Annotated in this window: 96 protein-coding genes and 1 tRNA gene (2 of these 97 only partly in view); 45 read left to right on the top strand and 52 right to left on the bottom strand. The window is 37.3% G+C overall.

All coding sequences use genetic code 11. The annotated features are described in order from the left end of the window. From CWS31_RS02265 to CWS31_RS02255, 3 genes are all read right to left on the bottom strand, one after another. Positions 1 to 533: the 5' portion of a tetratricopeptide repeat protein gene (locus tag CWS31_RS02265; RefSeq protein WP_101343476.1), read on the bottom strand. 409 nt of this gene lie to the left of the window's left edge; only the first 533 of its 942 coding nucleotides appear in the window; the start codon lies at positions 531 to 533; its stop codon lies beyond the left edge, outside the window. Between the two features lie 95 nt (positions 534 to 628). Then, on the bottom strand, positions 629 to 1,303 hold the full coding sequence (locus CWS31_RS02260; RefSeq protein WP_101343475.1) for an alpha/beta hydrolase: 675 nt from the start codon (positions 1,301 to 1,303) through the stop codon (positions 629 to 631). Positions 1,304 to 1,445: 142 nt separating this feature from the next. Then, positions 1,446 to 2,354 (bottom strand): LysR family transcriptional regulator, encoded by a 909-nt coding sequence (locus CWS31_RS02255; protein WP_101343474.1) that lies wholly within the window; start codon positions 2,352 to 2,354, stop codon positions 1,446 to 1,448. 256 nt (positions 2,355 to 2,610) lie between these two features. On the opposite strand from CWS31_RS02255, the gene trxA reads away from it, so the two are divergent. The 3 genes from trxA to CWS31_RS02240 all read left to right on the top strand — a co-directional run bounded on the left by trxA (position 2,611) and on the right by CWS31_RS02240 (position 5,449). Beyond that, complete coding sequence (gene trxA, locus CWS31_RS02250) at positions 2,611 to 2,940, top strand: thioredoxin (protein WP_101343473.1); 330 nt, start codon at positions 2,611 to 2,613, stop codon at positions 2,938 to 2,940. 200 nt (positions 2,941 to 3,140) lie between these two features. Next, positions 3,141 to 4,343, top strand: coding sequence for an NnrS family protein (locus tag CWS31_RS02245; RefSeq protein WP_101343472.1), 1,203 nt, complete (start codon positions 3,141 to 3,143; stop codon positions 4,341 to 4,343). 152 nt (positions 4,344 to 4,495) lie between these two features. After that, a complete protein-coding gene (locus tag CWS31_RS02240; protein ID WP_101343471.1) occupies positions 4,496 to 5,449 on the top strand; it encodes a D-2-hydroxyacid dehydrogenase in 954 nt (317 codons plus the stop codon). Between the two features lie 140 nt (positions 5,450 to 5,589). Here the strand turns inward: CWS31_RS02240 and CWS31_RS02235 are convergent, their stop codons facing one another. Together CWS31_RS02235 and ung are read right to left on the bottom strand one after the other, a co-directional pair. Further along, complete coding sequence (locus CWS31_RS02235; protein ID WP_101343470.1) at positions 5,590 to 5,883, bottom strand: hypothetical protein; 294 nt, start codon at positions 5,881 to 5,883, stop codon at positions 5,590 to 5,592. 112 nt (positions 5,884 to 5,995) lie between these two features. Continuing rightward, entirely contained in the window at positions 5,996 to 6,694 is a 699-nt protein-coding gene (gene ung, locus CWS31_RS02230) for a uracil-DNA glycosylase (protein ID WP_101343469.1), read from the bottom strand. Positions 6,695 to 7,353: 659 nt separating this feature from the next. Between ung and CWS31_RS02225 the strand changes: the two genes are divergently transcribed. Further along, positions 7,354 to 9,345, top strand: coding sequence for a purple acid phosphatase family protein (locus tag CWS31_RS02225; protein ID WP_101343468.1), 1,992 nt, complete (start codon positions 7,354 to 7,356; stop codon positions 9,343 to 9,345). A 126-nt stretch (positions 9,346 to 9,471) separates the two neighbouring features. On the opposite strand, the gene CWS31_RS02220 is transcribed toward CWS31_RS02225, so the two are convergent. The 11 genes from CWS31_RS02220 to hrpB all read right to left on the bottom strand — a co-directional run bounded on the left by CWS31_RS02220 (position 9,472) and on the right by hrpB (position 25,054). Then, positions 9,472 to 10,515: a hypothetical protein gene (locus tag CWS31_RS02220; protein WP_101343467.1), complete on the bottom strand. Its 1,044-nt coding sequence runs from the start codon at positions 10,513 to 10,515 to the stop codon at positions 9,472 to 9,474. 298 nt (positions 10,516 to 10,813) lie between these two features. Continuing rightward, positions 10,814 to 12,118: a threonine synthase gene (gene thrC / locus CWS31_RS02215; protein WP_101343466.1), complete on the bottom strand. Its 1,305-nt coding sequence runs from the start codon at positions 12,116 to 12,118 to the stop codon at positions 10,814 to 10,816. Between the two features lie 75 nt (positions 12,119 to 12,193). Beyond that, positions 12,194 to 13,165 carry a homoserine kinase gene (gene thrB / locus CWS31_RS02210; RefSeq protein ID WP_101343465.1) on the bottom strand — a complete coding sequence of 324 codons (972 nt, stop codon included), beginning with the start codon at positions 13,163 to 13,165 and terminating at the stop codon, positions 12,194 to 12,196. After that, complete coding sequence (gene thrA, locus CWS31_RS02205) at positions 13,165 to 15,636, bottom strand: bifunctional aspartate kinase/homoserine dehydrogenase I (protein WP_101343464.1); 2,472 nt, start codon at positions 15,634 to 15,636, stop codon at positions 13,165 to 13,167. The genes thrB and thrA overlap by 1 nt, the downstream gene beginning before the upstream one ends. A 469-nt stretch (positions 15,637 to 16,105) precedes the next feature. Continuing rightward, positions 16,106 to 17,101, bottom strand: coding sequence for a sensor domain-containing diguanylate cyclase (locus tag CWS31_RS02200; protein WP_101343463.1), 996 nt, complete (start codon positions 17,099 to 17,101; stop codon positions 16,106 to 16,108). 126 nt (positions 17,102 to 17,227) lie between these two features. Beyond that, the gene (locus tag CWS31_RS02195; RefSeq protein WP_101343462.1) at positions 17,228 to 17,839 is read right to left on the bottom strand and encodes a chemotaxis protein; all 612 of its coding nucleotides are present in this window, start codon (positions 17,837 to 17,839) and stop codon (positions 17,228 to 17,230) included. Further along, positions 17,836 to 18,201: a response regulator gene (locus CWS31_RS02190; protein WP_101343461.1), complete on the bottom strand. Its 366-nt coding sequence runs from the start codon at positions 18,199 to 18,201 to the stop codon at positions 17,836 to 17,838. The genes CWS31_RS02195 and CWS31_RS02190 overlap by 4 nt, the downstream gene beginning before the upstream one ends. 221 nt (positions 18,202 to 18,422) lie before the next feature. Further along, on the bottom strand, positions 18,423 to 19,199 hold the full coding sequence (locus CWS31_RS02185) for a M48 family metallopeptidase (RefSeq protein WP_101343460.1): 777 nt from the start codon (positions 19,197 to 19,199) through the stop codon (positions 18,423 to 18,425). Positions 19,200 to 19,335: 136 nt separating this feature from the next. Next, a complete protein-coding gene (locus CWS31_RS02180; RefSeq protein ID WP_101343459.1) occupies positions 19,336 to 19,737 on the bottom strand; it encodes a YebG family protein in 402 nt (133 codons plus the stop codon). A 200-nt stretch (positions 19,738 to 19,937) separates the two neighbouring features. After that, positions 19,938 to 22,211, bottom strand: coding sequence for a penicillin-binding protein 1B (gene mrcB, locus CWS31_RS02175; RefSeq protein ID WP_101343458.1), 2,274 nt, complete (start codon positions 22,209 to 22,211; stop codon positions 19,938 to 19,940). Between the two features lie 185 nt (positions 22,212 to 22,396). After that, a complete protein-coding gene (hrpB, locus tag CWS31_RS02170) occupies positions 22,397 to 25,054 on the bottom strand; it encodes an ATP-dependent helicase HrpB (protein WP_101343457.1) in 2,658 nt (885 codons plus the stop codon). A 321-nt stretch (positions 25,055 to 25,375) separates the two neighbouring features. Between hrpB and CWS31_RS02165 the strand changes: the two genes are divergently transcribed. The 9 genes from CWS31_RS02165 to panC all read left to right on the top strand — a co-directional run bounded on the left by CWS31_RS02165 (position 25,376) and on the right by panC (position 33,273). Beyond that, on the top strand, positions 25,376 to 25,795 hold the full coding sequence (locus CWS31_RS02165) for a hypothetical protein (protein WP_101343456.1): 420 nt from the start codon (positions 25,376 to 25,378) through the stop codon (positions 25,793 to 25,795). 67 nt (positions 25,796 to 25,862) lie between these two features. Further along, entirely contained in the window at positions 25,863 to 26,624 is a 762-nt protein-coding gene (gene sfsA / locus CWS31_RS02160; RefSeq protein WP_101343455.1) for a DNA/RNA nuclease SfsA, read from the top strand. A 292-nt stretch (positions 26,625 to 26,916) separates the two neighbouring features. Further along, positions 26,917 to 27,363 (top strand): RNA polymerase-binding protein DksA, encoded by a 447-nt coding sequence (dksA, locus tag CWS31_RS02155; RefSeq protein WP_101343454.1) that lies wholly within the window; start codon positions 26,917 to 26,919, stop codon positions 27,361 to 27,363. A 21-nt stretch (positions 27,364 to 27,384) separates the two neighbouring features. Then, on the top strand, positions 27,385 to 28,428 hold the full coding sequence (gene gluQRS, locus CWS31_RS02150; protein WP_101343453.1) for a tRNA glutamyl-Q(34) synthetase GluQRS: 1,044 nt from the start codon (positions 27,385 to 27,387) through the stop codon (positions 28,426 to 28,428). A gap of 137 nt (positions 28,429 to 28,565) precedes the next feature. Further along, entirely contained in the window at positions 28,566 to 29,258 is a 693-nt protein-coding gene (locus tag CWS31_RS02145; protein ID WP_101343452.1) for an SDR family oxidoreductase, read from the top strand. A 166-nt stretch (positions 29,259 to 29,424) separates the two neighbouring features. Next, the gene (pcnB, locus tag CWS31_RS02140) at positions 29,425 to 30,912 is read left to right on the top strand and encodes a polynucleotide adenylyltransferase PcnB (RefSeq protein WP_246143279.1); all 1,488 of its coding nucleotides are present in this window, start codon (positions 29,425 to 29,427) and stop codon (positions 30,910 to 30,912) included. Between the two features lie 10 nt (positions 30,913 to 30,922). Beyond that, positions 30,923 to 31,432, top strand: a complete 510-nt coding sequence (folK, locus tag CWS31_RS02135; RefSeq protein ID WP_101343451.1) for a 2-amino-4-hydroxy-6-hydroxymethyldihydropteridine diphosphokinase — start codon at positions 30,923 to 30,925, stop codon at positions 31,430 to 31,432. Positions 31,433 to 31,513: 81 nt separating this feature from the next. After that, on the top strand, positions 31,514 to 32,308 hold the full coding sequence (gene panB / locus CWS31_RS02130) for a 3-methyl-2-oxobutanoate hydroxymethyltransferase (protein WP_101343450.1): 795 nt from the start codon (positions 31,514 to 31,516) through the stop codon (positions 32,306 to 32,308). A 98-nt stretch (positions 32,309 to 32,406) separates the two neighbouring features. Then, positions 32,407 to 33,273, top strand: coding sequence for a pantoate--beta-alanine ligase (gene panC, locus CWS31_RS02125; RefSeq protein WP_101343449.1), 867 nt, complete (start codon positions 32,407 to 32,409; stop codon positions 33,271 to 33,273). A 197-nt stretch (positions 33,274 to 33,470) separates the two neighbouring features. Here panC and CWS31_RS02120 read toward each other — a convergent pair whose 3' ends face one another. From CWS31_RS02120 to CWS31_RS02105, 4 genes are all read right to left on the bottom strand, one after another. Then, positions 33,471 to 34,088, bottom strand: a complete 618-nt coding sequence (locus CWS31_RS02120; RefSeq protein ID WP_101343448.1) for an HdeD family acid-resistance protein — start codon at positions 34,086 to 34,088, stop codon at positions 33,471 to 33,473. Positions 34,089 to 34,211: 123 nt separating this feature from the next. After that, complete coding sequence (locus CWS31_RS02115; RefSeq protein WP_101343447.1) at positions 34,212 to 35,147, bottom strand: tRNA-dihydrouridine synthase; 936 nt, start codon at positions 35,145 to 35,147, stop codon at positions 34,212 to 34,214. Further along, the gene (locus CWS31_RS02110) at positions 35,147 to 35,485 is read right to left on the bottom strand and encodes a hypothetical protein (protein ID WP_211355775.1); all 339 of its coding nucleotides are present in this window, start codon (positions 35,483 to 35,485) and stop codon (positions 35,147 to 35,149) included. Before CWS31_RS02110 ends, CWS31_RS02115 begins: the two co-directional genes overlap by 1 nt. Before the next feature lie 289 nt (positions 35,486 to 35,774). Continuing rightward, complete coding sequence (locus tag CWS31_RS02105) at positions 35,775 to 36,686, bottom strand: NAD-binding protein (RefSeq protein WP_101343446.1); 912 nt, start codon at positions 36,684 to 36,686, stop codon at positions 35,775 to 35,777. 193 nt (positions 36,687 to 36,879) lie between these two features. Between CWS31_RS02105 and CWS31_RS02100 the strand changes: the two genes are divergently transcribed. Continuing rightward, positions 36,880 to 37,650, top strand: coding sequence for a spermidine synthase (locus CWS31_RS02100; protein WP_101343445.1), 771 nt, complete (start codon positions 36,880 to 36,882; stop codon positions 37,648 to 37,650). A gap of 79 nt (positions 37,651 to 37,729) precedes the next feature. Here CWS31_RS02100 and fusA read toward each other — a convergent pair whose 3' ends face one another. Continuing rightward, positions 37,730 to 39,832, bottom strand: a complete 2,103-nt coding sequence (gene fusA / locus CWS31_RS02095) for an elongation factor G (protein WP_101343444.1) — start codon at positions 39,830 to 39,832, stop codon at positions 37,730 to 37,732. A 636-nt stretch (positions 39,833 to 40,468) separates the two neighbouring features. On the opposite strand from fusA, the gene CWS31_RS02090 reads away from it, so the two are divergent. From CWS31_RS02090 to CWS31_RS02025, 14 genes are all read left to right on the top strand, one after another. Continuing rightward, complete coding sequence (locus tag CWS31_RS02090; RefSeq protein ID WP_101343443.1) at positions 40,469 to 41,938, top strand: carbon starvation CstA family protein; 1,470 nt, start codon at positions 40,469 to 40,471, stop codon at positions 41,936 to 41,938. A gap of 443 nt (positions 41,939 to 42,381) precedes the next feature. Further along, complete coding sequence (rpsJ, locus tag CWS31_RS02085; RefSeq protein ID WP_070375080.1) at positions 42,382 to 42,693, top strand: 30S ribosomal protein S10; 312 nt, start codon at positions 42,382 to 42,384, stop codon at positions 42,691 to 42,693. Between the two features lie 13 nt (positions 42,694 to 42,706). Further along, positions 42,707 to 43,345, top strand: coding sequence for a 50S ribosomal protein L3 (gene rplC, locus CWS31_RS02080; protein ID WP_101343442.1), 639 nt, complete (start codon positions 42,707 to 42,709; stop codon positions 43,343 to 43,345). A gap of 17 nt (positions 43,346 to 43,362) precedes the next feature. After that, positions 43,363 to 43,968, top strand: a complete 606-nt coding sequence (rplD, locus tag CWS31_RS02075; protein WP_101343441.1) for a 50S ribosomal protein L4 — start codon at positions 43,363 to 43,365, stop codon at positions 43,966 to 43,968. Beyond that, positions 43,965 to 44,267: a 50S ribosomal protein L23 gene (gene rplW, locus CWS31_RS02070; protein WP_101343440.1), complete on the top strand. Its 303-nt coding sequence runs from the start codon at positions 43,965 to 43,967 to the stop codon at positions 44,265 to 44,267. Before rplD ends, rplW begins: the two co-directional genes overlap by 4 nt. A 12-nt stretch (positions 44,268 to 44,279) precedes the next feature. Then, positions 44,280 to 45,104, top strand: a complete 825-nt coding sequence (rplB, locus tag CWS31_RS02065; protein ID WP_101343439.1) for a 50S ribosomal protein L2 — start codon at positions 44,280 to 44,282, stop codon at positions 45,102 to 45,104. Between the two features lie 94 nt (positions 45,105 to 45,198). Next, positions 45,199 to 45,474 (top strand): 30S ribosomal protein S19, encoded by a 276-nt coding sequence (gene rpsS, locus CWS31_RS02060; protein ID WP_101343438.1) that lies wholly within the window; start codon positions 45,199 to 45,201, stop codon positions 45,472 to 45,474. 11 nt (positions 45,475 to 45,485) lie between these two features. After that, positions 45,486 to 45,818 (top strand): 50S ribosomal protein L22, encoded by a 333-nt coding sequence (gene rplV / locus CWS31_RS02055; RefSeq protein ID WP_011041717.1) that lies wholly within the window; start codon positions 45,486 to 45,488, stop codon positions 45,816 to 45,818. A 12-nt stretch (positions 45,819 to 45,830) separates the two neighbouring features. Beyond that, positions 45,831 to 46,526, top strand: a complete 696-nt coding sequence (rpsC, locus tag CWS31_RS02050; RefSeq protein ID WP_101343437.1) for a 30S ribosomal protein S3 — start codon at positions 45,831 to 45,833, stop codon at positions 46,524 to 46,526. An 11-nt stretch (positions 46,527 to 46,537) separates the two neighbouring features. Then, positions 46,538 to 46,951, top strand: a complete 414-nt coding sequence (gene rplP / locus CWS31_RS02045) for a 50S ribosomal protein L16 (protein WP_101343436.1) — start codon at positions 46,538 to 46,540, stop codon at positions 46,949 to 46,951. After that, positions 46,951 to 47,142, top strand: coding sequence for a 50S ribosomal protein L29 (gene rpmC, locus CWS31_RS02040; RefSeq protein ID WP_011041714.1), 192 nt, complete (start codon positions 46,951 to 46,953; stop codon positions 47,140 to 47,142). Before rplP ends, rpmC begins: the two co-directional genes overlap by 1 nt. After that, complete coding sequence (gene rpsQ, locus CWS31_RS02035; protein ID WP_101343435.1) at positions 47,142 to 47,393, top strand: 30S ribosomal protein S17; 252 nt, start codon at positions 47,142 to 47,144, stop codon at positions 47,391 to 47,393. Before rpmC ends, rpsQ begins: the two co-directional genes overlap by 1 nt. A gap of 813 nt (positions 47,394 to 48,206) precedes the next feature. Further along, the gene (locus CWS31_RS02030; RefSeq protein ID WP_246143278.1) at positions 48,207 to 49,328 is read left to right on the top strand and encodes a GNAT family N-acetyltransferase; all 1,122 of its coding nucleotides are present in this window, start codon (positions 48,207 to 48,209) and stop codon (positions 49,326 to 49,328) included. Between the two features lie 52 nt (positions 49,329 to 49,380). Then, positions 49,381 to 50,001 carry a DUF938 domain-containing protein gene (locus CWS31_RS02025; protein ID WP_101343433.1) on the top strand — a complete coding sequence of 207 codons (621 nt, stop codon included), beginning with the start codon at positions 49,381 to 49,383 and terminating at the stop codon, positions 49,999 to 50,001. Between the two features lie 92 nt (positions 50,002 to 50,093). Here CWS31_RS02025 and CWS31_RS02020 read toward each other — a convergent pair whose 3' ends face one another. From CWS31_RS02020 to CWS31_RS02010, 3 genes are all read right to left on the bottom strand, one after another. Beyond that, a complete protein-coding gene (locus CWS31_RS02020) occupies positions 50,094 to 51,629 on the bottom strand; it encodes a methyl-accepting chemotaxis protein (RefSeq protein ID WP_101343432.1) in 1,536 nt (511 codons plus the stop codon). A gap of 169 nt (positions 51,630 to 51,798) precedes the next feature. Then, entirely contained in the window at positions 51,799 to 52,659 is an 861-nt protein-coding gene (locus CWS31_RS02015) for a spermidine synthase (protein ID WP_101343737.1), read from the bottom strand. A 115-nt stretch (positions 52,660 to 52,774) separates the two neighbouring features. Next, positions 52,775 to 53,437: a fused MFS/spermidine synthase gene (locus CWS31_RS02010; protein ID WP_101343431.1), complete on the bottom strand. Its 663-nt coding sequence runs from the start codon at positions 53,435 to 53,437 to the stop codon at positions 52,775 to 52,777. A 797-nt stretch (positions 53,438 to 54,234) separates the two neighbouring features. Here CWS31_RS02010 and CWS31_RS02005 point away from each other — a divergent pair. Both CWS31_RS02005 and CWS31_RS02000 read left to right on the top strand, forming a co-directional pair. Beyond that, positions 54,235 to 61,335, top strand: coding sequence for a starch-binding protein (locus tag CWS31_RS02005; protein WP_170252738.1), 7,101 nt, complete (start codon positions 54,235 to 54,237; stop codon positions 61,333 to 61,335). Between the two features lie 11 nt (positions 61,336 to 61,346). Further along, entirely contained in the window at positions 61,347 to 62,681 is a 1,335-nt protein-coding gene (locus tag CWS31_RS02000) for a DUF1552 domain-containing protein (protein WP_101343429.1), read from the top strand. A gap of 112 nt (positions 62,682 to 62,793) precedes the next feature. On the opposite strand, the gene CWS31_RS01995 is transcribed toward CWS31_RS02000, so the two are convergent. The 8 genes from CWS31_RS01995 to CWS31_RS01960 all read right to left on the bottom strand — a co-directional run bounded on the left by CWS31_RS01995 (position 62,794) and on the right by CWS31_RS01960 (position 73,622). Further along, positions 62,794 to 63,582 (bottom strand): sterol desaturase family protein, encoded by a 789-nt coding sequence (locus CWS31_RS01995; RefSeq protein WP_101343428.1) that lies wholly within the window; start codon positions 63,580 to 63,582, stop codon positions 62,794 to 62,796. Beyond that, positions 63,575 to 64,288 (bottom strand): CDP-alcohol phosphatidyltransferase family protein, encoded by a 714-nt coding sequence (locus tag CWS31_RS01990; protein WP_101343427.1) that lies wholly within the window; start codon positions 64,286 to 64,288, stop codon positions 63,575 to 63,577. Before CWS31_RS01990 ends, CWS31_RS01995 begins: the two co-directional genes overlap by 8 nt. A gap of 86 nt (positions 64,289 to 64,374) precedes the next feature. Beyond that, positions 64,375 to 65,043 carry an ATP-binding cassette domain-containing protein gene (locus CWS31_RS01985; RefSeq protein WP_101343426.1) on the bottom strand — a complete coding sequence of 223 codons (669 nt, stop codon included), beginning with the start codon at positions 65,041 to 65,043 and terminating at the stop codon, positions 64,375 to 64,377. An 11-nt stretch (positions 65,044 to 65,054) separates the two neighbouring features. Beyond that, positions 65,055 to 66,755 (bottom strand): ABC transporter permease, encoded by a 1,701-nt coding sequence (locus tag CWS31_RS01980; RefSeq protein WP_246143294.1) that lies wholly within the window; start codon positions 66,753 to 66,755, stop codon positions 65,055 to 65,057. Positions 66,756 to 66,865: 110 nt separating this feature from the next. After that, positions 66,866 to 68,233, bottom strand: a complete 1,368-nt coding sequence (locus CWS31_RS01975) for an ABC transporter substrate-binding protein (RefSeq protein ID WP_101343424.1) — start codon at positions 68,231 to 68,233, stop codon at positions 66,866 to 66,868. After that, positions 68,220 to 69,059 carry a DUF547 domain-containing protein gene (locus tag CWS31_RS01970; protein ID WP_101343423.1) on the bottom strand — a complete coding sequence of 280 codons (840 nt, stop codon included), beginning with the start codon at positions 69,057 to 69,059 and terminating at the stop codon, positions 68,220 to 68,222. Before CWS31_RS01970 ends, CWS31_RS01975 begins: the two co-directional genes overlap by 14 nt. A gap of 1 nt (position 69,060) precedes the next feature. Then, positions 69,061 to 71,214 (bottom strand): FAD-dependent oxidoreductase, encoded by a 2,154-nt coding sequence (locus CWS31_RS01965; protein WP_101343422.1) that lies wholly within the window; start codon positions 71,212 to 71,214, stop codon positions 69,061 to 69,063. A gap of 56 nt (positions 71,215 to 71,270) precedes the next feature. Beyond that, complete coding sequence (locus CWS31_RS01960; protein ID WP_211355783.1) at positions 71,271 to 73,622, bottom strand: TonB-dependent receptor; 2,352 nt, start codon at positions 73,620 to 73,622, stop codon at positions 71,271 to 71,273. A 363-nt stretch (positions 73,623 to 73,985) separates the two neighbouring features. On the opposite strand from CWS31_RS01960, the gene CWS31_RS01955 reads away from it, so the two are divergent. After that, positions 73,986 to 74,399, top strand: a complete 414-nt coding sequence (locus tag CWS31_RS01955) for a hypothetical protein (RefSeq protein ID WP_101343420.1) — start codon at positions 73,986 to 73,988, stop codon at positions 74,397 to 74,399. A gap of 337 nt (positions 74,400 to 74,736) precedes the next feature. Further along, entirely contained in the window at positions 74,737 to 75,858 is a 1,122-nt protein-coding gene (locus CWS31_RS01950) for a patatin-like phospholipase family protein (protein WP_170252736.1), read from the top strand. A 101-nt stretch (positions 75,859 to 75,959) separates the two neighbouring features. Here the strand turns inward: CWS31_RS01950 and CWS31_RS01945 are convergent, their stop codons facing one another. From CWS31_RS01945 to CWS31_RS01935, 3 genes are all read right to left on the bottom strand, one after another. Beyond that, a complete protein-coding gene (locus CWS31_RS01945; protein ID WP_101343418.1) occupies positions 75,960 to 78,104 on the bottom strand; it encodes a methyl-accepting chemotaxis protein in 2,145 nt (714 codons plus the stop codon). A gap of 323 nt (positions 78,105 to 78,427) precedes the next feature. Further along, positions 78,428 to 78,994, bottom strand: coding sequence for a flavodoxin family protein (locus CWS31_RS01940; protein ID WP_101343417.1), 567 nt, complete (start codon positions 78,992 to 78,994; stop codon positions 78,428 to 78,430). 87 nt (positions 78,995 to 79,081) lie between these two features. Continuing rightward, complete coding sequence (locus CWS31_RS01935; RefSeq protein ID WP_101343416.1) at positions 79,082 to 79,495, bottom strand: VOC family protein; 414 nt, start codon at positions 79,493 to 79,495, stop codon at positions 79,082 to 79,084. A gap of 182 nt (positions 79,496 to 79,677) precedes the next feature. Here CWS31_RS01935 and soxR point away from each other — a divergent pair, with 182 nt between their 5' ends. Next, a complete protein-coding gene (gene soxR / locus CWS31_RS01930; protein ID WP_101343415.1) occupies positions 79,678 to 80,139 on the top strand; it encodes a redox-sensitive transcriptional activator SoxR in 462 nt (153 codons plus the stop codon). 101 nt (positions 80,140 to 80,240) lie between these two features. On the opposite strand, the gene ppiC is transcribed toward soxR, so the two are convergent. The 3 genes from ppiC to CWS31_RS01915 form a co-directional block, all read right to left on the bottom strand. Then, positions 80,241 to 80,519 (bottom strand): peptidylprolyl isomerase PpiC, encoded by a 279-nt coding sequence (gene ppiC / locus CWS31_RS01925; RefSeq protein ID WP_101343414.1) that lies wholly within the window; start codon positions 80,517 to 80,519, stop codon positions 80,241 to 80,243. Positions 80,520 to 80,619: 100 nt separating this feature from the next. Then, positions 80,620 to 80,704 (bottom strand) — tRNA-Leu (locus CWS31_RS01920). A gap of 243 nt (positions 80,705 to 80,947) precedes the next feature. Next, positions 80,948 to 81,562 carry a TetR/AcrR family transcriptional regulator gene (locus CWS31_RS01915; RefSeq protein ID WP_101343413.1) on the bottom strand — a complete coding sequence of 205 codons (615 nt, stop codon included), beginning with the start codon at positions 81,560 to 81,562 and terminating at the stop codon, positions 80,948 to 80,950. Between the two features lie 238 nt (positions 81,563 to 81,800). Here CWS31_RS01915 and CWS31_RS01910 point away from each other — a divergent pair, with 238 nt between their 5' ends. From CWS31_RS01910 to CWS31_RS01900, 3 genes are all read left to right on the top strand, one after another. Continuing rightward, the gene (locus CWS31_RS01910; RefSeq protein ID WP_101343412.1) at positions 81,801 to 82,901 is read left to right on the top strand and encodes an efflux RND transporter periplasmic adaptor subunit; all 1,101 of its coding nucleotides are present in this window, start codon (positions 81,801 to 81,803) and stop codon (positions 82,899 to 82,901) included. Between the two features lie 17 nt (positions 82,902 to 82,918). Continuing rightward, entirely contained in the window at positions 82,919 to 86,011 is a 3,093-nt protein-coding gene (locus tag CWS31_RS01905) for an efflux RND transporter permease subunit (RefSeq protein ID WP_101343411.1), read from the top strand. A gap of 151 nt (positions 86,012 to 86,162) precedes the next feature. Continuing rightward, positions 86,163 to 86,681: an RDD family protein gene (locus CWS31_RS01900; RefSeq protein ID WP_101343410.1), complete on the top strand. Its 519-nt coding sequence runs from the start codon at positions 86,163 to 86,165 to the stop codon at positions 86,679 to 86,681. Positions 86,682 to 86,881: 200 nt separating this feature from the next. Here CWS31_RS01900 and lptG read toward each other — a convergent pair whose 3' ends face one another. Both lptG and lptF read right to left on the bottom strand, forming a co-directional pair. After that, positions 86,882 to 87,949, bottom strand: a complete 1,068-nt coding sequence (gene lptG / locus CWS31_RS01895; RefSeq protein WP_101343409.1) for an LPS export ABC transporter permease LptG — start codon at positions 87,947 to 87,949, stop codon at positions 86,882 to 86,884. Beyond that, positions 87,949 to 89,136 carry an LPS export ABC transporter permease LptF gene (lptF, locus tag CWS31_RS01890; protein ID WP_101343408.1) on the bottom strand — a complete coding sequence of 396 codons (1,188 nt, stop codon included), beginning with the start codon at positions 89,134 to 89,136 and terminating at the stop codon, positions 87,949 to 87,951. The genes lptG and lptF overlap by 1 nt, the downstream gene beginning before the upstream one ends. 304 nt (positions 89,137 to 89,440) lie before the next feature. On the opposite strand from lptF, the gene pepA reads away from it, so the two are divergent. From pepA to CWS31_RS01865, 5 genes are all read left to right on the top strand, one after another. After that, positions 89,441 to 90,946: a leucyl aminopeptidase gene (gene pepA, locus CWS31_RS01885; protein WP_101343407.1), complete on the top strand. Its 1,506-nt coding sequence runs from the start codon at positions 89,441 to 89,443 to the stop codon at positions 90,944 to 90,946. Between the two features lie 117 nt (positions 90,947 to 91,063). Beyond that, positions 91,064 to 91,534, top strand: coding sequence for a DNA polymerase III subunit chi (locus CWS31_RS01880; protein WP_101343406.1), 471 nt, complete (start codon positions 91,064 to 91,066; stop codon positions 91,532 to 91,534). 187 nt (positions 91,535 to 91,721) lie between these two features. Beyond that, positions 91,722 to 94,577, top strand: a complete 2,856-nt coding sequence (locus tag CWS31_RS01875) for a valine--tRNA ligase (RefSeq protein ID WP_101343405.1) — start codon at positions 91,722 to 91,724, stop codon at positions 94,575 to 94,577. Positions 94,578 to 95,130: 553 nt separating this feature from the next. After that, a complete protein-coding gene (locus CWS31_RS01870) occupies positions 95,131 to 95,340 on the top strand; it encodes a cold-shock protein (protein WP_011041587.1) in 210 nt (69 codons plus the stop codon). Positions 95,341 to 95,535: 195 nt separating this feature from the next. Continuing rightward, positions 95,536 to 95,898, top strand: coding sequence for a DUF1304 domain-containing protein (locus CWS31_RS01865; protein ID WP_101343404.1), 363 nt, complete (start codon positions 95,536 to 95,538; stop codon positions 95,896 to 95,898). A 526-nt stretch (positions 95,899 to 96,424) separates the two neighbouring features. Here CWS31_RS01865 and CWS31_RS01860 read toward each other — a convergent pair. The 9 genes from CWS31_RS01860 to CWS31_RS01820 form a co-directional block, all read right to left on the bottom strand. Next, positions 96,425 to 100,336, bottom strand: coding sequence for a response regulator (locus tag CWS31_RS01860; protein ID WP_101343403.1), 3,912 nt, complete (start codon positions 100,334 to 100,336; stop codon positions 96,425 to 96,427). 398 nt (positions 100,337 to 100,734) lie between these two features. Continuing rightward, a complete protein-coding gene (ribB, locus tag CWS31_RS01855; RefSeq protein WP_101343402.1) occupies positions 100,735 to 101,844 on the bottom strand; it encodes a 3,4-dihydroxy-2-butanone-4-phosphate synthase in 1,110 nt (369 codons plus the stop codon). Between the two features lie 107 nt (positions 101,845 to 101,951). Then, positions 101,952 to 102,632, bottom strand: a complete 681-nt coding sequence (locus CWS31_RS01850) for a riboflavin synthase (protein ID WP_101343401.1) — start codon at positions 102,630 to 102,632, stop codon at positions 101,952 to 101,954. 66 nt (positions 102,633 to 102,698) lie between these two features. Beyond that, positions 102,699 to 103,967 (bottom strand): bifunctional diaminohydroxyphosphoribosylaminopyrimidine deaminase/5-amino-6-(5-phosphoribosylamino)uracil reductase RibD, encoded by a 1,269-nt coding sequence (gene ribD / locus CWS31_RS01845; protein WP_246143277.1) that lies wholly within the window; start codon positions 103,965 to 103,967, stop codon positions 102,699 to 102,701. A 1-nt stretch (position 103,968) separates the two neighbouring features. Next, on the bottom strand, positions 103,969 to 104,466 hold the full coding sequence (nrdR, locus tag CWS31_RS01840) for a transcriptional regulator NrdR (protein ID WP_101343400.1): 498 nt from the start codon (positions 104,464 to 104,466) through the stop codon (positions 103,969 to 103,971). A 430-nt stretch (positions 104,467 to 104,896) separates the two neighbouring features. Next, on the bottom strand, positions 104,897 to 106,156 hold the full coding sequence (gene glyA, locus CWS31_RS01835) for a serine hydroxymethyltransferase (protein ID WP_101343399.1): 1,260 nt from the start codon (positions 106,154 to 106,156) through the stop codon (positions 104,897 to 104,899). 340 nt (positions 106,157 to 106,496) lie between these two features. Further along, positions 106,497 to 107,690 (bottom strand): ABC transporter permease, encoded by a 1,194-nt coding sequence (locus CWS31_RS01830; protein ID WP_101343398.1) that lies wholly within the window; start codon positions 107,688 to 107,690, stop codon positions 106,497 to 106,499. Continuing rightward, positions 107,690 to 108,442, bottom strand: coding sequence for an ABC transporter ATP-binding protein (locus tag CWS31_RS01825; protein WP_101343397.1), 753 nt, complete (start codon positions 108,440 to 108,442; stop codon positions 107,690 to 107,692). Before CWS31_RS01825 ends, CWS31_RS01830 begins: the two co-directional genes overlap by 1 nt. 65 nt (positions 108,443 to 108,507) lie before the next feature. Beyond that, positions 108,508 to 109,971: an alpha/beta hydrolase gene (locus tag CWS31_RS01820; RefSeq protein ID WP_101343396.1), complete on the bottom strand. Its 1,464-nt coding sequence runs from the start codon at positions 109,969 to 109,971 to the stop codon at positions 108,508 to 108,510. Between the two features lie 559 nt (positions 109,972 to 110,530). On the opposite strand from CWS31_RS01820, the gene CWS31_RS01815 reads away from it, so the two are divergent. The 3 genes from CWS31_RS01815 to CWS31_RS01805 all read left to right on the top strand — a co-directional run bounded on the left by CWS31_RS01815 (position 110,531) and on the right by CWS31_RS01805 (position 112,117). After that, positions 110,531 to 110,749 (top strand): EF-hand domain-containing protein, encoded by a 219-nt coding sequence (locus CWS31_RS01815; protein WP_101343395.1) that lies wholly within the window; start codon positions 110,531 to 110,533, stop codon positions 110,747 to 110,749. 199 nt (positions 110,750 to 110,948) lie between these two features. Then, positions 110,949 to 111,662 (top strand): PAQR family membrane homeostasis protein TrhA, encoded by a 714-nt coding sequence (gene trhA, locus CWS31_RS01810; RefSeq protein WP_101343394.1) that lies wholly within the window; start codon positions 110,949 to 110,951, stop codon positions 111,660 to 111,662. 47 nt (positions 111,663 to 111,709) lie between these two features. Beyond that, a complete protein-coding gene (locus CWS31_RS01805; RefSeq protein ID WP_101343393.1) occupies positions 111,710 to 112,117 on the top strand; it encodes an SRPBCC domain-containing protein in 408 nt (135 codons plus the stop codon). Positions 112,118 to 112,146: 29 nt separating this feature from the next. Here the strand turns inward: CWS31_RS01805 and CWS31_RS01800 are convergent, their stop codons facing one another. From CWS31_RS01800 to CWS31_RS01790, 3 genes are all read right to left on the bottom strand, one after another. Next, on the bottom strand, positions 112,147 to 112,815 hold the full coding sequence (locus CWS31_RS01800) for a pseudouridine synthase (RefSeq protein ID WP_101343392.1): 669 nt from the start codon (positions 112,813 to 112,815) through the stop codon (positions 112,147 to 112,149). 155 nt (positions 112,816 to 112,970) lie between these two features. After that, positions 112,971 to 114,161, bottom strand: a complete 1,191-nt coding sequence (gene fabV / locus CWS31_RS01795; RefSeq protein ID WP_101343391.1) for an enoyl-ACP reductase FabV — start codon at positions 114,159 to 114,161, stop codon at positions 112,971 to 112,973. Positions 114,162 to 114,364: 203 nt separating this feature from the next. After that, positions 114,365 to 114,679, bottom strand: a complete 315-nt coding sequence (locus tag CWS31_RS01790) for a BolA family protein (protein ID WP_101343390.1) — start codon at positions 114,677 to 114,679, stop codon at positions 114,365 to 114,367. 151 nt (positions 114,680 to 114,830) lie between these two features. On the opposite strand from CWS31_RS01790, the gene CWS31_RS01785 reads away from it, so the two are divergent. Beyond that, a protein-coding gene (locus tag CWS31_RS01785) for a methyltransferase (protein WP_101343389.1) crosses the window boundary here: on the top strand, positions 114,831 to 115,343 show its beginning. The gene runs 708 nt beyond the window's last position; only the first 513 of its 1,221 coding nucleotides appear in the window; the start codon lies at positions 114,831 to 114,833; the stop codon falls past the right edge of the window.

Genomic DNA, 115,343 nt, shown 5'->3' with positions numbered 1-115,343 from the left:
TTTTTATCTGGCCGCTTTACCATATAAATAGCTGCAGATTGGTGCATTGCTTTTAGCTCACTAAGGCTTAAATCATAACGCTTAGTTTCAAAGTATTCGGTAAACCGTAATTGCCCTAATCGAATACTATCTATAAGTGTTTGCTGACGCAGATAAAACATATTACCGTAAAGTAGCGTGACAATATCACCAGTAATATCAACTACTTTTGCAATTCTATATTTCTGTTTAGGTCTTAACGTATCACTGAGCTGGCGAAAATCTAAAAAATATATATCATCAATTTTAGGATGAGAAATATAGTTTACCGTGTCTTTGTTTTCTTGGCCTGATTGCGTTGATTTGCTGTAAATAAAAACGCATAACAGTACCAACATTATTACTTGAAGCACGTTAGCTACACTGGAATTTTTAGTTATAAATCGAATGATTGTAGAAGTAAATTTTTGTTTGACTAAGCGCTCACCGTGAACTTTTTTAGTTGTAGGTTTTGCCGTTAAGTGTGTTTCTATCCCTTTTTGTAACTCAACCATGGTTGAATTCCTTTTCGATAATTTATATACAATGAACTAACACTAATGAGTTAAAACTAATTAGCTAAAACTAATAAACAAATAATAGCGTTTAATTAAGCAAGTAATCTTGCTTGTAGCCAGGCAGAAATATCGGCTAGTTGCTCAGGTAAAACCGAATGTTCCATTGGGTAGCTTTGCCATGTAACGTTATATTTAGCCGCATTAAGTAAATCATTAGCTATTTTTCCAGCACTGATTGGTACAACACCATCATGAGTACCATGATTCTGTAAAATAGGTGTATTGGCGTTAGCCGCAGAGCATTGCTCAGGTAATGTATCCGCAGTTGGTAAGTAACACGATAATGCTAAAATACCGGCTAAACTTTGCTCAAAACGCAAACCTGTAAATAAACTTAAAACACCACCTTGGCTAAAGCCAGCTAAGACAATATTTTTAGCTGGAATACCTGAGTCAATTTGTTCTTGAATTAATGCTTGCACGCGTTTTTCAGATGTTAATACACCCGTCATATCGGCTCGATTATGTAAGTCCATACTTTTAATATCATACCAAGAGCGCATTACCGCACCCTGATTAATAGTAACTGCCTGCTCTGGTGCATGCGGAAAAATAAAACGAATACTGTGGTTTTCAGGTAAACCTAGCATAGGTACAATGGGCGCAAAGCCTGCGCCAGAATCGCCTAGGCCGTGTAGCCAAATAACGCAGGTTGTAGCGGTAGATTTAGGTTCAAGGGTGATGCGTTCAAGTGGTGTTGCTAACATAAAAGACTCTGATAAGTGAGATAGAATACGGTTCAATATTTAATGAACAATAAAAGTTACTACATCATAACAATGCTTAATGCTTGTAGCAAAGAGCAACATACCAGGATATAGCTATTCATTAACGCTACTACAGATATTTTTACAATAATTGCCCGACATTACTTTGAAAGTAATCTAAAAATGTACGTGTTTTACTGGCTATATTTCGGCTTTGATAAAGCACACTTAAACGTTGCGCAATAGGCGCATGGATTAGCAACAGTTTTTGTAATGTTTCTGATTCATGTCTATTTTTTAATACATAGTTAGGTAGCTTGCATAAACCTAAACCCTGCTCTGCCGCTTGAAAGCGCATTTCAGGGCTCGATAACATCACTTTCCCTGTAACATTGACTTGTTCTATTTTATTGCCATTACGAAAATTCCAATATTGATTTTCTTCTTCCAATATACAATCGTATTGAGTTAATTCTTCAGGGTTAATAGTTAAGTTATTCAATAATTTTAACGTATCTTTTGATGACATTGTCGGCGATAAGTAGATAGATTGCGGAAAACTTAATAACTCTTTAGCTATCCAGTTTGTTGCAGGCAAGGCTTGTTCATGTAATACAAAACACAGATCAAACTTAGGATCAAACTCTGGTACAGAGCCTGAATAATGCTGACAGTGTAAATTTATTTTTGGATATAGCTTTAAAAAATCACCAATGAGTTGACTAATAATTTTATTAAAAAACTCTAACGGCAATAAAATATTTAACGTTCCTTGCGGCTGATTTAATGAAGAAGAAAGTTGTTCTTCAACTTTGGCTAATGCTTCAATATGCTCTTTACTCGCACAAAATAATAAACGCCCACTATCGGTAAGCGCTTGTTTACGGGTAGTACGTAATAACAAATCACAACCAAGTTTTGTTTCTAATAAAGCAAGTCGTCTACTTAATTTTGATTTCGCTATACCTAATATTTTAGCCGCTCGTGTAAATGAACCTGCTTCAACTAAGGTAATAAATAGGTGTAAGTCATCGAGGTTACTGAGTTTCATTATTCTCTCTATTTTTTTGTCGTGATAAAAATAATAGCACAGCTTATTGTTTCATATTTAGAACAATGTATTTCATTAAACGTATCTAATAATGTAATGACTACTTCAGTACACTGTTTCTATTGCTTACTACCCACTCGTTGAACTTCGTTCAAATGAAATCAATAAAGGGAGTATTAAGCAAACAATTTAGTTAATCATTGAGTTAAATCATTTAATTAAAAACACGATCCCCTCAAAATAAGTGGAGTATAAAATGAACACAAATACAGAAAATAAAGTAACAGAAGTGAATAGCGAAAGTTTTGCACAGATTATTGAGCAAACTGAAGGAAAAATACTTATACAATTTCATGCGCCATGGTGTGCACCATGTAAGATGCTTGCCCCTGTTGTTGAGCAAGTTGCTCATCAGTATAACGATATTAAAGTAATAAAAGTAAATGCCGACGATAGCCCAGAGTTAGCAGCTAAATTTGGCGTTAGAGGACTTCCTACTTTATTATTAATGAAAGCGGGAGAGTTAGTCGCTAGTCAAGTAGGCGCGGCATCGGTTGGGCAAGTTCAACAATTTGTTCAACAATAACTTAAGTAAAAGTAGCTGCGCTAAAGCAAAAGTACGTGCTCTTGGCGTAGTTAAAAGTCCTTACAATAATTTTCAGGAAAAACATCTGGAATCGTTAAAAACTAACGATTCCTTGATCTATTTCGGGTATGGATTCTTATATTTTGATAACCTTAGGAAAGTGACAATAAGATCATCGATATCTATAAGGCTCACTTTTAATGCAAATAACTGATTTAGAAACAGAACAAAAAATAACGCCATTATTACGTTTAGGGTTTCGTCCCTTTTTTCTCGGTGGAGCAATATTTAGTGTCGTAGCTATCACTCTTTGGATATTAGCCTTTAGAGGTGCAATAAATTTTTCACCGTTAGGCGGTGCACATTGGTGGCATATTCATGAAATGATATTTGGCTTTGGCGGCGCTATTATTGCGGGATTTTTGCTAACAGCCATTCAAAACTGGACAGGAATTAGCGGCGCTAAAGGCAAAACCCTACTCTTATTATTTTTACTTTGGCTAGCAGGACGCATATTTTTAAGCGTTCCTACCCTATTTGGTACAACAGTTAGTAGTTTAATTGATTTACTGTTTTTACCTGCCGTAGCCTATATTCTAGCTAAACCTATTATTGCCATTAAACAATATCGCAATTTATTTTTTGTTCCTTTGTTAGCACTATTTACTATTGCTAATTTAGAAATGCATTTAGCAATTACTTACCCGCAAACCTTTAGCGGCATGTATTCAGGTTATGCTGGGGTTATATTAGTAACGTTTTTAATGTCGGTTATGGTAGGACGAGTTGCACCTATGTTTACCGCAAATGCTACACAAACTGAAAAAGTAACCCCATTACCTTGGTTAGAAAAATTAGCTAACGGCAGTTTAGCTATCGCAATGTTCAGTTTGTTATTACAACCTATTATCGGATTTTCAGCCATATTTTTTGGCGTGCTATTAATAATAGCTAGTGTCTCTCAAACCATGCGCTGGATAAGATGGAAGCCTTGGATAACCTTAAACGTACCACTATTATGGTCATTACATGGCGCAATAAAGTTTATTTGTTTTGGCTTATTTGTACTAGGTATCAGCTATTTAATACCTGAAGTACCAAGTAATCACGTTTGGCATCTATTAACTATTGGCGGCATGGGCGGTTTAATTTTAGCGATGATTTCCCGTGTTTCATTAGGTCATACCGGTCGTCCATTGGTCGCGCCAAAATCAATGAGTCTCGCATTTGTACTTATAAATTTAGCTGCGTTAGCACGTACTTTTGGTCCTTGGGCTTTACCCGAAAAAACCTTAATGTTTATTGATATGAGTGGTAGTTTTTGGATTATTGCCTTTGTTATATTCATTATTGGCTACGCGCCAATGTTAATGAAAGCCAGATTAGATGGACGACCTGGTTAAATTAAATTAGGCAGGTCGTTTTAAGTTAATCATAGAGTTAACGAGTTCAGCATAAACGCATTAAGTAACATATTAAAGTTATTTAGTGCTTCCTGAGCAGTAAGAAACTTATTAAACTGACATCACACTTTACCTTAAATTAAGTAAATATTATGCGCGCGGTATTTTTAGATAAACAAACGTTCAGCTCAACCATTGATTTTTCTTCTATTGAACAAACAGTAACTGAGCTAGATTGTTATGATATAACTTCCCCTAGGGAAGTAATAACACGCTGTATTAACGCCGATATAATTATTACTAATAAAGTGCTGTTAACCGCTGAAATACTTACCGCACTTCCACAATTAAAACTTATTTGTATAACCGCAACAGGTTATAACAACGTCGATATTGATGCTGCACGTAAACACAACATAGCCGTAACAAATGTAAGTGGTTATTCAAGTCAGTCTGTAGCCCAGTATGTATTTGCTCAATTACTCGAGTATTATCAACAAATAAGCCACCACAATAACAATACTGAGCAAGGCTTATGGTCGAGCAGTAAATCCTTTTGTTATCACGGCAATGGTTTTCACGAGCTTGCAGGTAAAACATTAGGTATTGTTGGTTATGGTAATTTAGGTAAAGCAGTTGAAACAATTGCTTTAGCCTTTGATATGAAAGTACTAATAAGTGAGCGCCCAAATACCACTCAAAAACGCTCAGGTAGAGTGAGTTTTAATGAGGTTATTACGCAAGCAGATATAATTACCTTACATTGCCCGCAAACACCTGACACTGAAAAGTTGATTAATAGCGATGTTTTATCTCGTATGAAAAGCTCAGCAGTATTGATTAACACTGCGCGCGGCCCCTTAGTTGATGAACAGGCCTTGTTTGAAGGCTTAGTTAATAATGAAATTGCGTATGCAATTATCGATGTATTAACGCAAGAGCCGCCACCAGAAAACCATCCTTTATTAATGACTCATTTATCTAACTTAAAGGTGACGGCTCATATCGCTTGGGCGAGTTTTGAATCGCAACAACGATTGATTGAATTAGTTGCTAAAAATATACAAGGATTTACACAAGGTGAGCAATTAAATCGTTTAGATTAAATAACAACTTTCTAAATAATGAGCTTAGCTGCGCCCGAGATTAAATATAGTTTACCTAGCTACTTAGTTAGGTAAACTTTTAATTTTGTTTTACTTTATATAATCACAATTGATTAAGTGTTAAGAAAAAAGATTAAAAGTTATTTATCAAGTAATATTTTTAAGTGCTCAAAGGCATTTTCATTAAATAAAGCTAAACCAGTATTAGTAAGAATAAATGACGATACACTACCTACGTCATGAGCAATAATATCTTCATGACGTAAAAAAGCCAAAGTTCCGATATGTGTAGTTAGTTTATCCTTTTCAGAAACAGCATCCGCATCTGGAAATATATCATGGAAACTAATTTCGGTTGGTCTAGGAAAATTATTCGCTAACAATGTTAAAATTTTTACTGATGATTCATCAAAGCGTTTAAAATTTATACTCATTATATACTCCCTCTTAGTTAAGTAATATTTTCATTGAAATATAGCAGAACAATATTATTTATGACATTACATGCCATTACTAATAACTAATAACTAATAACTAAAACAGTAATTATTTAACGAGTACTTCTGTTGCTAGCTTCCAATTTATAATTTCCATACCTTGCTTTGCTAACCAATCATTCGCTTGTGAAAAATGTTTACAGCCAAAGAAGCCGCGATAAGCAGATAATGGTGACGGGTGTGGTCCTTTTAACACTAGGTGCTTATCTAGGCTGATGTTCTTACCTTTTTTATGCGCATGAGCCCCCCATAAAATAAACACACAACCTTTATTATGAGTATTTAACTCATTAATAACTTGTTCAGTAAAAGTTTCCCAACCAAGTTTAGCATGTGAATGGGCGTTAGCTTGTTGAACCGTTAATACTGTATTAAGCAACAATACCCCCTGCTCTGCCCAAGATGTTAAACAGCCGTGTTTTGGTGTTTCAAAACCATCGATATCAGTTACTAGCTCTTTATACATATTCACTAATGAGGGCGGTACTTTAACACCATCTTGTACTGAAAATGCTAAACCATGGGCTTGCCCTGCACCGTGATAAGGGTCTTGCCCTATAATCACCACTTTTACTTCCGTTAAATCAGCATAAGTAAAAGCGTTGAATACATCGTCATCTTGTGGGAATACAGTGGTCCCCGCAGTACGCTCCGCCGCTATTTTTTCAGATAAGATTTTAAAATAAGGCTTTGATTTTTCATGGTTAATCAATGCTTTCCACTGTGGTTTTATTGCTAGCGTAGTCATGATTTTCTCTTTTAATTAGTAGCTTTACACCATTAAGATATCTGACTATTTTAAGCTAACTCAACTGAAAAATCTTCAAGATAGATAATTAAAGCTAGCTAGCCCGATTTAGCTGGCTTCCACAAACATTAACTTTATCGCTAGGAGCATAAAGTTTATCTCCCGCCCCTATCTGTTTGTTTATTTAATTCCAACTCAGTAAATAATAATAAATATCAATTCTATTAAGATCAATGTAATAAGGCGCCACTGTTGTGTGGCAACATATCTTAAAATTTATACAGGAAATCAAATGAAACTAAACATACCCCCTAACTATCAATAAGTCGATTTACACTACACCATTGCTGATGCATATTTTTTTAACAGGCTCAACCTATTTCAGGACAAGACAATTTTTTAAATTTCTTTTGAGCTTTATTACTTTCCCTCTTTCGTCACAAATGAAATTTTCGTGACAGTTTTATTATTTAATCTATTCATCATAAACCCCCTTTAGTTTAGCTAATGTTGTTCATCTCACCTATGAAGACAACAAATGCACAGTTCTGAATTTTTTATTTTTAAATTTTAGTTTCTATATAAAGTAACCAATTGAATTTATACGCTTTATTTATAGAAGATGACTATCACAACTAAGTTTTAATGGATATATCATAATGAAAACTGTAATACAAAAGCTCAATATAGTTAGCCTAATATGTTTAACAACCTTTTTAATAGGTTGTGGTGATGAAAAAACCGTTGAAAAGCCTGTTGAGGTCGAAGTACCGGTGGAAGTTGAGGTGCCTGTAGAAGTCGAGGTTCCCGTTGAGATTGAAGTTGAAGTACCTGTAAGGGTTAATGCTGAACATACTTTATTAACTGAGCCGTTTCTGCAACTACCAACCAATAACAGCGTAAATGTTGTTTGGTTCACTAACTTTGAAGGTTCAAAACATACGTTAACCTTTGGTGATAAAGCAACCTCTGAAGTAACGACCACAAAATTAAAACGAATGATGGAAGATACCTCTTCACGTCAATTCGATAAAACGTATACTGAGGTTAGTTACCGCTCTGTTTATCGCCATGAAGCTACGGCTTCAGGTTTAACACAAGGTGAGCGAATTGAGTACTCAATATCAAGTACTGATAGTGATGGTTTCAACTTCACCAGTGATACCTATACGTTAGCTCCTGCCCCGGCACAAGGAGCCCCTCTAAAGATTTTATTAACATCTGATTTACAGTCCAAAAAAAATGTGGTGGCAAACTATCAAAAAGTAGTTGAAACAGTTGGCACACCAGATGCGATTTTATTTGCAGGTGATTTCGTAAACATACCTGACCGCGCTTCAGAGTGGTTTGATCAATCAAAAAATAATGCGCCTGGTTTTTTCCCAGCTCTACAAGGAAATTACCAAAAGTACTTGCCGGGTTTTCCTTATAACGGTGGCGAAATACTTCAGCATGCTCCTTTATTTGGCACAATAGGTAACCATGAAGTAATGGGTCGTTATAATCCAAGTAAAGAAGGTTATTCGCTTAACGGCAGCTTTAATGATCCTCAGCCTGCTTGGTATGCTGAAGTAGCCTACGAACAAGTCAAAACAGAAGTTAATCCAAGCAACGATGCTGACATTAAAGCTCAGTGGATTGCCGATCAATCGCATAATCATCAGAGCTTTTTAGATATTTTTTCATTTCCTGACGATGGTGTTGGTGGTGAAGAGTATTATGCAACCGTCTTTGGTGATGTATTTATTATTTCTATGAATGTTTCTAGAATTTGGCGTTCTTGGAGTGTTTCAGGTACAAGTAAATCTAAATTTGTCGAAAGTTTAACAACTCTAGAAGATCCAACTCAATGGGGATTTGGTGAGTTTTTATTTGAACGATTTGACAAAGAATCTCAACAATATGCTTGGTTAGAATCTGTGATGCAAACTGATTCGTTTAAAAATGCTAAATATAAAGTTGTCATGGCGCATCAAGGGGCATTTGGTTTAGGTGATAATACGGTTCCAGTGTTGGCACAGCCTGTTATGCAACTGGTTGAATTAGACACTAACGGAAAAGAAGTGCTTACAGAATATAGTTTTCCTTTAACTACTGAAGCTTGGACAACAAAAGTAGAACCAATGTTAAGCAAAGTTTCTGAAATTCGTTACCAATACCCACTAAATGAAGATATTTGGTTTAACGATATAGAACCACTGCTAATTAAAAACGATGTCAACTTAGTACATATTGGTCATTCACACTTATGGAACAGAGCTCAAGTAGGTAAATTACATTATTTAGAAAGCTCAAATGTTGGTAACTCGTATGGTGCTTACTATATAGATGATACTGGAACGTATACCAAAAATATACGCGCCAGTTATGCAGATTTCTGGGCTGATGTTAATTCTGATACGCCTCGCTGGACTATTGAAAACTACCCTGCCAATGGTGACCCCCAAGGGCGTGAAATAAGTTTCCCTACTATTTTTAGTCCTATGAGTATGGAGGACGAAAATTACCCTAACCTGCCATTTGTAACGAGTAATACCTTATCGGTTTTCTCAATTTTAGACACTGAAACAAGTACAGTGAAAAGCTATGTTTTTGATCCTAATGACTTAACGTCAGAGGTTAAGTTGTTTGACGAATTTTCTATCGAATAATTTATCAATCGTTTAAAAGGCTAAGGAAATTAGCTAGCTATACAAAACAAAAAAGCTATCACCTAGGTGATAGCTTTTTAATTTCTGTTAGTCACTGTAAAGCAGTTATAACAAACCTTTAATGAATTATAAACACACTAACTTTTCAGTGCTTGCTATATTTGGCATAGCACAAATTGCACCAGCTCTTGTGCCTTCAGTAAACCTAATCACTTGCATTTCTTCAGTTTCAACTACAACCACTGATTTATGGTTTTTAGGATAACCTTTCATTGTTACACCTTTCTTAGCATAAGAAAGCGGATCAGTTGAGTCTTTAATATCGCTGGCAATAAGAGTAAATAAGTTTTGTATACCTTTTCGTAAGTTGTTTTGTAACTCTTCTTTGTATTCAGTGCTCCATGCGTTAGCTGATATTACATTTGCTTCATCAAAGTCTAACTCAGGATTATTAGCACGCCTTGCTGCTTTTAACCTTTTTTTATAGTTACTTTTTGCCACCTTATCAGAACGAACGCTGTAAGGCTGAGCTTTCCAATCAGCACGTACCATAGCTTCTAATTCAGGGTTTAACTCTTTAACTGGTACAGGTAATGTTGTACCAAAATACGTGAAAGTATTTTTATATAAAACCTTATCTGAGCTTGTGCTTTTCTTGTTATTTTTTTCAGCTATCTTAACGTTAGTGACAATAAATGGAGTTCTAAAATCCATATCCATCATGTATTGGGTATCTAATTCTAAATAAACTTCGCCGGTCTTAAGTTCGTCTTTAACTGCGTCTTTTGACTTAAGCGTTCGTACTTTATCGACATTTACATTGCCAGATAGTTTTTTATTAATTTCTTCTTCAAAAATCTGATCAAAGTCTAGGTCTTTTAACTCATATCGTATTGCAACTAAGTTTTCTTCGGCAGTTTCTGCTGCAGAATTATTTGCTGATCCATCTATGGCCCCTCCGACTAGAGCACCAACTAAGCCAAATTGTGCTGAAACAGCAGAGCTATCTTGAATTGGATAAAGCGCATTTAACTGCTCTTGTTCAATAACAGAATAAACATTCACTTTATGTGTGGGTGAGTTTTTTTGTAAGGCGACTTTAGCAGGTGTAACACTACAGCCTGTAACAAAAATAGTGGCTAAAGTTAGCCCGGTTAATTTTTTAAACACAATATATCCTTATTAATTTTTATTATTAGGGTAATCCCTGCGCGGATTATAAATTAATTCACAAATAGTTGATATATTGGATTTATTTAAATTGTTTTCATGTACGAATTTTGAGCGAATAAATAATAATCAAGGTAACAATTATTTGTTAGCTCTAGTAAGATAGTTATCCTTAATTCAAGAAAAAACTCAGGTTAAATAATAAAAAAGCTATCACCTAGGTGATAGCTTTTTAATCATTTCTAGTAATGCTAATAACCAACTACTGGTTATTAGCATTACTTAAAACGCGAAGTAATTACGCTAAAAGGTAAGCGCGTAAATCAGTAAAATCTGCCGCCATATCAGTAGACAAAATTGGCTCGCCAGCACAATCAGCTAGCTCTTTTGGTAAACCAATTGGGCAGCCTAAAATGCTTTCAACCACTTCTTTAAATTTAGCTGGGTGTGCAGTTCCTAAAAATACTCCAAACTCGCCTTCAATAGCGCTGTATTGTAGTGCTTTATAAGCAACAGCTGCATGTGGTTCACTAATATAGCCTAGTTTAGATAACTGAATAACGGTTGATTGAGTTTGCTCTTCATCAATTGATACTGAACTTACACAGCCATCTTCAACTATACCGCTTTTTAACATATGCTCAACGCGTGGCCAGTTATTAGGATTACTAACATCCATCGCATTTGAAATAGTTGCTACTGTTGTGTGTGGAGTCCATTCACCTGTTTCTAAGTAACGTGGCACAGTGTCGTTAGCATTAGTTGCCGCAATAAAGCGTTTGATAGGTAAGCCCATAGCTTTAGCAAATAAGCCTGCTGTTAAGTTACCAAAGTTACCGCTTGGAATAGAGAAAATGATTTGGCTTAAATCACTTTTTGCACGAGATAATTGTGCAACGGCTTCAAAGTAATAACACACTTGTGCTAATAAGCGACTAATATTGATTGAGTTAGCAGAGTTTAAGCCGATAGTATTGGCTAATTCTTTATCATCAAAAGATTGTTTTACTAACGCTTGGCAATCATCAAAATCACCTTCAATTGCTAATGTTTCAATGTTACCACCAAGGGTAGTAAACATTTTTTCTTGTAGTAAACTGATTTTTCCTTTCGGGTACATAATAACAACACGAATGTTGTCTATGCCGTGGAAAGCGTGTGCAACCGCAGCGCCCGTATCACCTGAAGTTGCCGTTAAGATTGTTAACGGTTTAGTAATACCTGTTGCTTTAGCATCTTTTGCTACAAAAGCTTGTAAACATTTAGCCATAAAACGGGCGCCAAAATCTTTAAACGCTAGTGTAGGACCATGAAATAATTCCAAAATTGCTCTATCAGGAGAAATAGGCTGTAACAAAGCAGGAAAGTTAAAGGCGTCTGTCACTATTTCGGTTAACTCTTCTTTCGTTAAATCCCCCTCAACAAACGGCTGTAATATTTGCACACTACGCTCTACCATTGGCAATGCTAATAGTTCATCAATGTTATCAAGCTTTGGCATAGTAGATGGAAAGAATAAACCTTGGTTTTTTCCTAAGCCCTGCTTTACGGCTTGTGCAAAGCTAACTTGTTCATCATTTTCTTTTAAATTATAAAATTTCACTATTTTTCCTAATAATCTGGTTGGGTACTACTAACTCGGTATTTGCACTCAAATGTTTAATGCTTTAATTATTTTTTAAAGCGCTGTTGCGCCGATCTCGTCGACTTTACACACATGAACAAACCCAAGTGATGTTTGTAAATAATTTTCTTTCAGCCATAAAGCAAATTGCTCGGCTTGACTTTCGCTATCACAAATACAAAAAAGTGTTGGTCCTGAGCCTGAAATCCCCACCGCTAAAGCACCTTGTGCTGTTAAATAATCACGCGATTCTTGATACTTAGGTAACAAACTCGTTCGGTAAGGTTCAGCAACAACATCTGTTAATACAGAAAAAGCTTGTTGTTTATCATTACGATGACAAGCATCAACAAAGGTTGCTAAGTTTTGGCCATAACTAATCACATCACTGCGACTATAACTTGTTGGTAATACGTCGCGTGCAGCTTTGGTTGATACTTCAATGCCTGGGTACGCCATCACGTAAAAACACTCATCAAAAGTAGGTAGATGGCGTGAGATCACGTTTACATCAGGCACCATTAATTGCAAGCCACCTAAGTAACATGGTGCTACGTTATCATAATGCAAGCTACCACTAATTTGTGCTTCCATTTGCCCTGTCATTTTAAGTACGGTATTTTCATCGAAACTAAATGATTGGAACTTAGCATAAAAAGCATTTAAGCCAGCAAGTGCAGCAACAACAGAACAAGCACTTGATCCTAAGCCACTGCCAACAGGCATCTTTTTATCTAATGTAAGCGCAACATTTACAGGTGTTTGGCCTGCGGCAATTAAAGCATCATTGAAAAGTAATAAACAAGACCACACTATATTATCTTCTTTATTGCTTGGTAATTTTTCAGCAAAACGTCCAATAACCGTTAAGCTATCATTGCCTGTGCTTGCTGCAACAGTTACCACATCGCCCAATAAAGTACCATCTATTGGTTTGACTGCCAGACCTAATACATCAAAACCAACACTTACGTTGCCAATTGAAGCAGGAGCAAAAACCGATACGCTGTTATCACTATTTGCCATTAGTGTTGTTGCTCCCATGCTAATGTTCTTAAAATGTCACCAAATACACCTGCGGCTGTAACCGCAGCACCAGCCCCATAACCACGTAGAACAAATGGTAACGGTTGGTAGTAACGGCTGTGAATAGCTAACGCATTTTCACCGTCTTTAATGCTATAAAGTGGGTGGTTTGCGCCGACAGATTCAATAGATACTTGACATTTTCCATCAATAATATTGCCAATGTAACGTAATACTTTACCTTCAGCTTTTGCTGCGGCTACGCGCTCAGAAAAATCAGCATCAAGTTTAGTTAAATTACTCATGAAAGTATCAACATCACCACTGTCATCAAAATCAGCAGGTAATACCGGCTCAATATTGATATCAGAAATTTCTAATTGCATACCTGACTCACGCGCCATAATTAACAATTTACGCGCAACATCCATACCGCTTAAATCATCACGCGGATCAGGCTCTGTAAAGCCATTTGATTTAGCAATACCTGTAGCTTCAGATAACGACATACCTTCATCTAACTTACCAAACATGTAAGAAAGTGAGCCTGATAATATACCTTCAAAACGTTGCAGTTTATCACCGGCTTTAATCAAACCTTGCAAAGTATCAATTACTGGTAAGCCAGCACCAACCGTTGTTTCGTATAAGAAACGACGGTTAGTTTCTTGTGCTATAGTACGTAGCTCTTGATAGTACTCCCAAGAATCTGTATTAGCTTTTTTGTTTGGTGTAACTACATGAAAGCCTTCAGCTAAGTAACTAACATAGCTCATTGCTAATGCTTCGTTTGAGGTAGAGTCAACCAATACTGGGTTAATTAAGTTATTGTCGCTCACAAACGTTTTAAGGCTTTCTGCACTTACCGGTAATACGTCGCTAGCATTTGCCATAGCGTCTTGCCAGTTATCTAAATCGATACCTTCTTTATTAACAACCATGCCTTTAGAGTTGGCGATACCATAAACGGTTAAGGCAATATTTTGCTCTTTTAAGCTTTCTTGTTGACGAGAAATTTGTGCAATTAACTCACTACCCACAACACCACAACCTACTAAGAATACGTCGATTGTTGGTTGCTTAGAAAAGAAATTTTGATGACTGACTTTCATAGCGTCCATACATTGTTTTTGTTCAATTACCACTGAGATACTGCGCTCTGAAGAGTCTTGTGCAATAGCGACAACATTAACGCGCGCTTGTGCCAACGAGCTAAAGAATTTAGCAGCTACGCCTCGTTGATGATGCATACCATCGCCCACAAGCGACACAATAGATAATTCAGATTTAAGTGATAGTGGTTCTAATAAACCATTTAATAATTCTAATTCAAATTCTTCTTGTAAACTTTCTTTGGCAAGCTGTGCATCACTTGAGTAAAGACAAAAGCTGATGCTGTATTCGCTAGATGATTGACTGATTAATACGATAGAAATATTTTTACGACTCATGGTTGCAAAAACACGACTCGCCATACCAACCATACCTTTCATACCGGGTCCTGAAACATTAACCATAGTTAAGTCATCAAGATTTGAAATTGCTTTTACACGTTTTTGTTGGTCGTTGTCTTTCGATATTAACGTACCTGGTGCATTTGGATTATTGGTATTTTTGATTAAGCATTGAATGTGATATTGCGCAATTGGACCAATTGTTTTTGGATGTAAAACGCTGGCCCCAAAGTAAGATAGTTCCATTGCTTCTTGATAAGATAAAAAATCCAGCAACTTAGCTTCTTTAATAAAGCGAGGATCTGCGTTATAAACACCGTCAACATCAGTCCAAATTTCACAACATTCCGCGTCAGAGCACACAGCTAAAACTGCAGCAGAATAATCAGAGCCATTGCGACCTAAGGTAGTAATTTGTTGTTGGCCGCTTTCATCATTTACACCAAAGAAACCAGGCATAAGTGAAATGTTAGCTAAGTCACTATATTCTGTTTTAAATTTATCTTTAGAAAGTACTAAATCTGCAACCGCATTCAATGATGAATTATTGGTATAAAGAAATTTTTCTGGAGCAAGTACCGATACTGTTTCGCCGTAGCTTTGTAAAACAGCTTCAAGAATAGCAACACTTAAACGCTCACCAGTGCTAATAATACGTGCACGAATATGATCTGGACAAAAAGTAAGTAAAGTTGCGCCATGCATAAAGCGTGATAACTGTTGTTCGTAGTTAGTTAATGCTTGCTCGCAATGCAGATGATTAAAACCTTCAATAGATGCTGACAAATCATCAATAATGGTGGTAATTGCACGTTTAAAGTGACCTAAATCAGTTTCTAATTTTGCTTCATCAGTGATATTTTCAGCCATTGCCACAAGATGATTAGTTACCCCTTGAGGAGCTGAAACAACAACAGCAATCTTTGATGATTCACTTTTGTCTTTAATAATGTCTGCAACTTGGCGAAAACGCTCAGCTGAAGCTAATGAGGAGCCACCAAATTTAAGTACACGCATGTTTTCTTCCTTTGTAGAGATATTTAATAAGTAAACTGCTTAACTGATATATCAAGGGAGCTCCCCTATAATAAATCGATAGCTATTAACTCATCACAGTAAGCATAAAAAAGCCCGTTACCTTTACAGGTCACGGGCTTCGATAAAATTTTCATTTTTTACACGTTAGCCAGCGACCGCCATTCCAATAGGAGTGGTGGTGGTAATAATAATAATGTGGCGGCTGTAAAATTTCATGGCGTTAAAATGCCCTAAATCACGTTAATTGTCAATCTTTAATGCTAATTAACGATAACTAATCACAATTAAAAGGTTATAAATTATGCCAAATTATTTATAATTTTAGGGAATAAAACGAAGTTTATCTTTGTGAAAATAAACAGCTACCAATTTCATAAGTTTATGGGCAAATTTTTTTATATCAATTTACACCAAGAATAACTTGTCAGGTAGTTTGAGGTTGATACAGCTAAGCGGTTAAACTACTAACTTGATTACGTCCATCATGTTTAGCTTGATACAAGGCTTTATCAGCAAGGGTGATTAATTCTTCATAATTTGTTTCATGCTTACTTAACTCAGCAACACCCAAGCTTATCGTCACATTGAGCGTTTGCTCGTTATACGTTAAAGCCGCTGCAGCAACATTTTTACACACTCGTTGGGCTAACTCTAAAGCTCCATTTATATTGGTTTCTGGTAAGATAATGGCGAACTCTTCACCACCATATCGACCAAAAATATCTTCTACTCTTAATAGCGAGCTGATCAAGGCACTAACTTCAATTAACACCATGTCACCACATTGATGGCCAAAATTATCGTTTAGTAATTTAAAATAATCTAAATCAAGCATGATCAATGACAGACTTTTATTATAACGCCTAGCTTTAGCATATTCTTGCTGTAATGACTCTTGCCAATGTTTCCGGTTATAAACTTGAGTTAAACCGTCAATACGACTCATCAAGGCTAAGTCATCTAAGGTTTTTTGTAATTTAGTTTGGTAATGGCAAACATCGGTAACATCTTCAATTAAAATACACACATGAATGCCATTTTCATCTGTATTTATAGGTAGAAAAGTACAATTTTGCGCCATAAATTCGCTATCGGTAGAAATAGGTCTAGTATGGGGTAATTCAAATAGGTGGTGTCTTTGCTCCCAAGAACAAAAACCAGGGGTATTTAATTGCATGCAACCATTTAATTTACGAGTTAGCCATACTTCAGGTAACTCAGGAAAAGCTAGAAAGATATTGTGGCCAATAATTTTGTTGATATCTTTATCGGTATGAACTTTTAAAAAACGGTTGCAGACGACAATGTTAAATTCATTATCAACTACTAATATCCCTGTATTTAATTGATTAGCAACTTGATCATTAATTTGTTTAATTACCTGCTCATTGACTGCCCGTTTTGTGGGGTTATTTGATGCTGACAACGAACTTGACTTACCCATGAAAATATTACTCAATATCGGTTACTTATTTGGTTAACTACTTGCTTATTTACTTGGTTAGTTATTTAACTTCAACCTTTAAAACGTATAGTTAAAGCATCCGTTAATTACCTAGTATTTAAAACCTTATGAAAGATCAGCTAAGATACGATCCAGCACTAACTTTATTTTCGTGATCGCTTTTTCAGGGATTAATAAAATCATATTGCAATTAAAAGAGTAATCCGTTACCTGGTAATTTATATTGACCTTTAAAGCTATATCCCAAGTAAATGGCATATGTTGTACATGCTCAGCTAAATTACTTTGCACATGAGGTAATAATTTAGGCGCATTATAAGACATTTGATTCTCTATTTGACGAGCAAATACATTCAAAAAAGTGGTCGTTAATATAGAGCTAATATCTATTAATTGCTCATCTTGCGATGCTTCGTCTGGCTCATAACCGAGTAAATCTGAAATGCGGCCAGAGTCTTCTTCTTGATATACTAATAGCGCTTCGCCGCGGATACCTTCATGACCAAAAAAGCCTTGGCTAACTACTGCTAAGGTATTTTTTTGCTCACTTAAACCACTCATTAACACCTGCGCGTCAACACTTTCTATACTTGGAACTTCTAAGTAAACAAAAGTGTCAAGGTAACGAGCCAGTTGATCACTAGCTTGGCCCATTGCAATATTAATAAGCTCTTGTAAGCAATCTAGTTGATCTTCAGTTAGATTAAATTCACTCATAATAAGTCATGCTGTTGTAAATAATTAACTAATATCTCAGCTTTTACAGGTTTACGTATAAACTCCTTGGCACCAAGGGCTTTAACTTTACTTTGCATTTCAGGCTGGATATCGGCTGAAATAACAAAAACATTCAGTTTAAGCTTTAACTTTTGAATCCCCTGTAAAACCCCTACACCATCAATACCTGGCATAGTTAAATCAAGAAACAAGATATCAATACTGCCACCGCGTAATATTTTCAGCGCTTCCAGACCATTAGTTGCCGTTTGAACGGAGTCTTGCCAATGCTCAGGAAGGCTTCGAAGTACTTGTTTTCTGGCCATGTTTGAATCATCACAAATAAGCACTGATGGGCTCATAAAAGAAAAAACCTTATATTATTATATTGTAGTTAACTTACCTTAAATAAAAGCAATTGTTAATCAACAATTCGCTTTTTTCTTATAAAGTATTCATATATCAAGTTGTAATAAAAAAACTGACTTTACAAACGTTATTTTGGATTATGAAAATTACAGTTTTACTAGCATCTAAATAATGGGAATAGTTATTGGAAATAATAATAATTTGAAGACAAATATTAACAAATAGGCTTCTGCCAAGTTAACTCGGCGTGATGAGTGTTTAACCAATTTTTAGCGAGTTGGTAATCAGGACAATATTTTTCAACCAATTGCCAAAAATCTTTCGAATGATTTAAATAAGTTAAATGACATAGTTCATGAATAATGACGTAATCAATAACGAATATTGGTGTCATCATCAATAAGTAATTAAAACTTACTTCCCCGCGGTTGTTACAACTCCCCCAGCGGGCTTTGTATTGACGAATAGTTACCTGTGTTGGTGTTAGCAACGTTTGCTTACTCAATAATTCAAGGCGTTCAATAATTAGCTGCTCTGCTTCTTGTTTAAAGTAAGCTTCTAATTGCTTTTTGATTTGTATCACTTTAGCTACAGGCGTAGTTAATCTATTGGCTATTTTTTCACTGAGTACTACGTTTAATTGTCGTAGAGATGAGTTAATGGGCGTGTTGTCCATTGTTTCGGATAAGGTGTCAAAATCAGTTATTAATTTATTACTGATAAAGACGCTGCCATGCTTTGCTAAACCAATATTAAGGGTAAGCGCTTCACCTAAAAAAAATAAAGTGGCGTCTTGAGTAAAATCAAAAAAAATTGGCCTTTTACTGTGCTCTGCAATCTTACTGCGCAACCATGCAGATTTTTGCTGTACAAAAGTATCGATAAAATCAGTGCTAACATAATGTGGTGCGCGAACCGTTATCTGGCCATGCTTAACTTGCAAACCCAGTGTTTTTCTACGCTTACTACGAACCAGTTGGTATTCAAGCATTAAAAGTAAACCATAAGCAAAATGACTGAATCTAAATCTTAAGTTAAACTAAAGCGAAGTTAAAGCCGAGTTAAAGTTGAACTCATGCTGAACTAACACATCACCCAATAATTAACTAAATATTGGTTAACTACGACTAACCGGCTTCACTTAGTTTTTCGTCAGCAATTTTAGCTTTTGTTTTTTTGACTTTAGGTGCAGTCTTTTGCTCTTCAATATCAACGACTTCAGCGCTAGGAGTAGACATTACTTGTTTATCTTCTACCGTTTTAGCCGTCGGCTTTTTTGCCACAGTTTTTTTAGCTGGTGCCTTTTTAGCCAATAAAGCAACTAACACTTCTTCTCTGTGCTCAGCTAAGAAAATACTTAATTCTTCGTTAACGCTATCACTTAATTCAACGGTAGATTGGGAGAACATTAGACTCAAGTTATCAGCCATATCCAACATTTTGTCATATTCATCAGCTGATTTCTTATCCATAAATGTTTTCGCCTCTACCCCGTTTCTAATTACTACAAACCGACTTTCAACTGCCATTAGCTTTCCTCGTTTACCTTTGAATTAGTAAATATGCAAAATTCTGTTAAAAAATAACATTGACTAAAATAGTTTAACTACAATAGCACAGCTAAAAAAAACTGTATATATAAACAGTCCACTTGATAAATATAACCATAATAAATCGATTTTATTCTGCTTATAACGCCATATTTATCGTACAGGTTAACTATTCATAATTAATTACCAAAGAGTTTTTCAAGCCACGAGCGGTTATCTTCTTTGACTTGTAAACAACTACTTGATATCGAAATACCTTTACTCACCGCAGGATAAACAACAGTATTAGCACAGTCTTCAGTTACCGCATTGCCTGTTTTAATTTCAAATAAAGTAGGCTCTACGCCTGCAGGCGTCTGCTCAATTTTGTTAACAACACCTTGCTTTTTCATGAAATCCGCAAATAATGGTAATGCGCCGCTACTTCCCGTAAGGCCTGTTGTTAAGTTATTGTCTTTACCAAGCCAAGTGGTGACAAGGTGTTTAGCATCGTAGCCAATAAACCAGCTATCGCGTAAATCATTACTTGTGCCCGTTTTTCCTGCGATATCTTTGCTGTTTAAGCGCCATGTAAGTGATCTTGCGGTGCCAACTTTTGTCACTTGCCCTAGTGCATAATCAACTAAATAGGCACTCTCGGCAGATATTCGCTGCTTACCTGTTTCACCTACCTGCCAAAGTACTTCATTATCCGCTGATAGTATTTTAGTAATAGCGTGACTTTCTTGGGCATAACCTTTATTAGCAATAGCCAAATATAATTGATTAATCTCTATAGGCGACATGCTCAGTGCGCCAAGTAATACCGAAGGCCGCATTGCTATTTTATTCTGGTAACCTAAGTCTTTAATGGTCGTGGCAATGGGATCTAAACCTACACTCATACCCAGATTAATAGTGGGAACATTTAGCGAGTGGATCAGCGCTTCAATTAATGATACTTGCCCTCGATACTTGCCATCATAATTTTTCGGCTGCCATTTTTTACCTGTGTCACTTTTTAAAGTAATCGCCTTGTCTGACAAAATAGTCGCTAAGTTATATTGTGAGTATTTATTTAATGCTGTGGCATAAATAGCAGGTTTAATTAATGAGCCAATATGACGTTTGGCATTGATGGCACGATTAAACCCCGCATAGCCGCTTTCTCGGCCGCCAACCACAGCACGAATTTCAGCACTAGCAATATCAGTAACTACCATAGCAGCTTCTAAATCAGTTTGTTGAAGTTGGCGCTCAAGAACAACTAACTGCTCGGTGACAGTTTTCTCTAAAAGTTGCTGACTGCGATGTGAAAAACCAGTAAACACTTTAATACCTGACTTTTGTGTGAAACTCGACAGATGCTGATTAAGTTCACTTTTCACTAAATCTAAATAGGCTGGGTATTTATTCTTAGCTAATCGTCTATTCGCCCTTATAGATAATGCAGACTCTGCACCTTGTTCAAATTCAACGAGAGTTAATGAATTTTGTTCGAACATTAATCTGAGGATCAGATCACGTCGCTCAAGAGCACGTTTAGGATGACGCCACGGATCGTAATAACTAGGACCTTTTACTTGTGCAATTAGTAAAGCTATTTGCGCAGGCGTTAGTTGGTCAATTTTTCTATCAAAGTAAAATTGAGCTGCCAAGCCAAAACCATAAACGCCATGAGCACCGTTTTGACCTAAATAAACTTCATTAAGATAAGCTTCAAGTATTTGATCTTTACTGTACCTAAGTTCTAAAATTACAGCCATTAAGGCTTCTTGTACCTTTCGCGTTATGGTTCTATCGCGACTAAGAAACATATTTTTAGCCAGTTGTTGCGTTAACGTGCTGCCCCCCTGTACCGTTCTTCCTGCACTTATATTTTTAAATAGAGCGCGAATAATACCGACAGGTGACACCCCATGATGATGATAAAAATCACGATCTTCAATCAATAATAAGGTATCAATCAAGTCACTTGGTACTTCTTCTAGGGATACTAAAACGCGATCCTCTTTATTATCTGGCACTATACGCGCCAATAATTGTGGTTCCAGTTGTATAGAATTAACAGCTTTTTTATCTCGACTTAGTGCAACTATATTATTGTTTACAACGGTTATACTTAATTGTTGTGCAAGGTGTGAGCTATCCATAAATTCAAACGGACGTTGAAAAATATTTATTTTCTCTGCTGATTGAGCAAACTGTCCTGTGCGTGTAACAAAGTTTACTTTTTGGTATCCGTTAAGGGATAATTTTTCCGCTATTTCAACTAAATTGAGTGGCTCACCTAACTGCAATGTTTGTAGTTGACCATAAACCTGTACAGGTACTTGCCAGCGTTGCCCTTCAAATGTTTTTCTAACTTTTGCGTCGAGATATATAGAAAAAATCACCAAAGTGAAGATACCCGCAATAGTTAACTTGCCTAAGATAATCGCGATTTTACGTAGTAGTGTGTTGTCTATATTCATTAAAGTGCTAGGCTTCTTGTGTATTGAAAATGGGAATTTTTATGTTGAGTTTAATGATTGAACTGATTTATTGAACTTATTCTTTGAACAACCGAGCTTATATTTCACAAAATTATTTTTAGCTTTTCTTACCAATTAAATGATTAATCAAATCCAGCGTTGATATTACCCCGAGTTGAGGTTAGTTAAATTTGTTCTTTAATATGACGCTTAGTTTTATTTGTTGGCTTAGCGTTAATAGGATCATCTGGCCAATAATGCCGAGGATAACGACTTTTCATATCTTTTTGTACTGCTTGATAACTCCCTGACCAAAATTTAACTAAATCTTGCGTTACTTGAATTGGACGTTGTGCTGGAGAAAGTAATTCTAACAGTAAAGCAACACCTTGATTACTCTTTCCTTTGCCGTTAAGTTCATTGTTGCTGATACTTTCATTGATACCATCATTGATACCATCAATAATGCCAACCATAGGAGTTTGAGTTAAACCATACAATTCTTGCATAGGTAATGATACTTTCGGCGATTGTTCTTGCGAATAAGTTATAGGACAATGTCTACCTGTTGGGCCAATGTAAACACTAGGTGCAGCTTTGTTTAATATTTTTTGTTGTTGATAATTTAATAGCGATAATAACATTGCTGATATATCTAACTTCGCCATTTGAGTTTTGCTTTTAATATCACCCACAAAAGGCGCTAACCAAGTGAATAAATTAGCTAACAAAAATTCATCACTCAATATAACTAAACCAAACTCTGGGCAATATTTGTTAAGCCATTGCCAACGAGTTTTCAAAGCTAGATCTTTAGCTTGCCAAGGTAAAAAATCTAAACCTTTTTGCTGCACTAAAGAACACCACATAGCGCTAATGTCTGAGGCACTAACATCTTTAGTTAATGATTGCTCCGCTAAAACAATTGCTCCTAATAAAGTTTGTCTTTTGGCAACTAGTCGACCGACTTTAGCATCAAAACTGGCAGTGTCTTGTTGCTTTATGTTGGTTGAAAAAAACCTAGTGATGTCATCAAAATTAATGTAACAGGCTAACCTCACGGTTAAATTGCTGCTTCCCTTAAAAGCCGCTTGGCTAGTTTGGACGATAACAATATAATCTTCGCTCGCTAAGGCATCTTGTTCATTAATTAATGCTCCTTTACCATTAGCACATATATATTCACCATGATTACCACGTGATTTTGCAATCCGTTCAGGATAAGCATAAGCCAATAATATTCCTGTTTTTTCAAGGTTAAGTGACTGCACACTAAAGCGTAACTTAATAGCTTGAGCAAGACGGACAGCTTGTTGCAAAATTCTTTCATGCACGGCATTTTTATAATGTTTTTGCTGCACAAACATTTGTAATCTATGGTTTAAGTCACAATCATATCGTGACTGTTCTGCTTTAAAAATATCTCTTTCTTCGAGTAAAGCTGCTATTAAACAGGCTAATAAAGCAGTGTTATCACTTAACTGTTGTGCCATTAAAATCATATGCGCAAAACGCGGATGACAAGGTAGTTGTGAAGCTTTTTGACCATGCATAGTTAATGCATATTTATCATTAACTATGGCTAAGCTTTGTAACTCTTGCCACGCTTGCTGTTCTTTAATATTGCTCGGTAATTCTAACAAAGGTAAGTCGGCTAAACGTGATACTCCCCATCGCGCAGCTTCAATTAAAGTGGGTAATAAATCAGCCTGTTGAATATCATTTACGCTATGAAGTGGTCTACGTTCAAAATCATCTTTGCCATATAAACGAAGACAATGTCCTGGCATTAAGCGCCCAGCTCGCCCAGCTCTTTGTACTGCGGATGCTTTAGATATTTGCTTTTGCACTAGTTTATTCATCAAGCTAGCACTATCAAAAACAGCGACTTTTTCAAGGCCACAATCAATGACTAGATCTATTCCGTCAATGGTAAGTGAAGTTTCGGCTATGTTAGTGGCTAATACAATTTTGCGTTGTCCTGGTGCACAAGGTGCTATTGCCTGTTGTTGTTCTTTTAAACTCAACTCTCCGTATAACGGACAAATCTGCACATGGGTTATGTGTAATTCTGTTTGCAGCTCAGCTTGGTACTCATTTGGGTTTTCGTTTTGATACTCGTATTGATAATCCGTTAAACGGCTCAATAAAAAACGAATATCAGCGATACCTGGCGTAAAAACAAGAATAGAACCTTGGTGATTAAGCATTTTTTCTTTGATAACCAGCAATGCATGATCACGCCAGCGTTGGTTAGTTTTTGGCGCTTGATAATTAATTTCGACTGGAAAGCTTCTACCGTCACTTTTTAGAAAGTGCGCATCGGGTAAAGCTTGTGCTAAGTAATCAATATCTAATGTCGCAGACATTAATAATATTTTTAAATCTTCCCGTAATTCAGTTTGTACCTCTCTAGCTAAAGCAAACGCTAAATCACCTTGTAGACTGCGCTCGTGAAATTCATCAAAGACAATTAAAGCTGTATTTTCTAGTTCGGCATCTTTTTGAATTATTTGCGTTAATATACCTTCAGTGATCACTTCAAGACGCGTATTAAGTGACGTTTTGCTATCATTACGTAATCGATAACCAACGGTCTCTCCAACTTTTTCATTTAATTGTTTAGCTAAAAATGTAGCGATATTTTTGACCGCTAAACGTCTCGGTTGAAGCAAATATATTTTCTTATTTGCTAAGCTAGGTAAAGTTAATAACCATAGCGGTAAACACGTAGATTTACCCGCCCCAGGAGGGGCCGACAAGATCAGCATATTTTGCGCATCAAGTGTTTGGCAAAACTGTTGCTTAATGGCTTCTATAGGTAAAACTGTGGCTACGGACATTGATAGATTCTTGAATTCTAATTAAAGGTGAGCTTAAAGAAATTGATTAATTCATTACCTAACCTCGACTTGGGTTAAGCATTATCATAACAAGTATTTTGAAGTGGGTATAACATCAAAGCAAAAGACTAATTGTTACGTTTTATTTTAAAACATCTATTTTATCACTTAATTATTTTGTTATAAGGCTTATCGAATTTTAATAAAAATAATCTAAACAGCACTTGCAAATAAAAAATATTATACATACTTTGCAAATCATTTAAATTCTGTTATTAATGAAGGTTCGCCAAATAAGCCACTTAACAATAAGGACTTCTAATGAAACAATCAGTACAAGGATGCTATGTCATTGAGCAACAAGAAAATATCATGTTGGTTGACGTGCAAGGTGCATTCGATGAGGAAACTGCAGAAAGTTTTCATAAAGATATCCAACAACTTACTGAAAAAATGAGTGGTAGCGCATGGGGCTCATTAGTCACCTTCCGTGGTAATGGGCTTATTACTCCTGAAGCTGAAAGTCAATTACGTGAAACTACTCAACATAGACAACGAAAAGGTATGATAGCGATAGCGGTTGTTATTCTAAATAGTAGTAATGCTGATATTCAACAAATGCAATTTCAACGTATTTATCAAGATTGTGAATTACAATTTCATGTTTTTACTGACAGTGAAAATGCAAGTAATTGGCTTAATGATTTTGTTGAACAAGAAAGCGCTTATCAATCAGCATAAGCTAATCACAAAAAATACCGTAAGATGAGTTATTATAGCTGATAACAATCATTAACTCCTTACTGCCATGAAACTCCAAGTAAAACCTGCCAAATTAATTAAACGCTATAAGCGTTTTCTCGCTGATATAGAATTCCCTTTAACTGAGCAACTAACAGAACAATTAACTGGGCAAAAAAAAACTATCGAAACAACAATACATTGCGCCAACACAGGGGCGATGAAAGGTTGCGCTGAACCTGATGATACAGTTTGGTACTCAACATCTGATAACCTTAAACGCAAATATCCATTTAGTTGGGAAATAACAGAAACCAAATCGCAACATTATATTTGCGTAAATACTATACGTGCGAATCAATTGGTTGAAGAAGCATTGAATCAAGGTTTAATAGCTGAACTTACTGGTTTTACAAGCCTTCAACGCGAAGTTAAATATGGTAATGAGAATAGCCGGATAGATTTTTTAACGACTTATCAGGATAAACCTAACACTTATATCGAAGTGAAATCAGTTACTTTGTTAGAAGGAGAACATGGATATTTTCCTGATGCAGTAACTCTTCGCGGGCAAAAGCATTTACGTGAATTAATGGATATGGTCTCCCAAGGTCATAGAGCTGTTTTACTATTTGCGGTGTTACATAGTGGCATTAATGATATTGCTGCAGCAGCACATGTTGATCCAGCTTATGCAGAATTACTCAAACAAGCAGAATTAGCCGGAGTAGAAATAATCGCATATAAAGCCTCTTTTGATTTTAACGAGCAAGAATTAAATGAAATAAGTATTCATTTACATAATAAAATCGCCTTTATTACACGATAAAGATTGACTCAGACTAGTAAAACTTGCTAAAAAAGCTTGCTCAAAAATTTTAAACGTTTTTAAATAATTGAATAAAAAGATTGTTGCCATTAACTAATTGATAAAATTAGATAAAATATTTATTTCAGTTAAAGCTCAGCTATTTAGTTGATTTTTATCATAAGCGACCCCATATAGTCTGCTTAATCAGGTCATATATAAAATATTGGCACTTACAACAAAGGCATTGTTCACGTAAAACGTGATACATTAAAAAATTGCCTTGGTCTATGTAGCATTAGGAGAATTAAGCATGCCAACAACCCCAAATAAACCATTAGGTATTCTTGCCCTAGCCGGCGTTGGTCCATACCAAGAAAAAGCTGGTGAAGAATACATGGGCGAACCTCAACAAGAGCATTTCAAAAAGATTTTGGATGCTTGGCGTATACAGTTACGCCAAGAAGTTGATCGTACCGTAACGCATATGCAAGACGAAGCAGCTAACTTCCCTGATCCTGTTGACAGAGCAGCACAAGAAGAAGAGTTTAGTCTTGAGTTACGTACCCGAGATCGTGAACGTAAACTTATCAAGAAAATTGAAAAAACTTTACAGTTAATCGAAGATGATGATTTTGGTTTTTGTGACTCTTGTGGCATAGAAATCGGTATTCGCCGTTTAGAAGCTCGTCCTACAGCCGATCTTTGTATTGAATGTAAAACGTTAGCTGAAATTAAAGAACGCCAAATGGCGGGCTAGTTTTTAGCTTATTTTAGCTAAATGAATAATTTGCATAACTTCTCATCCGACAAGTCATGTAACAAGCGACCCGATATGCCTATTCAGGCTTCTCATTATCGTGGTCGCTTTGCTCCGTCCCCCTCTGGTTTACTTCACTTTGGTTCCCTTATCGCTGCTTTAGCGAGCTTTCTTGATGCCAAGTCATTTGTGAATAGCTATGGCGAACACGGAAAATGGTTAGTTCGTATTGAAGATATTGACCCGCCTCGGGAACAACAAGGCGCAAGCGCTGCGATATTAAAAACCTTAGAAGCATTTGGCTTACATTGGGATGAAACCGAGTTATATCAAAGTACCCAGTCAGATTATTATCGCGATATCCTCGCTCATTTAGCTCAACAAAAACTCAGTTATTATTGCCAATGCACTCGCGCTAATATCAAAGCAATTGGTGGAATATATCAAGGTCATTGTCGAATAACTAATCACGCAGCAGATAATAATCCACCTAATGTAAGCGCACCTGAAAACGGGGCGATAAGATTAGTAAACCAATATGGCTTATATCAATTTGATGACATTTTTCAAGGTCAGGTAAATTGCGACAAAGCACTCGCTAATGAAGACTTTATTATTCACCGAAAAGATGGTTTATTTGCCTACCAACTTGCCGTAGTTGCCGATGATATAACGCAAGGTATTACCCATGTAGTTAGAGGTTGTGATTTACTTGAACCAACAGCAAGACAACTGACCTTATATCAAACATTACATCAATCTTTTGCCAAAGTTGATTTTAAAACAAACGCCACAAAAGAAAACTGTCTAAAAGTTATTACTCCGCAGTTTGGTCATATCCCATTAGCAGTAACCAGCGACGGCTATAAACTGAGCAAACAAAATAAAGCACCAGCTATTGATAACAGCAAGCCACAACCCGCACTTATTGCCGCCTTAAGCTTTTTAGGCCAAGCACCTTTGCCTGAATTAGCACAAGCGAATGTTGAAGAAATCATTCAATGGGCGATTACTCATTGGCAACGTGATAATGTACCTAAAACCGTTGCAGTAAACATTAATTAAACATTAATTAAACATTAGAGTCTGTTGAACTTTCGAGATTACTTTTACAGCAACTTGTTTGGTATAATAGATCACTAATTAACGGGCTTGGTATTAAACATAAAACTCTCACTATTCTCAATTAAAAAGGAAAATTTATGTCAACTAGCACAGCACAAACAATTGTAATTACTGGCGCTAACCGAGGTATTGGTTTAGCCATGGCGAGCATTTTCCAACAACGTGGTGACACTGTGTACGCCCTTTGCCGAAAAAGCTCTCCAGCCTTAGATGCACTTAATGTAAACGTGGTAGAACAAGTCGATGTTGCTACCCAAGCAGGTATTGATACAGCGATTGCTGCGCTTAACGGCAACAGCATTGACTTATTAATTAACAACGCCGGCATTTTACGTGACGAGCAACTTAATGATTTAAATACCGAAACCATCATTGAGCAATTTAATGTAAATGCACTTGCGCCATTATGCTTTAGTCACGCCTTATTATCGAACTTTACGTCTGGTAGTAAGTTAGCTTTTATTACTTCTAGAATGGGCTCAGTAACCGATAATACTTCAGGTGGCCGATATGGTTACCGTATGTCAAAAGCAGCGTTAAATATTGCTGCAGTATCACTCGCTCGAGATTTAGAAAAAGACAATATTGCTGTTGGCATTTACCACCCAGGTTATGTGAAAACCGAGATGGTAAATAGCAATGGTGTATTAAGTAATGGTGATATCAGCGCGGATGACGCAGCAACACGTCTGGTTGAATTAATGGACGCTTTAACTCTGGAAGATTCTGGTCTATTTAAGCACTCAAATGGTGAAATACTGCCTTGGTAAAGAGCGTATAAAGAAAGAAACATAGCTGTTCGGCGCTATGTTTTTTTCTTGCTATTAATATCGCTACTTTTTGCTGATTTTTCACGCTATTTAACACCTCTGTTATTCTCTTTTGCCCTGTACTGTTATATCATTGCGGCACTATTTCATCTCGTTCTAAAGGTCTGTGACTATCAAAAGCGTTATTAATTTATGCAAAAGAGTTTTCTCTAAAAAAGAGAAGAAACCTATCGCCGAAATCGCTCCTAAACAAAACGCTAATCACAGTGTTAAAAAAAGCGCCCGTAACAAAAAAACGGTTGCCACAGCATCTTTCACCGATCCGATAGTTTTAACGCGCGACCAACATCCTGTATCACGCCAATTATTAAGTCCAAATGCACTTAAAGTACTCTACCGTTTAAATAAAGGCGGTTTTGAAGCTTACCTTGTTGGTGGCGGCGTACGTGATATTTTATTAGGTCTAGAACCAAAAGACTTTGATATTGCGACCAATGCAACCCCTGATCAAATTAAAGCTTTGTTTAGAAATTGTCGTTTAATTGGCAGACGTTTTAGATTAGCGCATATTGTTTTTGGTCGTGAAATTATTGAAGTGGCGACCTTTCGTGGTCATCACGACGCTGCAGAAAGTAACGACAAAAGTAAAACAACTACATCTAAGCAAAGCGAAGATGGCATGTTATTACGCGACAATATTTACGGCACCATTGATGAAGATGCAGAACGTCGCGATTTCACGATCAATGCGCTGTATTACTCCGCAAAAGACTTTAAAGTTTATGACTTTGCTAATGGTGTACAAGATGTTAACGACAGAGTTATTCGTTTAATTGGCGATCCACAAACACGTTACCGTGAAGATCCTGTACGTATGCTGCGTGCTATACGTTTCGCTACCAAACTTGATATGCAAATAAGTGCGGAGACAAAAGCGCCAATTAAAGAGCTTTCTTCATTAATGGCTAATATCCCTGCCGCCCGCTTATTTGAAGAATTCTTGAAAATGTTTATTTCAGGTAAAGCAATTGCTAACTTTGAACAACTGCGCAGCTATGATTTATTTGGTTATTTCTTCCCTGCAGTTGACCAAGCGCTTAATAACGAAACGAAAGAGCAGAGCTTTTTACTTGAATTTATTACCTTGGCGATGGAAAACACCGACAAGCGTATTAACAACAATCAACGCGTAACCCCTGCCTTTTTATTTGCCGCTATGCTTTGGTATCCATTACAAAAGCATATTCAGCAAATTAAAGTTACAACCCAATTAACACCGCAAGATGTTTTCTTTGCTGCACTAAATGAAATAATGCCCGAGCAACAACGTAGTATTGCTATTCCAAAACGCTTTCAATCGGTGATTAAAGATATTTGGATATTGCAAGAAAAGTTAGTTCGTCGCGAAGGTAAAAAAGCTTTTAAATGTTTAGAACATCCTAAATTTAGAGCAGGTTACGATTTCTTATTATTACGCGCACAAATTGAAAACACACCTGAACTGCATGAATTAGCTCAATGGTGGACCAACTTTCAAGACGTATCAAATGAAGCTCGCTTGCAAATGATCCGCGGTGTAAAACTGCCACAAGGTTCAAAACGTCGTAGTCCGAAAAAACGTCGCAAACCTGCAGCTAAACCAACTCAGTCGTAACGAAAAAACAATGCAAACAACTCAGCTACAAAAATCATCTACAGTTACTGCTTATGTCGGATTAGGCAGTAATTTATCCAATCCAAAAGTACAAGTAAGTAATGCCGCAAAAGCGATTGCGACGATACCTTCAAGTACTGTTGTGGCGTTATCTGCTTTGTATTTAAGTAAGCCAATGGGGCCGCAAGATCAAGATGATTACATTAATGCAGTTATCGCCATTGAAACAACATTATCTGCTCTTGAATTATTAGATGCTTTACAAGCTATTGAAAATACCGCTGGACGAGTTCGCAAAGACAACCGTTGGGGCGCGCGTATCCTAGATTGTGATATATTATTATATGGCGATGAAACAATTGATAATGAACGTTTAACCGTACCGCATTACGGTATGAAACTACGAGAATTTGTTTTGTTACCACTCGCTGAAATTGCCCCTGCCTTACATTTACCAGATAATAGTTCAGTGAGAAAAATTGCTAGTGAAATAAATAGCAATGGCATACTTAAGCTTTAAATTAATACTTAACTTATAGCTTTTATAACATTAATTTGTAAATCAAAAATTTATTAATCTCATAACCTATTCGGAAAAGTCATGGCTAAAATAACTACTGCAAGCTTACTTAACATGAAACAACAAGGTGAGAAAATTTCTACCATCACCGCTTATGACGCCAGTTTTGCCAAACTATTTGATCAAGCAGGCATACATGCTATTTTAATTGGCGACTCATTAGGCATGGTGTTACAAGGTCAAGACAGCACACTACCAGTTACTGTAGAAGAAATGGCTTATCATACTCGTTCTGTAAAACGTGGCGTTGAAAAGTCGCTTATTATCGCTGACATGCCTTTTATGAGTTATGCCAACCAAGAGCAAGCCATAGCCAATGCAGCACTGTTAATGCAAGCCGGCGCTAGCATGGTAAAAATGGAAGGTGGTGCTTGGCTTAACGATACAATTTCAGCCTTAGTAGAGCGCGGCATTCCTGTTTGTGCGCATTTAGGTTTAACGCCGCAATCAGTAAATATTTTTGGCGGTTTTAAAGTACAAGGTCGAGATAACGATAAAGCTCAAAAAATGATTGATGATGCTAAAGCACTAGAAGCGGCTGGCGCGCAATTATTAGTACTTGAATGTATTCCAGCAAGTTTAGGCGAAGCAATTACTAAGGCCTTAACTATCCCTGTCATTGGTATTGGCGCGGGTAAAGATACCGATGGGCAAATCTTAGTAATGCACGATGCTTTAGGGATCGCTTGTAATTATATGCCAAAATTTTCACGTAACTTCTTACAAGATACTGGCGATATCAAAAGTGCTATTGCGCTTTATATCAGTGAAGTAACTGCTGGTAATTTCCCAGCTGATGAACATACATTCAAATAATTAGGCCACACAAAGTAAGTTAACACTTACTTCAAATATTGGTTTTATCAAGTAATTTATATACTCCATATAGATTACACAAATATCAAAGAAGACTTATGAAAACAGTTAATGACATTAGTGAATTACGCGCCCAAGTAAAGGCTTGGCGTCAACAAGGTTTAACCATTGCTTTTGTGCCTACCATGGGTAATTTACATGCAGGTCATATTTCATTAGTGGATGAAGCACATAAACACGCCGATAAAATTGTAGCGAGTATTTTCGTTAACCCGATGCAGTTTGGCGTAAATGAAGATATTGATAACTATCCGCGCACCATGGCAGACGATCAAGCAAAGTTAACTGCCGCGGGTACTGATTTATTGTTTACCCCAACACCTGAAATGATTTATCCAAACGGATTAGACAAACAAAGCTTTGTTGAGGTGCCTAACGTATCAGATGGGTATTGCGGAGAAAGTCGTCCTGGGCATTTTCGTGGCGTATCAACCATCGTTTGTAAGTTGTTTAATTTGGTACAACCTGATGTCGCCTGTTTTGGCCTAAAAGATTATCAACAAGTGCAAGTGATACAAACAATGGTTGAAGACTTGTCGATGCCAATTACGATCATTCCAGTACCGACTAGTCGAGAAGCAAGCGGCTTAGCATTAAGCTCGCGCAATGGCTACTTAACCGCAGAGCAAAAAGCAATTGCTCCAGCCTTGCAACACAATCTACGTTGGTTAGCTGAGCAAATTACTACTAAATATACTCAACAGCACGACATTGATTTCATTACTTTAGCCGCGCAAGCAACTAAAGCAATTGATAAGGCTGGATTAACAACAGATTATTTACATGTATGCCATGCACAAACATTACAACCGGCAACTATGGCAGATACTCGGTTAGTTATTTTAGCCGCAGCGCATTGCGGTAAAGCCCGTTTAATCGATAACTTACAAGTTAAATTGAGCTAAGCCTCCACAAAGTACTTTGAGTTAAAGGTTAATTCATAGCAAATACCAATGTCACAAACTAAGTGATCATTTATACGGGTTAAAAGCATTAACTACTGCGTCATTTATTTAATGATTTTCCCTCCGCTTAATTTAGCCGAAAAAAAACCAGCGTAAATGCTGGTTTTTTAGTTCTGCTTAATAAATTAACACTAGAACTAGTTAACTACTTTCTCTTGTGTACTTTTTACTTGGTTAGCAATACTTAATAATGAAATACCATCAAAAAGGAAAGTAACACCAATAATTAAACCAATCACCCAAGCACTGGCAAATGGCCAACTGTCGAGCACGATAACGCCAAGCACAAAGGAAACAGCACCATTTAATAAGGTTAATAATTTAGCTGAAGATTTTAATTCAAAAGCAAACACCATTGAACTAAAACCACTAATTAAGAAATAAATAGCAATTAATAAACCTAACACTCCCAAGATGATTCCAGGGTGAATAAATATAATAAGTCCTAAGGCAGTTAAAACAAATGGTCTAAACCATAAGGACATATTTTGATTTTTAGTGTGCCAAGCATTAAAAGCTAATGCTAATGCAGCTAACAAGAAAATTCCGCCTACAAAGGTGTTAAAAGCTATACCAATAAAGTTAGGTACTAAAATACCTAAAAGGCCTATGACAATCATTACAATACCAGCCATTTTAGTATTCCTTGCAAACGCCATACTAAGCATCTGGGTTTGCGTTTCGCGAGTTACTGTTATTTCTTCGTTAACAGCTGTCTCGTTTGATTTTTCAGAATTATTCACAATATCTGTCATCAGTGTTCATCCTTAAATTTATACGCTATTTTAATTAATGCTAAGGTAACAGAAGTTATTGATTAACGGTATAAATTATTGGTGAAAATAATGAAGTAGCGATATTAATAAAGTGGGCCAGCTTTAGCTCAGGGCGTTTCTGATCTCTTCAACGGTTTTAAAGCGTCTTATATCAGTAAATAATACTTCAGCTTCAGGGTAAAAATTTTTAATATATTTTAACCATTGTTTAATACGATTAGGAAAGTATGCACTCTTATCACCGCGAGTTTCAAATGCTGTGTAGGCTTTCAATAACGCTTGTACATCTTGCCATGGCATTACTTCACTTTCTTGTTTAATCACTTTACCTAAGTTAGGTATGGTTAAGGCGCCTCGGCCCACCATAATATCGCTACATCCAGATACTTCCCTACACTTGATGGCATCTTCTAAGCACCAAATATCGCCGTTAGCAATCACCGGAATTGAAATAGCCTTATTTATTTTAGCAATCCACTGCCAATGTGCTGGAGGTCTGTATCCTTCAACTTTAGTACGTGCATGCACAGTAAGTTGATTTGCGCCTGCCGCTTCCACCGCTTGAGCGTTTTCTATAGCTAAGGTTTTATCTTCGTAACCTAAACGAATTTTAGCGCTTACTATAGTATCCTTGGGTACAGCTTCTTTAACGGCTTTAACTATTTGATAAAGATTCTCAGGATCTTTTAATAAAATAGCACCGCCGCGGCTTCTATTAACCGCTTTAGCTGGGCAGCCAAAATTAATATCAATACCACTTGAGCCTAACTCCACAACTTTGGCCGCATTGGCAGCCATATATTCAGGATATTGACCCAATAGTTGTACACGAACCGGAGTACCTGATTTTGTGGTACAACCATAGGCGTCAGCTTCCAGTAGCTCCGGACAATATCGGAAAAAAGCACGATCAGATAAAACAGTATCGACTACACGAACAAACTCAGTAACACACAAATCATAGTCACCCACTTGAGTTAACAAGTCTCGCATTAGGTGATCTAAAACCCCCTCCATCGGAGCTAAGACAACGCGCATTATTTCTCAGTTCTCTTTAATGATGAATTACAAGATTGGCTTGATGAATTTTTAGGAGAATAAGCAGAGGCTAATACAGAAGCACGCAATGGTTTAGCATTTTTACTCACATTAAACCGTTGCATTAACTTTCGTAAAACAAAATAAAAACCAATAGCGACTAAGGCGACCATTAAGTGAATAATTTGCGTATATGGCTGTATAGCTTTGTCCCAAAAAAATATAGGACCAGAATAAGTCACGTAAAATAGATTCAATAATGTGACATGACTCCAAAGCACTAAAAATAATAACTTAGCTTGATGGCGAGCAATAAATTTGGTTGGAAATAGTTTCAAAAGTAAACTCTATTTATAATTAATCTCATTAACTATCAGACAAGGCTAAAAGTCTCCGCTATTATATCAAAAGTATCCCTAGACAATATATAAATCATCTTCCGGCTACTGAAAATAATCGATAACGTTATACCAATCCCATTAAATAGGTTGTCATTTATATCCGTTAAAACCCCAACAACTTCGTTATTTATTTAATAATTAGAACAACTAGTTATAAAAATAAAAGCCTTGTATTTGGCCATTTTTCTTACGTATAAAGTAGACCACCTAATTAATGGAACGGGTATTAAAGAGTCAACCAGTGAAGTAAATCATCATGGACGAAGCGATATGCTAAAAGATCTCGTGCTTTTTGGCCCGAAACAACTTTATCTGCAATTTTAACTATTAACTTATTCTTTAACGAAGACACTGACGTTACCAGGCGCTCATCTTCAAAGTTATTACCTTCAAAACGAGGTGCAGATAAACCTAATGCTTTAGCTGCACTTTGGTAGTATTCTTTTTTGCTTACTTGTGTTGCACTAACCCCATTGAAAATACCGCTGTTAAGATCACTATCAAGTAACGCAATAATAAGCCCTAAAGCATCTTTCTGGTGGATTAAATTAACCGTGGCCTGCGGACTTTTAAGCCTTCTGCCATTTAATAAAAAATTACCTGGATGACGATTAGGGCCAACTAAGCCAGACAGTCTAAGTATAAATGCTCTTTTAGTAGTATTTTCTTGGCTGTACGTTAAAACAGCTTGTTCAGCTTGGTTTAATAGTAGTACTTTATCAGCGGTTAAATCTAATATACTTGACTCATCAACTAGCCCAGATAAACCGTTATAAACAGCAGTGCTGCTCAATAAAATAATTTGTTGTACTTTATTGTTAGCTGCTGCGGCTTTTACTAATTGCTGAACTTTATCAGCATAATCTACTCTACCCTGTCTAAATTGAGGTGTAATTGCTATAACCACACATTGCTGATTAAATACCTTGTGTTGATTTAAACTTTGCTGCTCTGCGGGTAATATTAATACTTCGGCAGCAATACCGTCTTCAATTAATTCATTTACATTATCATCGCTGCTTCTAGTTGCAACTACATCAACCCCTTGCTCTTGTAGCTGTTCAGCTAAAGCTGTACCAAGCCAGCCACAACCAACAATACCTACCGATGAAATAGACTGATTCACTTTATTACTCACTTTGTTATTCCTTTGTTGTTCGCTTGGTTGTTAGCTTGGTTGTTAGCAAGGTAATTTTGCATATTACTATCGCAATCATGATTGTTTGTATGCGTGACATTAGTTTTACTTACGATTTTTGGTGACCTAACCCCATGTATTAGTTATTGTTACTCTTATTCAATAAGTAATGCTCAACATTAGGAATTGGCTTATGAAGTTAGCAAAACATTTAACCCAAGGTCGGTTAGTGTATTTAAGCCAACAGCAAGATGCAATATCAGTAACTGATAATGACCATTATCGCTGGATGGCGTTTAGTGACGTTGTACAAAGTGTGATGCTTAAACGAAAGCCATGGCAATTAACATTACCGCACCAAATTGCATTACAATTACCATTACTTTTTTATAAGCCCAAACGAGTTATTGAATTGGGATTAGGTGGTGGTAATGCAACGCGATTTTTACAACATTTATCATCAAATATACACTTAACCACTATTGATTACAGCCAAGATGTTATTAATAGTTTTGAACAATACTTTAACCCAGAGAAAGCTTCGTTTGACATAGTGTGCGCTGATGGTATGACATGGCTCACTAATAATGTTAACGAAAGTAGTGATGATATTGATTGGCTTATATGTGATGTATATCAATCAAAAGAGTTTGGTTTTAAGATTATTGTAAAGCAACTTGAAGTATTAGCAGCTTCATTAAATAACTCAGCGTGTTTATCAATTAATTTACCTGATATTAGTGATCAAAATATTAATTTGTCGCTAACTATATTGCAGCAATTGTGCCCTGAACATCACATCACTTACTTCAGTATTCCAAATTACTTAAATATTGTTATTCATTTAACTCCAAATCATTGGCTATTAGAAAAGCTAATACAACGTAATAAAAACTCTTATTTACCAGCTGTTACCTTAAATCGGTGGCGCAGATTTTGGCGCTATGGTTTACAGGCCAATTAGTACCAAACTAACTTATCTAAACTCTAGAGACAAAAAAGGATGCCGCAGCATCCTTTTTATCAAAACAATTAAAAGTTAATTATTTTCTAGCTGCGTCTTTAGCGGCTTTAGCGGCTTTAACTTCAGCAATAACTTCTTCAGCTACGTTGTTAGGACATGGCATGTAGTGAGAGAATTCCATAGAGAATTGACCACGACCTGATGTCATTGTACGTAATGTTCCGATGTAACCGAACATTTCTGAAAGAGGAACGTCTGCTTTAATACGAACACCAGAAACACCTGCTTCTTGGTCTTTGATCATACCACGACGACGGTTTAAATCACCAATAACATCACCAACGTGATCATCAGGAGTAAATACGTCAACAGCCATGATTGGTTCGATTAACTGAGCACCAGCTTTTGGAATTGATTGACGGAAAGCGCCACGTGCAGCAAGTTCAAAAGCAACAGCTGATGAATCGACAGCATGGAAGCCACCATCGTATAATTCAACTTCAACGTCTAATACTGGGAAGCCAGCAAGAACACCAGTTTCCATCATTCCTTTAAAGCCTTTTTCAATGGCAGGGAAGAATTCTTTAGGTACGTTACCACCAACAACAACTGAGTTGAAAACAAAACCAGAACCAGGTTCGCCAGGCTTGATACGGTAATCAATTTTACCGAACTGACCAGAACCACCAGATTGTTTCTTATGCGTATAAGAATCTTCAATCGGTGCTGTGATTGTTTCACGGTAAGCAACCTGTGGTTTGCCTACTTCTAAATCAACACCGTAGGTACGCTTAAGAATATCTACTTTGATATCTAAGTGAAGCTCACCCATACCACGTAAAATTGTTTCGCCTGAATCAATATCAGTTTCAACCATAAACGTAGGATCTTCTGCAACCATTTTACCGATAGCGATACCCATTTTCTCAGAACCACCTTTGTCTTTAGGCGTTACAGAGATTGAGATTACTGGTGCAGGGAAAACCATTGCTTCTAAAGTACATGGATCTTTAGGATCACATAACGTGTGACCTGTTTGCACGTTCTTCATACCAACGATTGCTAGAATGTCACCAGCTTGCGCTGAAGAAAGCTCAGTACGATCATCGGCTTGCATTTCAACCATACGGCCAACACGCTCAGTTTTACCTGTGAATGAGTTAAGAATGGTATCACCTTTCTTCAACGTACCTGAATAGATACGGATAAAGGTAAGAGCACCAAAACGGTCATCCATAATTTTAAACGCTAACGCTTTGAATGTAGCATTAGTATCAACGATTGCAAATTTGCCCGTTGGGTTACCTTCTTCATCTGTTAACGGCTGAGGCTTAACTTCTGTTGGAGAAGGTAAGTAATCAACAACAGCATCAAGCAATAATTGCATGCCTTTGTTTTTAAATGCTGAACCACAGTATGTTGGGAAGAATAACAAGTCATTTGTACCTTTACGGATACACGCTTTTATTTGCGCTTCAGTCGGCGTTAATTCACCTTCTAAATATTCCATTAACAAATCTTCATCTGCTTCTAACGCAGTTTCGATCAATTGCTCGCGATATAAAGCAGCATCATCAACCATGTCAGCTGGAATATCTTCAATTGTGTAGTTTTCAGGAAGACCTGTGTCATCCCAAATGTAAGCTTTTTGAGTAAGTACATCAACAACACCTACGAAGTCATCTTCTTCACCAATTGGTAAAGTCATGATAAGTGGGTGAGCACCTAATACTTTTTTTACTTGCTCAGTTACACGGTAAAAGTTAGCACCTAAACGGTCTAATTTGTTAACCATGATTAAACGAGCTACTTTAGAGTCGTTAGCATAACGCCAGTTAGTTTCTGATTGCGGTTCAACACCACCAGAACCACAGAATACACCAATACCACCATCAAGTACTTTTAATGAACGGTAAACTTCTACTGTGAAATCAACGTGACCAGGAGTGTCAATTACGTTAAAACGGTGTTCTTTCCATTCACAAGTAACAGCAGCAGACTGGATAGTAATACCGCGCTCGGCTTCTTGTTCCATGAAGTCAGTCGTAGACTCACCGTCATGTACTTCACCAGTTTTATGGATTTTACCGGTTAATTTAAGGATACGCTCAGTTGTTGTGGTTTTACCCGCATCAACGTGAGCAAAGATACCAATGTTTCTGTATTTAGATAAATCTGCCATTCGAATACTCTACTTAGTTTAAAGTCTATTCCGTTTACTCTTCCTTGCTTATGATAAAACAAGCCAAGAAGTAAAACAGAATTGTTGAAAATTTGCGCGCGAGTATATCATTAACAAAAGAGAATCCATAGATAATTGATAAATAAAATTATTGAATGACTACATTTGAAGCGTTCTATTTGTGAGGGAAATATAAATAATAGCGTTTATATGTTATCAATTTGCTTGCTGCGTACTGATTTAAGAGATGACTTATTTATATAGGATAAGCATTTACGACTAAGGTGGGATTTAACAAAGAGCTTACTTTAGTTAACCTCTTTGTACAGGCAATTGATCTGATAGCTAATAATTTAGATACAGACCAATTAAATATCTAGCTACTTTTGATACTTATAACTTAATAGCTCTACTTATATATGTACATGTATAAATGTATAAATACTAAAACGGCTAATAAAATGATTGATACAAATTGCAAACCAATATATTGGCAGAAATAATATCATCACGGTATATTGAGCTAAACGTTTAAAGCAATTGGCATTTTACCTACATTAATACATACTTACTAACGCACTGAGAATATGCTACTGCATTTAAGTCGTACTTAACCAGAATGGAACCCCACTTATTATGATTATCTTTTTTATATGTATAGCACTGCTTATACTAGGTTATAAATTTTATAGCCCTTTTGTCGAGAAACAAGCTGGGATAGATCACACCGTTAAAACGCCTCAGGTGCGCTTTGATGAAGGTGTTGACTATGTCGCCATTCATCCCGTAAAAGCTTTTCTTATTCAATTTTTAAATATTGCCGGCGTGGGTCCTATTTTTGGCCCTATCCTTGGTGCTATTTATGGTCCTGTCGCTTTAGTATGGATTGTATTAGGTAATATTTTAGGTGGCGCTGTTCACGATTACTTCTCTGGTGTGATGAGTATTAAAGAAGATGGTAAGAGTCTGCCTGAAATTGCCGGAAAACATTTTAATGTGGTTTACAAAGGGATCATGCTTATATTTACCGCCATGTTACTATTTTTTGTTGGTGTTGTATTTATTATGAGCCCGGCGGGCTTGCTTGGTAATTTAAGCTATTTTGAAGGTACCTTTCTTGAGGGTAATACCTTTTGGGTATTTGTTATTTTAGGTTATTACTTTTTAGCCACTTTATTACCTATCGATAAAATTATTACCAAGCTTTATCCATTATTTGGACTGTTAATGATAGTAATGACAAGTTCAATAGCCATTGCACTATTATTAAATGCCCCACACTTGCCTGTTATGGGCGATTTTTTAGCTTACTTTAGCCATGACCATTTTAACCATGACTTTTTAGAGCCCAACCCAGATGGCGCACCTGTTTGGCCGTTATTATTTATTACCATAACCTGTGGTGCAATTAGTGGTTTCCACTCAACTCAAGCGCCTATTATGGCCCGCTGTTTAACCAACGAAAAATATGTTCGCCCAGTTTATTATGGCGCGATGATTTCTGAAGGCGTGGTTGGTTGTGTTTGGGCACTTGCCGGTATTGCAGCATTTCCTGAAGGCTATGTTGGTCTTAAAGCTATGTTATCGGAAGGTGGTCCAGGACTGGTTGTTAACCATATCGCTACCAGTTACCTTGGTGTATTTGGTGGTATTATGGCTATCATCGCTGTGGCAATATTCCCTATTACTTCTGGAGATACTGCTTTTAGATCGTTACGCTTAACTATAGTTGACGCATTCAACATTCCACAAAGCATGCGTAATAGAATTTTATTAGCTGTACCTATTTTAGTTATTGCTTACTTTATGACCAAGATTGATTTCTCGTTAATTTGGCGTTATTTCGCTTTCTCAAATATGTTACTTTCAACCAGTGTTCTTTGGTTAGCAACTAAGTACTTATATGACCGTGGCACATTTCATTGGATTGTTAGTATTCCTGCTATTATAGGCACCAGTGTTACCATTTCTTATATTATGACCGCTGGTATAGGTTTTAATTTAGCTGAAACTTATAGTAAACCGATTGGTGTGGTATCTGCTGTAATATTGCTTATAGTATTGATAGTGATCAATAGCAAACGGCCTAAATCCGTTAACAGTTAACCTCACATTAACTGATATTAATTTAGTATCACTTTTAATGCCCATATTAAAACCTAACATATGGGCATTAGCTTCCTCCCCTAATTTAGTTTGCCGCGAGTATATACCCGCCAACCACTTTCGCTCTTAATACCAACAGACTTCGCCCATTAATCAACCAATAACTTTGTAATAAAAGCTAAAAACAACTTGCATGAATAAGTTTACCTTGTATAATACGCGCTCGCATTCAGCCAAATTGAGTGTGACTTACCAAAATATATTCTACGTTTCGACTTTAAATGTTTTAACTGTAAATATAATTTAGTACAAATAAAGATTATTTCTTTATTTCACAGCAACTCTAATTTTGAGTTGAATGTTTATTAGTAATACACCCCCTTCCAACATATAGGAAGCAGAGGGATGTATTTTTTTGTTCTTTAAAAAGGGGATTTGTCTTCATGTCAAATCAAAGAATTCGCATTCGTTTGAAAGCGTTCGATCATCGTTTGATTGATCAATCTACAGCAGAAATCGTTGATACTGCAAAACGTACTGGTGCTCAGGTTCGTGGTCCAATTCCACTTCCTACACGTAAAGAACGTTTCACTATCTTGACTTCTCCACACGTTAACAAAGATGCACGTGATCAGTACGAAATTCGTACTCACAAACGCATGATTGATATCGTTGAGCCAACTGAAAAGACTGTAGACGCATTAATGCGTTTAGATCTTGCAGCTGGTGTTGATGTTCAAATCAGCTTGGGCTAAGGGGAGTTTTAACATGACTATAGGTCTAGTTGGACGTAAAGTGGGTATGACTCGTGTCTTCACAGAAGATGGCGTTTCTACTCCTGTTACTGTTATTGAAGTTGAAGCCAACCGTGTTGCTCAAGTTAAAACAGTAAACAATGATGGATATTCAGCACTACAAGTTACAACTGGTAAGCGTAAAGCTAGCCGTGTAACTAAACCAGCTGCTGGACATTTCGCAAAAGCAGGTATCGAAGCAGGCCGCGGCTTGTGGGAATTCCGTTTAAACGCAAACGAAGGTAGTGACATCGAAGCCGGCAGTGAAATCACTGTTGAGCTATTCAATGAAACTAAATTAGTAGACGTAACAGGTACATCTAAAGGTAAAGGTTTCCAAGGCGGTATTAAACGCTGGAACTTTAGCATGCAAGATGCGACACATGGTAACTCGTTATCACATAGATCTAACGGTTCGTTAGGTCAGTGTCAAACTCCTGGTCGTGTATTCAAAGGCAAAAAGATGTCTGGTCACATGGGTGCTGTGCGCGTTACTACACAAAACCTTGAATTGGTTCGCGTTGACGCAGAACGTAACTTGTTGCTTGTTAAAGGCGCAGTTCCGGGTGCTATCAACGGTAACGTAATCATCAAACCAGCTGTTAAAGCTTAAGTCCAGGAGATTTTCTGATGGAATTATCATTAAAAGACGCAACAGGTGCTCTTGAAGTATCTGAAGCAACTTTTGGACGTGAGTTTAACGAAGCGTTAGTACACCAAGTAGTAGTTGCTTACGCAGCTGGTGCTCGTCAAGGTACTCGTGCTCAAAAAACTCGCTCTGAAGTTAGCGGCGGTGGTGCAAAACCATGGCGCCAAAAAGGTACTGGCCGTGCACGTGCTGGTACTACTCGTGGTCCAATCTGGCGTACTGGTGGCGTAACATTCGCTGCTAAGCCACAAGATCACAGCCAAAAAGTTAACCGTAAAATGTATCGTGGTGCTATTGCTAGCATCCTATCTGAATTAGTTCGTCAAGAACGTTTAGTAGTAGTTAACGATTTTTCGGTAGAAACACCAAAAACTAAAGAATTAGTTGCTAAGTTAAAAGGCTTAGAACTTAAAGACGTATTAATTGTAACGAAAGAAGTTGACGAGAACTTATTCTTATCAGCACGCAACTTATACAAAGTTGACGTTCGTGACGTTGCAGCAATCGACCCTGTAAGTTTAGTTGGTTTCGAAAAAGTTTTAATCACTGCTGACGCAGTAAAAGAAATTGAGGGGATTTTAGCATGATAAACGAAGAACGTTTGTTAAAAGTGCTTTTAGCACCAAATATTTCTGAAAAAGCAACTACAGCCGCAGAAGCAAGCAACACTGTTGTTTTCAAAGTAGCTACAGATGCAACTAAAGCTGAAATTAAAGCTGCAGTTGAAAAACTTTTTGAAGTTACCGTTGAAGGTGTAAACACGCTTAATGTAAAGGGTAAAGTAAAACGTACTGGAGCTCGTACTGGTCGTCGTAACGACTGGAAAAAAGCTTACGTTTCTCTTGCTGAAGGCAGTGACATCGACTTCGTTGGCGCGGAATCATAAGGAGCAGATAAAATGGCTATAGTAAAATGTAAACCTACTTCTCCGGGTCGTCGTCACCTAGTTAAAGTGGTAAACAACGAGCTTCATAAGGGTAAGCCTTATGCACCATTATTAGACACTAAGTCTAAGTCTGGTGGTCGTAACAATAATGGTCGCATTACGGTTCGTCACATTGGTGGTGGTCATAAGCATCATTATCGTATCGTTGATTTCAAACGTCTTAAAGATGGCATTCCAGCCAAAGTTGAGCGTTTAGAATATGATCCAAACCGTAGTGCTAACATTGCGTTAGTATTATACGCAGATGGTGAGCGTCGTTACATCTTAGCCCCTAAAGGCTTAACAGCTGGTGATTCTATCCAGTCTGGTGTTGATGCTCCTATTAAAGCGGGTAACGCTATGCCGTTACGTAACGTACCATTAGGTAGTGTGATTCATGCTATCGAACTTAAACCAGGTAAAGGTGCACAAATTGCACGTGCTGCTGGTACTTACGCACAATTAGTTGCGAAAGATGGTGCTTATGTGACTGTACGTCTTCGCTCTGGCGAAATGCGTAAAATTGAGTCTGATTGTCGTGCTACTTTAGGCGAAATCGGTAACTCAGAACATATGCTTCGCTCTCTTGGTAAAGCTGGTGCTTCGCGCTGGCGCGGTGTTCGCCCAACTGTTCGTGGTGTTGCCATGAACCCAGTTGACCATCCACACGGTGGTGGTGAAGGTAGAACATCTGGTGGTCGTCATCCTGTATCTCCATGGGGCGTACCTACTAAGGGTTACAAGACTCGTTCGAACAAGCGTACTGATAAATTTATCGTACGTCGTCGTACTAAGTAATTTAGTACATTTAACTAATATTCTGATTGCTGAGCTTAGTAAATCTTTTATTAAACTAAGCTCACAAGAAGAATTATATATATAAGGATTCACCATGCCACGTTCCCTCAAGAAAGGTCCATTTATTGACCTACACTTGTTGACGAAGGTAGAGACTGCGGTGGAAAGCGGGAATAAAAAGCCAATTAAAACTTGGTCCCGTCGTTCAATGATCATTCCTACAATGATCGGTTTGACCATCGCTGTCCATAATGGCCGTCAACACGTTCCTGTATTTGTTACCGAAGAAATGATCGGTCACAAATTAGGAGAATTTGCACCAACTCGTACTTATCGCGGTCATGTCGCTGATAAGAAAGCCAAGAAGTAAGGGGAAATTAAATGCAAGCTATAGCTATACATAAATTTGCCCGCGGTTCTGCTCAAAAAGCGCGTTTAGTTGCGGATCAAATCCGTGGCGTTAATGTAGAGAAAGCACTTGAAATTTTAACTTTCAGCAACAAAAAAGCTGCTGAATTAGTTAAAAAAGTACTTAACTCTGCAATCGCGAATGCCGAGCATAACGAAGGTGCAGATATTGATGAATTATTCGTTAAAACAATTTTGATTGACGATGGTCCAACAATGAAACGTATTATGCCACGTGCGAAAGGCCGAGCCGATCGCATCATCAAGCGCACTAGTCACATCACTGTGATTGTGTCTGATTCTTAGGAGTATATTAGTATGGGTCAAAAAGTTAATCCTACCGGTATTCGCTTAGGTATCACGAAACCTTTCGCGTCTACTTGGTTTGCAAGCAGCAAAGATTTTGCTAGCAACTTAGACGGCGACCATAAGGTTCGCGAATTTTTAAAAGAAAAGCTTAAGCGTGCATCACTTTCAAAAGTGGTAATCGAACGTCCAGCTAAATCTATCCGCGTAACAATTCACACGGCTCGTCCAGGTGTTGTTATCGGTAAGAAAGGCGAAGATGTAGAGAAATTACGTTTAGCAGTTTCTAAAATTGCTGGTGTTCCTGCTCAGATCAACATCGCTGAAGTACGTAAGCCAGAAATGGATGCGCAGCTTGTTGCAGACAGCATTGCTAGTCAATTAGAACGTCGTGTTATGTTCCGTCGCGCTATGAAGCGTGCAGTTCAAAACGCTATGCGTTTAGGCGCGAAAGGCATCAAAGTACAAGTTAGTGGTCGTTTAGGCGGCGCTGATATCGCACGTGCAGAATGGTATCGTGAAGGTCGTGTACCTTTACATACATTACGTGCTGATATTGATTACGCAATTGCGCGTGGTGACACAACTTATGGTGTTATTGGTATCAAAGTTTGGATCTTTAAAGGCGAAATCATTGGCAACATGCCATTGCAAGCAGAGCAACCAGCTGCTAAGCCTAAAAGAAAGAACAGCCGTAAAGCGAAGTAGAGGAATAAGTAATGTTACAACCAAAACGTACTAAATTCCGTAAGCAATTTAAATTACGTAACCGTGGCCTAGCCCAGGTTGGTAGTTCAGTTAGCTTCGGTACTTTCGGTTTGAAATCGGTTGAGCGCGGTCGTATGACTGCACGCCAAATTGAAGCCGCTCGTCGTGCCATGACTCGTCATGTGAAACGCCAAGGTAAAATCTGGATACGCGTATTCCCTGATAAGCCAGTTACTAAAAAACCTCTTGAGGTTCGTATGGGTAAAGGTAAGGGTTCAGTAGAATATTGGGTTTGCCAAATTCTTCCTGGTCGCGTTCTTTATGAAATGGAAGGTGTTTCGGAAGAAATCGCACGTGAAGCTTTTGCTTTAGCTGCTGCTAAACTTCCATTCAAAACTACCTTCGTAACTAGGACGGCATTGTAATGAAAGTTAGTGAACTTAAAGCTAAAAGCATCGAAGAGCTAAATGCTGAATTACTAGAACTTCTTCGTGAGCAGTTTAATTACCGCATGCAAGCAAGTACTGGTCAATTAGCACAAACTCATTTGCTAAGAATCGTACGTCGCAATATCGCACGTGTTAAGACTATCATCACTGAAAAGGCAGGTAAGTAATGAGCGAAGCCAAAATCCGCACACTACAAGGCGTTGTTGTCAGTAACAAAATGGATAAGTCTATCGTTGTTTTGATTGAGCGTCGTGTTAAGCACCCTATATACGGTAAATTTATGACGCGTTCAACTAAGTTGAAAGCACATGATGAAACTAACGTATGTAACGAAGGTGACTTAGTAACTATTACTGAAGTTGCGCCAATTTCTAAGTCTAAGAACTGGAAATTAGTTGACGTAATTACTAAAGCTTAATTAGTATTTTTAATACTTTTTAAACTTAAATAGTTAGTAAAAAGCCCTTAACAAGTAATTGTTAAGGGCTTTTTTTTGTCTACGATTTTATCTATCGACACAGAACGAAATTGGCATAATTTCTAAGTCTGCTCATAAAAGATAAGTGGAAATTAGTTGACGTAATTACTAAAGCTTAATTAGTATTTTTAATACATTTTAAACTTAAATAGTTAGTAAAAAGACCTTAGCATTTATTTGTTAAGGTCTTTTTTTGTCTACCATTTTATCTATCGACACAGATCGAAATTGGCATAATTTCTAAGTCTGCTCATAAAAGGTAAGTGGAAATTAGTTGACGTAATTACTAAAGCTTAATTAGTATTTTTAATACTTTTTAAACTTAAATAGTTAGTAAAAAGACCTTAGCATTTATTTGTTAAGGTCTTTTTTTGTCTACCATTTTATCTATCGACACAGATCGAAATTGGCATAATTTCTAAGTCTGCTCATAAAAGGTAAGTGGAAATTAGTTGACGTAATTACTAAAGCTTAATTAGTATTTTTAATACTTTTTAAACTTAAATAGTTAGTAAAAAGACTTTAGCATTTATTTGTTAAGGTCTTTTTTTATGCCTGCGATTTTATCTAATAGCGCAGTTCGAAATTGGCATAATGTCTAAAAGATAAGTGGAAATTATGACCTGGTCAAATCGCTGAGTGGGAAATAACATAATCAACTTGGTATAACCATTAACAAAAGCTTATTGGTATTACATCACTTTTATAGGCAAAATAAGCATAAGTATACTTTCATCACTTGCCGAGCTAAATTTGAACATTAGTTTTATTGATAACATTAACCAAATAAACAAACTTGATTGGCAACAAGTCAATACCTCTCCTTGCCCGTTTCTGCAATATGATTATTTTGAAGCTCTTGAAAACAGTCAATCAGCGAGTGCTAAACAAGGTTGGCAAGCTCACCACTTAGTAGCTACTACAACAAACAAAGTTACCGCTGTTATGCCTATGTATCTAAAAAGTCATTCATGGGGTGAGTATGTATTTGATTGGGACTGGGCGGAAGCTTTTAAGCGTCACAAGGTAGATTACTACCCAAAGTTAGTGGCTACCGTTCCTTTTACGCCAGTTACCAGTAATAAACTATTATCGACAGAATTACAGCTTGATAAAATGTTTTCACCTTTAATAGAGCATTGCCAAGAAGAAAATATTAACAGCTGGCATTTACTGTATTGTCACCAAATAGAAACAAAACTACCTAAAGATGTTTATGAGCGTAATACCGTTCAATTTCATTGGTTTAATCGAAACTATGAAAATTTCGATCATTTTCTTGATAATTTTACATCTCGTAAGCGTAAAAACACCCGCAAAGAGCGCTTGTCTATCGCTCAACAAGGGTTAACAGTTCGTCGATTAATGTCTGATGAAATAACAGAGCAAGATCTAAAATTCTTTTACTTAACCTATCAAATAACGTATTTAAGACGCGGACATCAACCTCATTTAAATTATCAGTTTTTCTCTCAATTAGTTTTTAATAACCACGAAACTAACGGTAATAATATTTTATTAATTATTGCCAATAATTCATACGAAGATGTCGCTTGCTCTCTCTTTTTTTACGATGATAAACAGTTATATGGTCGATATTGGGGTTGCACCGAGCAGTATAACAATCTCCATTTTGAACTTTGTTATTATCAAGGCATCGAGTTTTGCATTAAAAACAAGTTACAAAGATTCAATCCCGGCACTCAAGGTGAACATAAAATTCAACGTGGCTTCGAGCCTGTTTTAACCTATTCTTATCACTGGATTAAACATACCCCCTTTAGAGAAGCGGTTAAAAACTTTTGCCTAGAAGAGCAAAGGAGTATGCTAATGTATCAACAACAATGTCAAAAACTGTTACCTTTCAAACAATGACTTTAGACGTATAATTTATAACTAACCTTTGCAGAGTAGATAAGAGAACATAATGAATAAGCCTTTTTCCCAAGCCTGTGAAAATAACAAGCAGCCAATTTTATCCGTATTAAACAAAACGTTTGCTAACACCAGACACGTATTAGAAATTGGCTCAGGTACTGGTCAACATGCTGCTTATTTTAGCCAGCAGTTACCTCATTTAACTTGGCAAACTAGTGATTTAATAATCAATCATCCTAGTATCAACTTATGGTTAGATGAATTAAAAGAGAGTAATGCGCGTAGACCAATAGAGATAGATTTAGCTGGTTCCAGCGCAAACAATACTTGGCAACAACTCAGCGCAGAGCAAACTATTGATGGCTTATTTACGGCAAATACACTGCATATAATAAGCTGGCCATTGGTAGTTAAGTTTTTTGAAGGTATCAGTAAAAACCTATCAGTTAACAGTCATGTCTGTATTTACGGTCCGTTCAATTATCAAGGTAAATTCACAAGTGAGAGTAACGCTAATTTTGATCTCTGGCTGAAAAGTAGAGATATTAATAGTGGTATTCGCAATATCGAAGATATCTTAAAATTAGCAACATCAGCAGATCTGGAGCTAATAAAAGATCATACTATGCCTGCCAATAATCGTTTATTAGAATTCATAAAGCGTTGTTAAAAAACAGTTAGAAAGTAGTTATAAAACAAAGCCCTTAACATAAAATATAAGGGCTTTGATAGTTAATAGATTGAATATACTCACTTCAGCGGTTAGTTAAACGACAAACCTAATGATTTCAAGTTTGTGGTACGTACTTTAATAGCATTCGCTTCAGACTCAACTGTTGCAGCCTGGTTAAGATTGTCATTTGATGCGTCACTAATATTGACAATGTTTTGACTAATTTCAGATGACACTACGCTTTGCTCTTCTGCTGCTGTAGATATTTGCATGGTTAAGTCCGCTATATCAGAAATAGCATTATAAAGTTCCGTCACCACATCTTGAGTACTTTGTGTATCAGCAACACAGTTCTCCGCTGACTTTTTACCCTCTTCCATTGTTTTAGACCAATGACGAAGTGTACTTTGAATTTCATTAATGGATTTATGAATTTGTTCAGTTGCACCATGTGTACGGCTAGATAAAGCTCTAACCTCATCAGCTACTACAGAAAACCCTCTGCCTTGCTCTCCGGCACGAGCAGCTTCTATTGCAGCATTTAGTGCTAACAAATTAGTTTGGTCAGCAATACCTTGAATCTCTTGCATAATAGTACCAATTTTTTCAGCCTCTTCTGCTAACTCATTGGCTGATCGTGATGACTCAGCCACATCATCAGCTAACGATGAAACCTGCTGCATAGTTTTTGTCATTGCCTGATTGGCTTTTTCACAATCACCATGAGCTTGATGTACTTTATCAGATGTATTAATGGTATTTTGCGATACCTCCGAAATAGTAGCTACCATCTCTTCAACGGCCGTAGATACTTGGTGAAGTTCATTACTCTGCTTTTCAACACCAGCTTTAGCATTACCTGCAGCATTATTTAAATGAGTAACACTTGCTTCCATAATATTAGCGCTATCAACCACTCTTCCTAAAATAGTTCTTACTTTGCCTTGTTGAACTTTAATATGAAAGTCTGCAATACTGTGTGGTTTTGTCCCTGAAAATATCCACCTTGAGGCACTATCATAGTCTGATTTTAACTGCTCAAAGTAAGCTGGAGTAGTGATTAATTCATCGAAATATAGAATAAAGGGAATAAATGGTAATAAAAACATTAACCAGCTAGACAAATTCATTACAGCCATTAATGTGGCAATGCTAAATAACGCAAATAAAATATGTCGATTATTAAGTGATGAATACCAACCTTCTATTTTCTTATCTTCATTTAATTTTTGGTATGCCGAAATTGCCATTTCTTTAGCTTTAGGAGCAAGGTTTACGCGCACAGATTGATAACCTGACATTTTTCCTTGCTCAAAAATAGGGCTTACAAAGGCATCAACCCAATAATACCTACCATCTTTACAGCGGTTTTTAACCGCCCCACGCCAATTTTGTCCTGCTTTATTTTTCTCCCATAAATCTTTAAAGGCAGCTTTTGGCATATCTGGATGACGCACCATATTATGATGTTGACCAATAATTTCTTCTCGTGCATAACCTGAAACTTTACAAAAAGTATCATTTACATATGTAATCACACCTCGTAAATCAGTGGTGGTAACAAGCTCTTCGCCCTGATTAAACGTAACTTCTTTATCTACAATTGATACATTTTGATTAGACATTCCTTACCTCTTATATAAATCATTCGTTAAGCCAGCACTTAATGTACTTATTATAGTAGTTTGACAGTATGCTAACTATCAAGTTGTTAATACGCTATTTTCATTTATCGAGCATTTTTCATTTATTGAGCATATAGTTACGCTTAATTAACCACTTTACTTCCCATACTTAATTATCAAGATTTAATAAATTTGCTGGCGCAAACTGGTCCGTTAATATCGTAATATCATCAGACCAATCTTGCTGAGTAGCCGTTGATCTCATATTACGATAGAGCATATTTACATCAACACCTAAAGCTAAAAGCGCTGCAGCAAGTTGATCATTTTTTTCGGTTTGTAATCCTGTAGATGACGTTAAGCCGCTTTTAAGTGCCAATATAATTCGATTATTATTGGTTTGATTACTCACTTGATAAAAATCACCAAACACAGCTTTATAAGTTGCTGATTCATACTTGTATAGCTGACTTGAAGAGAAAGTGTTAGCAGTTAAAATTCCATTCTCAGATAATAAACTTTTAATTTCTAACAAAAATTCTTGGGTCATTAAGTGCTCAGGAATATAGTCACCATTAAATGCATCTAAAATAATCCAATCGTATTCTTGTTTCTTTAATAAAGCTCTTTTGACAAAAACTCGGCCATCTTGACTATAGGTTTTTATCTGATCATTTTCTAAAAAATCAAAGTACTGTCTAGCAACTTTAATTACACTTTCATCTATTTCTACGTTATCAATTAAACTAGTTGGTAATAAATCATGTAGGGTGTTTGACATAGTGCCACCACCTAAACCTATGATTAAAATACGTTTCGGCTCAGGATTTACCAATAAACCGGTTAACAATAATTTAGTGTAATTAAACACTAGCTGTTTGGGTTGGCTTTTTAAAAAACAACTTTGTCGTGTTTTGCTAGTTTTTACATTAAATTTTAAACAGCGTAAATCACCATCATCTTCCACTAAAATATTAGTATATAAAGATCGCTCACTGTGAATAACTTCCGCTTGGCTGGTAGCAGTCATCAGTGTGCTAATAATTAATATTTTAATTAATGTTTTAATTAACAAACTATTAGCTAATACTTCCGCTAGCGATCCAAGGTTAAAACTGAAACTTGTATATATCTTATTAATAATACTATGCATGACTTATATCTCGCGTTGTATTTAAAGTAGAGAAACTTGAATTAACTTTAGCAAGAATAATAGCAATAACACCTAAGAGCCCAAGTACTAAACAAACACTAACAACAATAGTATTAATATCAAACCACATTACAAAGTAGAACGAGGTGATGATAGTACCTAAAGCGCTACCGAGGGTAGAAACAAAGTAAAGTTTACCTGCAACTTGTCCACTTTCATTTGAGTCTTTCACTAATAATCTGACTGAATAAGGCGATAGCATACCTAGGATAATAGTAGGAATGAAAAACAGGATTGTTGAAGCTAATAAAGAGCCATAACGAGAGTCTTCAATAGCAACAAAAATAGTTTCCATTATCCAAGTGCTTGATGTGACAATTGGTAATAAAGTAATTCCTGCGAATATAAAAATAGCACCATAACGAGTCAAGGATGCTGAACGCGTTGATAATTTACCGCCTAACAAGTAGCCAATAGATAAACTGAGCATAAATACCGTAATAATACTGCCCCAGATATGCACACTACTACCGAAAAATGGCGCGAGTATCCTACCAGCTAATAGCTCAACACACATGATAGAGAAGCCACTGGTGAAGGCTAAAAAGTAAATAAAAATATTTCTGTAATTAATTGATTTATCTGATGCTTGCATAGTTTAGATCATTATTTTTTATAAATTTGTACAAACACTGTAAATTATTTTTATAACCTTTGATAGTCACCAATGCTCAAATTTATTGAGTAAGTTATCATCTTTATGATGATTAAAAATAGAGAGGTAATTAACCGTGATAAAGTACCTATAATTGGAGAAAAAAAAGTCAAAAACATTAACAAATTTACTAAAAAATTGATTAACAAAATTATAACCTGATTGTTTTTAACTGCATAAATCACAGTTTTATTAGCAAAATATTATTTAATTTTATGAATACGTATGTACAGTATTTAAACAGCTCAAAAAACAATAAAAAAGAACCATTTTATCAATAGCTTAATGTGGATTTACTCAGCTAATAAACTCAACAACTGCTTATACCACTACCTCATTCTCATCTGACCAGATAATTCAGCTTAATTTAATCAACATAAACAAAATTATCCCTGCTTAATTAAATCAATAGGAAATAAAACAATATATTGATTTAAAAAGACTAAATATTATTTTTATAAATTTACACCTTAATAACTAACTTAAATACCTTGATATCTTTTATTCAAAGAAAGCACTTTTTGACAGCATTTTTTTATAAAATACCGATCATAAAAATGTTAATTTAATGTTGCAATTCACGCTGACTTATTTCTGTAAAAATTTATCTTGTGCTATCGTCAAATCGAAAAATAACACAATAGTTCTACTGAATGAGTGATTAATCAATCGCCACCTAAGCGGCAAAAATCACTTGATTCATAAAAAAACAATAAAAATAATTTAAGGTGATGAGCATGCACACAAGTAACCTCAGTAGGAGTTTTGATAGCTCCCGAGTGTATTTTCTGTTGTCCCCAGCAATAATATCGGTGGCTATATTTTCTCAACCGATTTTGGCAGCAGTTAATCCAACGGCAATTTGTTTTGATAACCCTAACAGCTATAACACTCCTACTCTCCACATGTGGGGTTCGGCACCAACGGGAGCAGTTGAAAATACAAATTGGCCCGGTTTCAACATGATCAGCGAAAGCGGTTTTTATTGTTATGATCCCGCTGTTGAGCTCAATAGTATTAACGTTATCTTTAGTGATACCGGTAATCAACAAACAGCAAACTTGTTCATGGCAAGTCCTAATAACTGTTGGCAAAACAACCAATGGAAATCACTTACCGAATGTGGCTTGATTGCAGATAACATAAAACCTATTGCCAATGCAGGCACTGATATAAATATCGTTGAAGGTCAAACCGTCACTTTTGATGGCAGTGGCTCATCCGATCCTGATGGTCAAATATCTAGCTTTAGTTGGAGCAACCAATTAACGGGCGTAAGTCCATCTATGGTGTACAACACTGCGGGTAGTTATGTTGTCACTTTAACTGTAACTGACGACCAAGGTGCAACCAACACCGATACCATTACAGTCAATGTTACCAACGCAAATGCTGCAACGGTTACCGCAACCACCCTTTGTTACGACAATACAGCTAATTACCAAACACCAACACTTTACCTGTGGAATTCTAACCCTGTAGGCGCCATCGAAAATTACGATTGGCCGGGGCAGATAATGGAGCAAATGACGGGTCAACAGAGCAATTACTATTGTTATGATCCTGCTGCTGAACTTACCACTGAATTTACCTCTGCAAATATTATTTTTAATAACAATGGTAATGGTCAAACTAATGACCTAGTCGTTACTCCGCCAAATTCGTGCTATAAAAATAATGCATGGACTAGCTTAACCGCTTGTGGATTTACTATTGAACAAGCAACTAACATTGCGCCAACAGCCAATGCTGGCAACGACTTCACTATTTCTGTAGGGCAAACAGCTAACTTTAATGGTAACGCATCAGCCGATGTCGATGGCAGCATTACTAGCTATAGCTGGAGTAATGGTTTAACAGGTGTAACCGCCAGCCAAGTTTATAATACGGTTGGTACTTATGTTGTCACTTTAACAGTTACTGATAACGACAATGAACCTGCACAAGATACTGTAACCGTTACGGTAATAGAAGCGCCTACGTATAAATACCCAACAGGCAAAGCGGTTTATTATATTAATGATAATGGCTGGAATACTCCTACAGCTTACCTTTGGGATATACTATCTGAAAATACTACGCCTGAAAATACTGTGCCTGATAGTCAATGGCCTGGCGAAGGTCTTACCGACTTTGGCGGCCTAAATGCATGGTTTGTTGAAATTGATGAAAACGTTGTAAGCGGAAATGTTATTTTTACCAATAATGGCGCCAATCAAACAGCTGATTTAAACTTTTCAGGTGAGCAACTGTGTTACAACAATGGCGTGTGGATGACAGTAACCGCTTGTGGTATTCCGCAAACAACAGTGAGTAATGCTAATGCAGGTGGTGATCGTACAGTTAACATCAATACCAAAATAGCCTTAACCGCAGTAGCCTCTGCTACATCTACTGAAAATGCCACTTGGCAAAGCCCTGCTTGGTCAGGCGAATTAACTGGCACTAGTGTCGTTACACCAACATTATCAACCGTTGGTACCTTTGTTGTAACCTTAACACTTGCTGATGGTAGCGAAGATGAGTTCACTTTAACTGTTGTCAATGCAACACAAGGTATACCTGAGCGCCAACAGCTTGCTGCACCACTTAATTTTCCACTGTTAGGTAGTGTTTCATCAAGTAGTTATGAATACGAATCAGCATTTCCAGCATTAGATGGAAGCTTTATTTCACCAGTGATGGTTACCAATGACGGATTAAACGATTTAATTTATATCGTTGATAAATCGGGTAAAGTTTTCGTTTTCCCTAACGATCCAAACGTTACACAAGCACAAGTTAATACCTTATTAGATATCAGCGACGAAGTACGTGATTATCATGAGCAAGGTTTACTTTCTATTGCTTTTCACCCTGATTTTTCCACCAATCGTTTCGCGTACATTTACTACATTGAAGGCGATAACGACAACGAAAGTGACAACGGCGTTTTCGGTGATGGCGTATTAGAGCGCATCACTTTAAATGATGCTGCTAACCCGACAGTAGCTGAATCACGCGTTGAAGTTTTGCGTATCCCTCAACCAGGCCCAGATCATAAAGGCAGCATGATGCAATTTCACCCTGTAACAGGTGAATTTTACATGAGTATTGGTGATGGTGCATACGGAGATACGGCAATAACACCAACGCAACCTGATCCAAGAACCAATAATAGCGCACAAGAAACAACAAGTTTACTAGGCAGTATTATCCGTTTAATTATGCGAGAAACAATTAATGTTGACGGTAAATATTACGATATTCCAGCTGACAACCCTTTTGTAAATGATGAGGGAGTACGTGATGAAATTTGGTCATATGGACATCGTAACCCGTGGCGTTTTAGTTTTGATCATCAAGCTCCCTATACGTTATGGCAAACCGAAGTAGGTCAAGCAGGTTTCGAAGAAGTTAATATTATTCAGCCAGGCGGAAACTATGGCTGGCCAATATGTGAAGGTAATACTCATCGAGGTAATGATGGTGGCGATCCAAACAATACTCGTAACTGTAGTGGTGATTTAATTGCCCCTGTAGGTGGTTATACGCATGATACCGGCTCGGTATCTATTATCGGTGGCTTCGTTTATCGCGGCACAACATTGCCTGCACTAACAGGGCACTTTATTTACGGCGATTATGTTAGTAAAAAGATTTGGTCTGCTGTTGAGGGTAATACTGACCAATTAGTGAGTGATGCATTTCCAAGTAACATTTCATCATTTGGTACCGATATGAGTGGTGAAGAAGTGTTTGTTACTTCGCACGGCGTCGAATATGGCGGCTTATCTATTCTTTATCGGATGATTGACAGCCAAGCTCAAGCTGCAGTTATTCCAGCCAAACTATCAAGTACAGGTATTTTTGCTGATTTAAGTACGCAAACGCCTGTTCATGGTGTTATCGAATACGATGTTAACTCTGACGGTTGGTTTGATGGCTTAAAAGCACGTCATTTTGTTGCCATTCCTAATGAAAGCAATATCGAATTTAACGAAGACGAACTATGGAACTTACCCGTAGGTAGTGTGTTAGTTAAGCACTTGTCTTTACCTATCAGCGCAAGTAATACGACTCCATTCGAAACCTCGGTATTATTTAAACAAGCTTCAGGGAATTGGGCATCAGCTAACTACCGTTGGAATGCTCAAGGAACCGACGCTGATTTAGTAACGGAATCATTTAACGAAACTGTTGCGCAATATTACAATGGCGCTGTGACCAACATTAATCGTCAAGTACGCTCAGGAGCAGAATGTACTTCATGTCATTTAGGTACCGGTAGTAAAGAACCATTAGGTGTAACTACCCCACAGCTAAACCGTGATCTAGATTACCAAGGTGTGGTCAGTAACCAAATTGATTTATTTAATCAACTTGGTTTATTCAATAACACTATCGCAGGCGCTAATAGCTTAACGGCCTACCCAGACCCTGAAGACACAAATGCAAATATTGATAACCGAGCCCGCGCTTATTTATCAACTAACTGTGCGCATTGTCATGATGGTAGCTTAATGGATTTAAACTACGACACACCAGTTAACCAAATGGATATTATGAATATTCAACGTTCTGGGGTTTATCGCATGTTGCCATTTGATCATGCCGCAAGTCTTATTCATATCTATCAAACGGATGATGCCAATCGTATGCCTAAAGGCAGTGTATTAACCAACCCACTAGCTGATGAATTAATTGCTGCTTGGATTGACGGACAAAGTGCAACACAAACGGGCATGATGGTAACAGTTAAAGAAACCACTATTGTTCCTAACAGCCCAGTGACTTTATCTACCTTTGGTTTATATGATAATGGTTTTGAAACCATACCTAGCAGCGGTGTTGAATGGGTATCAAGTGATACTAGCGTTATTGACCCAATAGGCACTAGCGCAACCGTAAACACTATTGCAGGTAACACTGGCATTACCACTGTTTGGGCTAGTCACAACGGTCAAGTTGGTAGTATCGATGTAACCGTTGTCGGTGCGCCAGCTCAACCGACTGGTTTTAGTGCAACAGCAACCAGTGCCAACTCTATTACCTTAACTTGGAATGATATTGCTATTGATGAGCAAAGCTATGAATTGCAACGTTCCGCAAATAGTTCAGGCCCATTTACGCCTTTAATAACACTCAATGAAAACAGCGATACCTTTATAGATACTGGCTTAGATGTTAGCACCGCTTACTACTACCAACTCATTGCGACAGGTATTAACGCAAATAGCGCTGCTGTTACCGCTAATGCAACAACACAAGAAAGTGGTCCTATTGATAGTATTGAGCTGATCAGTGCAGAACTACCTAATCTTATTGCAAGAGAAACAACGCAATTAGTTGCTCTAGCTCATAGCGGTGATGTAACTCAAGGCATTACCTTAGGCGCAAGTTGGACTTCAAGTGATACATCGATTATTAACGTTAATTCAAGTGGCTTACTTACCGCGGGCAATACTGCTGGTACTGCGACCATAACAATTAATTACCAGGGACAAACAGCCAACCTGAGCGTTACAAATACAGGAGAAGGACAATATGCTTACTTTAATGTGCCAAGTAATTGGGACACGCCTACTGTTTATATATGGACTAATGAAAATGGCACAGAAACTGAGCGTTCAGCGGCTTGGCCAGGTACTGACTTAACCGAAATAGCCACTGAATTTGGTGGAACATGGTTACGCTTTAGCTTACCGGCTACTTGGGCAAACAGTGATGGTAATGTGAATATCATCTTTAGTAATAATGAAGCCAATCAAACTGAAAACCTAACCGTTAATCTTACAAATCCAAGCTGGTACGACAATGGCTGGTTAACTGCATCGCCTATTGGCAATGGTGTAGAAACAGGTGGCCAAGTTCAAGTAGGTAATGGTTCAGTTTATTTAAATGGCAGTAATAACTTATCAGGCAAGCTTTTTACTCGCGGCACGGTTGTTGATATCAATGCAGACTCTGCTGGCACTGGTTTAGAGTTTTCTGGCTGGGAAGGCTCAGGCATGGCTTACCTCGTTGACCCAAGCCAAGCAAATACACAGTTAGTAATCGGGGATGCTTTTTCATATACCTTACTGGCTGTTTTTGACTCAGTGAATGATCCGTATATTCAAGGGCGAACTTTCTTTGTTGATAAAGGCTGTACCGGCTGTCATGGGACTGAAGGCGACAGCGGCACATCGTTACTTAACGTTGCCAATAACTACAGTTTAAGTCAGTTAACTAATTACATCGAAAACAACATGCCTATTGGTAATGCCGCAGCTTGTACTGGAGATTGTGCCTCGTCAACAGCTGATATGATTTTAGCTGGAGCTTACTCTGCCCCATCAAACATGTGTAATGCAACCGACTTAAATGATTTGATCCCACAAGATCGAAGCTACCGTTTGTTATCAACCTTAGAGTACAACAACACAATACGCGACCTCTTAGGCTTGGCTAACACTGTTGATGTAACCTCAGGTCGTATTCCTGCAGATATTCCCGTCAACGGTTTTAAAACTAATGCGAATGCCTTATTCACTAATGATTACGCAAAAGGCTACGTTGTTGCTGCTGAAGCTGCTGCGAACATGGTTAATAATATTTATGACTTAACCTCAGGTTGTAGCGACATAAACTGTTTTATTAATAGTTTTGGTAAGCGAGCATTCCGCCGACCACTAACCCAAGCTGAAGTAACCGACTTAAACGCAGTATATACAGAACATGGTGATATAGGTGTGTTGTCAGCGATTTTATCAGCACCGGCTATGCTCTACCGCTCAGAAGTTGGAGAAGCAAATGGCTCTGGTTATTATGAATTAACTGATTACGAAGTAGCAACCATGTTGTCTTATACCTACTGGGCAACTACCCCAGATGCTAATTTAATGGCCAAAGCTGACGCTGGAGAATTAAGTATGCCAGCACAAATTGCATCAACAGTTAGTAATATGCTGCAAGATCCTAAAGCTAAAAGTGCTTTTGAACGCTTTATTTCAGGTTGGTTAGATCTTGATAAAGAGATTAAAACACCTGGACTTAGCGAAAGTTTAAAAGCTGACATGAAACAAGAAACTATAGAATTTGTTCGCCGAACTGTATTTGAAGGAGGTCAATACAATGATTTATTAACCGCCGATTATAGCTTTATGACTCAACAACTTGCTACGCATTATGGTTTAGAGTGGCCGGGTGGTAGTAACTGGCAAAAAGTTAGCTACAGTGAGGAGAATGGTAACGGTGAACGTCGTGGAATATTAGGTCATGCTGGTATTTTAACCTTACAGTCGGCCTCAGAAAAAACTCATCCAGTTAAACGTGGGTTATTTGTACGCCGTAATCTTATGTGTCAAGACTTCCCGCCACCACCTATTGGCGCAATATTAAAACCACAAGAAGATCCAACCTTAACAGTTCGCCAACGTTTTGAAAATGCCCATTTACAAGACGGTTGTGAATCATGCCACCAATATATTGATGGTATAGGTTTTGGCCTTGAAAACTACAATGAGGTTGGCTTATTTACCACCTCTGAAACTACAGATGACGGCCAAGTGAAGGTCATTAATTCGGCTGGCTATATTGGTAGTTTATATTCGGCTGAAACCTTTTTATCAGCTAGCGATCCGGTAGTTCCATATCAAGGTTTAGATGAATTAGCACAACTTGTAGCAGACAGCGCACATGGTAAAGCTTGTTATGCTCGCCAATGGTATCGCTATATGCGGGGTCAACGTGAGACAAATGACGATAACTGTACTGTTCAGGTATTTGGTCAAATATTTAAAGGTGGCACAAATACAAGCATGCTTGATCTGATGATCCAGTTTACCCAAACCAAAAACTATACCTTGCGTAAATAGTGGAGCAAAAAATGACTTTTTTAAAAAATAAAATGCAACGCCGCGACTTTCTTCGCACGCTTGCTAAAGCTGGATTAACTACCGCCTTTGCTAGTCAATTTGCTTTCTCACCTAAAGTGTTCGCTGCGGCGGGTGAAGCTAGACGGTTTATCATGGTGTATTACCCTAATGGTTGTGTTCGTGATAAATGGCATAGTTATGATATTGGAGGCTTAGGCTCTGGCAGCTTAGCTAGCAGCCCTCTAGAGCCGTTAGAAAGACATATAGATAAGATTCTGCCCATTAAGAACTTAACCTTTGCGGGTCATGGTGGAGTATCTGCCCATCCGGCTGCGTGTCAGGGGGTTTTTTCTGGTGGGCAAGTAGGTGCCCCTACCTTTGATGCCGAAATAGGCGCTCAACTTGGTGGTAATACCACAAATAATCTACATGTTGGGGTTTGGTCTAGCAAAGCACAAGGCTCTGAATATATGCCATTTACTGACATCAACCGCAATAAGATTGATGTGCCCGACAACCCACAAATGATTTACGATAACTTGTTAGCAGACGTCGTTAATAATGCTAATCAAAGTGAAGCATCTCCTGATGATTTACGTCGTAAACGCGTACTTGAATCACTGCATGAAAATCTAGATTTACTGCAAGGCAATATGTTAAATGTTCAGCAACAAGGTAAGTTACTTACCCATGAGGAATCTTTAAATTATTACCAAAAAGTATTAAATAGCTCGCTCGATATAGGTGATGGCTCAGGATTTTACCGCCCTAATGTCGGCATGAGCGGCATAAATGATGAAGCAGAAGAAGTTGCAAAAGCGCAAATGCGCAATATTGCAATGGGCTTTCAAGCCGATATAACTCGCACCGCAAGTTTTCAATTTATGGCCGCGCAAGATGAAGCATTAAAAGTGAATTTCGAGAGTATTCGCCCTTACATGGGTGAATACGGGAGTGGCGAAAGACTTAACTGGAACGAAACACGCTCTCATGTAAGTTCGCACAACGAATCAAACTTGTTCGATTCACAAACGCGTTGGTACAACATGATGGTCGCTTATTTAATGGACCAATTAGCCTCTCGGCCTGACAGTGCTTACGGTGGAACCTTGCTCGATAATACCTTGATATTAGTAATGTCTGAAGTTGGCGGAGGTAATCACCAACTTGAAAATCCAGGTATTTATTTAGCTGGTGGTGCAGGTAATGCGATTAACATAGGCATGGCAACGGATGCTAACAATGCAGGTATGTCTAATTTGTATCTAGATATCGCCAATGCTTTCGGCTTAGGTTGGAGCAGCTATGGTAATAGCTTCGGCGGAGTAAACGGCGTTTTAGTGTAATTTTATTCGGCGTTATCTATTTATTTCACGTTACTGCTAACTACAAATAGATAACGCTGTTTCCACTCAAAATAAGCCAAGTATTAAGCTGTACTGATAGTAAAAGCACTCACTATTTTTTAAACGGCATTATTAATAATGATAACAGTGAGCTATTTTGCTTAGCGTTTGGAAATTCAACTAAGCCAATATCAAGATCGCTATCACTTTTAATCGCACTATCTTTATAACTACCAAACAACTTATCCCACCAAATAACACTAAAACCATAATTTGAGTTAGTTTCACTAACGCGTTGACTATGGTGAATACGATGCAGAATTTGCGTCATTAATATTAACCGTAACGGCTTTTCTATTACCTGAGGTAGACGAATATTGGCATGATTAAATAAGGCTAAGCCATTAAGTGTAATTTCAAATATCAATACAGCAATAGCGGGAATGCCTAACGCACTAACGGCAATAAGTTTAACAACAATACTTAGTACTATTTCAATGGGATGAAAACGTAAACCGGTACTGGTATCTACATGAGCATCGGCATGATGTACTCGGTGTAAACGCCAAAGCAAAGGGACTTTGTGGAATAACCTATGTTGCCAATAAATCAAAATATCTAAAATGAGTAAACTAACAATGATGACAACAAAGCTGGGTAAAGTTATTAAGTTAAACAATCCAATAGAGTGCTCTTGGTTATAAACAGCTACCGCGGTAAGGCCGATAGGCACAGTTAACCGAGCAACAACTGATGACGCGAATACTAGACCAAAATTTGCCAGCCAACGTTTAGACGATTTAATGGGTGATTTACGCGCAGGTAAAATTGCTTCAATTAACATCATAATCACTAAAATGCTAAAGAAGAAACCAAGTCGCCACCCTATTTCATTAGTCATGATTTACCGCATCACTGTTTACAGAACGATTTTTAGCACTTACTTCACCAACATCAAGTTTTGTTTCATTAACGGTATCTGCCATATTAACTTCTTGTTGTTTCAGGGTGTGATAGCCGCCATGTATGCGGGTGAAAATAGTAATCGCACAGGCGCTAGCGAATAGATAAGCCAGTAATGCAAAGTGCTCCGGCCAAAGACAAAAAGCGATAAACAAGGCGATTGTTTCAGTGCCTTCAGTTAGGCCGTTTAAATAGTAAAAACTTTTGTATTTAAATTGCGGTTTATCAATTTTAAATTTTTCAGCGGCAATGGCAAAAGCGAGAAAACTTGAACCTGTACCTATAAAAGTCGCTAACAACACAGCGCCAGCAATAGCATTTTGTTCTGGGTTAGCCAAAATAAAGCCGAGCGGAATAGCCGCATAAAATAAAAAGTCGAGGGTAATATCTAAAAAACCACCGGCACTTGAGCTTTGCTTAGCATAACGAGCAAGTGCGCCATCTAAACCATCTAAAATACGATTCGCGACAATTGTCGCAAGTGCCCAATACCAAAATTGAAAGGCTAAAAATGGCACAGCTAACAAGCCAACTAAAAAACCATAAAAAGTTATTTGATCTGCGGTTACGCCACGTTTATGCAACAAGGCGACGACGGGTGTTAGCAATGGTTTTATAACCGGTGTGATAAATTTATCTAGCATATTAATGTCCTATTCAATGCCCTATTCAATGTCCTATGCATTTTCTAGCGCTACGTTAACTTATCTAACTGATCTAACTTAGCTACTTACTCACGTATCTGCTTAATTTCCGCTTTAGCTGCAGGTCTAGTTAAGGTGATAATTTTTCCACCTGCCGCCTCAGCGTCACTATGATCATGAGTTACCATCAACGCCGGCAATTGATGATAACGAATTTGTTCAAACACTAATTGCCGTGTATCTTCACGTAATTGCACATCAAGCTTACTAAAAGGCTCATCAAGTAAAATAGCTTTCGGCTCACTCAGTAATACTCGAAGTAGCGCAACACGGGCTTGTTGACCTCCCGATAAATTATCAGGATGACGATTAGCAAAACCTGACAAACCAAATTGCTCAAGAGCATCATCTATTTTTTCAAGCCGTTGTTTTTTATTACCTGCTGGCATTGCAAAGGAAATATTACCGGCGACAGACAAATGCGAGAACAACAAAGCATCTTGATATAACACGCCCACATGGCGTAAATGTGCAGCAGTATTAGTGATATTATTATTGTTTAATAAAACTTCGCCTTTGGCATGAAAACCTTGCGGTAAAGAGCCCGTTAACCAATTCAGTAAACTTGATTTGCCACTACCCGATGGCCCCATAATAGTCAGTATTTCACCACCATTAATCTGTTCATTTACGCTGAGTAGTAATTCATTTTGACGAAATAATTTTAAATTATTTATCTGTAAAGATGATTGCATTTAAATAACCTTTAGCGATTCGCGCTTTTATAAATAAACTTAGGCAATACCCATGCGAGTATAAAACCAATCAGTGGTAATAGCATTTGCATAAGTGCATATACCGCGCTTGTACGTCTGCTTGCGCCATTAGCAAGGGTAACCGCTTCAGTGGTTATAGTGCTAATACGCCCTCCTCCCGCTAACAAAGTAGGTAAGTATTGGCCAAAACTAATCGCTAGGCCTAAGGCAAATGCAATTAAAATTGGTGTCAATAATTGCGGTAGTTTTACTTTAAAAAACACCTTACTAGGTTTAGCACCTAAACTTGCAGCAACAATTGCAAAGCGTTTATCTAATTGTCTATAACTACTCGATAGCGATAAAAACACATAAGGCAATACAAATAAAATGTGGGCAATAACCACGTTAATATAACTAATATAAACCGTTTTCACTGCTATAAATTGGGGAATTAATTGTTGTATTAACACCAAGCCAAATAAAAAGGCAATGCTTGGAACCATTAACGGCATATAAATAATTAAACTGATAAAAGGTGATACCTTTTTACCCTTTATTTGTTCTGCTTCAAGACAAAATAAAGTTAAAGTAATTGCGATTAAGGTCGTGATTAAACCAATTGATATAGTATTAAATAATGGTGTACCCATTTGCATAATAGCGCTTTGCCAATGCAACAAGGTAAGGCTATCAGGCAGTATCGCCGGAAAACGCCAAAAGCCAGCCACTGACCACAACACCAAGCCCACTAACGACAAAGTAATAAATAACACAACTAAGGTGGTAATAACCGAGGTGATTTTTTGCCAAAAAGCACCACCATATTCACGCTTGCCATTGGTTAGCATTTCACAAAATAATACCCGTACCATTTTTTCAGCTAACAGCCACAACACTAATATTCCGCCAGTAACTGCTAACTGTAATAATGCTCCTGCTGAGGCTTTTAGGCGAAGATTTAAATCGACGTCATTAAACCAATGCATAATAGCAACAGCCAATGTAGGTGGTGTATTTGGACCCAATATTAAAGGCATTTCCACACTTGAGCTAGCGTAGGCTAAAACAGCTAATAGTGGTAAGCGTAACAACGGATATAAGCTTGGTAGTATCACTTTAAAAAATGCGGTCATTGGACAATAACCTAAATTAAGCGCCACCTTATGTTGTTGACGTAATTTTTTACCTAGTTCTGGTTGAGCTAACGCACCTAATGCCATCAATAACAAAAAGGGTAACTCTTTTAAGGTTAAGCCTAGAATGATGCTTAACCCGTAATTATCGTGCGGAAATATTCCGTGTGGTGCAAATTCCCAGCCGCTCAACCAAGGAGATATTAGTCGAGATATCATGCCCGATGGTGCAATTAAAAAACCTACCGCTATTGCGGCTGCTGCATGTGGGATCACTAAAATAGGGCTAAGAATCTGCTGAATACGCGCCAACCAAACACTATTAAAAAAAGCGGCGAGTATCATTAAGGTGATAACAAAAGCAATAAACGTACTGATTAAACCGGTTGCAACACTCAAAGCAACCATTTGCCCTAAACCTGTCGTGTCCCATAGTTCGCTAAACGCTTGTAGCCCAATATGGTATTGGTTCAATACCGGCGCCCAACCTAACGCCGGTAATATTACGCCAATTAAGCCACCAAATACGGGAACAACTAATAGCAATAATAAAAATTTAGGGCTGTGTTTAACCATCACAGTAAACCAATCAGTTGCAACTGCTGATTTGCTAACTTGTTTGTTATTAACTTGTTTGTCATCAACTTGTTTGTTATTGAAGACAACTTGGGTGTTATTTTCTAAACTCATCGGGTTACCCCATAACGAGCTTGCCAACCGTCAGTAATAGCACTTACCCAACTTGGATGCGGCTCACTTAATGTTGCTTTGATACTATCAACTGGTAAAGCACTAGGGTGAGGTTGTTGCGCTTTAAATAAGGCTTGCTCTGCATCACTCAATGCTGAATGAATTAATACGCTGCGATCGCCCCATACATTAGCTTTTTGTTTATAAGCTTGTGCTTGTGGGCTTAATAAAAAGTTAGCAACTAGCTGGGCACTTTGTTGATGACTTGCGTTATATGGGATCGCAACAAAGTGAGTATTGCTTAAACTACCATCCTGCATTGCATAACTACGGATACTATTGGGTAAATCATAACGTTGCACTGCTGCAGGCACTTCAGGAGCAGAAAAAGTAAAAGCGACACTCAGCTCGGTATCATCAACTAAGCGACGCATTTCAACGCCACTTTGCATAAAGTGCTCGCCTTTACGCCAAAGTTGAGGATGAAGCACTTCTAAAAAGGCCCATAATGGCTCAAGTATAATCTCTATATTTTCAGGGGTTGTTGGTAAATAAAGTTGTGCCTGAGTTTGTGATTTATCTTGTACCTGAGTGATGGCATCACTTTGTTGATGTAATACCACTAAGGCGTATTTTAAAAAGCTCATTCCTAAAAAATCAGGCGGTTTAGGGTAACTAAAACGTCCGGGATTTTTTTTACTCCACACTAATAATTCATTTAATGTTTTTGGTGGATTAGTCGTTGCTAGTTCATCGTAATAAAAACTCAATGAGGCTTGTCCCCAAGGAGACTCCATACCCTGCGTTGGCACACCAAAATCAAGCGTTACCGCAGGATTATTAATTGGGTCGGTTAAGGTAAAATTAGGCAGTTCATTCGCCCAGTTTTTTAATAATAATGAATGCTCAGCCATGGCGGCAAAGTTAGCCCCATTTATCCACACTAGGTCAACACTGCCTTGGTTATCATTATTGGCTGATTTTTCGGCGAGTACTCGACTTACTGCTTCACTGGTATCACTGAGTTTTACTTGTTGTAAATTAATGTTGTATTTAGCTTTGACCTGTTCGGCAACCCATTTTATGTAGCTGTTTATTTGTGGGTCGCCGCCCCAAGCGTGAAAAAAAACATCTTGGTTTCTGCCTGAGTTTTCAATGTTTTTCCAATGTTTTGAGGGTGCTGTTTGTTCGCTACTTTTTACTGTAGGGCTTGTAGTAGAAACAGTCTTAGGAGTTTCTATCGTCCCCCCAATATTTGCACTTACTACTAGAGAAGTAGAACTTAACGCAAAAATAATAAACGCGATAAAGCAAAAGCTAGATCGCGTCACTATTTTTATTGGTGCAAATTTAATGGTTGGCATTTAAGTCCCAGTTGTAATCCAAGAAGCTAATATCCATATGTCCATTAATAAGTGTCATTTTTTGCTGTTGATTTAAGTTAAATGCTTGCGCGTATAAAAGCATAAACTGCTCTAAGGACTGAGTATTATTGAAGCCTTTTTCAAAATCTTCGCCATACCATTTAAAAATTGAAGATACGTTTAAGGTATCGTCTTTAACAAAGTTACGTGACTTATCAGATAAAAAACGCACTGTTTGTTGCTCAAGTTGCTGGTTTAATTTATCACCTGTATACGCTTCTTCACGTAATGCAGGGCAACCAATACTGGCACAATTTACAGCAAAATGAATACGTGGATCGTTATATGTCGCTTTACCTTGCGCATCAACCGCGCCGCGAATTAAACCATGCTCTATATCATTAAGGCTACGTGTTTTACCTAATAAGGGAATAAATTCTTTACTCCATGGTGAACTAAAAAAACTACCTAAATCTTTTATTGATTTAAGGTTAGGATATTCCTTAGTATTCAAGTTAGACACTATAAGCTCTACCGTCCATGCATTGTATGCGTTGATTAAGAAAGCTAGTTGTTTAGGATTACTCCACTCATCAAACTCACTTTTTTTAACCTGTGCTAACAAGTTTAAATAATTGGTTAACTTATTACGCTGCGCTTGCATGGCAACATAATCAACCGCAGTACTGTGACCATTATTAATAGTGACCACATTATTGCTTAACAAGGTGTTCCAACTGTCGTGCATGCTTTGTGCGCTGCCTGCAAACGACGTTGCAAGCAATGTTGCAAACAAAACTGAACCCAATAATAGTGCCTTAAACATATTAACCTCTACGCCATGTATGGTATTTTTCAAGCCATTTTAATACGGTTTGCGGCGCATGATTTCGTTTCCACTCACCCGCTGCATACTTGTTACCTTCTGCCCACGTTGGATAGCTGTGAATAGTACCTAAAATTTTGTTAAGTCCTAAACCATGTTTCATGGCTAATACAAACTCAGCAATCAAGTCACCTGCGTGTTCAGACACTACGGTAACACCTAAAATTTTATCTTTGCCCTTCGGTGTAATCACTTTAATAAAACCTTTGGTGGCACTGTCAGTAATTGCTCGGTCTAACTCTTCAAAGTCAAAACGAGTGATTTCATAATCTATGCCTTTATCTTTCGCGTCTTGTTCGTTAAGACCAACACGAGCGACTTCAGGATCAATAAAGGTAGTCCACGGAATTACGCGATAATCGACTTTAAACTTTTTAAGATGACCAAATAAACCATTAACTGCCGCATACCACCCCTGATGAGATGCCACATGAGTAAACTGATAAGGACCAACAATATCGCCAGCAGCAAAAATGTTAGGGTATAAAGTCTCTAAATATTCGTTAGTAACAATGGTACGGTTAGTTTCAATACCTAACTCTTCAAGGCCATAACCTTTTAGGCGTGCACTACGACCAACAGCACAAAGTAGCTCATCGTATTCAATGTCAATTTCTTCGTCCTTATGTTTTACGATAATGAACTTTTTACCATCACGCGTTTCACAGCGAAGCGCTTGGTGTGAAGTTAAAATGTTAACACCACTTTCAGTTAACGCTTCATGGGCAAAGGTAGAGACTTCAAGATCTTCTTTGATCATGATGCGCTCTGCCATTTCAATTTGGGTAACTTGTGAGCCTAAACGAGAAAAGCTTTGTGCTAATTCACTACCAATGGGTCCGCCACCTAATACCACTAACTTTTTAGGCGCTTCGTCTAACTCAGCAAACTTACTCCATAACGTATCACTGGTTACATAACCCGTTTCTTCAATTCCTGGTAATGGTGGTACAAATGGGCGTGCACCCGTAGCAATAACAATAGTACGTGCGGTTAAGGTTTGCGTGCCGCCATCATTTAGTTTGATTTCTACTGTCCACGGGTCAATTAATTTACCGTAACCTTTAACAATATCTACACCTAAGTCAGTGTAACGCTCAACACTGTCATGTGGAGCAACATCGGCAATAACTTTATGTACTCGTGCCATGACTTTTTTGAACGAAAACTGTGGCGTAGCATTCTCTAAACCGTAGTTTTCACCGTGGCGAATTTGCTCTGCAATTTTCGCACTTTTAATAATCGCTTTACTTGGAACACAACCATAATTTAAACAATCACCGCCCATTTCACCGGCTTCAATTAAGGTTACCTTGGCTTTAACTGCTGCAGCAATGTAGCTAGTTACTAAACCACCCGCACCAGCGCCAATAACAATCATGTTACGGTCGAATTGTTTAGGCTTAGTGTAATTTTTGTATACGCGACGTTTTTTAAACATGTTTAATATGCCTTTAGAAATGAGTGGAAAGAATCCTAATAAGGCGAACGATAAAATTAAGTTGAAAGATAAAATACCTGACAAACTTTCTATTTGTGCAAGCTGTGTACCAGCGTTAACAAATACAAAAGTCCCAGCTAACATGCCCACTTGACTTACCCAATAAAAAGTCCATGATTTTATTGAAGTCACGCCCATTAACAAGTTAATTAAAAAGAATGGAAATGCCGGAACTAAACGCAATGTGAATAAGTAAAATCCGCCTTCTTTTTCAACACCAGCATCAATTGCATTTAAACGTTCAGGAAAGCGCTTTTGAATAAAGTCACGCAGTAAATAACGCGATACTAAAAAGGCAAGTGTTGCGCCAATACTTGATGCAAAAGAAACCACCAACAAGCCTTCGCCTAAGCCAAATAAAGCGCCTGCGGCAAGTGTTAAAATAGCAGCACCCGGTAAAGAAAGTGCGGTAACAACAACATACAGTAAAAAGAATCCGCCAATAACAAGTAAAGGTGATTGCTCTTTCCAATGGCTAAACTGTTCCATTGAGCCTTTTAACCCTTCAAGTGTTAACAATTGATTTAGGTTAAAGTGAAAAAACAAAGTAATTACCGCTGCAGCAATGACTAATATAAATATTTTTTTTATCATGTATATCTCTTTAAAGTGTTACGTGTTTTAACTGATGTGAGCGTTTTAGCGCTTTCTTAAAATGTATGGCTAAAGGTTAATTGGGCATTGATAGGTAATTCAGGAAATACCAATGTTGCGCCAAAATAACCCCCTTCAAATACAGGGCGCCAATTTTTTTGATTAGTCACGTTATTAATGTCTAAACGTAGTTTGGTAGTCGGCGTAAAAGCATAGCTTGTGTTTACGTTTAAGGTGTATTGATCTCTTATGGTGACAGTACCTAAAAAGTCTAATGGGTAACTACTGGTATATAGACCGGAAAAACCCGCTTGCCATTCATCATTTATTGAGTAATTGCCATTAACACTAAACGCTTGCTCTGGAATACCCTGCACTTGCGCATTTGACGGTGAAAATAAAGTGTAATTTGGTGCGCCAATACTGGTGCCATTAATAATATCAGGACGTGAGTTATCAAAGGCATCGGCAACTTGTGCTGAATCTTGGCTACTGGCAGAGTTGTCATATCTCGCTTTAATATAGCTGTAACCCGCACTTAACCATAATGGGTAAGCATCGTAAAAAACTTGCGTTTCAAAACCTTCTGTACGAATACCGGTATTACTTCCATCACGGTTACGTAAACTACGACGCTGGCTAAACAAAGCTCCGTCGGCATACCAATTATTACTAGTTGGCGCGTATTTTAAACCAAACTCAGCTAAGGTATTTTCAGTGGCAAAGTTTTGTGCGCTGATTAAATTGTCACTACCTAATGCCGTACCGCCAGCCATACTATTTGACGTTGCTTCGTTATAGCTTCCTGTACCATAAACAGTAAAATCTGTACTAAGAGCATATCCCACACTTATTTGTCCAGAGTGTAAGGTTTCATTGATGCTGTCACTGACGGAAACTTGTCCTTGTGGTGCTATCGGATCACTCGCTTCAACATTATAAAAATCTACACGGTAACCTATGGTGGTATGCAAGCTGTCGGTCCAGTCAGAATCATGCTGAATGGCAAAACCAGTTTGCCATGAGCTAGAATCGGTGGTGTCAGATAAATTAAAATCGCCATTGCCGTCATTGTCTATATCGTATTGAGCACCAGGAGACACAAAAACACCGGGCTTTAATTCAACTAAACGAGCTTGTTGTTCTGCCGTTAACGGAATACGACGATTGGAAAGTGGGCCAGTTAAATCTATTGGTGAATCAGCTTCAGTAGTAAATTGACTAAAACCCTTCACTTTATTGTAACGAACATCAAAAGCAAAAATTGTTTGCTGTTCGTTATCCCATTGATAAGTTAATTCAGAGCGATTTTGCGCAGAGTCTGCACCATCAATAATTTCTACAAAGCTGTTTTGCGCAATTTCTTCACGTTCTAAATGCTGGTAATAGGTAATATTTTTAAAAGATGTTTTAGATGAAAGTTCACGTTTATAAATACTGTGAAATAGGTAGGTAGTCGCTTCATTTAAATTATCCGGATCGGTTAATACCGTACTTCTATCAATTTTTACTTGCCCTGTAGGTGATACCAACGAGCCCGCAGCCGGAACTGTGCTGCCATTACTTTGCACACCTTGCCCGGTAATGTACAAGCCATCATCAATTAAAGCTTGAGTCGGACGGTTAATACCGGCGTTATCAGTAAATTCAACTTGGTAAAACTCAAAATTTACATCCCAGCTAGTTTTATCATCAGGAAATAACCTGAAAGCGGTAAAAATGCTGTCACTTTTTAAAGCGGCATAGTCATAATAACTGCCATTATCAACATGTTCAGCGCTTATTCTAAAGCCACTTTTATCTTTTACAATTGGCGTGCTGTAATCAATTTGAGCACTGTATTGATCCCATTGCCCTGCCGATAAAGCAAGCCTACCGGTGCTTTCATCAGTTGCTGCGGTTTTAGAGTGTAAATTAACAAAGCCACCATTACGTTGGCTTGAGCCAAACAATACCGGCGGAGCGCCTTTTACAACATCAATGCTTTGTACTGAGTTAAATGATAGTGGTACACCAAAACCATTATTACCGGCTTGTCTGCGTGTTCCATCTTGAAACAACTCACCCAATTGGCCGCGAATAGTAGGCAAGCTGGGGGCGCCAAAACCACTGGCAGAATAAGTATTTGGGCTAATGGCCAATACATCTTGCAATGACGTTATGTTCAATTGTTCGATTAACTCACTTGAAATTGGTGTTATAGAGCGAGCAATTTCTTTAAGTGCTATGTTGTCGCCAAATGGGCCATCAACTGTAGAATCTTTCACTGACAAACCTTGAGAGTGATTAGCTTGACCTACCACTTCAATCACTTCCAATGATTTTTCATTTACTTTATCTTCTGCATTAACAACAAGTGAAGTACTTAGTCCTATTGTGATTGATGCAATCAAATATGCCCGTTTCAAATTTACGCTCTTTAGTGATTTATTATGTGTCATGGGCATTAAGACCCTCACCCCTCTAAATAAATTTCAAAGCTTTGGTGTTCATTTTACGAGAATCGGTTATGTACTTAATTTTTTAAGGATAAGTTTGAAGTTGATTACTTAAGGACTATTGATTCAGAGATCATTACTAGGAGTGATTGTTTTAGAACTGATGACTTCTGACTTCAAATTAATTAATTAACAAAGTTACTGAGCCAATGACTTAATAAAATTGATTAAGAAAGTTAATTGATGAAATTAGTTACGAGTTTTTGAAATAAAAAACCAAACAATCGGTCTTAATCATCCTGATGTTTATTATTTTTCAATTTAGGAATTTTTATGAGTAACTCAATGAGTTCAGATGTACAAAACCGTTTGCAATGGTCTTTATTTTCGCTACGCCTCGGTGTTTTTATTGTGATGATTATGTGGACTTTAGACAAGTTTTTTAATCCTGGGCACAGCACTAAAATATTTGAAAAATTTTATGGCATTGCGGGTTCTAGTGACACAGTGGCGTATATTTTAGGTGCTTTACAACTGCTACTAGTGCTTGCTTTTTTAGTTGGCTTTAAAAAGCGCATTACCTACGGCATTATTTTTATCATACATGCAATGTCTACCTTCTCTTCGTATAATCAATACCTTGATGGTTTCAATAACTTATTATTTTTCACTGCATGGCCAATGCTAGCAGCTTGTTTCGCGCTTTACTTGTTACGCGATCAAGACGTTAAATTTACAGTTAAATAATTTTACGGTGAACACTAGATATACCTAGTGTTCACCTTTATTAAAACTCACTTTCACCTAATCCTTTCTCCTGAACCACTTATTAAACTGCAACATACCCATATTACTTAGTAAAATGAAAACGATAAAATCAAATGTTTATTATTTTCACTGATGTATACTGAACTCTATTTATTTACACAATATTTCATATCCTGAGTTCATATATTACATGCATGTATTAAATTGGTGGACTGGAAGCGCATCTTTCAAAAATCTTAGCATTTCAATTTTAATTGCTTTAATTCTTTCCGGTTGTTCAAGTAGGGCAACTCCTTTACCCAAAGAATATTCCCAAATGTTACCGTGGGGTGCATTAGACCTTGATGTTAATAACAAAGATTCACAGTTCACTCTACGCAGAAGCTTAGGTGATGTTTTAAAACAAAGAATGTTAGAACTTTCGCCAAATTCGACCAATGCAGACTTTAATATTTTAGCCTTATCAGGCGGTGGTGCAGGTGGCGCTTATGGTGCAGGCGTACTCAACGGTTGGAAGGATAATGGAACATTACCTGATTTTGATGTGGTAACGGCTATATCTACAGGCTCTATCATGGCATCGTTTGCTTTTTTAGGTGGCGAAAAAATAGCAAAGTTAGACACCATATTTAATAACTTGGCTTCTGAAGATCTTTATACCAGTAGTTGGTTAAATATCTTTAGCGATGCAACCCTTTCTGATCCTACACCATTAAAAATGGCGCTTAAAAAAGGCATTAACGAAGAGTTTTTAATTAAAATTGCTGCTGAACATAAAAAAGGCCGCCGTTTATATGTTGGCACAACTAATTTAGATACCGGACAGTTAGTTGTTTGGGATATGGGAGCAATCGCTGCAAGTGATCACCCTGATAAAGTACAGCGTTACCGCGATATTATTTATGCGTCATGCGCTGTGCCTGTTATTTTCCCACCGCACTTTTTTGAAATACCAATTAATGGTGAAAAATATTCTCAAATGCATGTTGATGGCGGTGTTTACTCTAATGTATTTATGGTGGGAATGTTCATTAACTGGGTAAATGAATTACAAATACAGCAAGATGTAAGTGCTAAGGTAGAAACCAACCTTTATATTATTGCTAACAAAAAATACCGTGAACGCCACGAATATGAGCCAGTGCCCCTAAGAATACGGCCAATATTAAATTCATTTATTAATGTTGAAATGGACTTACTATTTGATCGTAGCGTATCGCGCATTTATCACAGCGCAAAACAAAAAGGCGTTAATTTTCATATGGCAACAATTCCGCAAAACTCAAACGATATAAAATCTATGTTAGAATTTGTGCCAAGTGAAATGCGTGAAGTTTATAAGTTAGGTTATGGCAAAGCAATTAAAGGCTACGATTGGCAAACAGAAATCTTGTGGAATGAATATGATTTAAAAGTGGGTAAACCATTGAATGAATAATTGAATGAGTAATTGAGTGAATAGATGTTAACTTGAGCTAACATCTATCACCTAGTTACTAGTACTTATGATTTATCACTTTATTCATTAACAATGAAAAATTAAACTTTACTCACAGTGAATGTACCTACTAGCTTTTGCAACTTACTAGCGGTTGAGTCAACCATTTTAGAGCTATTGGTAAGCTCTTCAATGTAACTCGCCATATCACGAGTTACATCAAATACCGATTGTACCGTTTCCGCATTTCTCGCACTATTTTGCTCGATAATATTAATCGCAGAAAACATTTCTTCAACAATGGCATGTAATTCTTTATTCTCTGTTGATGCAGCTTCAGTGAGCTTTAAACTTTCATCAACATTTTCAACACCTGCTTCCATAAAAGCTACCGCTTGCTTAGTTTCATCCTGTAAATCATGAATCATCGCTTGAATGTCTTTAGCTGCTTCTGCAGTTCTTCCCGCTAAACCTCGTACTTCATCTGCTACTACAGAAAAACCTCTACCGTGCTCACCAGCTCTTGCCGCTTCAATGGCTGCGTTTAAGGCTAATAAATTTGTTTGATTCGTGATTTCTGTGATAACTGAAATAATATGACCAATATCATTCATTTTTGTATTAATTGACTGCACTGAATTAGCCGTTGAAGAAACAATATCGCGAATAGCTTGCGTACCTGCTCTAGCGCTTTTGTAATCATCTTGAGCTTTATTAACAACATGTGCCATTGTCTCTTTCATACTTTCGCCAGTATGCGAGGCCTGTAATATAACAACCCGTTGGTTTTCTATTAAGGTTTGCATATGCTCCATCGACTCTTGTACTTGCATAGAGCTTTTAGCAACCGCATCATTTTTATTAAGCATTTCTTCGTTAGTAGCCTTAACATTGCCGGAAGCTCTAATCACCTGCCCGACAATACCGTCTAAGTTATCGATAAAACTATTAATCCAACGGCTCATATCACCTGTTTCATCATGCTTGATGTCTGCTGGCGCTAGTCGTTGAGTAAGGTTACCTTCACCTTCGGCAATAGTTCTTATCACCTGGGTCATATGGTTCAAACGGTTAGATACTTTGTTAGTACCAAATATTGAGAAAACATAACCACTTAACAAAATAGAACCAAGGGTTACGCTATTTACAATAGTATTAGAAAGATCAGTAAAACTACTTAGGCCGCCATGAACACAAACAATACCACTGACCATAATAAAGTATATGTTCATTAAACTTAGATTAATCGAACGACGGCGATAAACCTCTTCGAGGTCTCCTTCACACATCATTCCCCAAACGTCTAACGAACCTGGCATTTGAAACGTAACCCCTTTACCTATTACTGGAATATGTCGATAATCAGAATAACCAGGGTAACTAACAAACAAATTTTCACCGTGCTTAATTGTTTCTCTAATACCTGGGTGAAGTTCATTGGTGGCAGGATCGGTAAATCTAATTTCTAACTCGGTATGACGTTTAATTTTAACCACACCAAAACCAGTATTGACTCCCGATTTTAAGTTTTCGCCGTGACTGAAGGCATTATCTTCAAAGCGAGATCGAGATAAGGCAACACCCTGCTGAATACTCGTATCAAATTTAGCATCAACCATAAACAGGTAGTTATCACCAGATTCAGGATAAACATGTCCTGCTTCACGTTGAATTAAATCGCCCAATACATCATTAGGTACACGTGCCGCTAATATTGCAACGGTTTGACCATTTTCTATCAAGGGTAGGTAAAACATAATGGTCACTTCATCATGAAATTTTGATGAAGAAGCACCGATACTTAACGTATATTTATCAACATAAGGGCCATGTAAAAATCGATTTTTTTGTGCCATAGCAACCGCTTTCGATTGTTCATGGCGCTTACCAACTCTTGCAGGATAACTACTTACAACAACATTTGAGTTTTGGTCTAAAATAAATATTTCAGAAAAATCACAAATTTCTTTATTCTTTTTTTGCAGTAATTGACTATTATTTTCGAGCTTTACAATATCAATATCGCTTGCCAATGAACTAAGGTGACCCCAATGAGTATCCGCCCACATCTGTAATAATTTAACGCGAGTATTGGCAACACCTTCAAAAATTTGTTCTACAGTAGAGTATGTACTTTTATTAACAAAGCAGCTAAAACCCAATGCTAATTTACCATTAGTACCAAACCAAGGTAACCATGATTTTTCTTTGTTAGATAACTTCATTTGCTGGCTTTTTAAATACATACCTATCTCTTAAAATAATAAATACCGGATGACATGCAACGTCAGCTTTACTTCAGTCAATCTAAAAATTAGCTGACATTGGTTAACAAACGGCACTTATTTGACAATCACAAAACATAAATATGACAATCACATGACATCAAAGATACAAGCAAAATCGTTAATAGGCAAGGTGTACAGACTAAACACAAAATATTTACACAGTACTACCTTCAATTTAAAAACATTAACAATAGAATGATTACTCTAGGCGCTAAATAAAATTAAACACTGGTTAAACGGGAGCTATCAAATCACCTAAGCGATAAAAATAACAAACTTTATTACTGACAGGCTAATCTAGCCACCCGTTCACCTAAATATCTCGCGGTTAACAATGCATCGCTAGGTACTTTACTATTTTGTGTATAGGTTATTAATCCAGATTGCGCACCTGAGTTATTCACTACATTATTTTCTTTTAACCCTTTACCATCTAATCCTGCCCACAACATACCATGTTGTCCAGCAAGCGTTTGTAAATATTGAATGGTACTTAATTGATCTCCAGAGTAATAAGAGCCTACCGTAAATGCTGCGGCTATTTTGTTAGTCCAACCGCCGCTAAACCATATTTCACTTGAGGCATCTACAAACGCTTTAAATTGTGCAGATATTGAACCCATGTAAGTTGGGGAGCCAAAGATAATAGCATCTGCTTTACTGATGTTATCCAACATATCTTGTGCAATAAAACGGCCTTGATGAATATGCTCAGGCTGAATACGATAAGCATTCACTTCTACCGCACCTTGCGCGTTATAAATGGTACTGGCGCCTTGTTGTATCGCATTAGCTAAACTGTGCGTTACACCTGATGCAGAATGGTAAACGACGGCAATTGATTTCATAGTATTCCTTATTTTATTGCTTATTTATTCTTTAGGCTGTAGCGTTAATTAGAAAATTAATTCCTGATTAACCTGAGCTCAGGTTGATTAATATGCGTTTCGCTGCTCAGGTAAGTCACTGTGGTATTGAACAAACTCAACTTCAATGCCATTTGGGTCTATGTAATATATATTCGAGCGATATGGATCTTCAGGACCTTTTTTATCAAGCTTAAAGCCAGCAGCTAACAACCTTGCTTGCATGGCCGATAAATTAGTTACAACGTACGCGAAGTGAGCTAAGCCTATTTGGTGACCTGCTAAATCACGGGCTTTCCCCTCTCCTGCACTACAAAAAGTTAAATATTGATCGTCATCACCAAAATGAAGCCAGCGACGTGACTTTCCATACCAAGTCTGCTCTCCTTCACCGCGAACAACCCAGTTAGGAAAAGCGGCTTTGTAAAAGGCTAATGTGTCGTCAATATCGTTTACAGTTAAATTTATATGCTCTAAGTACATGTTTTTCTCTACTTTGTTGCTGAAGTTGAGTCCACTATAAATCCTCAAGTTAACTTGAGGTCAAGCGTTAATTGATATAAAGTTTCAATTAATTTTAGTGATAACAATCAAATCAAGATAAATACGTGAGCTGATGAGTAAGCATTTAGTTAGTACTCATTCATGATAAATAAGGAAGTGTAATGAAAAATTTAGTAGCGCGAGAAGACGCTTTAACTGTAGGGGCGGTGGCAAAACGCTGCGGCGTGAAAGTGTCGACACTACATTTTTATGAAAGCAAAGGTTTAATTAAAAGTACGCGTAATACAGGTAATCAACGACGTTACAACAAACAAGTATTACGCCGTGTATCTTTGATTAAAGCTGCGCAAAAAATGGGCATAACACTGGCTGAAATTAAGGAACAACTCGACACGCTCAACGGTAAAACAGCGCCTAATCAAAAAGATTGGCAACGACTTTCAACTCATTGGCAACTAAGCTTAAATGAACGCATTCAAACTATGGAGCGGTTACGTGATTATTTAGCGGGTTGTATTGGTTGCGGCTGCTTGTCGATGAATGCCTGCCCACTGTATAACGAAGACGACAAACTTGCCGCTGTAGGTGATGGTGCAGTATTGATAGACAACAATTTATCATAGTAAAGAATATTTAACTGTCAGCTTACCTACTACCAAATACCTACCTTCAAATACTTACTCTTAAAATAAAGAATAAAAGAGTGAGAATTTCTTATTATGAGCTAGGTTCTATAAAGCACTTTAATTACATGCCAACCAAATTTAGTTTTAACTAAGTGAGGCTCTAATATAGCGCCAGTAAAAGCCACTTTATCAAACTGAGGAACCATTTGACCTCGCCTAAACTCGCCTAAATCTCCTCCCTTTTTACCTGATGGGCATGTCGAATATTTTTTAGCTAAATTTTGAAATTTAGCGCCTTTGGCTAATTGCTGCATAATATCTTCTGCAATTTCTTTGTGCTTAACCAATATATGAAGTGCGTGCGCTGTAGCTGCCATGTAAAAACCTTTTTAATAGCATTTGTTAACTAAACTAGTTTAGCATTATCTTTCAGACATAAAAAAGCCCCGACTCTTTCGAATCAGGGCTTTAGAATGGTGGTACCAGCGGTCGGACTCGAACCGACACGTCTTGCGACAGGGGATTTTGAATCCCCCATGTATACCAATTTCATCACGCTGGCAAAGGCTTACGCCCGTTTTGCAATTTGCAAAGAAGTCATTTTTCAAATTAAAAACTGATTTCTTTATAAACTTAAGTTTTCTAAGTGTTACTTACAAGTGTATCTATAAGTAATACCTATAAATAAGACCAAAGAGCGATGCACCAAATGGAGCATTTATCTTAGGGGGTGCATTATACGAAACTAATGACAGTAAGCAACAAGTTTTTAATACTCTACTCACTGTTAGCCATTAAGTGTTGTTTATTTGCTCACCTTATGTGCTTCAAGAAATATATTAACCGCCTTGGCAACCTGTTGCGATATCTCATCGTTTGTAGCTTTTTTGTCGGGTAATAATAAACTGCGAGTATGTAAGTGACCTTTGGCCATTTCCAGTAACATTTGCGCACCAACTTGGCTGTTTTCAATTTTTATTTGTTGGCTTTCAGATAGCCAATTTAGGTAATCAGTTAACGGAACAATACCTGCCAACAAGCCCTTTTGATATATCATTTCGCCTAGCCCAGGAAATTTAACTACTTGTTGAATAACCAAGCGAAATAACGACATTAACTCTGTTGATAACATACCACGAACAAATTTATTACATACTTGGTTAAGCGCTATGCTGGGCTCAACATCACGGTCGATTACCGATAAAACTTGGGTTTGAATATTCACTTGCCGTTGCACAACAGCCATCAATAATCCCTGTTTGTTGCCAAATTCAGCATAAATGGATCGTCTTGAACCGCCACTTATATTAATAATCATGGTTAAAGAGGTTTCATCAAAACCTTTCTCGTAAAAAAGCTGTTGTGCCGCATCTAAAATTAATAGGGCTTTGTTGCTGTAATTAGGTTGTTGATCAGTCATCGTTTGCTTTTTTCAAATGTATAAACATTATCTCTCACTATACTTTTACCTCGCTATATAACAGGTTTGGTAGTTATGAAATTACTGTTGCATTATTATTCATATATTGACTTTGGTACTGCATAGTACCAAACTATGCAGCATTACATAAAGTAACATTTTACATTACAAGTAAAATAGCTTTACTCACGGGATCGATCTTAAATTTTCGCATCGAAAATAAATGAAAGGAACATGTATGCGCCTGCTTTTTTTAGCCTTTATTGTCTTCGCCCTTGTTGGCTGTAACGAACCTAGTAAACAAGCAGCTAAACCCATTCGTCCCATTATGTGGACAACCGTAGAAACATCTCCTTTAAAACAAATACGTACGCTTTCTGGTATCGTTATTCCTGTAGAAGCGACAAAACTTAGTTTTGAAGTGCAAGGTAGAATAGAGAGTATTTCTGTTAATTTAGGCAGTAAAGTTGTTAAAGGACAAGAACTAGCGCAGTTAAATCAACGTAACTTTCATTTGGGTTTACAGTCTGCGCAAGCGCATTATCAACAAGCTCAAGCAACATTGCTTGATGCAGAAAATAGCTATAAACGTTTCGAGCAATTAATCGGCCAAGGCGTAGTCTCACAATCAGGTTTTGATAATGCTAAAGCAACTTATGACGCCAGTAAAAGTGCCGCCGATATTGCCCAAGCACAACTCGATATTGCCAGTAAGAACTTACAAGATAGTATTTTGCTAGCGCCTTATGATGGCATTATTACAAAAAGTTTATTTGAGCCATCTCAGCAAATATCTGCCGGTGAATCATTATTTGAAATTGAAGGTAATCATGGTTTAGAAGTGCATGTATTAGTGCCTGAAACGCTAATACGTGAATTAAAACAACTGTCTATATTACCTATTAATTTTCCTGCTTTACCTGAATTAACAATGCAAGGCCAAATAACCGAAATAGGTACTCGTGCTGAATTTGCGAACTCATATCCTGTGACTGTGGTTTTGCAAAGCGATAACCCTTTATTGCGTGCAGGTATGACCGCCGAAGTAGAATTTTCTTTTATAGGTAAAAGGAGAACAAGTGATAGCAGCAACGTACAACTTATTCCAACCACCGCGCTTAGCGCAGGAATAAAGCAAAAGAATTATGTATTTGTTTACAACCCTGACACACAACAGGTAATTAAAACCTTAGTACAGCCTGAAGATATTTTCGAAAATAAGGTGTTCATTTCTTCAGGATTAAAACCCGGTGACATTATAGCAACCGCTGGTGTGGCGTTTTTACGTGATGGTCAGCAAGTGACTTTAATCGATAAAAATACTCAGCGTTTTAACTAAGCAAACCAGGAATACCAATGAACATTACCCAACTTGCTTTTAATTACCGTAAAAGCGTATTTTTAATTCTTGCCGTTTTGCTGATAAATGGCCTTTTTGCTTATTTCACTTTGCCTGCGCAAGAAGATCCCACCATTACTATTCGAGAAGCTCTTGTTACTACTGCTTTTCCAGGTATGGCTCCAGATAGAGTTGAGCAATTAATTACTCAAAAACTCGAAGAAGAAATACGAAAAATCCCTCAAGTAAAAGAAATAAAATCAAGCTCAGCCACTGGTATTTCAATTATTCACGTTAAGGTTTATGACCGATATTTTAATCTTGATGATATTTGGCAAAACCTACGCAATAAAGTTTCAGCTGCGCATAATAAAATGCCGTCAGGTACACAAACACCTTTTGTTAACGATGAATTTGGCGATGTTTCTGTTGTTACTTTAGCTTTGACCGCAGATGGTTTTAACTTAGGTGAAATGTATGATGTAGCCCAGCATATTCGAGATACGCTATATCGAGTAGAAGGCACTAAGAAAATTGAAATTTTAGGTAGGCAAGAAGAACGTATTTATTTAGAGGCATCCAACGCTAAACTTGCTCAATTAGCTATTTCACCACAAGCACTTATTGATGAATTACAAAAACAAAATATTGTTCGCTCTGGCGGACAAATTAACACCGGCGCAATCAGTTTTATTGTAGAGCCCTCAGGCAATTTTAATAACTTAACAGAAATTGCAGACACCTATATTACTATTCCTAACAGTAATGATTTTATTGCCTTAAAAGATATTGTTACGCTACGTCGAGATTTTATTGATCCTCCTGATAAAGCAGCATATTTAAACGGGGAACCAGCAATATTTTTTGCAGTGTCAATGTTACCTGAATATAATTTATTAGAGTATGCGCCGCGTGTTTTAAATGAAGTAGCAAATATTGAATCTAGCTTACCTATTGGCTATAACCTCAATATTGCTACCTATCAGGCAGATCAAGTTAGTAAAACAGTTAACGGCGTTTCGGTAAATGTATTACAAACGCTGGCCATTGTTTTAGTGGTTGTTATTTTATTCTTAGGCTTGCGAACAGGTTTAATTGTTGGTGCTATCGTGCCATTTGTGATGCTAACTACTTTAAGTATCATGCAATTTAGTGATATGAAACTAGAGCGTATGAGCCTAGCAACGCTTATTATTTCACTCGGCTTATTAGTTGATAACGGTATTGTTATCGCCGAAGACTTTAAACGCCGTTTAGAAGAAGGTGTAGATCGCTATCACGCAATGCTACAAGGCAGTAAAGAACTAGCAATTCCGCTACTTAGCTCGTCTATTACCACCATATTATTTTTCTTACCGCTAATGCTAGCTGAGCATGTTGCGGGCGAATACACGCGTTCAATCTCGTTAGTTATCCTTATTACTTTATTAACCAGTTGGGTTTTAGCCTTATGTATTACGCCGCTACTTTGTTATTTCTTTATTGTATTACCTAAGAATAAGCACGTAAAAAGCAAAGACGGTAATAGTTCCTTCGATAAAAAATCACAGCAAGATAACCTTTACCGCTATTACCAAACCTTTTTGCATTGGCTACTTAAACATAAAGCGATCTTCATGTCGGCCATGCTGGTGTTATTTATCGGCTCCGTAATATCAATGAACTTTGTCGCCAAACAGTTCTTTCCTGATTCAGATCGCACTCAAGTATTAGTGAATATTGATTTACCTAATGGTACCTCAGCCAAAGAAACTAATCGGCAAATGAAAGATATATTTACTTGGCTAGAAGATGAAAACCGTTTTGACTTTATTGATAGTTACTCTGCCTATGTTGGCTTTAGCGGACCTCGCTTTGTATTATCACTTAACCCTGAAGATCCCGCACAAAATAAAGGTTTCATCGTTTTAAACGTGAAAGACAATACTGATATTAGCGCTAAAGTATTAGAGCTTGATCGTCAGATAGAACATGACTTTCCCAATGTTTCTGCTCGTGTAAAAAAAATGTTCTTAGGGCCATCTGACTCAAGCACCATTAAAATTCAAGTTAAGGGTCCTGATAAAGATGTTATTTATCAAAAAGCCCAACAGATAATGGCTGTGCTACATGACGTACCTAATACCATTGATATTCGAACCGACTGGGAAAACTTAATCACCAAGATTGATGTACAAATAGACCAACACCGCGCACGACGAGCAGGAGTTACCTCTGAAGAAATAGCATTATCACTCGACGCTTATTTTTCGGGAACCGCCATCACCAATTATAGAGAAGGCGATAATGTTATTCCTGTAGTATTTCGTGCTGAGCAAGCTGAACGTGAAAATCTGGATAGGCTTAGAACTATTAATGTTTATTCAACGGCAACAGGTCAAACAGTCCCTTTGTTTCAAGTAGCAACATTAGCTCCCTTTAACCAATACTCTATTATTCACCACGAAGATTTATTTCGTACCATTAGCATTCAAGCGCGTAATACCCAGATGGCGGCTGAAGATTTAAAATTAATTATTGATGACAAAATACAAGCCTTGTCAGATGATTTACCGGTAAACCATTTGATTGAATATGATGGCGTTATTAAAGAATCATTAGCTGCACAAAAGGCTTTAGGTGCAAGTATGCCAATAGTACTAGGCTTAATTTTAATATTACTGGTTGCGCAATTTAATTCTTTTAGAAAAGCCGCCGTTATTACTTTTACTATTCCGCTGTCATTTATTGGCGCAGTGTTAGGCTTGTTTTTAATGCAAGCACCGTTTGGCTTTATGGTGACTTTAGGTTTATACAGTTTAGCGGGCATTATTATCAATAACGCCATTGTATTAATTGATCGAATTAAGATTGAATCCGAGCTAGGAAAATCTGATTATCAAGCGGTAGTTGATGCTTGTTTAACTCGTTTACGCCCTATTGCCATGACAACAATCACTACAGTAATGGGCTTATTACCGTTAATTATTGGCAAAGATCCACTCTTTTATGGCATGGCTAATGTCATCGCCTTTGGTCTTGGCATAGGAACAATTTTAACATTAGCAGTAGTACCTGCACTGTATTGTGCTTTTTATAAAATTCAAGCGCCCGAAGACCCAGCCCATTAACAGAAATGTTTGAACAACATTATCTACGGTAGGTGGCAGTACTCAAGTATGTTAAATTTTGCTAAACTGCCGCTCATACTTTAATGGTACACATTATGACAGCCAATAACCTGCACCATTACGCCATTATTAAACCTATAAAGAAGATTACATGACTGATACAGCGACAGTTTTAGAAACCGATAATGAAATATTCCCTCGAGCAGGTTTTAGACGACGCTTCGGCTCATGGGTTTATGATTTTTTACTTGCTTGTGCGGTATACATGACAGCAGGTGCAGTAGGTTTTTTATTAATCTACCTTGGTCATTATTTTGGCTTATACGGCATGCAAGGTCATCAACATTTTTCAGACACCATAACCCATACATTTTGGCTCAAATGGCCAAATGAATTATGGAAAATATTTTGGGTAAGCTACTTCTTTATCTTTTTCTGGACAAAAAGCGGACAAACGCTTGGCATGCGAGCATGGCGTTTACGCGTGCAAAATACCGATGGTAGTTTAATTAGTAAAAAAACAGCAGTAAAACGATTACTACCTACCTTGTTAGGTTTAGGTAATATCACCGTACTTTTTGATAGAAAAAATAAACTTAGCTTGCAAGATCGATTAACGAATACCGAAGTTGTTGTATTATCACTTGAAGCAAACAGAGGCCGTTTATAGGTTTCGATTTAATAGGTAATTAGAAAATAATTAATAAAAACTTCATCAAGAGAATAATAGAAAGGCTAGTACATTAAATTGCACTAGCCTTTTTTTTATTGGTGGATCTTGAGTTTTACAATCGAAATACTTTTTATTTTCGAGGACTCATCCCATTAAATAACTGAACATCTTGAAATAACTAAGCAGCTTAAAAATAGCTAAGCTGCTTTCTTATTCATTAAATACCAAGCAACACCAACAAAGACTGCACTAGGCATAGTTGCACCTAAAATAGGGGGTAACTGATATACCAAACTCAACGAGCCTAACACTTCGTTAAAAATAAAAAATAAAATCCCGGTAAATACACCCATCATGATTCTTGCGCCCATTGAAACAGAACGCAACGGTCCGAAGATAAATGACAACGCAACTAATAGCATTACCGCAACGGTTAATGGTTGCATTATTTTACGCCAAAAAGCCAATTGATAACGACTTGGATCTTGTTCATTAGCTTCTAAATAGTCTAAATATTCAAGCAAACCCTGTAATGAAAGTGACTCAGGCGTAACGGTAACTACCCCTAACTTTTTGGGTGTTAGTGATGACTCCCACACTTTATTACTGTACTTTTTAGTAATAATTTCAGTCTCTTCTAAGATAAATTCCTCAACATTCATTAAAATCCAAGTATTATCTTGATAAAAAGCACTTTTAGCTGACAGCCATCTATCTATTTTTAGCTCATTATTGAAACCATAAATCTGAATTTTCTTTAATTTACCTTGGTCTTGCACTTCACCAATATTAACAAAGTAATCGCCATCTTTAGCCCAGACGCCATTTCGTCCTGAGATCAAACTACCACCAGAAATAGCTTGCGCGCGAATTTCACGCGCTGTTGCCTCGCCACTTGGTGCTAACCACTCACCTATAGCCATACTAATCACAATAAGTATTACAGCGGTTTTCATCACCGACTTAATAATGTCTAACTTTGATAAACCAGCTGCCTGCATAACAATTAATTCACTGTTACTGGCTAACATGCCAATACCAATTAAACCGCCAATAAGCGCCGACATAGGGAAAAAAATCTCTACATCACGCGGTACACTATAAAGTACAAATAAAGCGGCATGCACTAAATCGTAATCACCACGACCAATAGCACGCATTTGTTCTACAAATTTAATAATGCCGCTAACACTAACAAATACCGCTAGAGTAATAAACGTAGTAGAGGCGAGTACACGTCCAATATAAAAATCAAGTATGCGCATTAATCTTCCTCGCCTTTGCTACTTTCAATTGCCTGTGCTCTTTGTTTCGCTAATTTATTGCGTTTAAAACTGGGTAATTTTGCTTTAATAATTCGCCCGCTACTGCGCTCTTTCATTAATAAAGTTATACCGATAAATAAAGCACCAATATGTATTGGCCATAAACCAATCACGCTTGGTAAGGCATTTTTTTCAATAGCAGAGCGCATCGAGGTTAATAATAATAAGTAACCTAAAAACAGCATTAAGGCTGGTAACATTTTAGCAAATTTGCCTTGCCTTGGATTAACCACACTTAAGGGTACCGCAATAAAAATTAAGATAATACAAGCCAATGGAAAAGCGATACGCCATTGTATAGTTGCACTGTAAGAAGCGGCCAACTCTGGTGGCGGATTCTTAAATAAATCAGGAGTAGAAAGTGCATTTAATTTTCTATGGTGACGTTCAACTTCTTGATCTTTAATTTGAATATAATACTTAGTAAAAGAAACTGATTGGAACTCTCCACTATCGAAATCTCTATGGTAACGAGTACCATCGCCCAATACCAATTGCTGCGATCCTTTGTCATCTTCAAATACTTTACCTGTTTTTGCGTACACTAAACTGGAGTTAATAATGTTCGCATCAAGGTTTCCGCTTTTAGGTAACTGAGCCACAAATACTTTATTGAAACTGTTGGTCTTTCGGTCTTTATCGTGAATAAAAACCACTGCATCTTGGTTACCCGTTTGCTGAAAACGGCCTGAAACTAATGCGCTCAAGCCAGAGTCTGCAGCTAATTCTTCTTTCACTTGGTATTCATATTCTGAGGCGAGTGGAGAAAGATACAGGGTAAATATTCCTGTTAAAATAGCGGTTACCAAGGCAAGAACCAGTGTTACTCGCACCACATACCATTCACTCACACCACAGGCGTGTAAAACAGTCATTTCACTGTCGGCATATATACGCCCATACGCCAGCAACACCCCTAAAAATAAACTTAACGGGAGAATGAAACCAGCAAGATCTGGTATTTTCAACGCAATGAAAGTCATCACTAATTGTCCAGGTATACCACCTTCTGAGGCATCACCAAGAACACGAACGAATTTTTGACTAATGAAGATAGTCATTAACACAAGAAACACAGCTAATTGTGTTTTGGCGACTTCTTTTAATAAATAACGAAAAATGATCACAAAAAGATCCCGTAAAAACTTAGTTTTTTTCTGACATAAAGGCAAATATTAAGTAAACTTGTCGTTTTCATAAGTAAACTATATAGTCAGTAACTAACGAATATTGATGAGTGCTGCTATAATTATAGCCTTTAGCCTTATCAAATGAATAGACAAGAGTGCTATTTTTTAGTTATTTTAGCAAGTTATCTCAGATGTTGTTAATTTTTCAAAGGTAATTCGTTAATAAACATCCTAAGTATTTAAAATAATATATAAAATCAATAGTTTCCAACTAAACTTATTAATTGTAAAAGGAAAAGTCATGGAGTTCAGTGTAAAAAGCGGCAGCCCAGAAAAACAACGTAGTGCCTGTATTGTTGTTGGTGTTTTTGAACCACGCAGACTTAGCGGCACAGCCGAGCAGCTTGATGAAATTAGCGAAGGCTACATCAGCAACCTTTTACGTAAAGGCGATTTAGAAGGTAAATCAGGGCAGATGTTATTATTACATCACGTACCTAATATTTTAAGTGAACGCGTTTTATTAGTTGGCTGTGGTAAAGAGCGTGAACTTGATGAACGTCAATATCGCCAAATAATCACTAAAACAATTAACACCTTAAATGAAACAGGTTCAATGGAAGCCGTATGTTTCTTATCGGAACTACATGTTAAAGGCCGTGATATTTACTGGAAAGTTCGCCAAGCAGTTGAGGCAGCGCAAGACGGTTTATATAGTTTTGACAGCTTAAAAACCCGTAAAGCAGAACCACGTAGACCATTACGTAAAATTACTTTTAACGTACCAACACGTCGTGAATTACCTATTGGTGAGCGCGCTGTTACTCACGCATTAGCCATCGCTGAAGGTATTACTACTTGTAAAAACGTGGCTAACATGCCGCCAAACATTTGTAATCCAGCGTATCTTGCTGAGCAGGCTAAAATCCTTGAAAATGATTACGAAAACATTACCACTACCGTTGTTGGCGAAGCTGAAATGGAAGAGTTGGGTATGGGTTCATATTTAGCAGTTGGACGCGGCTCAGATAATGAATCATTAATGAGTATCATTAAATATGACGGCGCAGATGATGATTCAAAACCATTAGTGTTAGTAGGTAAAGGTTTAACTTTCGACAGTGGCGGAATTTCATTAAAACCAGGCGCAGGCATGGACGAAATGAAATACGACATGGGCGGCGCAGCTGGTGTTTTAGGTGCTATGCATGCGCTAGCCGAGCTTAAATTACCATTAAACGTGATTGGTGTTTTAGCGGGTTGTGAAAACATGCCTAGCAGTAATGCTTATCGCCCAGGTGATATTTTAACGACTATGTCAGGTCAAACCGTAGAAGTATTAAATACTGATGCTGAAGGTCGCTTAGTATTATGTGACGCCTTAACTTATGTTGAACGCTTTGAGCCAGAAGCAGTTATTGACGTAGCAACCTTAACTGGTGCTTGTGTTGTTGCATTAGGTGCCCATGCTACTGGTTTGTTAAGTAGTCATAACCCACTTGCTCATGAGTTACTAAACGCGTCAGAGCAAAGTGGTGACAGAGCATGGCGTTTACCGTTATGGGATGATTATAATTCACAACTTGAAAGCCCATTTGCTGACATGGCTAACATTGGTGGTAAAGAAGCAGGCACTATTACAGCAGCTTGTTTCCTATCACGCTTTACCAAAAAATATCATTGGGCACATTTGGATATTGCTGGTACTGCATGGCGCGGCGGCAAAGACAAAGGTTCAACAGGTCGTCCTGTTAGCATGTTAACGCAATTTTTACTGAACCGTGCAGGGCAAGAGCAAGGCGAGTAAAGACTTATAAGTCGTAGCTAAAACAAAGTATGAAAATATTAACCCCGAGTAGTTAACTATTCGGGGTTAAACGCTTAAAATAGGCGATAAAAAATAAGCTAAGAAACAGGTAGAAATATGCAAACCCAAGTAATGTTTTATCTACTTAACGATGAAATTAGCAAAGACATGAGTGAACAAGATACTCGTTCAGCCCTTTACCATGCTTGTTTACAAGCAAGTTATTTTTATCGTCAAAATCAGCGCGTATATATTTATACGCAAAATAAAGAACATGCTGAGCAAGTAGATGAAATGCTTTGGGCATTTGATAGCGACAGTTTTGTACCTCATAACTTAGTTGGTGAAGGCCCAAAATCAGGCGCTATGGTTGAAATTGGTTACCAGGCACCGCAAAGTAGACGACCTGTACTTATCAACTTAACGAGTACTGTGCCTAACTTTGCTAATCAATTTCAATTTATTGTTGATTTTGTACCAAGTGATGAAACCTTAAAGCAACAAGCAAGAGAGCGTTTTAAAGCTTGTCGCCAATGGGGCTTTAACGTAGATAACCAACCAGTTATTGAGCCTATAGTTAAGACCTAGGTTCTAGGAAATTGAGCTCAACAATATATTTAAGCGCAACTAAAATTGCTCAGTAATGACTACTAATTATTAGTCATTACTAGCAAAAACAAATTTAAATAGTCAGTTACTCACTTAACGTTTAGTTAAATAATAACGTTATCAAAACTGCCTATCACTATTAAACAATTTATTAGCGGAACAAATGATGGAAAAAACCTTTAACCCTACCGACATTGAACAGTCCCTTTATAGCAGCTGGGAAGAGCAAGGTTACTTTAGCCCAACAGGCGAAGGTGACAGTTACAGCATTGCCATTCCACCGCCAAATGTTACCGGTAGCTTACATATGGGTCATGCTTTTCAGCAAACCATTATGGACACGCTAATTCGTTACCAACGCATGCAAGGTAAAAATACCTTATGGCAAACTGGTTGCGACCATGCAGGTATTGCAACACAAATGGTAGTTGAACGTAAGATTGCTGCTGAAGAAGACAAAACCCGTCACGATTACGGCCGTGAAGGTTTTATTGATAAAATTTGGGAATGGAAAGAAGAGTCTGGCGGCACTATTGGTAAACAAATGCGCCGTTTAGGTAACTCAATTGACTGGACTCGTGAACGTTTCACCATGGACGATGGTATGTCTGAAGCGGTTCAAGAAGTCTTTGTTCGTTTGTTTGAAGACGACCTTATTTACCGTGGCAAGCGCTTAGTTAACTGGGACCCAAAATTCCACACTGCAATTTCAGATTTAGAAGTGGAGAACAAAGACAAAAAAGGTCACATGTGGCACCTGCGTTATCCACTGGCTGATGGTGCTAAAACTGCCGATGGTTTAGATTATTTAGTGGTAGCAACAACACGTCCAGAAACCATGCTAGGTGATACTGGTGTTGCTGTTAACCCTGAAGATCCACGTTATAAAGATTTAATTGGCAAACACGTATTATTACCACTTGTTAACCGTTTAATTCCTATTGTTGGCGATGAACATGCCGATATGGAAAAAGGTACAGGTTGTGTAAAAATCACCCCTGCCCATGACTTTAACGATAACGAAGTTGGTAAACGTCATGCCTTACCACAAATTAATATTTTTAATAAAGACGCCGCCGTATTAGCAACAGCTGAAGTATATGACACTAAAGGTGAAGTATGTGATGCCTACGATGGCACTCTACCTGTTGAATTTGCAGGAATGGATCGCTTTGTAGCACGGGAAGCAATCGTTGCAAAATTTGACGAATTAGGTTTATTAGTTGAAGTTAAAGATCATGATTTAGTTGCCCCTTACGGAGATAGATCTGGCGTTATCATTGAGCCATTATTAACCGACCAATGGTATGTACGTGTTGAAAAACTAGCAGGTCCAGCTGTAGATGCAGTAAAAGATGGTCAAATTGAATTTGTACCTAAGCAATACGAGAACATGTACTTTGCTTGGATGAACAATATTCAAGATTGGTGTATCTCGCGTCAACTTTGGTGGGGACACAGAATTCCAGCTTGGTATGACGAAAGCGGTAAAGTTTATGTTGGCAGAACCGAAGAAGAAGTTCGTGCGAATAACAACCTTAGTGATAATATAAAACTTAGCCAAGATGACGATGTATTGGATACTTGGTTCTCTTCTGCTTTGTGGACCTTCTCAACTTTAGGTTGGCCAAAAGACACTGACGATTTAAAAACCTTCCACCCTACTGATGTGCTGGTAACAGGTTTTGATATTATTTTCTTCTGGGTTGCACGTATGATCATGATGACCATGCACTTCAACAAAGATGAAAATGGTAAATCTCAAATTCCATTTAAGAAAGTGTACATGACAGGTCTTATTCGCGATGAAAATGGCGATAAAATGAGTAAGTCAAAAGGTAACGTGGTTGATCCATTAGATATGATTGACGGTATTTCACTAGAAGATTTATTAGAAAAACGTACTGGCAACATGATGCAACCACAGTTAGCCAAGAAAATTGAAAAACTAACCCGTAAAGAATACCCAAATGGCATTGAAGCCCACGGCACTGATGCGTTACGTTTTACCTTAACTTCTGTAGCAACTACAGGTCGCGATATTAGCTGGGATATGAAACGCCTTGAAGGTTACCGTAACTTCACTAACAAATTATGGAACGCAAGTCGTTACGTAATGATGAATACTGAAGAGTTTGATTGCGGCAAGAACGGCGGTGACATGGAATTATCACTTGCTGATCGTTGGATCATAGGTCAATTTGAGCAAACAGTTAAAACGGTGCATGAAGCATTCGACACTTATCGCTTTGACCTTGCTTCACAAGCGCTTTACGAATTCACTTGGAATCAATTCTGTGATTGGTATTTAGAGCTAACTAAACCTGTTCTCTTCAAAGGCAACGAAGCGCAGCAACGTGGTACGCGTCATACGTTAGTCAATGTATTAGAAGCACTATTACGTTTAATGCACCCTATCATGCCGTTTATCACCGAAACCATTTGGCAACGTGTTCAACCATTAAGTGACTTTGCTAAAAAAGGCGATTCAATCATGATTCAGGCATTCCCTGAATTTGACGCTAGCAAGTGTGATCAACAATCTATTGATGATTTAGAGTGGGTTAAACAGTTTATTATTGCCATTCGTAACATTCGTGGTGAAATGGATATAGCGCCAAGTAAAGCATTACCTGTATTGCTTAAAAACGTTAATGAAAACGCTCAACGTCGTTTGCACGAGAATGAGCAATTTTTAAGTTCACTGGCAAAACTTGAAAGCATTACTGTATTAGCCGAAAACGAGCAAGGACCTGCTTGTGCGTCAGCCTTAGTAGGTGATTTATCTGTGCTTATACCAATGGCTGGTTTAATTGATAAAGAAGCTGAATTAGCCCGTTTAGATAAAGCGATGGACAAACTTGAAAAAGATGCCGCTAAAACTCGTAGTAAGCTTGGTAACGAAAGCTTTGTTGGTAAAGCTCCTGCTGCGGTAATTGAAAAAGAAAAAGCAAAATTAGCAGAAGCAGAAACTGCACTCGCTAAAATGCAAGAGCAAAAAGCTCAAATAGCTGCGTTATAATCTGCATAATAGCAGATGAATATCTCAGATAACGCTTATTAATAAAATGGCGCCTAACAAATGAGGCGCCATTTTTTTTATCCCCTCACATATTTTTGCCCTACGATAATTAAAAGCCAATTATTGCACTATTATAAAGCAAATACTGCCTCACTAAAGTGCTGTATGTTACTGTAAATATTAAACTTGCTAGTAAATTATTTTTATTTAAATAAAAATTGAACTTATCTAATTTTTTATAAGGCATATTAAAAATATCTATGTTAGACTAGTTTTGCGTTGAGTTTTTGCGTTGCAGATGAAGGTGTATACTGACTTTTGTTGTAGGTTTTCTATCTGATGCACCTAGTGTACTGATATACTTGAATATTCTACACATGCAGATTTAAACAATGCAAACTATTGTTTGAAGCAATGATTGTGTCGAATATGGTTTGTTTCCTTCCTCTTCCTGTACTTTTCGGTAGAGGGCACTTACTCGGGTGAAAACGGTTTCTACCTAATTTTGGGATAGAACCACATTATTATTTTATGAATACAGGAAAATGTTAGTATGTCTGATACAGTTACTGGTAAAGTTAAATTTTTCAACGAAACTAAAGGTTTCGGTTTTATTGAGCAAGAAAATGGTCCTGACGTGTTTGTTCACTTCAGCGCTATCTCTGGAGACGGCTTCCGTACTCTAGCTGACGGTCAAGCAGTTACTTTTACTGTTAAACAAGGTCAAAAAGGCCCTGAAGCAGAAAACGTATTAGCTGTATAAGTTTTACTTATAAGCTAAGCTAAAAGAACGAAGCATGTTTATTCATCCTTCGTTTTTTTGTGCCTAAAATTTGGGAAATTAGGCTTACACCAATCAGATTAATTAAGTGATTATTTATACTTTTTAAATCAATCACATCATTTTTCTAATGAGCTTTATTTGTAGAACAATAAAACTTAATAATAGGCATTAATAATGGAATATATCTCAATTATCTTTATTGCTTTAGTGGCGATTGAGCACATTTACATTCTCGTGCTAGAAATGTTTTTATGGCATAAGCCGCGTACTCAAAAGGTTTTTGGTATTAAGCGTGACGATGTCGAAACAACTAAAGTATTAGCTGCTAACCAAGGATTATATAACGGTTTTCTAGCGGCGGGATTAATCTGGGGGTTAGCACATCCAAATCCTGTTATGGCTACACAAATTCAACTGTTCTTCATTTGCTGTGTGCTTGTTGCCGCATTATATGGGGGGATGACAGTAAAAAAATCGATCCTAATCGTACAAGGCCTGCCTGCTCTACTAGCATTGGCCAGCTTACTATTACTATAAATTCCCCGAACAAGACTTCTGTAAACGCCAATAATACCAATTGAAGTAATTAACCTGAGTTCAGGATAAGCAAAATGCTACAACAGCCTTAATTATCCGTTTTACTGCGTTACGAAAGCTCCCAATAACCAGTTATTGGCTTCGTTTTCCCGCCTTGTACTACGAATAATTAAAACTATTGTAGATACGTGAATACAAACAGTTGATATTGTTATACTTTACAATTTCATTATCCCGAACTCAGGTTAATTAACTGATCAATTTTTCATGAGGATAAATATTCAAGAACAAAACGTTTGATTGAGCAATAGCTAGCTATTAGGATTGAAAGCAACGATGTTATTGGATATTTAGGCCATTTTAAACGAGCACTTAATTAGTTGGATTGGTATAACTACCAGTATTACAATTAATAATTTTACGAGCAATCTATCACCTCTACCCTCAACTCAATTGTCCGTTTAACAATGCTAAGCGAGCTCTGTTAAACGGATAAGGTAAGTTATAAATGCTGTGAGTGCTTAAGTTACCTTTTTATAAATACCTTTAACGTGTCTTGTACTAATACTTTATTAATAGGCTTAACCAAGTAATCATTCATACCTGCAGATAAACATTTTTCTTCATCACCTAGCATCGCATTAGCAGTCATCGCAACAATGGCAATGTCTTTATAATGCTCTCCTGCCTCCCCTTGTCTAATTAGCCTTGTCGCTTCGTAACCGTCCATTTCAGGCATTTGGCAATCCATAAAAATAAAATTAAAGGGCTTACTCTCTTCACTTAATTTAAGCTTTTCAATTGCGTCTTTACCATCTACAGCAATAATACATTGAGTTATGCCTATTTTATTTAAAACGCCCATAGCTACCATTTGATTGACGCGATTATCTTCGACTAATAATACCTTAACACCTTCCACCCAGCTGATATCATCGTCAGGTAAGGTAATTAACTTAGATTGAGTAGTAGCCTGAACATGCTGTTTTTCAGAGGCATCTAGCATCGAGTATAACGCTGAGAGTAGGCCTGAGGTAATGACCGGTTTAGTTAAAAAGCTGTTAATTCCTGTTCTACCTATATCAACAACACCATGTTTTCTGGCCATTAAAGTCATGAATATTATTTTTAGTTCATTATAGGTTGGATTCAACCGTACTTCTTTAACAAACTCTATAGCGTTAAAGTTTGGCAGATCTTGTTTAATCATTAATAAGTCATATAACGGTTGGTCTGATTGTTTAACAGTTATTTTATTTAGTTCTGATAAGGCAATTTGTCCACTATTTACAACTTCCGCATCAAGTTGCCAATGGTTCAACTGCCGTTTAATTACTTCTGCACAGGCTTGGTTGTTTTCAACAATAAGCACACGTTTTCCTTGTAATACTTTTACGGGTAATGCTGATAAGGAGTCTGTTGATTTTTCTAAGAGCAAGTCGCAACTAAAAATACTACCCTGACCTTCAATACTTTCTACTTTCACGCTACCTTGCATGCATAAACAAAGTTTTTTAACGATCGCAAGCCCTAGACCAGTCCCTCCATATTTACGCGTTGTGGAGGCATCTACTTGGGTGAATACATCAAATAAGCCTGCTAGTTTAGCTTTTGAAATACCTATTCCTGTATCAGACACTACCGCGGTTATACGCCAGTGAGTAGCAGAGTAGTCTTGCTGGCTAAGACGAAGTACAACCTCACCTTGTTTAGTAAATTTAATAGCATTTGCTAAAAGATTCGTTAAGATTTGGCGAATTCGATTTGAATCGCCTACGACAAATGATTCTTCAATATCAACTAAGTCTATTATTAATTCTAAACCTTTGTTTTGTGCTTGCTGAGCAAAAGATTCGCCTAAGTTACCAATCATCTCACGCAGATTAAAGCTAACGTTTTCAAGGTCTAACTTATTAGCGTCTATTTTTGAGAAGTCTAATATGTCGTTTATTAATGACAATAAAGACTGAGCGCTTTGTTGAGCTATTTCTACACGATGCTTTTGCACTTCGTTTAACGGTGAGTCTTTTACTAAATCGAGCATACCAACAACCCCGTTCATCGGTGTCCGTATTTCGTGACTCATACTTGCAAAAAATTCATTTTTAGCTATTGCCGCTATTTCAGCTTGCTCTTTAGCTGCGATAAGGGATATTTCATTTTGAACTGATGCCGTAACGTCATAGTTAATGCCTATCATTGAAACGGCTTGTTTATTATCATAAATGACCACAGCCGCAGCTTTGATATGTTTTATTTCACCATTAGGCCATATAATTCTAAATTGTAAATCGAACTTACCATGCCCTTCTATGGCTTGACGAAGTTGAGTACTAGCCATGTCAAGGTCTTCAGGATGAAGACCTTTTTCCCATGCTTCATAGGCGCCTGAGAAATGCTCGGCGGAAACACCATATAACCTGAACATCCAATCATCCCACTTCAATTCATTAGTGACAAGATTAAGTTCCCACACACCCATTCCAGCAGAATCTGCGGCTAAGGCCATACGCTGATTATCCTTGGTGATTTTACGTTGGGTCATCATTTTATCGGTAATATCTTGAAACGAGCCATATAAACGAACACATTCGCCATTTAAAAACTCACCTCTACCGCGAGCAGCTACCCATATTTCATTTCCTTTAGCCGTTACAAGCTGTAGATCTTGTTCAAAAGAAGTTCCATCAGTAATACATTTATCAACTAATTGTTGAATTTTATCCCTACTTTCCCCCTCTTTATAAAAGTTAATCCCCGCTTCTAATTTTGGCTTATAATCATTGGGGACTTCATGTATTTCTTTGGTCATGCTTGACCAGTATATACTGCCATTAACTAGGTTAACTTCCCATACACCAATACGAGCTTGTTGCGCCATTTGCTCCATTAAGGATTGCTGGTGTAATAATTGTTCTTGTTGCTTAACACGAGTAAGCTCTGCACTTATCCAATGAGAAAACAATTGAATTAACTCTAATTCCTGAATAGTAAATGGTCTAGGTGACGGTTCAGAACCAGAAAAATTTAATGTGCCAAATCGTTTTCCAGCAACAATAATAGGCACACCAATATAACTCTCTAAACCAAATGAGAGGTAACAAGGATGATCTTTTATTGGACTAGAACCAGCTTGGTGAAAAGATATAGGTTTATCAGCTTGCAAAGTATGTAAGCAATAAGTATTTCCTAATTCAAACTTATCACCAGGGTTAATTTCATTATTAGGTGTATGACAGTAAACAACTCTATATTCTTGGTCATTTATTTCACTGATTAATGCTAACGGTAGATTAAACGTTTTCTTACCTAGAATAAGTAAATTTTGAATTTTTTCATTTAAGGTACTATTTACATCCGAGGTAATATCATGAAGTTGATTAAGGGTAAGTTCTGTTTGTTTAATTTCACTGATATCATTTTGTATAACAATAAAAGATTCTATTCTGTTTTCTTTATTATACAACGGCACGATTGTTGTACTTAACCAAAACTCACGGCCACCTTTAATTTTATTAACGGCTTCTCCATGCCAGTATTCTTTATCGAGAATTTCTTTAAATATCTCTTCATAATATTGCTCGCTATAGCTACTAGCTGTAATTTCAAAAACACTATGACCGATAATCTCCGCTTCGGTATAACAATAAAAATCAAGGAAACGTTGATTAACTTCCGTAACCGTTCCTTTTTTATCCATATCGATTCGAAACACAATTGCATGTTCATTAATAGCAAGTGTTAATTCCGCACTGTGCTGTTTTGCAGCCAATAATTTATGGTGATTTTTACCGATAAGCTGTCGTAACGGTCTGAAAATAAAAAAAACAATCCCAAGTAGTAATATCATTATGGCTAACCATAACACCACTTCAAGTACCTTAATATTATCTATACGTTCATTGGTATGCTGCTCTATTTTAGTAACAATCAAGTCGAGAGAAGCAAGTAAATTATCTATTGAGTTTGGATTAAAACTTTCCTGAAAAATTGCCTGTGCTTTATTTTTATTTTGGGTATTACTCAACGCTATAGCATTCTCGACATAACGATTAATTTGTTCGTTAAGCTTAGTGGGCTCGTTCAGATATAACGCATATATTTCAGTTGGTAAGCTATTAGCTTTATTGACGGCTAAAGTTGTTAAAGTAAGTTGGTTAGTTGACAGTAACGTCGCAGTTTCACGCAAGCTATTTATCAATGTTTCATTAATTTTAGCTTCGGTAATATTATGATATTGCTGAAAAGCAAGGTAGGCTATTTTTTGTGACAGCATTCTCTGGCTGCCTGCAAGGTTAATTGTTTCAGCATCTTCAGCTTGTTGATTAAAAACAATAGTTAAACTTAAAAATGAGAAGCTAATTAAAATAGCAATTAGAGAGATAGCTAATAAATTACGATATTTTATTTTCCTTTGTAGTGCATTAACTTTAGTCATATTCTTAATTTAAGACTCTTTGTTTGATGACGGTGACATTCAAATTTAACGATACTATTTATGGGTTTAAATAATACTAGATTCAAAATTCGACAGTAACCATAAGTATAGACACTAAATTGATACTATCTATATTTAAATAACGTTAATCAATAGCTTATTTAAAGGTATTTCATTTCATCTGTATTTATTACAGATAAAATCAATTGAAATAATCAACCCATCACCTTCAAATGATATAAGAAGTGCAAGTTATTATTTAGAATAGTTGTATGCCAAAAGAATAACCCGTGCCCAGGTGAAGAAAATTGACGGACTAAAAAAAGCAATTTAGTTTCCTAAATTGCTTTTTATCATTTGAATCCAAGTACTTTGTTTATAAAGTAATAGAAATAAAACTAATCGGCAATATACTCAACCACTTCAAGGCCAAAACCTGATAATGAATGGTATTTAGTTTGTGAGCTTAGTAAACGCATTTTACTCACCCCTAAGTTCGCTAAAATTTGCGAGCCAACACCTACGTTACGTGAACCAATATGACGGTTTACTTCTTTAACTGATTCGCCTGCGTCAATTTTAGCGTATTTTTCAACTAAGCTAATCAACTGCTGTGGTGATTCATGCTTACCGAGTAAAACTAATACACCGCCTTCATTAGCTATTTTTTCTAGCGCGCTTGCCATTGGCCATGAAGCAACACTTTCACGCTGACTAAATAATAAATCTCTGAAAGTATTTTCTAAATGAACACGAACTAAGATTGGCTCTTCAGCTTTAATTTCACCTTTTGTTAAAGCGAAATGTGCTTGGCCGTCAATTGTATCTTTAAATACGGTTAGATCAAAATCACCAAAAGCGGTAGGTAATTTACACTGAGAAACTCGCTCAATCGTTGTTTCATTAGCATTTCTAAATTCTATTAAATCGGCAATAGTACCCATTTTAATATCATGTTTTTTGGCAATAATTTCTAAATCAGGACGACGCGCCATGGTGCCATCTTCATTTAATATTTCAACAATAACAGAAGCAGGTTCAAAACCTGCCATCCGTGCTAAATCAACACCTGCTTCAGTATGGCCTGCGCGGTTTAACACACCACCATCTTTAGCGATTAACGGGAAAATATGACCCGGTTGCACGATACTAAGATGTGTTGCATCTTTATTGGCTGCGGCAAGTACAGTAGTTGCGCGATCAGCGGCAGAAATACCGGTAGTAACTCCAGTAGCAGCTTCAATTGAAACGGTAAAATTAGTACTGAACTGAGCGTCATTTTTATCTACCATTAAAGGTAGTTTTAAAATTTCAGCTTTTTCACGGCTCATTGGCATACAAATTAAACCACGACCATGAGTTGCCATAAAATTAATTGCTTCAGGAGTAACTTTTTCAGCGGCCATAATAAAGTCACCTTCATTTTCTCTGTCTTCATCATCCATCAAAATCACCATTTTACCTAAAGCGATATCTGCGATGATTTCTTGTGGGGTATTTAAATTCATTTCGGCCTCTTTAATGGCTAGCTGTGTTGTTAGCCTGATTGGTATGTCTTAATTTATTTCAATTTCATTAAAATACTAAACGAAAAAATTGCTATATTCATGTGAGCTTATTTAATAAAGCCTGCTTTCATTAACATTGCTTCATTTACATTAGATGCTGGTGCTTGCATATCTTTTTTTGTTAGCAAGCGCTCTAAATAACGAGCGATTAAGTCTACTTCAATATTAACTTTGCTGCCGACTTGATAGTCAGCGAAGATAGTTTCTTTTACTGTGTGTGGCACAATAGTTAATCTAAACTTACCGACGCCACCACTTTCAGATAAAGCATTTACGGTTAAGCTAGTACCATCAATAGTTACCGAACCTTTTTCAGCAATATAATGAGCTAAATCACTCGGCATACTTAACCAGTATTCAATACTGTTACCGTTATTATTAATAGCGAGTATTTCACTAACACCATCAACATGCCCAGAAACCATGTGGCCGCCAAAACGCGTACTTGCTAACATGGCTTTTTCTAAGTTAACTTTACTGCCAACTTTGTAATTTACAAATCCGGTACGTTGTAGCGTTTCGTTTGATACATCGGCACTGTAACTACCATTATTTTTACCGCCATTAAAATCTACAACAGTTAAACAAATACCATTAGTGGCAATGGAGTCACCTAATTTTACATCACTCATGTCTAGGTTATTGGTATCAATAACTAAACGCGCACCTTGTGCATTAACATTGATAGCTTTGATAGTACCAACCGCTTCGATAATTCCTGTAAACATAGGTTTCTCTTTTCACTTATTTAATTTGTTTAATTAACTTAATTTATTTGGCTGATCTTTACCGGTTTACTGGTTATCAGTTAACTGACTAGTAATACGAATATCACGCCCAACCATACGTATATCACTAATAGTTAATTCCTTAGCTTGATTCAGCTTTTTAATTACCGGCATTTCTACTAAGTTTTTACCGTCACCACCCATTAATTTAGGTGCTTGATAAAGGATCAGTTCATTAACTAAGTCTTGTTCAATAAAAGCACCGCTTAAATTGGCGCCTGACTCAATAAGTACATCATTGAGTCCTAGACTTGATAAGTATGATAATAACGCTTTTAAATCTATATATGATTTAACATCACCACTAGCAACTTGATTATTGGCAATACCTTCAACAGTAGTATTATCTTCAACATTGCTACTAACTAAAGGTAACTGTACATGTTTTACAAAATGCGGCCATTGGCTCGAATTTTCAACCTTATCACCGGTAATAATTAGCACCGGTGATTCATATTCAAATAAATCAAGATCTGGTGTTAGTCTGTTTTGACTATCAATAACGACACGCAAGGGTTGTCGTAATGTTTCTTCAGGGTAATCTGCTTGCAAATCACCTAACTCTGACCAGCGTACATTCATTTTTGCATTATCAAAAATAACTGAATCTGCGCCTGTTATTATCGCACAACTTTGCGCGCGTAACCCTTGCACATCTTGCCTAGCATCACTTGAAGTTATCCATTTACTTTCGCCGCTCGCCATAGCTGTTTTACCATCAAGGCTCGCCGCTAATTTACAGCGAACATATGGCAAGTTATGCAACATTTTATGGATAAAACCAACATTGAGATCTTTAGCTTGTGCTTCAAGTAAGCCTGATTGTGTCGATATTCCCGCTTGCTCAAGCATAGCTAAACCATTGCCTGAAACCTGCGGATTAGGATCAACCATAGCAGCAATAACATGACTTACTTTGGCATCAATTAATGCTTTTGAGCAAGGGGGAGTTCGGCCAAAATGACTGCAAGGCTCAAGAGTAACGTAAGCGGTAGCGCCTTTAATTAATTCGGTGTTATTAAGCTTGGCATCTGCAAGCGCGTTAACTTCAGCATGCCCTTCTCCTGCTTTTTGGTGATAACCTTCGCCGATAATTCTACCTACACCGTCTTGATAACTGACTAATACACAACCCACTCTAGGATTAGGCGAGGTAGTAAAGTGACCTTTTTTCGCCAGTTCTATCGCTCGTGCCATAAACTGCTTATCTTGTGCAGAAAAGCTTTGCTCTGAAGAATGTTGCGCTTCGCTTGCTAGGTTATTAGTTATCGTCATATTACTTCGCCACTTTCACCGCTCTAGTCTTTCTTGCCTTACTATTTTTTTCTTTACCTAAACGAGTAATTTCATCGGCAAATTCACTGATATCTTCAAAAGATAAATACACTGATGCGAAGCGTAGGTAAGCAACTTTATCAAGTTCTTTAAGCTGCGCCATAATTAAATCACCCAACATTTCACTGGTGATCTCTCGCTCACCGGTAGCACGCATTTGTGATTTAAGTTTATTAACCGCCAGCTCTATTTGCTCCATGCTGACCGGACGTTTTTCTAACGCACGCGTTAGGCCGCTTAACATTTTATCTTCGTTGAACGGCTCTCTGCTACCATCACGCTTTATAATACGAGGCATAACTAATTCAGCACTTTCAAAGGTAGTATAGCGCTCATGACAAGCCAAACATTCACGACGTCGGCGTACTTGATGACCATCAGCAACTAAGCGAGAATCAATAACTTTAGTATCATTAGCAGAACAAAAAGGACAATACATAGCTAACCTGTGAAATAAGAGTATTAATTGCGGGCAAAAAAAAGGCCGCTTAAGGCGACCATTTTAATATAAAACAAGTTATTAAGCTAAAATAAACTGGATTCCCGACAAGAAACTTCGGGAATGACAGATAATAATACTCAAATCATCTGCAACGTTACAATATTTTATCTACCAGAATCAAAAATGGTCGCACAAAGCGACCATTTTATATATGAACAAGTGATTAAGTTCATTCATCAAAGTAGATATTTATCTTTAAGCTGTATGGCTCTATTTCAAGGGAAAAGCACGGAGTTGACGTTAGTCAAGACTCCGTACATCCTGTACTCCACCTTTCAGGTCATCCTTCGGATGTGCCAATTATTTCCCGAATAATTGGTGAGTACTTTTAACGCAGAAATCGAGCTCTACAGCGACAAGATAATTTCTATTTTTCGTATACTGGGAAACGAGCACATAGAGCCGTAACTTGGTCTTGAACACGAGCAATAACTTCTTCGTTTTCAATATCATCAAGAATGTCACAAATCCAAGTAGTTAACTCTTTAGTTTCTGCAGTACCAAAACCACGACGAGTGATTGCTGGAGTACCTAAACGTAAACCTGAAGTAACAAACGGAGAACGCGGATCGTTTGGTACTGAGTTTTTGTTAACTGTGATGTGAGCTTTACCTAGTGCAGCATCTGCATCTTTACCAGTGATATCTTTATCGATTAAATCAAGTAACAATAAGTGGTTGTCTGTACCGTTAGATACAACTTTGTAGCCACGTTCTTGTAATACTTCTACCATGGCTTTAGCGTTATCTAAAACACCTTGTTGGTAAACTTTAAATTCTGGTTGTAATGCTTCTTTAAATGCAACCGCTTTAGCAGCGATGATGTGCATTAATGGGCCACCTTGTCCACCAGGGAAAACAGCGCTGTTTAATTTTTTATAAATAGCTTCGTCATCACAGCCAGAAATAATTAAACCGCCACGTGGGCCAGCTAATGTTTTATGAGTAGTAGTAGTTACAACATGTGCATGTGGCACAGGGTTAGGGTATAAACCTGCAGCAACTAAACCTGCAACGTGAGCCATATCTACGAAGAAGTATGCACCAACTGAGTCTGCGATTTTACGCATACGAGCCCAATCAACAACACCTGAGAACGCAGAGAAACCACCAATGATCATTTCTGGTTTGTGTTCTTGTGCTAAACGATCTAATTCTTCGTAATCAATATCACCCGTTTCAGGGTGTAAACCATATTGGAAAGCTTCATAAGACTTACCAGAAAAACTTACGCTTGAACCGTGAGTTAAGTGACCACCGTGCGCTAAGCTCATACCTAACACTTTACCGCCTGGAGAAACTAACGCTTGGAAAACAGCAGAGTTAGCTTGTGAACCAGCATGTGGTTGAACGTTTGCATAAGTTGCACCAAACAATTCTTTTGCACGGTCAATGGCTAATTGCTCAGCGATATCCGCAAACTCACAACCGCCGTAATAACGCTTACCTGGGTAACCTTCAGCATATTTGTTAGTAAGTTGAGAGCCTTGTGCTTCAAGAACACGAGGGCTACAGTAGTTTTCAGAAGCAATTAGCTCAATGTGCTCTTCTTGACGTACAACTTCGTTAGCAATCGCTTCAGCTAATTCAGGATCAAAAGAGGCGATATTCATATCACGAGTAAACATGGTTTATTCCTTAAGTATTTCAGCCCAAGGCTGCAAACTATGCCCAAATTAACTGTGTAAATACAGATGACTCAGACACACAAAAATTAATGGCGGTATTTTGCCTGAATTTTGTCTCGTTGTACACGGTAAAAAAGACACGTGTTAGTGCATTTAGCACTGTTTTATAGCTAAACAGTTAGGAGATAACATTTAACTGTATGCTAAAAGTTTCTAATGAGCCAAACATGTTAATAAAAGCAAATATCTAAACCGAGTACAACTTAGGTACACAATATTTAAAACTGTTTGTTCTGTATAGTGAAAGCTTTTCATCAATCCATGAATTAGCTTAGACAATTTAACTTAACGCCATCACTACCTTTTCAGATCTTAATTTTTTAGCTAACACCACAACGAGGGTAACCGTGATCGCAATAGTCACAACACTGGTTGCTAAAAAAGCGAGCCAATTCACATCAACGCCTTTAAAAATGTTTTCAATGATCATTGATTGACCAGCAACAGGTAGCCAATTCAGCCATTGTGGTCGGTCATCCATCATTGATACCACAAACGGAATAAAAGCTGGAATACCAATTAAAATACTTACTGTTGATTGTGCTTCTTTAAAACTTTTAGTTTGAAAAGCTACAAACAATTGACATGCCGAGGCGAAAAAACAAATAGGTAATAACAACAATAATAGGGTTAACGAGGTCATGATATCTAAGGTAAAGGTTGCGCCAATTTTAGTTAAATCGACCAAGCCGACAGATAGCGAAGTAAGCACTAACACTAGCACTACACCAATGATTGATATGGTTGATGCGCCAATTAGCTTTGCCAACACTATTTGTAATGTACTCACGGGTTGGCACAACAGCATTTCAAGTACATTGCGTTCTCGCTCACCTGCGCTTGAGTCTATTGCAACAGATAAACCTGACATAAATGCAGCTAACATCAGATAAATACCAAGCATCATCGAAATTAAAATAAACGTAGCATCTGGTTTAGCGGTATCTTGCTCAACGAGCGTCAATGGGTTTAACAAGCGAACATCAACCCCGCGTAGTAATAAGCGTTTATAACCAATAGATAACGAATATGATCTAACCGCATTATTAATACGCCTTACTGGTGGACCAACGGCTTTATCAGTAAAGTCTGCTCGTAAATAAAGCTTAATTGGCTTGCCTTGCGCCATATCAGTTTCATAATCTTGTGGAATATCCATAACGATATTACGCTGCTGCCATATCAATTTTTCATCAACAGGCGCATCAACCAAGTTCAGTAGATTATTATCCGCGAAGTATTTAATCAATTTAGGTGCATACTCAGCACCGTTAAAATTGACATAAACTGGTGGCTCATCAACCAGTTTTTCTATCATTATTTTTGACATTAAAACAATAGCGACAGGTGCTAACAGTGCCATCATTAACGCGACCAATAAAGCACGTTTATCTCGAAAGGCTTCTTTGTATTCTTTTAAAATAAGTGACTTTAATTGGTATAAATATAGATTCATGCTTGAATTATCTCTCATCACGCAGCAACCCCTTCATCGGTGCCAATTAATTTAACAAAAGCATCTTCAAGGTTCGCTTCGCCAGCTAAATCGCATAATTCTTGTGGTGTACCTTGGGCGGCAAGCTTGCCATTAGCAACAATAATAACTCGGTCGCACAAAGCTGCGACTTCTTGCATAACGTGTGATGAAAATAAAATACAATGCCCTTTCGCTTTAAACTTAGCTAAATGTTCACGTAATATGCGCGTACTCATAACATCTAAACCTCGGGTGGGCTCGTCTAATACAAAGTTTTGTGGTTGGTGAACTAAAGCTTGCGCTAGCGTTACTTTCATTCGCTGACCTTGCGAAAAACCTACCGTTTTTCGGTGCGCCAACTTGCCTAAGTCTAAATCGTCAATCACTTGTGCAATTGCATCTTTTTTAGTTTTACCTGACAAACCATGAAGACTGGCAAAATAATCAATTTGTTCGTAAGCGGTTAACCGTTCATATAAGCCAAATTTATCAGGAAAAATGCCTAGCTTGGCTCGCGCTGCTAGTGGCTTTTCAGTAACAGTAATACCATCAATAGTGACAAAACCTTCATCAGCAGAAAGTAATCCGTATAAGGTGCGTAAACAGGTAGTTTTACCTGCGCCATTGGGTCCTAAAATACCGGTAATTTCACCATCTTTAGCAGTAAACGATAGTCCATCAAGGGCTTTAACAGTGTTTTTTCCTTTCTTATCATGAAAGTATTTATGTAAATTATTTACTTCAATCATCGTTATTTCCTATTGAACCTTGGTCTCAGCTTTAACTTTTGCTTGAGCTTTAGCATTTAAATAATTCACTGAACACCATTAACACTGGTCATAAAGGTTTCTTGTGGAATATCTTTTAAACAAGACTCATCGAGTTTTTTAGGTAATTTGCTCGTTAAGAACTCATTGACTATTTCGTTAGCACAAGTGGTCAAAGCGACGGTGTGCGATGCATTTTCAACAATAATATGATGGCTATTAGGTAATGACTTAGCTGAAAACTCACCATTACTTGGCGGCGTTACGGGATCTAAATCACCCGATAAAATGAGTGTTGGAATATCAGCAGTTACGCTTTGATAAAACGCTTCATTCGGGCGAAACTCTGGAAAATACGGACAAACCATATCCCAAGCTTGGTGACTGTTTTTACCATCAAAATCATTGTTAGCATCAATGGCTTTATCTGCTGCTGACAACCTTGGCATATCTTCATTACATACAATATTAAAAAGTAAGCCGGTATAAACCATTTGCTCACCTTCATTTTGCGCCATTAAACCAATAAGTGGTTGGTAGTTACCTAAAAAAGCTTGATGTATAACTAATGGCACCATTGAACGCCCTCTCATACCATATAATTGAAAACGTAAGTTACCCGTAAACTTACTGTCATCAAGTACTAACTGAGTTGGCGTACCCAAACGTGGATGTAATATATCAAGCGTAATAGGCTCTTTGCCTAAACGCGCTTTTACGGTTTGAAATTCTTGTGCTAAATCAGGAAAAGCCTTATGACAAGACTCACTTTTTTTACAATTTTCAATTAACAAGTTAAAAGACCGTGCGCCACTTTGACCGAACATACCAATAGGCACTTCTATTGGGCCAACACTGTCAAGAATGACGCTATCAAGGGACTCTGGAAACATGCGCATAAACACTAAACCTGCTCGCGTGCCGTAAGAGCCGCCATAAATGTTTATTTTTTCATGACCAAGAGCTGCACGAATAACATCAAAATCTCGAATAGCATTTTCAGAATTATATTGTGTTACGTCGCCTTTGAATTGCGCAACACAGTCTTTTATTTCTTCTGGGGTTAAGGCATCAGACAACGCGCTATATACATTATCTATCGCCTCCAAGTCACACGCCAAGGCACTGCTTTCGCCTGTACCACGTTGATCGACTAAAATAATGTCACGAGTTTTACGTACCTCCCTAAAAACCCTATTAAGCGCAGTTGCTAATTCGACGGCAGCTTGCCCAGGGCCTCCGGCTAGAAACATTAATGGCGTTTTATATTCGCTGTTATCAATGGCTGGTAATACCGCGAAATTAATTGAAATTTTAGTGCCATTTGGTTTGCTGTAATTTTCTGGCACATCAAGTTTTCCGCATTTTACTTGAGCGCGAATTTCACCTAAATGGCAGTTTTCTAGAGTTAATACAGTGCTTGCAAAAGACACTGCAACAAATTTGAGCGATAGCGTTACTGTAAATAACACCCAAACAAGTAACTTGATTATTTTCCACGGTAATATCATCTTTTGTGCTCAATCAAATATTCATAAATTAATAGGGTCTGTTGGTCTGTGAGATACTATTCAACAGTTTGTTATATACCGGCAAAGAATTGCACATCAAGTGCCCCAAGCTACGTGAAGGTGTGGTAACACTGGATATATTACAAATAAAAACTACTATTTTTGGGGCATTTAAAACGGTTATATCGCCGTTCCTCATCTTTAGCATAAAGAGTTTTTGGCATAGAGAATTCTTGGTATAGAAAACTATGCTGCATTATGTTAAAAATCTCGCAACGATTAAAGTCATTAAACATGCAATAAATGATAATCTTAGAAAATCCCCCTAAGATTTCATGAACAAATTATTACAGAAAACTTGCCTAAAAAGGCAATCAAGCTAAAATTAAATGAGAATAAATAAAATTAATACTAAGCGACTGATAAACAGTGGGTTACTTAATCCAGATCAATTTTTCTACCAAGGTATTAAAAAAAGTTTAAATAGCGATTCCCAAACGTGTAAATAAGGGATAAGGTCTAGTTATAAACATTATTATAATTTTGAGTGAGATTAGATATGGAATTAAATCAATGGGTAGATGAATTATTTGAAGTATTCGATGAAGATAAAGATGGGCAAATTAATCGCTCTGAATTTGTTGAATTGATTGATGTTTTATTACAAGACAAAGGCATAAATATGTGTGAAACCATCTTTAATCGCTTTGATAAAAACCATAGTAACTCTATATCTAAAGATGAATTAAAAGATATGGTGATTGAGTTAGCGTTTTAATTATTACTCTTTTAATTACTAGGCTCTTCATTAAAAAACTAAGTTCTAAAACGCTAAGTTCTAAACTAAATTTATAACAATATCAGACGATTACTCCAAGGCTAAAATTACTTTAGCCTTATCCCACTATTGCTTTGCTTTGTATCGAAACTAAGCGTACCCTAATACATACTTAGACTTCTTTCAAAGAAAGCTCACCATGACTGCTCAGAAAGATTTCTCTACAGCGCCATATCAACCTGCGCTTACATCTAAGACGCTAAATCAAGAAAAGTCTAAGATCCCTCCCCAGCCAATAACTTATAGTCAAAGTGAAGAAAAACTCAATGCTATAAGTCATGCTTTTGGTTTAGTATTAAGCTGTATTGCACTTTATTTACTGCTACAGAAAAACCATACCGATATTGTTCATATCATCAGTTTCACTGTCTTTGCGGGTAGTGCTATTTTACTTTTCCTAGCTTCAACGCTCTACCATAGTTTAATCAATATTCATGCTAAGGCGATATTTAAACTACTCGATCATTGCGCCATTTATTTACTTATTGCGGGCACTTACACCCCTCTATTGGCGATCACCATAGCAGGAACACTCGGCTATACCTTGTTAGCGTGTATCTGGCTTTTTGCCCTTGCAGGTATTTTATTTAAAATAAAATTTGGCAGTAAATACAAAAAGATATCTCTCGCCACTTATTTAGGCATGAGTTTTACGTCGTTAGGTATTTTAGGTGAATTATATAAAGCCATGCCTGAGCAAGCAGTTGGCTTGTTAGCACTAGGCGGATTAATTTACTCACTTGGCGTATTTTTCTACGTGAAAAAGTCAGTTGCCTACACCCACGCAATTTGGCACCTTTTCGTCTTAGGTGGTGTTACTTGTCACTTTTTGATGATTTATTGGTATGTATAAGGTATAAATTAGCGATAAGTTGTCGCTAACTAAAATTTAGAGTCCATATGAAGATATCAATTGAAACAATAATAAATGCTCCACTTACTAAAATATGGTCTGCTTGGACAACACCCGAGGATATTAAAAACTGGAATTTTGCCACCAATGACTGGTGTTGCCCTACCGCTGACATTAACTTAGCGGTTGGCGGAAAGTTTACTTACCAAATGGCAGCTAAAGATGGTTCGATGGCTTTTGATTTTTCTGGTGAGTTTATAGAAATAACACCTTTTAAAAATATCAGTTATAAGCTTGAAGATAATCGCACTGTATTAGTTTCTTTCATTGAAAATACCGAGGGTATAAAGTTGGTAGAAACCTTTGATGCCGAAGATGAAAACTCAGGCGAGCAACAACGCCAAGGTTGGTTATTAATATTAGAAAACTTTAAGCAATACGTTGAAAATAAATAACCTGAGTTCAGTTTAATAACCTAGCACACTTAACCGCTAAGCGCCGAATCCAAATTAGGCAGTTCAACTACATCACTGACCTGTAATGTATCAAGGTTGATATTGCCTATTCTCACTCTGACTAATCTTAAAGTGGCAAAACCTACCGCTGCGGTCATTTTTCTTATTTGACGATTCTTGCCTTCACATATTGTGATAGAAATCCAACTAGTAGGACCATGTTTAGGATCACGAATCTTTCGCCCGCGCATAGGCAATGCAGGTTCACCATTAAGCTTGAATGCTTTGCAAGGCAAGGTTAGATATTTTGTACCTTTGATAGTAATTTCTACACCACTTTGTAGCCTTAATATTGCTTCATTCGTGATATCGCCATCAACTTGCACGTAATACTCTTTTTCTATCCCTTTACTTCTAACTTCGTAACTCATCATCCCATCGGTTGTTAATAACAATAACCCTTCAGAGTCGTGATCTAAGCGACCGATCGCCATCGTTTTATCTGGAAAGTCAAAGAGCTCTCCGAGTAAATGTTTCTTCTTTCGCGTTTCAGGTACAAACTGACTTAAAAAACCATAAGGTTTAAATATTTTAAAATGTTGGTGATTTTGGTTTGGCTTAACGACTTTTGTTAGCTCGGTTTGTGTGAAATCGCCTTGTTCAGTAACAGCATTATTATTTTGCTTAGCAATTATCATTGAATATGACCTTATTCATAGAAGTATTAATCTATCTAATTACACTGATTAAGTGATCCTTTTCAAATGGTATAACCTTTCTAAACTAAAAAACCGCACGTTACTAAAAGAGTAAAGTGCGGTTTTAAAGTTAATAACCTAGGTTCAATAGGAAATTAAAGTAAGTTATTAATTTCAACTTCAGGGCTAACGTCAGCATCGTAATCAACGCCTGCAACATCAAAACCAAACAGTTTTAAGAACTCTTGATGGTATGAAACGTAATCTGTTAATTCATCAATTGTATCAGTATCAACCGTGTTCCAAATATCAGTTACACGTTGTTGAACGCTATCTTCTAATTCTTTGTAGTTTTGGCTAAAGCGACCGGCTTCATCTAAACGCGGTGTAGCACTGTAGATGTTTTCTTTGAATAAGTTGTCGATTTGCTCAATACAACCTTCATAAGTACCGTCAGCTTTCATAACTTTGAACATAGCTGAAATGTATAGCGGCATAATTGGAATAGCTGAACTTGCTTGTGTTACTACGGCGTTTAAAGACGTTACACGGGCAGTACCATTTAAGCTAGCTGTTGCTGCATTAATTGCGGTTGCTGCGCGGTCTAAATCTTCTTTCGCTTTACCAATAGTTGCTTTACCGTAAATTGGCCAAGTTAATTCTTTACCAATGTATGTGTAAGCAACTGTTTTAACGCCTTCAGCTAAAACGCCAGCGTCACTTAAAGCGTTCATCCATAATTCCCAGTCAGCGCCGCCCATAACGTCGATAGTGCCTTGAATTTCAGCATCGTTTGCCGCTTCAACAGATACTTCATCAATCACACGCTTAGAAGTATTTAAGTTTTTAGTGGTAACGCTTTGGCCAATTGGCTTTAATGTTGAAGAGTAAACTTCGCCTGTGTCTGGATCAGTTCTACGAGGAGATGCTAATGAATAAACAACTAAATCAATTTTACCCATATCTGCTTTAATTGCTTCAATAGCTTGTGCTTTTATTTCGTGAGAAAAAGCGTCACCATTAATGCTTTTAGCATAAATACCGGCTTCATCAGCTGCCTTTACGAAAGCGGCAGTATTGTACCAACCTGCGGAAGCTGTTTTCTTATCTGTAGGTGGTTTTTCAAAGAAGATACCTAATGTTTTAGCCTCATAACCAAAAGTAGCAGTAATACGTGAAGCTAAACCGTAACCTGTAGAAGCACCAATAACTAAAACATTTTTAGGGCCTGCAACGTCAGATTTTTGAGTTTTAACATAAGCAATTTGCTCATTTACATGCGCTTCACAACCAACAGGGTGAGCATTAGTACAGATAAAACCACGAATTTTTGGCTTGATAACCATAAGTAAACCTTTTTAATTTATATTCTTGTTTATATGAATAACTCAGCTAGTGTGATGCATTTTGCATACTTGAGCTAAGCTTTGAAGTTATTTCTTTTTCAATATTATTTTAGCGTTACTAATAAAGCTATTAACGAAATTGCAGCTATTGTACCCTGACTGAAACTGAAAGAGGTACTACCAGAAAACAATACTCGTTTTGTTTATTTTCCACCACCTAAGCAATTAGGTGATTCAGGAACATTACCACCATGAAGCGATTGCCATTCTTGCTCGCTGTAAGTATGAATTGCAAGTGCATGAATTTTTTCTGCAAGCTCTAATGATAATGCGCTATTTACTAAGCGGTGACGTTTAATTAATCGTTCATTTTCAAAGGCATTAGAAACAATAACCACTTTAAAATGAGATTCACTGCCCGGCGGCACATTATGGTTATTACTCTCGTTAATTACCTCACAATGGCTAGGTTGGAAGGCATCAAGTAGTTTTTGTTCTATAACAGCAGCAACAGTCATTCTGTTCTCACGATAAGTAAAGTTTAAGGTTGGCAATACAAGACAACCAAAGTGGCAAATATTTTAGCTGATTTAAGTGGATAGACCAACAATATGTTGCAAATTATGCCACAATAGCCGCTAATTTATTCCTGAACTTTAGCCTATTTTTATGATCAGCCCTTTTATTGTTAATGATAAAAACTTATTCCTTAGCCGTTTCCCTGTTGCCCAAGTAAATCGTAGCTTACAAGCATGGGATTCTGCCGATGAATACCTAATAAACTATGTTAATGAAGAAGGACTCGCCACTTCTAAAATAAGTAACCCTAACAAAAAAGTTGCGATCTTCAATGATGCCTTTGGTGCACTAGCAGTAAATTTTTGTCATTCGGGTAGCGAAAACCCACAAGTACTTTGTATTAATGACTCCTTTATTAGTAGTCAAGGAATCCGCTATAACATTGAACAAAATGATTTAGATGATAGCAATATCACGTTATTAACATCGCTTGATAGCTTACCAAACGACATTGACGTTATTTTATTTAAAATCCCTAAAAGCAAAGCCATGCTTATTGAACAATTAATTCAAATTAAGCAGATGATCAAATCAAGAACATCAGATAAAGAATGTATATTTATTGCCGCAGATCGCGCTAAAGAAATTCACAGCGCCACTTTA

It is taken from the genome of Colwellia echini, from assembly GCF_002843355.2.
In the GTDB taxonomy this organism is placed as follows: Bacteria; Pseudomonadota; Gammaproteobacteria; order Enterobacterales; family Alteromonadaceae; genus Colwellia; species Colwellia echini.
This window is presented reverse-complemented; position numbering and strand designations above follow the sequence as displayed.

Bases quoted from the DNA above. Each gene is read 5' to 3' on its own strand.
- CWS31_RS02195 (WP_101343462.1), bottom strand. From the start codon at position 17,839: ATGAGTGAATTTAATCTAACTGAAGATCAACTAGATTGCTTACAAGAG.
- rplB (WP_101343439.1), top strand. From the start codon at position 44,280: ATGGCTATAGTAAAATGTAAACCTACTTCTCCGGGTCGTCGTCACCTA.
- CWS31_RS01965 (WP_101343422.1), bottom strand. From the start codon at position 71,214: ATGATAAAAAAAATATTTATATTAGTCATTGCTGCAGCGGTAATTACT.
- rplD (WP_101343441.1), top strand. From the start codon at position 43,363: ATGGAATTATCATTAAAAGACGCAACAGGTGCTCTTGAAGTATCTGAA.
- CWS31_RS01980 (WP_246143294.1), bottom strand. From the start codon at position 66,755: ATGGTTAAACACAGCCCTAAATTTTTATTATTGCTATTAGTTGTTCCC.
- trxA (WP_101343473.1), top strand. From the start codon at position 2,611: ATGAACACAAATACAGAAAATAAAGTAACAGAAGTGAATAGCGAAAGT.
- CWS31_RS02165 (WP_101343456.1), top strand. From the start codon at position 25,376: ATGAAACAATCAGTACAAGGATGCTATGTCATTGAGCAACAAGAAAAT.
- ppiC (WP_101343414.1), bottom strand. From the start codon at position 80,519: ATGGCAGCTACAGCGCACGCACTTCATATATTGGTTAAGCACAAAGAA.
- CWS31_RS02000 (WP_101343429.1), top strand. From the start codon at position 61,347: ATGACTTTTTTAAAAAATAAAATGCAACGCCGCGACTTTCTTCGCACG.
- CWS31_RS01935 (WP_101343416.1), bottom strand. From the start codon at position 79,495: ATGTACTTAGAGCATATAAATTTAACTGTAAACGATATTGACGACACA.
- rplP (WP_101343436.1), top strand. From the start codon at position 46,538: ATGTTACAACCAAAACGTACTAAATTCCGTAAGCAATTTAAATTACGT.
- CWS31_RS02185 (WP_101343460.1), bottom strand. From the start codon at position 19,199: ATGCTTGAATACCAACTGGTTCGTAGTAAGCGTAGAAAAACACTGGGT.
- ung (WP_101343469.1), bottom strand. From the start codon at position 6,694: ATGACTACGCTAGCAATAAAACCACAGTGGAAAGCATTGATTAACCAT.
- rplW (WP_101343440.1), top strand. From the start codon at position 43,965: ATGATAAACGAAGAACGTTTGTTAAAAGTGCTTTTAGCACCAAATATT.
- ribD (WP_246143277.1), bottom strand. From the start codon at position 103,967: ATGACGATAACTAATAACCTAGCAAGCGAAGCGCAACATTCTTCAGAG.
- CWS31_RS01945 (WP_101343418.1), bottom strand. From the start codon at position 78,104: ATGTATTTAAAAAGCCAGCAAATGAAGTTATCTAACAAAGAAAAATCA.
- panC (WP_101343449.1), top strand. From the start codon at position 32,407: ATGAAAACAGTTAATGACATTAGTGAATTACGCGCCCAAGTAAAGGCT.
- CWS31_RS02090 (WP_101343443.1), top strand. From the start codon at position 40,469: ATGATTATCTTTTTTATATGTATAGCACTGCTTATACTAGGTTATAAA.
- CWS31_RS01790 (WP_101343390.1), bottom strand. From the start codon at position 114,679: ATGACTGTTGCTGCTGTTATAGAACAAAAACTACTTGATGCCTTCCAA.
- CWS31_RS01860 (WP_101343403.1), bottom strand. From the start codon at position 100,336: ATGACTAAAGTTAATGCACTACAAAGGAAAATAAAATATCGTAATTTA.
- CWS31_RS02015 (WP_101343737.1), bottom strand. From the start codon at position 52,659: ATGACTGCTACCAGCCAAGCGGAAGTTATTCACAGTGAGCGATCTTTA.
- hrpB (WP_101343457.1), bottom strand. From the start codon at position 25,054: ATGTCCGTAGCCACAGTTTTACCTATAGAAGCCATTAAGCAACAGTTT.
- thrB (WP_101343465.1), bottom strand. From the start codon at position 13,165: ATGGCAAATAGTGATAACAGCGTATCGGTTTTTGCTCCTGCTTCAATT.
- CWS31_RS02020 (WP_101343432.1), bottom strand. From the start codon at position 51,629: ATGTCTAATCAAAATGTATCAATTGTAGATAAAGAAGTTACGTTTAAT.
- panB (WP_101343450.1), top strand. From the start codon at position 31,514: ATGGCTAAAATAACTACTGCAAGCTTACTTAACATGAAACAACAAGGT.
- CWS31_RS01830 (WP_101343398.1), bottom strand. From the start codon at position 107,690: ATGAGAGATAATTCAAGCATGAATCTATATTTATACCAATTAAAGTCA.
- CWS31_RS01875 (WP_101343405.1), top strand. From the start codon at position 91,722: ATGGAAAAAACCTTTAACCCTACCGACATTGAACAGTCCCTTTATAGC.
- CWS31_RS02100 (WP_101343445.1), top strand. From the start codon at position 36,880: ATGAAGTTAGCAAAACATTTAACCCAAGGTCGGTTAGTGTATTTAAGC.
- CWS31_RS02180 (WP_101343459.1), bottom strand. From the start codon at position 19,737: ATGGCAGTTGAAAGTCGGTTTGTAGTAATTAGAAACGGGGTAGAGGCG.
- CWS31_RS01990 (WP_101343427.1), bottom strand. From the start codon at position 64,288: ATGCTAGATAAATTTATCACACCGGTTATAAAACCATTGCTAACACCC.
- CWS31_RS02025 (WP_101343433.1), top strand. From the start codon at position 49,381: ATGAATAAGCCTTTTTCCCAAGCCTGTGAAAATAACAAGCAGCCAATT.
- glyA (WP_101343399.1), bottom strand. From the start codon at position 106,156: ATGTTTACTCGTGATATGAATATCGCCTCTTTTGATCCTGAATTAGCT.
- ribB (WP_101343402.1), bottom strand. From the start codon at position 101,844: ATGAATTTAAATACCCCACAAGAAATCATCGCAGATATCGCTTTAGGT.
- folK (WP_101343451.1), top strand. From the start codon at position 30,923: ATGCAAACAACTCAGCTACAAAAATCATCTACAGTTACTGCTTATGTC.
- CWS31_RS01995 (WP_101343428.1), bottom strand. From the start codon at position 63,582: ATGACTAATGAAATAGGGTGGCGACTTGGTTTCTTCTTTAGCATTTTA.
- sfsA (WP_101343455.1), top strand. From the start codon at position 25,863: ATGAAACTCCAAGTAAAACCTGCCAAATTAATTAAACGCTATAAGCGT.
- CWS31_RS02190 (WP_101343461.1), bottom strand. From the start codon at position 18,201: ATGAGCCCATCAGTGCTTATTTGTGATGATTCAAACATGGCCAGAAAA.
- rpsS (WP_101343438.1), top strand. From the start codon at position 45,199: ATGCCACGTTCCCTCAAGAAAGGTCCATTTATTGACCTACACTTGTTG.
- mrcB (WP_101343458.1), bottom strand. From the start codon at position 22,211: ATGAATATAGACAACACACTACTACGTAAAATCGCGATTATCTTAGGC.
- pepA (WP_101343407.1), top strand. From the start codon at position 89,441: ATGGAGTTCAGTGTAAAAAGCGGCAGCCCAGAAAAACAACGTAGTGCC.
- fusA (WP_101343444.1), bottom strand. From the start codon at position 39,832: ATGGCAGATTTATCTAAATACAGAAACATTGGTATCTTTGCTCACGTT.
- CWS31_RS01915 (WP_101343413.1), bottom strand. From the start codon at position 81,562: ATGACTGATCAACAACCTAATTACAGCAACAAAGCCCTATTAATTTTA.
- CWS31_RS02010 (WP_101343431.1), bottom strand. From the start codon at position 53,437: ATGCAAGCATCAGATAAATCAATTAATTACAGAAATATTTTTATTTAC.
- CWS31_RS01985 (WP_101343426.1), bottom strand. From the start codon at position 65,043: ATGCAATCATCTTTACAGATAAATAATTTAAAATTATTTCGTCAAAAT.
- CWS31_RS02225 (WP_101343468.1), top strand. From the start codon at position 7,354: ATGAAAACTGTAATACAAAAGCTCAATATAGTTAGCCTAATATGTTTA.
- CWS31_RS01820 (WP_101343396.1), bottom strand. From the start codon at position 109,971: ATGATATTACCGTGGAAAATAATCAAGTTACTTGTTTGGGTGTTATTT.
- rplV (WP_011041717.1), top strand. From the start codon at position 45,486: ATGCAAGCTATAGCTATACATAAATTTGCCCGCGGTTCTGCTCAAAAA.
- CWS31_RS01815 (WP_101343395.1), top strand. From the start codon at position 110,531: ATGGAATTAAATCAATGGGTAGATGAATTATTTGAAGTATTCGATGAA.
- CWS31_RS01825 (WP_101343397.1), bottom strand. From the start codon at position 108,442: ATGATTGAAGTAAATAATTTACATAAATACTTTCATGATAAGAAAGGA.
- CWS31_RS01900 (WP_101343410.1), top strand. From the start codon at position 86,163: ATGACTGATACAGCGACAGTTTTAGAAACCGATAATGAAATATTCCCT.
- nrdR (WP_101343400.1), bottom strand. From the start codon at position 104,466: ATGTATTGTCCTTTTTGTTCTGCTAATGATACTAAAGTTATTGATTCT.
- CWS31_RS01880 (WP_101343406.1), top strand. From the start codon at position 91,064: ATGCAAACCCAAGTAATGTTTTATCTACTTAACGATGAAATTAGCAAA.
- rpsC (WP_101343437.1), top strand. From the start codon at position 45,831: ATGGGTCAAAAAGTTAATCCTACCGGTATTCGCTTAGGTATCACGAAA.
- CWS31_RS02260 (WP_101343475.1), bottom strand. From the start codon at position 1,303: ATGTTAGCAACACCACTTGAACGCATCACCCTTGAACCTAAATCTACC.
- CWS31_RS01910 (WP_101343412.1), top strand. From the start codon at position 81,801: ATGCGCCTGCTTTTTTTAGCCTTTATTGTCTTCGCCCTTGTTGGCTGT.
- CWS31_RS02240 (WP_101343471.1), top strand. From the start codon at position 4,496: ATGCGCGCGGTATTTTTAGATAAACAAACGTTCAGCTCAACCATTGAT.
- rplC (WP_101343442.1), top strand. From the start codon at position 42,707: ATGACTATAGGTCTAGTTGGACGTAAAGTGGGTATGACTCGTGTCTTC.
- rpmC (WP_011041714.1), top strand. From the start codon at position 46,951: ATGAAAGTTAGTGAACTTAAAGCTAAAAGCATCGAAGAGCTAAATGCT.
- CWS31_RS02255 (WP_101343474.1), bottom strand. From the start codon at position 2,354: ATGAAACTCAGTAACCTCGATGACTTACACCTATTTATTACCTTAGTT.
- CWS31_RS01805 (WP_101343393.1), top strand. From the start codon at position 111,710: ATGAAGATATCAATTGAAACAATAATAAATGCTCCACTTACTAAAATA.
- CWS31_RS02235 (WP_101343470.1), bottom strand. From the start codon at position 5,883: ATGAGTATAAATTTTAAACGCTTTGATGAATCATCAGTAAAAATTTTA.
- rpsQ (WP_101343435.1), top strand. From the start codon at position 47,142: ATGAGCGAAGCCAAAATCCGCACACTACAAGGCGTTGTTGTCAGTAAC.
- CWS31_RS02145 (WP_101343452.1), top strand. From the start codon at position 28,566: ATGTCAACTAGCACAGCACAAACAATTGTAATTACTGGCGCTAACCGA.
- CWS31_RS01800 (WP_101343392.1), bottom strand. From the start codon at position 112,815: ATGATAATTGCTAAGCAAAATAATAATGCTGTTACTGAACAAGGCGAT.
- CWS31_RS01955 (WP_101343420.1), top strand. From the start codon at position 73,986: ATGAGTAACTCAATGAGTTCAGATGTACAAAACCGTTTGCAATGGTCT.
- CWS31_RS01865 (WP_101343404.1), top strand. From the start codon at position 95,536: ATGGAATATATCTCAATTATCTTTATTGCTTTAGTGGCGATTGAGCAC.
- CWS31_RS01850 (WP_101343401.1), bottom strand. From the start codon at position 102,632: ATGTTTACAGGAATTATCGAAGCGGTTGGTACTATCAAAGCTATCAAT.
- CWS31_RS02245 (WP_101343472.1), top strand. From the start codon at position 3,141: ATGCAAATAACTGATTTAGAAACAGAACAAAAAATAACGCCATTATTA.
- lptG (WP_101343409.1), bottom strand. From the start codon at position 87,949: ATGCGCATACTTGATTTTTATATTGGACGTGTACTCGCCTCTACTACG.
- gluQRS (WP_101343453.1), top strand. From the start codon at position 27,385: ATGAATAATTTGCATAACTTCTCATCCGACAAGTCATGTAACAAGCGA.
- soxR (WP_101343415.1), top strand. From the start codon at position 79,678: ATGAAAAATTTAGTAGCGCGAGAAGACGCTTTAACTGTAGGGGCGGTG.
- CWS31_RS02115 (WP_101343447.1), bottom strand. From the start codon at position 35,147: ATGCGCGTTGTCTTAGCTCCGATGGAGGGGGTTTTAGATCACCTAATG.
- rpsJ (WP_070375080.1), top strand. From the start codon at position 42,382: ATGTCAAATCAAAGAATTCGCATTCGTTTGAAAGCGTTCGATCATCGT.
- CWS31_RS01950 (WP_170252736.1), top strand. From the start codon at position 74,737: ATGTTACCGTGGGGTGCATTAGACCTTGATGTTAATAACAAAGATTCA.
- trhA (WP_101343394.1), top strand. From the start codon at position 110,949: ATGACTGCTCAGAAAGATTTCTCTACAGCGCCATATCAACCTGCGCTT.
- CWS31_RS02120 (WP_101343448.1), bottom strand. From the start codon at position 34,088: ATGACAGATATTGTGAATAATTCTGAAAAATCAAACGAGACAGCTGTT.
- CWS31_RS02005 (WP_170252738.1), top strand. From the start codon at position 54,235: ATGCACACAAGTAACCTCAGTAGGAGTTTTGATAGCTCCCGAGTGTAT.
- thrA (WP_101343464.1), bottom strand. From the start codon at position 15,636: ATGCGTGTACTTAAATTTGGTGGCTCCTCATTAGCTTCAGCTGAGCGT.
- dksA (WP_101343454.1), top strand. From the start codon at position 26,917: ATGCCAACAACCCCAAATAAACCATTAGGTATTCTTGCCCTAGCCGGC.
- CWS31_RS01975 (WP_101343424.1), bottom strand. From the start codon at position 68,233: ATGCCAACCATTAAATTTGCACCAATAAAAATAGTGACGCGATCTAGC.
- CWS31_RS01870 (WP_011041587.1), top strand. From the start codon at position 95,131: ATGTCTGATACAGTTACTGGTAAAGTTAAATTTTTCAACGAAACTAAA.
- CWS31_RS01970 (WP_101343423.1), bottom strand. From the start codon at position 69,059: ATGTTTAAGGCACTATTATTGGGTTCAGTTTTGTTTGCAACATTGCTT.
- CWS31_RS01940 (WP_101343417.1), bottom strand. From the start codon at position 78,994: ATGAAATCAATTGCCGTCGTTTACCATTCTGCATCAGGTGTAACGCAC.
- CWS31_RS01905 (WP_101343411.1), top strand. From the start codon at position 82,919: ATGAACATTACCCAACTTGCTTTTAATTACCGTAAAAGCGTATTTTTA.
- fabV (WP_101343391.1), bottom strand. From the start codon at position 114,161: ATGGTTATCAAGCCAAAAATTCGTGGTTTTATCTGTACTAATGCTCAC.
- CWS31_RS02200 (WP_101343463.1), bottom strand. From the start codon at position 17,101: ATGGGTAAGTCAAGTTCGTTGTCAGCATCAAATAACCCCACAAAACGG.